Source organism: Herbaspirillum rhizosphaerae (genome assembly GCF_001189965.1).
Classification (GTDB): domain Bacteria; phylum Pseudomonadota; class Gammaproteobacteria; order Burkholderiales; family Burkholderiaceae_D; genus Herbaspirillum; species Herbaspirillum rhizosphaerae.
The window spans coordinates 227,991-343,333 of record NZ_LFLU01000004.1; the positions used below are offsets into that span (position 1 = coordinate 227,991).

At 59.3% G+C, this 115,343-nt stretch carries 97 protein-coding genes and 4 tRNA genes (2 of these 101 cut by a window edge); 34 read left to right on the plus strand and 67 right to left on the minus strand.

From position 1 onward, the window contains the following. Positions 1-357, minus strand: the beginning of a protein-coding gene (locus tag AKL25_RS08320; RefSeq protein ID WP_050477176.1) for a hypothetical protein. 381 nt of this gene lie to the left of the window's left edge; only the first 357 of its 738 coding nucleotides appear in the window; its start codon is at positions 355-357; its stop codon lies off the left edge, out of view. 239 nt (positions 358-596) lie between these two features. After that, positions 597-2,528, minus strand: a complete 1,932-nt coding sequence (locus tag AKL25_RS08325) for a PhoX family protein (protein WP_050477177.1) — start codon at positions 2,526-2,528, stop codon at positions 597-599. A gap of 159 nt (positions 2,529-2,687) precedes the next feature. On the opposite strand from AKL25_RS08325, the gene prfB reads away from it, so the two are divergent. The 4 genes from prfB to AKL25_RS08345 all read left to right on the plus strand — a co-directional run bounded on the left by prfB (position 2,688) and on the right by AKL25_RS08345 (position 7,471). Then, a protein-coding gene (gene prfB / locus AKL25_RS08330; protein ID WP_157050545.1) for a peptide chain release factor 2 occupies positions 2,688-3,792 on the plus strand; the annotation gives its coding sequence in 2 pieces (ribosomal slippage) (positions 2,688-2,768 and positions 2,770-3,792; 1,104 coding nt in all). An 83-nt stretch (positions 3,793-3,875) separates the two neighbouring features. Then, positions 3,876-5,432 (plus strand): lysine--tRNA ligase, encoded by a 1,557-nt coding sequence (gene lysS / locus AKL25_RS08335; protein WP_050477178.1) that lies wholly within the window; start codon positions 3,876-3,878, stop codon positions 5,430-5,432. A gap of 237 nt (positions 5,433-5,669) precedes the next feature. After that, positions 5,670-6,296 (plus strand): outer membrane lipoprotein, encoded by a 627-nt coding sequence (locus tag AKL25_RS08340; RefSeq protein ID WP_050477179.1) that lies wholly within the window; start codon positions 5,670-5,672, stop codon positions 6,294-6,296. 380 nt (positions 6,297-6,676) lie between these two features. Next, the gene (locus AKL25_RS08345; RefSeq protein ID WP_240475686.1) at positions 6,677-7,471 is read left to right on the plus strand and encodes an amino acid ABC transporter substrate-binding protein; all 795 of its coding nucleotides are present in this window, start codon (positions 6,677-6,679) and stop codon (positions 7,469-7,471) included. A 122-nt stretch (positions 7,472-7,593) separates the two neighbouring features. Here AKL25_RS08345 and AKL25_RS08350 read toward each other — a convergent pair. Beyond that, positions 7,594-7,670: transfer RNA gene (locus AKL25_RS08350), tRNA-Arg, on the minus strand. Between the two features lie 86 nt (positions 7,671-7,756). Then, positions 7,757-7,833: transfer RNA gene (locus tag AKL25_RS08355), tRNA-Pro, on the minus strand. A gap of 380 nt (positions 7,834-8,213) precedes the next feature. Here AKL25_RS08355 and AKL25_RS08360 point away from each other — a divergent pair. Together AKL25_RS08360 and AKL25_RS08365 are read left to right on the plus strand one after the other, a co-directional pair. Next, complete coding sequence (locus AKL25_RS08360; protein ID WP_050477181.1) at positions 8,214-9,620, plus strand: DUF3300 domain-containing protein; 1,407 nt, start codon at positions 8,214-8,216, stop codon at positions 9,618-9,620. Positions 9,621-9,868: 248 nt separating this feature from the next. Then, positions 9,869-11,527, plus strand: coding sequence for a peptide chain release factor 3 (locus tag AKL25_RS08365; protein WP_050477182.1), 1,659 nt, complete (start codon positions 9,869-9,871; stop codon positions 11,525-11,527). 102 nt (positions 11,528-11,629) lie between these two features. Here AKL25_RS08365 and AKL25_RS08370 read toward each other — a convergent pair whose 3' ends face one another. Then, positions 11,630-13,087 carry a Ppx/GppA phosphatase family protein gene (locus AKL25_RS08370; protein WP_050477183.1) on the minus strand — a complete coding sequence of 486 codons (1,458 nt, stop codon included), beginning with the start codon at positions 13,085-13,087 and terminating at the stop codon, positions 11,630-11,632. Positions 13,088-13,347: 260 nt separating this feature from the next. Between AKL25_RS08370 and AKL25_RS08375 the strand changes: the two genes are divergently transcribed. Then, positions 13,348-14,100 (plus strand): SAM-dependent methyltransferase, encoded by a 753-nt coding sequence (locus AKL25_RS08375; RefSeq protein ID WP_050477184.1) that lies wholly within the window; start codon positions 13,348-13,350, stop codon positions 14,098-14,100. A gap of 8 nt (positions 14,101-14,108) precedes the next feature. Here the strand turns inward: AKL25_RS08375 and AKL25_RS08380 are convergent, their stop codons facing one another. The 5 genes from AKL25_RS08380 to AKL25_RS08400 form a co-directional block, all read right to left on the minus strand. Beyond that, a complete protein-coding gene (locus tag AKL25_RS08380; protein WP_050477185.1) occupies positions 14,109-14,990 on the minus strand; it encodes an alpha/beta hydrolase in 882 nt (293 codons plus the stop codon). Between the two features lie 80 nt (positions 14,991-15,070). Next, entirely contained in the window at positions 15,071-16,114 is a 1,044-nt protein-coding gene (locus AKL25_RS08385; RefSeq protein WP_050477186.1) for a S49 family peptidase, read from the minus strand. A gap of 70 nt (positions 16,115-16,184) precedes the next feature. Next, positions 16,185-16,556, minus strand: a complete 372-nt coding sequence (locus tag AKL25_RS08390) for a Rieske (2Fe-2S) protein (RefSeq protein WP_050477187.1) — start codon at positions 16,554-16,556, stop codon at positions 16,185-16,187. 31 nt (positions 16,557-16,587) lie between these two features. Next, complete coding sequence (locus tag AKL25_RS08395) at positions 16,588-17,247, minus strand: HAD-IA family hydrolase (RefSeq protein WP_050477188.1); 660 nt, start codon at positions 17,245-17,247, stop codon at positions 16,588-16,590. A gap of 56 nt (positions 17,248-17,303) precedes the next feature. Further along, a complete protein-coding gene (locus tag AKL25_RS08400; RefSeq protein ID WP_050477189.1) occupies positions 17,304-18,338 on the minus strand; it encodes an RluA family pseudouridine synthase in 1,035 nt (344 codons plus the stop codon). 686 nt (positions 18,339-19,024) lie between these two features. On the opposite strand from AKL25_RS08400, the gene AKL25_RS08405 reads away from it, so the two are divergent. From AKL25_RS08405 to AKL25_RS08425, 5 genes are all read left to right on the plus strand, one after another. Next, complete coding sequence (locus tag AKL25_RS08405; RefSeq protein ID WP_050477190.1) at positions 19,025-22,096, plus strand: Rne/Rng family ribonuclease; 3,072 nt, start codon at positions 19,025-19,027, stop codon at positions 22,094-22,096. Between the two features lie 245 nt (positions 22,097-22,341). Continuing rightward, positions 22,342-23,466: a GTP 3',8-cyclase MoaA gene (gene moaA, locus AKL25_RS08410; RefSeq protein WP_050477191.1), complete on the plus strand. Its 1,125-nt coding sequence runs from the start codon at positions 22,342-22,344 to the stop codon at positions 23,464-23,466. Next, the gene (gene mobA / locus AKL25_RS08415; protein ID WP_050477192.1) at positions 23,463-24,173 is read left to right on the plus strand and encodes a molybdenum cofactor guanylyltransferase MobA; all 711 of its coding nucleotides are present in this window, start codon (positions 23,463-23,465) and stop codon (positions 24,171-24,173) included. The genes moaA and mobA overlap by 4 nt, the downstream gene beginning before the upstream one ends. Continuing rightward, positions 24,170-25,456: a molybdopterin molybdotransferase MoeA gene (gene moeA, locus AKL25_RS08420; protein WP_050477193.1), complete on the plus strand. Its 1,287-nt coding sequence runs from the start codon at positions 24,170-24,172 to the stop codon at positions 25,454-25,456. Before mobA ends, moeA begins: the two co-directional genes overlap by 4 nt. A gap of 12 nt (positions 25,457-25,468) precedes the next feature. After that, positions 25,469-26,893 (plus strand): coniferyl aldehyde dehydrogenase, encoded by a 1,425-nt coding sequence (locus tag AKL25_RS08425; RefSeq protein WP_050477194.1) that lies wholly within the window; start codon positions 25,469-25,471, stop codon positions 26,891-26,893. A gap of 68 nt (positions 26,894-26,961) precedes the next feature. On the opposite strand, the gene AKL25_RS08430 is transcribed toward AKL25_RS08425, so the two are convergent. From AKL25_RS08430 to AKL25_RS08450, 5 genes are all read right to left on the minus strand, one after another. Then, positions 26,962-28,437 carry a DNA recombination protein RmuC gene (locus AKL25_RS08430; RefSeq protein WP_050477195.1) on the minus strand — a complete coding sequence of 492 codons (1,476 nt, stop codon included), beginning with the start codon at positions 28,435-28,437 and terminating at the stop codon, positions 26,962-26,964. Positions 28,438-28,454: 17 nt separating this feature from the next. After that, complete coding sequence (locus AKL25_RS08435; protein ID WP_050477196.1) at positions 28,455-28,856, minus strand: group II truncated hemoglobin; 402 nt, start codon at positions 28,854-28,856, stop codon at positions 28,455-28,457. A 64-nt stretch (positions 28,857-28,920) separates the two neighbouring features. Then, positions 28,921-31,422, minus strand: coding sequence for an ABC transporter permease (locus AKL25_RS08440; protein WP_050477303.1), 2,502 nt, complete (start codon positions 31,420-31,422; stop codon positions 28,921-28,923). A 141-nt stretch (positions 31,423-31,563) separates the two neighbouring features. Then, positions 31,564-32,616 carry an NAD(P)-dependent alcohol dehydrogenase gene (locus AKL25_RS08445; RefSeq protein WP_050477197.1) on the minus strand — a complete coding sequence of 351 codons (1,053 nt, stop codon included), beginning with the start codon at positions 32,614-32,616 and terminating at the stop codon, positions 31,564-31,566. A gap of 213 nt (positions 32,617-32,829) precedes the next feature. Further along, positions 32,830-33,186 (minus strand): hypothetical protein, encoded by a 357-nt coding sequence (locus tag AKL25_RS08450; protein ID WP_050477198.1) that lies wholly within the window; start codon positions 33,184-33,186, stop codon positions 32,830-32,832. 183 nt (positions 33,187-33,369) lie between these two features. Here AKL25_RS08450 and AKL25_RS08455 point away from each other — a divergent pair, with 183 nt between their 5' ends. Further along, complete coding sequence (locus tag AKL25_RS08455; RefSeq protein WP_050477199.1) at positions 33,370-33,762, plus strand: lysozyme inhibitor LprI family protein; 393 nt, start codon at positions 33,370-33,372, stop codon at positions 33,760-33,762. 133 nt (positions 33,763-33,895) lie between these two features. Continuing rightward, on the plus strand, positions 33,896-34,210 hold the full coding sequence (locus AKL25_RS08460) for a PsiF family protein (RefSeq protein WP_050477200.1): 315 nt from the start codon (positions 33,896-33,898) through the stop codon (positions 34,208-34,210). A gap of 139 nt (positions 34,211-34,349) precedes the next feature. On the opposite strand, the gene AKL25_RS08465 is transcribed toward AKL25_RS08460, so the two are convergent. Beyond that, a complete protein-coding gene (locus tag AKL25_RS08465) occupies positions 34,350-34,985 on the minus strand; it encodes a LysE family transporter (RefSeq protein WP_050477201.1) in 636 nt (211 codons plus the stop codon). 152 nt (positions 34,986-35,137) lie between these two features. Here AKL25_RS08465 and AKL25_RS23695 point away from each other — a divergent pair, with 152 nt between their 5' ends. The 3 genes from AKL25_RS23695 (at position 35,138) to AKL25_RS08475 (ending at position 36,049) form a co-directional block, all read left to right on the plus strand. After that, positions 35,138-35,293 carry a DUF3096 domain-containing protein gene (locus tag AKL25_RS23695; protein ID WP_007877342.1) on the plus strand — a complete coding sequence of 52 codons (156 nt, stop codon included), beginning with the start codon at positions 35,138-35,140 and terminating at the stop codon, positions 35,291-35,293. A gap of 66 nt (positions 35,294-35,359) precedes the next feature. Beyond that, complete coding sequence (locus tag AKL25_RS08470) at positions 35,360-35,719, plus strand: hypothetical protein (protein WP_338034475.1); 360 nt, start codon at positions 35,360-35,362, stop codon at positions 35,717-35,719. A gap of 78 nt (positions 35,720-35,797) precedes the next feature. After that, positions 35,798-36,049, plus strand: a complete 252-nt coding sequence (locus tag AKL25_RS08475; RefSeq protein WP_050477203.1) for a hypothetical protein — start codon at positions 35,798-35,800, stop codon at positions 36,047-36,049. Positions 36,050-36,190: 141 nt separating this feature from the next. Here AKL25_RS08475 and tilS read toward each other — a convergent pair whose 3' ends face one another. The 4 genes from tilS to cysS form a co-directional block, all read right to left on the minus strand. Next, positions 36,191-37,624: a tRNA lysidine(34) synthetase TilS gene (gene tilS / locus AKL25_RS08480; protein ID WP_050477204.1), complete on the minus strand. Its 1,434-nt coding sequence runs from the start codon at positions 37,622-37,624 to the stop codon at positions 36,191-36,193. 198 nt (positions 37,625-37,822) lie between these two features. Then, on the minus strand, positions 37,823-38,803 hold the full coding sequence (locus tag AKL25_RS08485; protein WP_050477205.1) for an acetyl-CoA carboxylase carboxyltransferase subunit alpha: 981 nt from the start codon (positions 38,801-38,803) through the stop codon (positions 37,823-37,825). 112 nt (positions 38,804-38,915) lie between these two features. Beyond that, positions 38,916-39,560: a DNA-3-methyladenine glycosylase family protein gene (locus tag AKL25_RS08490; RefSeq protein ID WP_050477206.1), complete on the minus strand. Its 645-nt coding sequence runs from the start codon at positions 39,558-39,560 to the stop codon at positions 38,916-38,918. Between the two features lie 5 nt (positions 39,561-39,565). Further along, positions 39,566-40,963, minus strand: coding sequence for a cysteine--tRNA ligase (cysS, locus tag AKL25_RS08495; protein ID WP_050477207.1), 1,398 nt, complete (start codon positions 40,961-40,963; stop codon positions 39,566-39,568). Positions 40,964-40,965: 2 nt separating this feature from the next. Here cysS and AKL25_RS24150 point away from each other — a divergent pair, with 2 nt between their 5' ends. The 6 genes from AKL25_RS24150 (at position 40,966) to AKL25_RS08520 (ending at position 45,762) form a co-directional block, all read left to right on the plus strand. Further along, on the plus strand, positions 40,966-41,136 hold the full coding sequence (locus AKL25_RS24150) for a hypothetical protein (protein WP_157050547.1): 171 nt from the start codon (positions 40,966-40,968) through the stop codon (positions 41,134-41,136). Positions 41,137-41,169: 33 nt separating this feature from the next. Beyond that, positions 41,170-42,420: a L,D-transpeptidase Cds6 family protein gene (locus AKL25_RS08500; protein WP_050477208.1), complete on the plus strand. Its 1,251-nt coding sequence runs from the start codon at positions 41,170-41,172 to the stop codon at positions 42,418-42,420. Next, the gene (locus AKL25_RS08505; protein WP_050477209.1) at positions 42,420-43,676 is read left to right on the plus strand and encodes a L,D-transpeptidase family protein; all 1,257 of its coding nucleotides are present in this window, start codon (positions 42,420-42,422) and stop codon (positions 43,674-43,676) included. The genes AKL25_RS08500 and AKL25_RS08505 overlap by 1 nt, the downstream gene beginning before the upstream one ends. A 109-nt stretch (positions 43,677-43,785) precedes the next feature. Then, positions 43,786-44,370 (plus strand): peptidylprolyl isomerase, encoded by a 585-nt coding sequence (locus AKL25_RS08510; protein ID WP_050477210.1) that lies wholly within the window; start codon positions 43,786-43,788, stop codon positions 44,368-44,370. Between the two features lie 86 nt (positions 44,371-44,456). Beyond that, on the plus strand, positions 44,457-44,945 hold the full coding sequence (locus tag AKL25_RS08515; RefSeq protein WP_050477211.1) for a peptidylprolyl isomerase: 489 nt from the start codon (positions 44,457-44,459) through the stop codon (positions 44,943-44,945). A 22-nt stretch (positions 44,946-44,967) separates the two neighbouring features. Then, positions 44,968-45,762: a UDP-2,3-diacylglucosamine diphosphatase gene (locus tag AKL25_RS08520; protein ID WP_050477212.1), complete on the plus strand. Its 795-nt coding sequence runs from the start codon at positions 44,968-44,970 to the stop codon at positions 45,760-45,762. A gap of 122 nt (positions 45,763-45,884) precedes the next feature. Here AKL25_RS08520 and cysE read toward each other — a convergent pair whose 3' ends face one another. The 3 genes from cysE to rnr form a co-directional block, all read right to left on the minus strand. Continuing rightward, the gene (gene cysE, locus AKL25_RS08525) at positions 45,885-46,634 is read right to left on the minus strand and encodes a serine O-acetyltransferase (protein WP_050477213.1); all 750 of its coding nucleotides are present in this window, start codon (positions 46,632-46,634) and stop codon (positions 45,885-45,887) included. A 140-nt stretch (positions 46,635-46,774) separates the two neighbouring features. Beyond that, positions 46,775-47,512 carry a 23S rRNA (guanosine(2251)-2'-O)-methyltransferase RlmB gene (gene rlmB / locus AKL25_RS08530; RefSeq protein ID WP_007877313.1) on the minus strand — a complete coding sequence of 246 codons (738 nt, stop codon included), beginning with the start codon at positions 47,510-47,512 and terminating at the stop codon, positions 46,775-46,777. A 163-nt stretch (positions 47,513-47,675) separates the two neighbouring features. Continuing rightward, on the minus strand, positions 47,676-50,186 hold the full coding sequence (gene rnr, locus AKL25_RS08535; RefSeq protein ID WP_050477214.1) for a ribonuclease R: 2,511 nt from the start codon (positions 50,184-50,186) through the stop codon (positions 47,676-47,678). A 253-nt stretch (positions 50,187-50,439) separates the two neighbouring features. On the opposite strand from rnr, the gene AKL25_RS08540 reads away from it, so the two are divergent. The 3 genes from AKL25_RS08540 (at position 50,440) to AKL25_RS08550 (ending at position 51,085) form a co-directional block, all read left to right on the plus strand. Further along, positions 50,440-50,524, plus strand: a tRNA-Leu gene (locus tag AKL25_RS08540). 147 nt (positions 50,525-50,671) lie between these two features. Then, positions 50,672-50,968 (plus strand): hypothetical protein, encoded by a 297-nt coding sequence (locus AKL25_RS08545; protein WP_157050549.1) that lies wholly within the window; start codon positions 50,672-50,674, stop codon positions 50,966-50,968. Positions 50,969-51,000: 32 nt separating this feature from the next. Further along, positions 51,001-51,085: transfer RNA gene (locus tag AKL25_RS08550), tRNA-Leu, on the plus strand. A 216-nt stretch (positions 51,086-51,301) separates the two neighbouring features. Here the strand turns inward: AKL25_RS08550 and pbpC are convergent. The 3 genes from pbpC to AKL25_RS08565 form a co-directional block, all read right to left on the minus strand. Further along, on the minus strand, positions 51,302-53,518 hold the full coding sequence (gene pbpC, locus AKL25_RS08555) for a penicillin-binding protein 1C (protein ID WP_157050551.1): 2,217 nt from the start codon (positions 53,516-53,518) through the stop codon (positions 51,302-51,304). After that, positions 53,518-59,343, minus strand: coding sequence for an alpha-2-macroglobulin family protein (locus AKL25_RS08560; RefSeq protein WP_050477216.1), 5,826 nt, complete (start codon positions 59,341-59,343; stop codon positions 53,518-53,520). The genes pbpC and AKL25_RS08560 overlap by 1 nt, the downstream gene beginning before the upstream one ends. 112 nt (positions 59,344-59,455) lie before the next feature. After that, positions 59,456-60,337, minus strand: coding sequence for a LysR family transcriptional regulator (locus AKL25_RS08565; protein WP_050477217.1), 882 nt, complete (start codon positions 60,335-60,337; stop codon positions 59,456-59,458). Between the two features lie 105 nt (positions 60,338-60,442). Between AKL25_RS08565 and AKL25_RS08570 the strand changes: the two genes are divergently transcribed. Together AKL25_RS08570 and AKL25_RS08575 are read left to right on the plus strand one after the other, a co-directional pair. Further along, complete coding sequence (locus AKL25_RS08570) at positions 60,443-61,627, plus strand: MFS transporter (RefSeq protein WP_050477218.1); 1,185 nt, start codon at positions 60,443-60,445, stop codon at positions 61,625-61,627. A gap of 37 nt (positions 61,628-61,664) precedes the next feature. Then, on the plus strand, positions 61,665-62,720 hold the full coding sequence (locus AKL25_RS08575) for an SDR family oxidoreductase (RefSeq protein ID WP_050477219.1): 1,056 nt from the start codon (positions 61,665-61,667) through the stop codon (positions 62,718-62,720). A gap of 94 nt (positions 62,721-62,814) precedes the next feature. Here the strand turns inward: AKL25_RS08575 and AKL25_RS08580 are convergent, their stop codons facing one another. The 16 genes from AKL25_RS08580 to ndk all read right to left on the minus strand — a co-directional run bounded on the left by AKL25_RS08580 (position 62,815) and on the right by ndk (position 79,446). Continuing rightward, a complete protein-coding gene (locus AKL25_RS08580) occupies positions 62,815-63,351 on the minus strand; it encodes a phosphoribosyltransferase (RefSeq protein WP_050477220.1) in 537 nt (178 codons plus the stop codon). A 92-nt stretch (positions 63,352-63,443) separates the two neighbouring features. Continuing rightward, a complete protein-coding gene (locus AKL25_RS08585; RefSeq protein WP_050477221.1) occupies positions 63,444-64,757 on the minus strand; it encodes an adenylosuccinate synthase in 1,314 nt (437 codons plus the stop codon). Positions 64,758-64,760: 3 nt separating this feature from the next. Next, positions 64,761-65,912 (minus strand): ATP phosphoribosyltransferase regulatory subunit, encoded by a 1,152-nt coding sequence (locus AKL25_RS08590; RefSeq protein WP_050477222.1) that lies wholly within the window; start codon positions 65,910-65,912, stop codon positions 64,761-64,763. A 221-nt stretch (positions 65,913-66,133) separates the two neighbouring features. After that, positions 66,134-67,018, minus strand: coding sequence for a protease modulator HflC (gene hflC, locus AKL25_RS08595; protein WP_050477223.1), 885 nt, complete (start codon positions 67,016-67,018; stop codon positions 66,134-66,136). Then, positions 67,018-68,331 carry an FtsH protease activity modulator HflK gene (gene hflK / locus AKL25_RS08600; protein ID WP_050477224.1) on the minus strand — a complete coding sequence of 438 codons (1,314 nt, stop codon included), beginning with the start codon at positions 68,329-68,331 and terminating at the stop codon, positions 67,018-67,020. The genes hflC and hflK overlap by 1 nt, the downstream gene beginning before the upstream one ends. A gap of 119 nt (positions 68,332-68,450) precedes the next feature. Then, a complete protein-coding gene (gene hflX, locus AKL25_RS08605; RefSeq protein WP_050477305.1) occupies positions 68,451-69,578 on the minus strand; it encodes a GTPase HflX in 1,128 nt (375 codons plus the stop codon). Positions 69,579-69,617: 39 nt separating this feature from the next. Further along, a complete protein-coding gene (gene hfq / locus AKL25_RS08610) occupies positions 69,618-69,857 on the minus strand; it encodes an RNA chaperone Hfq (protein ID WP_034297704.1) in 240 nt (79 codons plus the stop codon). 119 nt (positions 69,858-69,976) lie between these two features. Next, positions 69,977-71,317 carry a ribosome biogenesis GTPase Der gene (gene der, locus AKL25_RS08615; protein ID WP_050477225.1) on the minus strand — a complete coding sequence of 447 codons (1,341 nt, stop codon included), beginning with the start codon at positions 71,315-71,317 and terminating at the stop codon, positions 69,977-69,979. A 6-nt stretch (positions 71,318-71,323) separates the two neighbouring features. Then, positions 71,324-72,493, minus strand: a complete 1,170-nt coding sequence (gene bamB / locus AKL25_RS08620) for an outer membrane protein assembly factor BamB (protein WP_050477226.1) — start codon at positions 72,491-72,493, stop codon at positions 71,324-71,326. A 54-nt stretch (positions 72,494-72,547) separates the two neighbouring features. Next, on the minus strand, positions 72,548-73,198 hold the full coding sequence (locus AKL25_RS08625; protein WP_050477227.1) for a YfgM family protein: 651 nt from the start codon (positions 73,196-73,198) through the stop codon (positions 72,548-72,550). 16 nt (positions 73,199-73,214) lie between these two features. After that, positions 73,215-74,564, minus strand: a complete 1,350-nt coding sequence (hisS, locus tag AKL25_RS08630; protein ID WP_050477228.1) for a histidine--tRNA ligase — start codon at positions 74,562-74,564, stop codon at positions 73,215-73,217. Between the two features lie 72 nt (positions 74,565-74,636). After that, complete coding sequence (gene ispG, locus AKL25_RS08635) at positions 74,637-75,905, minus strand: flavodoxin-dependent (E)-4-hydroxy-3-methylbut-2-enyl-diphosphate synthase (protein ID WP_050477229.1); 1,269 nt, start codon at positions 75,903-75,905, stop codon at positions 74,637-74,639. A 6-nt stretch (positions 75,906-75,911) separates the two neighbouring features. Continuing rightward, on the minus strand, positions 75,912-76,958 hold the full coding sequence (locus AKL25_RS08640; protein WP_050477230.1) for a RodZ domain-containing protein: 1,047 nt from the start codon (positions 76,956-76,958) through the stop codon (positions 75,912-75,914). Continuing rightward, the gene (gene pilW / locus AKL25_RS08645) at positions 76,951-77,775 is read right to left on the minus strand and encodes a type IV pilus biogenesis/stability protein PilW (protein WP_050477231.1); all 825 of its coding nucleotides are present in this window, start codon (positions 77,773-77,775) and stop codon (positions 76,951-76,953) included. Before pilW ends, AKL25_RS08640 begins: the two co-directional genes overlap by 8 nt. After that, the gene (gene rlmN / locus AKL25_RS08650) at positions 77,772-78,953 is read right to left on the minus strand and encodes a dual-specificity RNA methyltransferase RlmN (RefSeq protein ID WP_050477232.1); all 1,182 of its coding nucleotides are present in this window, start codon (positions 78,951-78,953) and stop codon (positions 77,772-77,774) included. The genes pilW and rlmN overlap by 4 nt, the downstream gene beginning before the upstream one ends. A 67-nt stretch (positions 78,954-79,020) precedes the next feature. Continuing rightward, complete coding sequence (gene ndk, locus AKL25_RS08655) at positions 79,021-79,446, minus strand: nucleoside-diphosphate kinase (RefSeq protein ID WP_007877268.1); 426 nt, start codon at positions 79,444-79,446, stop codon at positions 79,021-79,023. A 224-nt stretch (positions 79,447-79,670) separates the two neighbouring features. On the opposite strand from ndk, the gene AKL25_RS08660 reads away from it, so the two are divergent. After that, positions 79,671-80,363, plus strand: coding sequence for a Bax inhibitor-1/YccA family protein (locus AKL25_RS08660; RefSeq protein WP_050477233.1), 693 nt, complete (start codon positions 79,671-79,673; stop codon positions 80,361-80,363). A gap of 79 nt (positions 80,364-80,442) precedes the next feature. Here AKL25_RS08660 and rlmD read toward each other — a convergent pair whose 3' ends face one another. The 20 genes from rlmD to AKL25_RS08760 form a co-directional block, all read right to left on the minus strand. Next, positions 80,443-81,801 carry a 23S rRNA (uracil(1939)-C(5))-methyltransferase RlmD gene (gene rlmD / locus AKL25_RS08665; RefSeq protein ID WP_050477234.1) on the minus strand — a complete coding sequence of 453 codons (1,359 nt, stop codon included), beginning with the start codon at positions 81,799-81,801 and terminating at the stop codon, positions 80,443-80,445. 99 nt (positions 81,802-81,900) lie between these two features. Continuing rightward, complete coding sequence (gene rpoS / locus AKL25_RS08670; RefSeq protein ID WP_050477235.1) at positions 81,901-82,926, minus strand: RNA polymerase sigma factor RpoS; 1,026 nt, start codon at positions 82,924-82,926, stop codon at positions 81,901-81,903. A gap of 3 nt (positions 82,927-82,929) precedes the next feature. Then, positions 82,930-83,934 carry a peptidoglycan DD-metalloendopeptidase family protein gene (locus tag AKL25_RS08675; protein WP_050477306.1) on the minus strand — a complete coding sequence of 335 codons (1,005 nt, stop codon included), beginning with the start codon at positions 83,932-83,934 and terminating at the stop codon, positions 82,930-82,932. Between the two features lie 135 nt (positions 83,935-84,069). Beyond that, complete coding sequence (locus AKL25_RS08680) at positions 84,070-84,996, minus strand: protein-L-isoaspartate(D-aspartate) O-methyltransferase (RefSeq protein ID WP_050477236.1); 927 nt, start codon at positions 84,994-84,996, stop codon at positions 84,070-84,072. Beyond that, positions 84,993-85,730 (minus strand): 5'/3'-nucleotidase SurE, encoded by a 738-nt coding sequence (surE, locus tag AKL25_RS08685; RefSeq protein WP_050477237.1) that lies wholly within the window; start codon positions 85,728-85,730, stop codon positions 84,993-84,995. The genes AKL25_RS08680 and surE overlap by 4 nt, the downstream gene beginning before the upstream one ends. 111 nt (positions 85,731-85,841) lie before the next feature. Then, a complete protein-coding gene (locus AKL25_RS08690; RefSeq protein ID WP_050477238.1) occupies positions 85,842-86,783 on the minus strand; it encodes a flagellar brake protein in 942 nt (313 codons plus the stop codon). Between the two features lie 88 nt (positions 86,784-86,871). Continuing rightward, complete coding sequence (locus tag AKL25_RS08695; RefSeq protein ID WP_050477239.1) at positions 86,872-88,905, minus strand: DNA repair helicase YoaA; 2,034 nt, start codon at positions 88,903-88,905, stop codon at positions 86,872-86,874. 176 nt (positions 88,906-89,081) lie between these two features. Next, positions 89,082-89,288: a YdcH family protein gene (locus AKL25_RS08700; RefSeq protein WP_205627228.1), complete on the minus strand. Its 207-nt coding sequence runs from the start codon at positions 89,286-89,288 to the stop codon at positions 89,082-89,084. A gap of 125 nt (positions 89,289-89,413) precedes the next feature. Next, positions 89,414-90,184 carry a hypothetical protein gene (locus AKL25_RS08705; RefSeq protein WP_050477308.1) on the minus strand — a complete coding sequence of 257 codons (771 nt, stop codon included), beginning with the start codon at positions 90,182-90,184 and terminating at the stop codon, positions 89,414-89,416. Between the two features lie 17 nt (positions 90,185-90,201). Next, positions 90,202-91,299: a cell division protein ZapE gene (gene zapE, locus AKL25_RS08710; RefSeq protein ID WP_050477240.1), complete on the minus strand. Its 1,098-nt coding sequence runs from the start codon at positions 91,297-91,299 to the stop codon at positions 90,202-90,204. 174 nt (positions 91,300-91,473) lie between these two features. Next, positions 91,474-92,901 carry a dihydrolipoyl dehydrogenase gene (gene lpdA / locus AKL25_RS08715; protein ID WP_050477241.1) on the minus strand — a complete coding sequence of 476 codons (1,428 nt, stop codon included), beginning with the start codon at positions 92,899-92,901 and terminating at the stop codon, positions 91,474-91,476. A gap of 213 nt (positions 92,902-93,114) precedes the next feature. After that, the gene (odhB, locus tag AKL25_RS08720; RefSeq protein WP_050477242.1) at positions 93,115-94,362 is read right to left on the minus strand and encodes a 2-oxoglutarate dehydrogenase complex dihydrolipoyllysine-residue succinyltransferase; all 1,248 of its coding nucleotides are present in this window, start codon (positions 94,360-94,362) and stop codon (positions 93,115-93,117) included. 76 nt (positions 94,363-94,438) lie between these two features. After that, positions 94,439-97,303, minus strand: coding sequence for a 2-oxoglutarate dehydrogenase E1 component (locus AKL25_RS08725; protein WP_050477243.1), 2,865 nt, complete (start codon positions 97,301-97,303; stop codon positions 94,439-94,441). Positions 97,304-97,646: 343 nt separating this feature from the next. Continuing rightward, positions 97,647-98,948: a citrate synthase gene (gltA, locus tag AKL25_RS08730; protein ID WP_050477244.1), complete on the minus strand. Its 1,302-nt coding sequence runs from the start codon at positions 98,946-98,948 to the stop codon at positions 97,647-97,649. Between the two features lie 188 nt (positions 98,949-99,136). Next, on the minus strand, positions 99,137-99,406 hold the full coding sequence (locus AKL25_RS08735) for an FAD assembly factor SdhE (protein WP_050477245.1): 270 nt from the start codon (positions 99,404-99,406) through the stop codon (positions 99,137-99,139). 154 nt (positions 99,407-99,560) lie between these two features. Then, positions 99,561-100,271: a succinate dehydrogenase iron-sulfur subunit gene (locus tag AKL25_RS08740; RefSeq protein WP_007876492.1), complete on the minus strand. Its 711-nt coding sequence runs from the start codon at positions 100,269-100,271 to the stop codon at positions 99,561-99,563. A gap of 11 nt (positions 100,272-100,282) precedes the next feature. Continuing rightward, complete coding sequence (sdhA, locus tag AKL25_RS08745; RefSeq protein WP_050477246.1) at positions 100,283-102,061, minus strand: succinate dehydrogenase flavoprotein subunit; 1,779 nt, start codon at positions 102,059-102,061, stop codon at positions 100,283-100,285. 2 nt (positions 102,062-102,063) lie between these two features. After that, the gene (gene sdhD / locus AKL25_RS08750; protein ID WP_050477247.1) at positions 102,064-102,429 is read right to left on the minus strand and encodes a succinate dehydrogenase, hydrophobic membrane anchor protein; all 366 of its coding nucleotides are present in this window, start codon (positions 102,427-102,429) and stop codon (positions 102,064-102,066) included. Positions 102,430-102,431: 2 nt separating this feature from the next. Further along, positions 102,432-102,842 (minus strand): succinate dehydrogenase, cytochrome b556 subunit, encoded by a 411-nt coding sequence (gene sdhC, locus AKL25_RS08755; RefSeq protein ID WP_050477248.1) that lies wholly within the window; start codon positions 102,840-102,842, stop codon positions 102,432-102,434. A 144-nt stretch (positions 102,843-102,986) separates the two neighbouring features. After that, entirely contained in the window at positions 102,987-103,772 is a 786-nt protein-coding gene (locus AKL25_RS08760; protein ID WP_050477249.1) for a GntR family transcriptional regulator, read from the minus strand. 427 nt (positions 103,773-104,199) lie between these two features. On the opposite strand from AKL25_RS08760, the gene AKL25_RS08765 reads away from it, so the two are divergent. From AKL25_RS08765 to AKL25_RS08785, 5 genes are all read left to right on the plus strand, one after another. Further along, positions 104,200-105,189, plus strand: a complete 990-nt coding sequence (locus AKL25_RS08765; protein WP_050477250.1) for a malate dehydrogenase — start codon at positions 104,200-104,202, stop codon at positions 105,187-105,189. A 68-nt stretch (positions 105,190-105,257) separates the two neighbouring features. Next, positions 105,258-106,295: an HpcH/HpaI aldolase/citrate lyase family protein gene (locus AKL25_RS08770; RefSeq protein WP_050477251.1), complete on the plus strand. Its 1,038-nt coding sequence runs from the start codon at positions 105,258-105,260 to the stop codon at positions 106,293-106,295. A gap of 29 nt (positions 106,296-106,324) precedes the next feature. Continuing rightward, a complete protein-coding gene (locus tag AKL25_RS08775; protein WP_050477309.1) occupies positions 106,325-106,831 on the plus strand; it encodes a hypothetical protein in 507 nt (168 codons plus the stop codon). Between the two features lie 125 nt (positions 106,832-106,956). Further along, complete coding sequence (gene acnA / locus AKL25_RS08780; protein WP_050477252.1) at positions 106,957-109,650, plus strand: aconitate hydratase AcnA; 2,694 nt, start codon at positions 106,957-106,959, stop codon at positions 109,648-109,650. Positions 109,651-109,855: 205 nt separating this feature from the next. Then, positions 109,856-111,082 (plus strand): DUF2863 family protein, encoded by a 1,227-nt coding sequence (locus AKL25_RS08785; RefSeq protein ID WP_050477253.1) that lies wholly within the window; start codon positions 109,856-109,858, stop codon positions 111,080-111,082. 225 nt (positions 111,083-111,307) lie between these two features. On the opposite strand, the gene AKL25_RS08790 is transcribed toward AKL25_RS08785, so the two are convergent. From AKL25_RS08790 to motB, 5 genes are all read right to left on the minus strand, one after another. Then, the gene (locus AKL25_RS08790; protein ID WP_369828864.1) at positions 111,308-111,802 is read right to left on the minus strand and encodes a chemotaxis protein CheW; all 495 of its coding nucleotides are present in this window, start codon (positions 111,800-111,802) and stop codon (positions 111,308-111,310) included. A 34-nt stretch (positions 111,803-111,836) separates the two neighbouring features. Continuing rightward, a complete protein-coding gene (gene cheA, locus AKL25_RS08795; protein WP_050477255.1) occupies positions 111,837-113,969 on the minus strand; it encodes a chemotaxis protein CheA in 2,133 nt (710 codons plus the stop codon). 55 nt (positions 113,970-114,024) lie between these two features. Beyond that, positions 114,025-114,390, minus strand: a complete 366-nt coding sequence (locus AKL25_RS08800; RefSeq protein ID WP_007876463.1) for a response regulator — start codon at positions 114,388-114,390, stop codon at positions 114,025-114,027. Positions 114,391-114,543: 153 nt separating this feature from the next. Then, on the minus strand, positions 114,544-115,098 hold the full coding sequence (locus AKL25_RS08805; protein WP_050477256.1) for a hypothetical protein: 555 nt from the start codon (positions 115,096-115,098) through the stop codon (positions 114,544-114,546). Positions 115,099-115,141: 43 nt separating this feature from the next. Beyond that, positions 115,142-115,343, minus strand: the final stretch of a protein-coding gene (gene motB, locus AKL25_RS08810) for a flagellar motor protein MotB (RefSeq protein WP_050477257.1). It continues 731 nt past the right edge of the window; the window shows 202 of its 933 coding nt (coding positions 732-933); the start codon falls outside the window, past its right edge — the gene reads right to left on this strand; the stop codon is at positions 115,142-115,144.

The window sequence follows — 115,343 nt, forward strand, 5'->3', positions numbered from 1 at the left end:
CAAGGCCAGCGACATGGCGGCGATGTCGTGCTTGCCTTGCAGGTCGGCCCAGGTCTGGCGTTTTTCGACGGCTTCGCGCACGCGTTTGAGGACTTCCTCGCGGCTGGCGCCGGATTTTTTCCACTCGGCCGGATTGCGGCGGTAGAGCTTGTCCATCAGCAGATAGAGGCTCTCCAGATTGCCGCGCATGGCCAGCGTCGCCATGCGGTTGGTGTCGGACTGCCCCATTTCGCGCGAGCTGGCGGAAGCGCCTTTGACTTCGCCGTGGTTGGTGGGCGCCGACGAACAGGCGGCTAGCATGGCCGCCAATACAACGATAGACAACATGGACGAGCGAACGGCGGCGGTTGGTCTCATTTTTTGCATTCCGCTATGACTATCAGATACGGAAAGGAGTTCGACCGCGATTATCTCCGTGGCGATCGGTACTCCAGAAATCAACATCCCCCGGCATTCTGACCGGAGCATGCCCGCCAGCATATAACGACATACCGAGAATGCGCTGACTTTTTTGCAAACCCGCCGGCGCCCCCTCAAACGGACGTAAAAAAAGAGAGGCCGCAGCCTCTCTTCCTTGAGTCAATCAAGCTGCCTGATCAGGCCTGCGCCGGCAACTGCATCCCGGTCAGATAACCGACCGTGGCGCCGAAGCGGTCTTTGTAGTTGGCGCGTACCAGCGGATCCAATGTGTCCTTGACCTTGTCGTGCAGCGGCTTTTCCCAGTCGCCGGCATGCTGGAAGTTGCTCATGACATAGGTCCAGCCGTTGATTTCATCGACCGCATGCAAGCCGGTCGATTCGGCGCCTGCCGGGCAGGACAGGACGCGCGAGAGCTGCTTGCTGTCGACGTTGTAGGCCCACAGGAAGTTGTTGACGTGCATGCCGCTGTCTTCGCCGATGAAGAGCGTACGCAGCTTTTCGGAGAACTTGATGTTGTCCGGATTGGCGATCTTGTCGGCATGCGCCAGATTGCCCAGCGCGTCGGGCTGCTTCAAGTCTTCTCCGACCAGAGCCGGCGGCGGCGCCATGTCGACCGGCACCCAGGCGCTGTCGATGGTGCTGCCGGACAGATCGTTCTGGCCGCCCTTCATGTTCAGCGCATACACCGCACCGGCCTTCGGGCCTTGCACCTTGATGCCGCCGGAGCCGTCGAGCATCGAGGTCTGCACGTAGGACATGGCCGAGTAAGCGATCTTGTCTTTGGCGTTGACGGTGGTGCCTTCCATCTTGGTGAAACCGAGGCTGCCACCCTTGAGCGCCGCGTAGCGGTGGGTTTCGAGGAAGGCGGCGGCCTGCTCCATGCCTGGCTTGAGCTTGATCCAGTTGGTTTTGCCGTTGAACGGGATCTTGGCGTAGGTGGCATCCTGCGGGTCACTGGTCTTGACGTCCATGATGTCGGCAACCTTGAGCTTGTCGGCCAGCGCCTTGATCTCCGCGCTGGTGGCGTGACCCAGCTTGACCCATCTGAGCGTGCCGGCGCCGGGGCCGACGCCGGAAGTCTGGGTCCATTTTGCAACGTAGAGCGTGCCTGCCGACAGATCGGCCTCGCGATCAGCGATGAACATGAACAAACCGCCGTTGGTCGCATCGTCACCCATCAGCACGGTGCGGCGATCCGGCATGACCTGCACCAGCTCATGCGAAATGCGGCCGAGGCAGAAATGCTTGACCACGCTGCCGCTACCGTCGGCGTGGACGGTGATTTCCGGCAGATGGCCATAGTGGTAAGGATTGGCCTTGGCGGCATCGCCGAACAGGTTCTTGCTGAAGGCCTGGAACTGCACGTTGCTCGCGATGGCGGCGGCGTCCGGTTCGTACTCTTCGCTCGACAGATGGGTATTCCACGGCGACAGGCTGGCGCCGCAGGTGATCCACAGGCCGTTGACCGAGGAAGTGTCGACGTTGTGGTATTTGACGAGCGACAATTTGCCGGTCTGGGGATCCTGGTCCAGCGTCAGCACCGCGATCGGAGACGGCAACTGCCCGTACATGGCAGCCTGCTTCTGATCGCGCGTGGTGTATTCGAACTGCACCACGGCAAACACGGCATTGCCCTTGACGCCGGCTACTTGCGCGCCCTTCATCGTCAACAGCGACGAGCCGTCGGGGCAGTCGGAGAAAAAGTGACGCTCCTTGCCCGGCACCGAGCGATCGATGATCGGTTGATTGTTGATGTCGTAGTAGCCGCCGGCCAGCATCTTGCCGCCCTTACCGTCCGGCACCATGTCGCCGGTCATGAAAAACGGCTGATAGGCCAGTTGATAGCTTTGTTTCGCGCCATTGCCGAACACCACGTCCAGGCTCGACTGCACGGTCGTGGCGGCCATGGCCGCCGGATTCGCCAGCGAAGGCGCCGGCATGCTGCTGAAGGCGGCCGAGGCGAAGCCGCTGCGATTGGAGGCGGTCGCGCAGCCTGCCAGCAGGCCGGAGGCGGTCATGGTCAACGGCAACAGCGGTGCGCTGGCGAAGACTTTGAGCAAATCGCGACGTTTTGGCTGGATTTCAGAGGCGGTTTTGGCGAGTTTCATGGCGATTTTTCCTTTTGGATAACGAGCTGACAATTCAAGCTGACAATTACCTGACGGCAATCGCGTGATGCTAATCGCCGAAAATGACCTCTTTGTGACACTGAAAATACCCTCTCCGGTCTTGTATAATGCGAGGTTTGGTTTGCAAAAGACATAATCATGGAAGCAGAACGCCTCAATTCCCTCCAATCCCTGCTGGACGACCTCGCGGTGCGTGCAGCTGAATTACGGAGGTATCTTTGACTTCGATGTGAAGTCGGAGAAACTCGACCAGGTCAACGGCGAATTGGAAGATCCGGAAGTCTGGAACGATCCCAAGCGCGCGCAAGATCTCGGCAAAGAAAAGAAATCGCTGGAAAACATCGTCCATACGCTGATCAAGATCGACGGCGACCTGGGCGACACGCGCGACCTGTTCGCCATGGCGCGCGAGGAAAAAGACGAAGACACGCTGATCGCCATCGAAGCCGATGCGGACACCATCAAGGGTCTGGTCGAAGGCATGGAATTCCGCCGCATGTTCAGCAACCCGATGGATCCGAACAACTGCTTCATCGACATCCAGGCCGGCGCCGGCGGCACCGAAGCGCAGGACTGGGCGTCCATGCTGCTGCGCCAGTATCTGCGCTACTGCGAACGCAAGGGCTTCAAGGCCGAAATCCTGGAACAGTCCGACGGTGAAGTGGCCGGCATCAAGACCGCCACGATCAAGGTCGAGGGCGAATACGCCTATGGCTTCCTGCGCACCGAAACCGGCGTGCACCGCCTCGTGCGCAAATCGCCGTTCGACTCCGCCAACGGCCGCCATACATCGTTCTCGAGCTTGTTCGTGTACCCGGAGGTGGATGAATCCTTCGAGATCGACATCAATCCGGCCGACGTACGCGTGGACACCTACCGCGCGTCCGGCGCCGGCGGCCAGCACATCAACAAAACCGACTCCGCGGTGCGCCTGACGCACGGCCCGAGCGGCATCGTCGTGCAATGCCAGAATGACCGCAGCCAGCACCGCAACCGCGCCGAGGCGTGGGACATGTTGCGCGCCAAGCTGTTCGAACTGGAACTGCGCAAGCGCATGAGCGAGCAGCAAAAACTGGAAGACTCCAAGACCGACGTCGGCTGGGGCCACCAGATCCGTTCCTACGTGCTGGACCAGTCGCGCATCAAGGACTTGCGCACCAACTTTGAAATGGGCAACACCAAGGCAGTGCTGGACGGCGAGCTGGATGGCTTTATCGCCGCTTCGCTGAAACAAGGCGTCTGATCCTCGCAGCATCCGGCGTCCCTACGTGGCGCCGGCTCTTCAGCGCCTTTAGCTCCCACGCTTACTAACGAATTCTCGACACCATGACCACACAAAACGACAACGCCGCTCAGCCAGCGCAACAACAGCCGCCAGTAGATGAAAACACCATCATCGCCGAGCGCCGTTCCAAGCTGAATGCGATCCGCGAGCAAGGCGTCGCCTTCCCCAACGATTTCCGCCCGGAACACAAGGCGGCCGAACTGCACGCGCAGTACGGCGAGCTGGATAACGAAGCGCTGGAAGCCAATCCGGTCCAGGTCTCCATCGCCGGCCGCATGATGTTGAAGCGCGTGATGGGCAAGGCCTCGTTCGCCACACTGCAGGACTCGTCCGGCCCGCGCGCCGACGGCCGCATGCAGCTCTACATCACCAACGACGTCACCGGTCCGGAAGCGCACGGCGCCTTCAAGCATTACGACCTGGGCGACATCCTCGGCGCCGAAGGCACGCTGTTCAAGACCAAGACCGGCGAGCTGTCGGTCAAGGTGACCAGCCTGCGCCTGATCACCAAGTCGCTGCGTCCGCTGCCGGACAAGTTCCACGGCCTGTCGGACCAGGAAACCAAGTACCGTCAGCGCTACGTCGACCTGATCATGAGCGAAGACACGCGTCGCACTTTCAAGGCGCGTACCGCCGCGATGTCGTCGATCCGCCGCTTCATGGAAAAGAACGACTTCATGGAAGTCGAAACGCCGATGCTGCACACCATCCCCGGCGGCGCCGCGGCCAAGCCTTTCATCACACATCACAATGCGCTGGACATGCAGATGTTCCTGCGTATCGCGCCCGAGCTGTACCTGAAGCGCCTGGTGGTCGGCGGCTTCAACCGCGTGTTCGAAGTCAATCGCAACTTCCGCAACGAAGGCGTTTCGCCGCGTCACAATCCTGAATTCACGATGATGGAATTCTATGCGGCCTACGTCGATTACCAATGGCTGATGACGTTCACCGAACAGGTGATTCGCCAGGCGGCGATCGATGCGCACGGCACGGCCACGCTGACCTATCAGGGTCGCGAGCTGGATCTGGCCAAGCCGTTCCAGCGCCTGACCATCACCGGCGCGATCAAGAAGTATGCGCCGGAATACACCGATGAACAATTGAACGACATCGACTTCCTGCGCAGCGCGCTGAAGAAGTTCGGCGTCAAGACTGATCAAGCGCCATTGGCGAAAGCCGGCATCGGCGCACTGCAACTGGCGTTGTTCGAAGAAACCGCCGAGTCGCAGTTGTGGGAACCGACTTACATCATCGACTACCCGGTCGAAGTGTCGCCGCTGGCGCGCGCATCCGACACGGTTGCCGGCATCACGGAGCGTTTCGAGTTGTTCATCACCGGTCGCGAAATCGCCAACGGTTTCTCCGAGCTGAACGACGCCGAAGACCAGGCAGCGCGCTTCCAGGCGCAAGTCGCCGCCAAGGATGCCGGCGATGAAGAAGCCATGTATTACGACGCCGATTACATCCGCGCGCTCGAATATGGCATGCCGCCGGCCGGCGGCTGCGGCATCGGCATCGACCGCCTGATGATGCTGATCACCGACTCGCCGAACATCCGCGACGTAATCCTGTTCCCTCATCTGCGTCGCGAAGACTGAACCTTAAAAAGGAACGCCCGGAAAACAACTGTTCCCTTGGCGTTCCGGCAAGAAATCAACAGCCCAGACCTGCAGCCCGTAAGCGCACCTCTCGTGCTCCTACGGGCTGTTTCCGTTTGTCTTACAAACGCCTTACAAGTTTTTACAACTGACACACTATCCGCATTTTTTCACTGAACTTTGTCGTCCATAATCGCCTCACATCAACACCACAACACAAATATAAAGAGGCCCATCATGGAAGTCGTCAAAACCCCCAGCCGCATTCATCCCTTAGTCGCCACTGCAGCAGTGGCAGTCACTTTGGTCAGCCTGGTTGGCGTCGCCGCCATTACCGGCCTGCTGCCGACATCGAGCAGCAACAATGCGCCCCAGCAAGCCATGTCGGATACGACGGCGCCGCAGTCGCAACAGGCCATGCAGCAAGCACAAAATAATATGCAAGCTGCACCGCAAGTTGCACCGAAACCAAACTATGCCGCGCAACCGCAACAAAGCAGCGGCTACGGCACGCCGGCGCCAGTGGTGCGCTGCTCCAGCTGCGGTGAAGTTCAGGCGGTGCGCGCAATCCAGCACACGCCTAAGGCCAGCGGCGTCGGCATCGTTGCCGGTGCAGTGCTAGGCGGCGTTCTGGGCAATCAGATCGGTAATGGCAACGGCCGCACTCTGGCAACAGTTGCCGGTGCCGGCGCAGGCGGTTACGCAGGCAACGAAGTTGAAAAGCGTACCCGCACCACAACTACCTACGTCGTTGACGTGCGCATGGAAAACGGCAGCATCCGCTCCTTCCCGCAATCCAACGAAGGCTGGCGCGTCGGCGATCAGGTCCGCGTCGTGAATGGTCACCTGACCGGCCGCGGTTAATCATCTTCCCGGGCGTCAACGCAGCACAATAGCAACACGCATCAAAGCCGTGCTCACCTTGTTGGTGACACGGCTTTTGTATTTTCCAGGCATTGTTTTCACTGAAAAATACTCAGCATTACATCGAAATATTTCTAGTCATCCGCATTGTTTTTGCACTCCACATAAGGCAGGCCTTCTCCGCCTTGAACATTTCCTATGAGCACCATAAGATCAATTGACGATGCCGTCGATAAATGGTCTTTGAAATGCGCGATCAGACTCTTTCCCGCCTCACTCCTCTTCGCCTTCGGTTTCTTGCGTGGATACTGCTCATCTGCATACTCCCTCCCTTTGCCGGCGCAAGCGAAACCATCAAGAGAATCCAGGACAAGCGCACCGTGGTCGTGGCTTTCATGGGCGTGGTCGATAACCTGTCGCCCTTCGTGCTCATCGAACCGGATGGCGAAGTCAGCGGCTATTCCATCGACATTTGCCTGAAGATCGTACAAGGCATCAGGCAGGAGATGAAGCTCCCCACTCTCAAGGTTCAGTTTTTCCCCGTCAACATGGACACTCGTTTCAGCGCGCTGCTCAACAATCGTGCCGATCTCGAATGCAGCGTCAGCACCAATAACGCCGAGCGGCGCAAGAAATTCTCGTTCACCATTCCGCATTTCTTTACGAGCGTACGCATGCTGGTACGAATGAATTCCGGCATCAAGGATTGGAGCGACCTGCGCAACAAGCGCATCGTCACGACCAAAAGTACCGGAATAACCGACATCGTCACCAAACGCAGCAACATTGTTGCACTCAACCTGAGCATCACCGAACTGGACTCCGACCAGGAATGCGTCAGAATGCTCGAACAAGGTCTTGCCGATGCCTTCATCATGGATGAGATTTTGCTGTACGGCGCGCGCGCGAGCGCCAACAATCCGGACAAGCTCGTCATTACAGGCGTATCGCTGTCCGTCGAACCCTACGCCATCATGTTTCGAAAAGACGATCCCGAATTCAAGAAAATGGTCGACCGGCAAATGGCCAAACTCGTCGCCAGCGGAGAAATCGTCAGGCTCTATAACCGCTGGTTCATGCAACCCATCGGGCCCGATCGCAGATCGCTGAACATGCCGATGAATTACATGCTGCGCGACTCGCTACGCTACCCGACAGACAAGATCACCAATTGAATTGCGTTGACCGCAAATCGGCGGCCAAATCAGGGCCTTGAATGAAAAACAAAAAGAAGAAAAAGAGTCGAATCGCAGGACGCGTCGAGTTTGAATTAAAACCGGAAACTATTTAGAAGAAGTGGCCTGCCCTAAGGGAATCGAACCCCTAACCTATGGCTTAGAAGGCCATTGCTCTATCCGGTTGAGCTAAGGGCAGATCAAGAGGAGCCAAGTAAAAAATACGCTACTTGAAATCGTCTTCGGAAATGAAAACGGGCTGTCTTTCGACAGCCCGTTTATGTGTGGTCGGAGTACAAGGATTCGAACCTTGGACCCCCTGGTCCCAAACCAGGTGCGCTACCGGGCTGCGCTACACTCCGAGAAGCGAGATAATATCCCGATAGGGGTATTCGGTCAACACCTTCTTCACATTTTTCTTCAAATATTTTACTTTTTTCTCTGCCTACGCCCCTCACGTGTTTGTCCGTCAGACATCTCCGACATTCTCCATCGTGCGCAATCTCAATCTCCGTCTGCGTTTGAATGCTGAAACACTCCTTGCAGTTTGGTTACACCTTGTTTCGCTTTCCTGATCGAAGATAACTGCATGCATGCGATCAATAGTCGTCATTCGATTTCAGCACGCGCAACTTCTTATATTTTTTACTGCGCGACTTTCTGAAACGAACATGAATTGACGACTGACTCAGTTGCACCTTAGCTGCACTATTCGCACCACCGCACCGTCAGGAGAAATCTCGTGAATAAAAAAAGCCTCGCCTGGATCGCCACAGCAATTTTTTCGCTGGCGTCCGGCATGTCGCAAGTCTCCGCGCAAGACATGAATCGTCCGCCGGCCGTGTTTACCCAGGAAGACCTGGATCAGATGCTGGCGCCGATCGCCCTCTACCCCGACTCTCTGTTGGCGCAAGTATTGATGGCGGCAACCTATCCGCTGGAAGTGGTGCAAGCCGCCCGCTTCATGGACAGCCGCCCCGGCCTGCAAGGCGACGGCCTGGCGCGCGCCATTGCGCCGATGCCGTGGGATCCCAGCGTCAAGTCGCTGGCGCAATTCCCTTCCGTGCTGGCGATGATGAATGACAAGCTGGACTGGACGCAGCGCCTGGGCGACGCTTTCCTGTCGCAACAGGCCAACGTGATGGACACCGTGCAAAACCTGCGCGTCAAAGCGCAAATCGCCGGCAACCTGCAATCGAGCGACCAGCAACGCATCCTGGAACAAGATCAGATCATCGTGATCGAACCGGTCAATCCGCAGGTGATCTATGTGCCTTATTACAATCCGACCGTCGTGTACGGCGGCTGGTGGTGGCCGCAGCGCCCTCCTGTCTATTGGGCGCCGCCGCCACGCTATCGTCCGCCCAACTATAACGTTTCGATCAACGTCGGCATATTCTTCGGCGCGGGAACCGGCATCGTCCGCTCGGTCTACAGCGACGCCCGCCCCGACTGGCGGCAACATCATGTGCTGGTAAACAATGTGCGCATCAATAACGTCAACGTCACCAACAACGTGACCAGGAATGTCACTGTCAACAACCAGCCTGTGGTGTGGCAGCACAATCGCCGCAATGGCCCGAATGATCGCCGTCCGGACGTCGGTAATGTGTCGCGCCCGAATGTCGCACCTGCCGCCCCTCCCGCACCGGCACCCCATGTGCAGAATGCGCCCATGCCGGCGGTAGCACCGGTGCCGGCGCGTCCGGAACAGCGTCCGGGCCAGCCGCCGGTTACCGCAGGGCGTGACAATCGCGACAATCATGACAATCGCGACAATCATGACAATCGCGACCGTCCCGACCGCAATCCGCACAACGAGCAACGGCCGCCGCAGGCACGGCCTCCGCAAGCGCTGATGGCGCCGAACAATCCGCCTCAAGCGCAACAAGCCGCGCCTCGTCCGCAACCGGCGCCACAGGCGCATGCGGCCCCGCCCGCACCGCAGATGCCGCCGGCCCGTCCGGTTCGCCAGGAAAACGAACATCGTCAGGAACGCCCGGAACAGCATGCCCAGCAGCCGCAACAACGCCCGGCGCCCGAAGTTCGCGCACCGGCGCCACGTCCTCCTGAAAGACAGGAAGCGGCGCCACGCCCCGAACAACGGCCGCAACGCGATGAACGCGCCAATCGCCGTGACGACAAGTAGCAGACAGGCAATGCCCGGCTGCAACATGAGGCGAGCAGACTGACGCGCGGGCCGACGAACTTGGCTGAATACGGCGCTGAATACGCTATAATCTCGGCTTCCGAGACGTGACCAGACGCTATCCGAAGGGTTGGATCCTCCAGCCCTTTTTCGTTTCCGTCACATCCATACCAGCGACCTCGCTCTCAATGACCGCGCAGTCCGCTCATGGCTCTCATCGCTAACGCCTTACGACCCACCGACTCACGATGCAAGACATTACTTCCGATTTCGAGAACGAAGACGCCGGCTCGCGCAGCAAGGCTCCGCTTGAGCTGATCGCGCGCGAAGTGGCGCGCCGCCGCACCTTCGGCATTATTTCCCACCCCGATGCGGGCAAGACGACGCTGACTGAAAAACTGCTGCTGTTCTCGGGCGCGATCCAGCTGGCCGGCACCGTCAAGGCGCGCAAGAGCGGTCGCCACGCCACCTCCGACTGGATGGAAATCGAAAAGCAGCGCGGCATCTCGGTGGCCAGCTCGGTGATGCAGTTCGAATACCGCGACCATGTGGTCAATCTGCTCGACACCCCGGGCCACCAGGACTTCTCGGAAGACACCTACCGCGTGCTGACGGCGGTCGACTCCGCCCTGATGGTGATCGACGCCGCCAAAGGCGTGGAAGAACAGACCATCAAGCTGCTCAACGTCTGCCGCATGCGCAACACGCCGATCATCACCTTCATGAACAAGATGGACCGCGAAACCCGCGACCCGCTTGAGCTGCTGGATGAACTGGAATCGGTACTGAAGATTCAATGCGCGCCGGTGACCTGGCCGATCGGCATGGGCAAGAATTTCCGCGGCGTGTATCACCTGCTGCGCGACGAAATCATGCTATTCAAGGCCGGCGAAGAGCGCGCCGACGGCAGCGTCGAAATCATCAAGGGCATCGACAATCCCAAACTGGTGGAAATGTTCCCACTGGAAATCGAACAGCTCAAGATGGAAGTCGAGCTGGTGCATGGCGCATCGCATCCGTTCAGCCTGGAAGACTTCCTGGCCGGCATCCAGACGCCGGTGTTCTTCGGTTCAGCGATCAACAACTTCGGCGTACGCGAAATCCTCAACGCCCTGCTCGACTGGGCGCCGGGTCCGGGCGGACGCGACGCCACCGTGCGCAGCGTGGCGCCGAACGAAGCGCCGTTTTCCGGCTTCGTGTTCAAGATCCAGGCCAACATGGACCCGGCTCACCGCGACCGCATCGCCTTCCTGCGCGTGTGCTCCGGCCGCTTCGAGCGCGGCATGAAGCTCAAGCATCTGCGCCTGAACCGCGAGATCAAGGTGTCATCGGTGGTGACCTTCATGGCATCGAGCCGCGAACAGGTGGAAGAGGCCTACGCCGGCGACATCATCGGCTTGCCGAACCACGGCAACATGCAGATCGGCGACAGTTTCTCCGAAGGCGAACTGCTGCAGTTCACCGGCATCCCCTACTTCGCGCCGGATTTCTTCCGCGTCGCGCGCATCCGCAATCCGCTCAAGATCAAGCAGTTGCACAAGGGCTTGCAGCAGCTCGGCGAAGAAGGCGCAGTGCAGGTCTTCAAGCCGACCAACAACAGCGACCTGATCCTCGGCGCAGTCGGCGTGCTGCAGTTTGAAGTCGTGGCGAGCCGCCTGCTCAACGAATACGGCGTCGACGCCGTGTTCGAAGGCACCAGCATCAGCAGCGCACGCTGGGTGACCTGCGAAGACAAGAAGATGCTGGCCGATTTCGAGAAATCCTCGGCCGGCTTCAACCTGGCGCACGATGCCGCCGGCAACCTGGCCTACCTGGCGACCTCAGGCGTCAACCTGCGCCTGACGCAGGAACGCTGGCCGGAAGTCACCTTCCACGCGACGCGCGAACACGCCGCCAAGCTGGATTGAGCATATCGGGACCGCCCGCGCCGCAATAAAAAATCCCCGCCAGATGCGGGGATTTTTTATGACCGGTGAGGCCGGCGAGATAATCGCCAGACAATCAACGCATCAGGCATTCACGCGAATCGAGAAGTCGACGCCGACGCCGCTCCACCATTCCTGCTCTTTCTGCATCCAGTACGACACCGTCGGGTGGTTCCGCACCCAGTCGCTCTTGATTTCCAGATCGATGCGATTTTTCATCTTCAGGCGAATATCGTCCCAATCCAGCGTGATGTGCGAGTGCATGAACATCACCGCCAGACGCAAGGCCAGCACCGCCTTGGCGAAATCGGCATCGGACAGCACCTCGCCGATTTTGCGCAGATTGCCTTTCTGACCGAGGATCAGCGTGCTCATCACGCGCTGCTCGCGGGTAGTGAATCCGGGCAGATCGGCATTTGCGATCAGATAGGACGAATGCTTGTGGTAACTGCTTTGCGACACCACCAGACCGGCTTCGTGCAGCAAGGCGCTCCAGTTCAGGTACTTGGAATAGACCTCGTTGCCGGGCTTGAGCATCTCGAAAAATCCGAGCGCCGTCTCTGCCACCTGGCGCGCGCGCAACTCATCGATATGGAAACGGCGGCTGAAATCATCCACCGATTGCTCACGGCGATCGCGCTGCGTGGCGCGCAATTGCAAGTCCCACATCACGCCCATGCGCAGACCGGCTTCCACCGGCGTGATCACGGAGATGTTCAGCTCCTGCATCAAGCCGATCAACACGGCCAGACCGCCCATGATGACCAGCGCGCGGTCCGGTTTCATGCCGGTGAGTTCGATATTGCTGGCGTGGCCGAAGGCGATCAGGCGCTGCTTCAGTTCTTCAACGCTGGCCGGCGTGACGCGACCGTCGCCCATGCCGTTGCGGGCAATCGTGTCGGCGATCGCGCGCATGGTGCCGGACGATCCATAGACCTTGCTGCGATGCTGGGCGCCGAACGGCACGACGGCGTCTTCCACATGCGAGCGCGCCGACAGGATGGCGCGTTCAAAGGATTCTTCGTCGATGACGCCGTCGGAGAAAAATGCCTGACTCTGATTCACCGTGCCGATGCCGAAGGATTCAACCCGCTTGATGTCGCTGCCGCGACCGAGGATGACTTCGGTGGAACCGCCGCCGATGTCGATCACCAGGCGGTCCTCATCCGGCAGCGCCAGGGCGCCGGCGACACCCATGTAAATCAGGCGGCCTTCTTCCTCGCCGGAAATGATTTCCACCGGATAGCCGATGGCGCGCTCGGCGTCAGGCAGGAACTCATGTGCATTCTTGGCCACGCGCAAGGTATTGGTGGCCACCACGCGCACCGCGTCCAGCTGGTAATCGCGCAGGATGGTACGGAAACGCGCCAGGGATTCGACCGCGCCGGCGATGGCCTGCGGCGTCAGCTTCCCGTTCTTGTCCAAGCCGGCTGCCAGGCGGATGGGGTCGCGCGCACTCTTGATCACGCGTATCGAATCACCCTCATGCTTGCCTATGTGCATACGGAAGCTGTTGGAGCCAAGATCTACTGCTGCAAACATTCAATCCCTTTCAATCGGGGGTATTTCCGGAAATTATTTAGCAAATTTTAAAAAATGCTGGCGAACTGACACAATAGTTGCCTAGCATGACAGTTTCATGACATCCGCACGAATCTGACAATACATCGCAAAAGACCTTCTCGTCATCTTGAAAAGCCGGCAGATACGCGGCCTTGCATACATCGGGCAATACAAACATGCTCGCAGCCAACGGGGAAATAAGGTCTAATAGCGCCAGCCCATATTTTAACGATTTAAACATGCCCGGTATTCTTTATCTCGTACCCAACACCCTGGGTCCGGCCGACACGGCGGACGGCGATGTACTCGCCTCCATCCTGCCGGCCGAAGTGCAGGCGCTTGCCGCACGCCTCGACTATTTTGTCGCGGAAAACGCCAAGACCACGCGCGCCTTCCTGAAACTGATCAACGCCAATTATCCGTTGAGCAAACCTTTGCAGGAAATCAAGATCGCCGAACTCAACGTCAACACCGAAGCGGCGGCGCTGCCGGCTTTGCTGGCGCCGTTGCTGGCGGGGCAAGATGCAGGATTGATTTCGGAAGCCGGCGTGCCGGCGGTGGCCGATCCTGGCGCCAATCTGGTCCGGCTGGCGCATCAGCAAGGCATACAGGTGCGCCCGCTGGTCGGCCCCTCGTCCTTGTTGCTGGCGGTGATGAGCAGCGGCCTGAACGGCCAGAGCTTCGCCTTCAACGGCTATCTGCCGACCGACGCGGCGCAACGCGCCAAACGCATCAAGCAACTGGAAGAGCGCTCGCGCCAGGAAAAGCAGACGCAATTACTGATCGAGACGCCCTATCGCAACGGCGCCATGCTGGAAGCGCTGGCCACTGCCTGCAACGGTACGACGCTCATCAGCGTCGCCACCGATCTGACGCTGGCGAGCGAAGCCATCAAGACGCAGACGGCCGGCAAATGGAAAAACGATATCGCTGCGGGCAAAACGCCGGACTTTCACAAGAAACCTACCGTGTTTTTGCTGCTGGCAGACTAACAATCAGGTCACTGCTTGCGCCCCATGCTGGCGTTAATCCAGTCAGCAATACGCGTCACGACTTCCTGCTCAATGCCGTTGTAGCCGTGATAGGCCATGGCTTCGCAAGGATCGCCCTTGCTGATCCCGCCACGCACGCTGATCAGTTCTTTTTCAGGCACCGCGCTCAGCGCATCCATCAGACGCGGCACGTCGCTGAATGCACAGACCTTGCAGTTATCCTGCTCGTGATGCAGAACCAGCACGGGAATGCGCAGACGCTGCAGCGGCATGTCGGGGACGGCGCTCCCGCCCCTGTTCTCGCGCAGAAGGGTCGACGTCAGGACCAGTCCGTCCGGGCCGCCGCCGGCCTTGTCCAATTGCGTCGAGATAAAGGCGGCAGACTGCGTGCCGCGGCTGGTACCGACCAGCCAGACCGGGATTTCCGATTGTTGACGCAGCCATGCCATGACAGCCTTGATGTCTTCAACATGCTGGGGAGTCTCGCGAAAGCCGGTGAGAAACGGATACGATTGCCGGTCCGACGGCGCATCCACGACGGCAACGGCAAATCCGTGCTTAACAAATAGCTGACGCGTACGCACGAGAAAATTACCTCGTCCGGCGTCCAATTTCCCTTCGGGAGAGATACGCAAAATCCCGTCTCCTCCTGAAAACAAGATCACGGATGCGACGGGATGCGGAGGAGCCAGATAAATAAAGCGCTGCGTCGCGCCGGGACGTGTCGGCAAGTCGACAACCTGACGGGAGAACTGTGGCGCCGGATTTTCCTGCGACCATGCTGTCGCCACGGCAAACGGCGCCAGCAAGATGATCAGGGCAAACGCTCGGAGCACACGAAGCACTCCAGCGACAAGAGCAAGACTCCCCGGATGTCTGATCGCATGCATTGCAGCCTCCTGCATTGAATTCGTTGCCGATGAAAAAAGGCGACGAAGCCGTCGCCTTTTCATGAGCAAATATACCCCAACTAACGCAACTGAATCGCGCCGCCCGACAACATCGACTTGGCGACGCCGCTGCCGACCGCTACGCCGAACTTCTTCAGCACGCGCTCAGGCAGACCTTCGGTCTGGGTGTAATCGACCAGGTCTTCCGCCTTGATCACGTCGCGCGCCACGCTGTCGACGGTGCCGTAGCCGTCGGCCAGGCCCATTTCAACCGCTTTGGAGCCGATCCAGAACAGGCCGGAGAAAGTTTCCGGCGTTTCCTTCAGGCGCTGGCCGCGGCCCTTGCGCACGGCGTCGATGAATTGCTGGTGAATGTCGCTCAGCATTTGCTGGGCGTATTCCTTTTGCTTGGCGTTTTGCGGGCTGAACGGATCCATGAAGCCCTTGTTCTCGCCGGCAGTCAGCAGACGGCGCTCGACGCCGACCTTGTCCATCAGGCCGGTGAAGCCGAAGCCGTCCATCAACACGCCGATGGAGCCGACGATGCTGGCCTTGTTGACGTAAATCTTGTCGGCCGCGGCAGCGATGTAATACCCGCCGGATGCGCACATTTCTTCCACCACCACGTACAGCGGCTTCTTCGGATATTCCTTGCGCAGGCGCACGATTTCATCGTTGATCATGCCGGCTTGCACCGGGCTGCCGCCGGGGCTGTTGATCTTGAGGATGACGCCCATCGAATCGTCGGCGGCGAAGGCCTTGTCCAGCGCCGGGATCACCGCTGCGGCCGAACCGCGGCCTTCGGCCTCGATGGTGCCGTTGATTTCAACCAGCGCGGTATGCGTGCCGACCGGCTCCGCGTCCGACTTGGTGTAATTGAATGCGGTCCAGATCACGAAGACGAACACGGCCAGTCCGGCGATCTTGAAGAAAATGCTCCAGCGGCGGCGTGCGCGCTGCTCCTTGACGGCGAACAGCGCCAGCTTTTCCAGCACGTCGCGCTCCCAGCCGCCCTTTTTGTCGTCGGCAGCGGCCGATGTTCCGGTAGTAGGCGGCACCGGCGGCGGCGATGCAGGAGTTTGCGGCGGTTGCGCTTGAGGATTTTCGAATTCGTTATTGCTCATATCGTCACTCTGATAGACAGCCCGAAGAAAGCCAACATGCCGGCTTCGGCTGCCTGGGTTCCCGCATGGCTTATGCCAGCGCGGGCCTTACATAATCATCGGGCGTCCAGAAGATGCCGCCGTCTTTCTCGAACACCGTGATTTTACGCAAACGCGCGCCGCGGCAAGGGCCGCCTTCGCATTTTCCGGTCTCCGGCGCATACACGGCGCCATGGGTGGCGCACATGATATACAGGCCGCTGGATTCGAAGAACTCGCCTTCGTCCCAGTCGAGTTCGATCGGCACGTGCGCGCAGCGATTCAGATAACCGTACACCGCACCGCCGTAACGCACCACGAAACCGGTCGCGTCGTCGCCATGCACCGACACGGCAAAGCGCTTGCCTTTGCCGCCTTCTTCGATGTCAGCCGAATCACATACCGGAATCGCTACTTCATCCATTGCAGGTTTCCCCCGATGTTGCCATGCGTTGCTAAGCGTTTTCGTTGAGCCACTGATGCAGGACCTTGATCGAACCGGCGCTATACAGCGGATTCAGCGCCTGCAACTGCTCGACCGGATGCGCGCCGAATTCTACCGCAACCCCGGCCGCACCTGCATTAATGGCCATCTGCAGATCGTGCGTGGTGTCGCCGATCATCAGCGTGCGGTTCATCTCCTGGCCCAGTTCGCGCGTGAGTTCCTGCAGCATGGCAGGATGCGGCTTGGAGAAAGTTTCGTCGGCGCAACGCGTCGCATCGAACATCGACAGCAGCTTGGTGCTGTTGAGCGCACGATTCAGACCGACCCGGCTCTTGCCGGTGGCGACCGCCAGGAAATAGCCTTGCTGCCCGAGATCCTCCAGCATCTCCTTGACGCCGTCGAACAGGGTCAGGTCCTTGTCCTGGCCGAGGTAGTGGTGACGGTAGCGCTCCACGATGCGCGGGTAGTACTTGGGATCGACATCGGGAATCGCCGCCTGCATCGCATCCTGCAAACCCAGGCCGATCACGTAGGAAGCAGCGCTTTTGTCGGGAATCGGCAAGCCCAGATCGCGGGCGGCTGCCTGGATGCACCTGACGATGGTCGACGTGCTGTCCATCAGCGTGCCGTCCCAGTCGAACACGATTAAATCAAATTGCTTTCTTGCCATGTCTCACTTTTCAACATAATCAAAATAGGTGTACCGGCGGCTGGCCACAGTCCCGATCAGGCAGTCTCCGCCCCGGCGTCGTTTGCATCCAGGCTTTTCAGGAAGCGCAGGCACTCCGGCGGCAAGCCTGCCTTGAGCGTCACCGTCTTGCCGCTGTCCGGATGCGTAAAACTGATCTGGTGCGCATGCAAGAACATGCGCTTGAAGGCGACGCGTTCGCCGTCCGCCTTCTGCAATGCTTTGTTCAGCGTGAAATCGCCGTACTTGTCGTCGCCCACGATGGCAAAACCGCTGGCCGACAAATGCACGCGTATCTGATGGGTGCGACCGGTTTTCAGTTCCGCTTCGAGCAAGGCAAATTCGCCATAGCGGCGAATCAGCGAAAACACGGTGTGCGAAGCCTGGCCGTCATCCTGCACGCGCACGCGGCGTTCGCCGTCGGCAGTGCTGTATTTGTGCAGCGGCAGCTTGATGTGCTGGCGCGCATTCTTCCAGTCGCCATGCACCAGCGTCAGATAGCGCTTGTCGGTCAGGCCGTCGCGGATCTGCTCGTGCAGGTTGGTCAGTGCAGAACGTTTCTTGGCCAGCAACAAAACTCCCGAGGTGTCGCGGTCGAGACGATGCACCAGTTCCAGGAATTTGGCGTCCGGGCGCGAGGCGCGCAGTTGCTCGATGACACCATAACTGACGCCCGAACCGCCATGCACGGCAACGCCGGCAGGCTTGTCGATCACCAGCAGATGATTATCTTCCAGCAATATCTTGAATTCCGCGCCGGGGGCGACGGCGGCCGATGCCTTTTCGGCAATACGGATCGGCGGCACGCGCAGGACGTCCCCGTCTTGCAGACGATAAGTCTGGTCGATACGGCCCTTGTTGACACGTACTTCGCCGGAGCGCAGGACACGGTAGATATGGCTTTTGGGCACGCCCTTGCAGACGCGCAAGAGGAAATTGTCGATGCGTTGACCGGCTTCCTCTTCCGAAATCGTGAGCAGCTGGACTTGCGGCGAAGCAGGTGCAGATTGGGTAGACGCTGGTGATTCAGGCTTTTCAGGCGTCTTCCCAGAAAATCTCGCTAAGTCCTTCATTTTGAATATATAATCGCTCGACGCTGGTCAGAAAACCGGTGTCAGTGTAAGAATAAAAAAGACCATTCTACACAGAGGCGTCTTCATCAGCCTCGCTAATTTGCAAATTTGATGGGGGGAACCACGAAAAATCGCAGCATGCGGCGACAGGGTCCTGTCGGCAAGCCTCGTACACCCTACGAAGACATTGTGGACGCGACATTTCTCCGCGCGGATTGGACGGTTCCTCAAAAACGTGTACGCATCATCCCTGCGCGAGTCCAGTTTGCACCGCAGTTGCAATCGGATAACGCACTTGGATGTTGAACAGATGTGTTTGGATTATCAGGATAAAGTCTGGCAAGACCTTCAGTTGAAAAACGAAGTGCTTGCCGGTTGATGCAAGTGAACCCGATTCGCCGATTTGCCAACTTTTAGAAAAATGCTTCGTTTGGCTCTTGATGACAACTTACCGTCCACAGCGACCGTGACCGCCTCATGCGGAACGGCAAGCGTGGATACGGAGTTGCTCGGCTTCCCGGTTCACCGCATCCGCGCCCCGTTGTGCATGAGTGCCGCCGCCAAGGCGCACTCCACACACTAAGGCAATTCCCTCCCCCAATCACTTCGTTCTCGCGTACATCCTTGTACTTATGGCGTACTTTTAAAAAGCGCCATTACGGCCTCAGTGCCACGGAGTGAAAAACATGAAACGTATGTTGTTCAACGCTACGCAGCAGGAAGAGTTGCGCGTAGCCATCGTTGACGGTCAAAAACTGATCGACATCGATATTGAAGCCACCGGACGCGAACAGCGTAAATCCAACATTTACAAAGGCGTCATTACCCGCATCGAACCTTCCCTGGAAGCCTGCTTCGTCAATTACGGCGAAGAACGCCACGGCTTCTTGCCGTTCAAGGAAGTTGCCCGCACCTATTTCAAGGAAGGCATCGATGTCCGCAATGCTTCCATCAAGGAAGCCCTGCGCGAAGGCCAGGAAATCATTGTCCAGGTCGAGAAGGAAGAACGCGGCAACAAGGGCGCAGCCCTGACCTCGTTCATCTCCCTGGCCGGCCGCTACCTGGTCCTGATGCCGAACAACCCGCGCGGCGGCGGCGTTTCCCGCCGTGTCGAAGGTGAAGATCGCCAGGAACTGCGCGAAACCATGGACAAGCTGGACCTGCCCAACGGCATGTCCGTCATCGCCCGCACCGCAGGCATCGGCCGCAACGTCGACGAACTGCAGTGGGATCTGAACTACCTGATGCAACTCTGGCGCGCCATCGAAGGCGCCGGCCAGTCCGGTTCCGGCGCGTTCCTGATTTATCAGGAATCCTCGCTGGTGATCCGCGCGATCCGCGACTATTTCCAGCCTGACATCGGCGAAATCCTGATCGACACCGACGACATCCACGAACAAGCCCAGCAGTTCATGGCGCACGTGATGCCGGACATGGTTCACCGCGTCAAGCGCTATCACGACGACGTGCCGCTGTTCTCGCGCTTCCAGATCGAACACCAGATCGAAACCGCCTACTCGCGCACCGTGCCGTTGCCTTCCGGCGGCGCCATCGTGATCGACCACACCGAAGCCCTGGTTTCGGTCGACGTCAACTCGGCCCGCGCCACCCGCGGTTCCGACATCGAAACCACCGCGTTCTACACCAACCTTGAAGCCGCCGACGAAGTGGCCCGCCAATTGCGCTTGCGCGATCTGGGCGGCCTGATCGTCATCGACTTCATCGACATGGAAAACGCCAAGAACCAGCGCGAAGTCGAATCCCGCCTGAAAGACGCCCTGCACCACGACCGTGCCCGCGTCCAGATGGGCAAGATCTCGCGCTTCGGCCTGATGGAATTGTCGCGCCAGCGCCTGCGTCCGTCGCTGTCCGAAGGCAGCCACGTGACCTGCCCGCGCTGCAACGGCACCGGCCACATCCGCGATACCGAATCGTCCGCATTGCAAGTCCTGCGCATCATCCAGGAAGAAGCAATGAAGGAAAACTCCGCCGCCATCCATGTGCAGGCGCCGGTCGACGTCGCCGCTTTCCTGCTCAACGAAAAGCGCGGCGAAATCCTGAAGATCGAAACACGCCACCGCGTGACGGTCATCATGATCCCGAACAAGCATCTGGAAACCCCGCACTACAAGCTCGAGCGCATCAAGCACGACGATCCGCGCCTGGACGACGCCCAAGCCAGCTACGCCATGGCCGAACAAGCCGAAACCGACATCGGTTACAGCAAGCGCCAGAAGGAAGACGTCAAGCCGCGCCAGGAAGCCGTCGTCAAGGGCATCACCCCCGACCAGCCTGCCCCTATCGTCGAACGCAAGGTCGCTGCTCCGGCAGAACCGGCGCCGACGCTGGCGCCGGAATCGGGCTTCTTCAGCAAGATCTGGAGCTTCTTCCGCGCCAAGCCGGCAGAACCAACACCTGTCGCCGCTCCGGTTGAAACCAAGACCCCGCAAAAGCGCGAACACGCCGACCGTAACGGCCGCAACCGCAATGGTCGCAACCGTAACGGCCGCGGCCGCAACGAGCGCGAAGAACGCGACGGCGCTGCACCGGAAAAGAATGCCCGCGAAGAATCCGGCAAGCAGGACGCTGAAGCCAAACCGGCGCGTCAGCCGCGCCCACCGCGTGAGCCGAAGGAAGCGCGTGAACCGCGCGAGCCGCGCGAAGGCGCAGAAGGCCGCGGCGATCGCGAAAATCGTGAACCGCGCGAACCTCGCCAGCCACGCGAAGCCCGTGAAAACCGCGAGCCGCGCGAAGGTACCGAAGCACGCGAACCGCGTCCGCCACGCCAACCGCGTCCACCACGCGAAGAGCGCAAGGATCTGCCGAAAGCTGACGAGGCGTTGCCATTGGAAGCCGCACTGGCAACCGGTGTCGCTGCCGTAGCAGTCGAAGGCGCCGAATCCGCGCAAGTCGTCGGCAATCAAGTCGAAGGTACGACCGAAGAAGGAGAACCACGTCGTCGTCGTCGTCGCGGCGGCCGTAACCGTAATCGTCGTGATCGCGAACAAGGCGATAACGTCGGCGGTGAAAACGCTGAAGGCGAACTGGCAGACGGCGAAGAGTCGGCACCAGTTGCGGCACAAGCGGCAGCTCCGGCTGACGATGCAGCAGAACGCCCTTGGTACGAGAAAGCCCCGGCAGCACCGACAACACCAGCAGTGGTGAATACGGTTGCTGAAGTGGCGGCTCCCGCCGTTGCCCCGGTCGTCACTCCTGCCGCCGAGCCTGTTGCAGCAGCACCTGCAGTCGAAACTGCACCGACACCTGCACCTGTTCAGGAACCGGTCGTGATCGCTGCGGAAGCGCCTGTGGCTCCTGCTCCGGTTTTTGCTGAACCTGTTGCTGAATCTGTTGTGGAAACTGCCCCAGTTGCACCGGCCCCGGCTCCTGTCGTCGCCGAAGCACCGGCAGCACCGCAACAAATCAGCCTGTTGCCTGAAGCAGCTGCTCCGGCAGCCGTGGAAGCAGCACCGGTTGAAGCTGCTCCGGCACCAGTTGTTGCCGCCCCTGCCCCTGCGCCGGCTCAGGCAACTGTCCAGGCCGCTGCGCCAGCCGCCAACGGCAAGCAGCAATGGAATGACCTGCACGACATGCTGTCGTCGGCCGGCCTGACCCTGGCAAGCACCGATCCGGAAAAGCTGCGCGCCGCCCAGGCTGCCGCCGCCCAGATCGTGCCGCCGGTGCACGTGCCGCGCGAACGCAAGCCATTGCCGCCGCAATCGACTGATCCGCTGGTTCAGGTCGAAACCCGTCGTTGATGCATCCGTCGGCATGCACTGATGCCGACGCTGCACTGAATGAAAAAAGGGAGTGAAAACTCCCTTTTTTCTCGTCTGCCGTTTCGGTAATAAAACAAGCAGAAACCGCCTGCACGCGCAATGACTGCAATCGGCATTTTTTGCCGTTCAGAAACAAAAATCCCGCGCAACTATACGCTGTGCCTTGCTGCGGATATTGGTTCTGTACACTGTCTAATCCCCGGCCTCGTGCTATCGTAGCGAGTATGAACAAGCGCATCATTCCCATCTTCGACGAACGCCCGATCGGCGGCTCCGCAGCCATTCCCGCGCTGCTGGAAGCTCCGACCGGTTTTCTGACCGATGCCTTGATGCGACCGCTGCACGACCTGCGCATTTCGGTCACCGACCGCTGCAACTTCCGCTGCGTCTACTGCATGCCCAAGGAAGTGTTCGACAAGGATTACAGCTTCTTGCCGCACGCCTCGCTGCTGTCTTTTGAAGAAATCACCCGTCTGGCCACGCTGTTCGCTGCCCACGGCGTCGAAAAGATCCGCCTGACCGGCGGCGAGCCGCTGCTGCGCAAGCACCTGGAGCGCCTGATCGGCATGCTGCATGCGATCAGGACGCCCGACGGCCGCGAACTCGACCTGACCCTGACCACCAACGGCACCCTGCTGGCGCAAAAGGCGCAGGCCTTGAAAGACGCCGGCCTGAAACGCGTCACCGTGTCGCTGGATGCGCTGGACGACGCCAACTTCAAACGCATGAACGATGTCGACGTCTCGGTCTCCCAGATCCTGCACGGCCTGGAAGTCGCGCACAAGGTCGGCCTGGGTCCGATCAAGATCAACATGGTGGTCAAAAAAGGCGTCAACGATCACGAAATCCTGCCCATGGCGCGCTATTTCAAGAACACGCCATTCGTCCTGCGCTTCATCGAATACATGGACGTCGGCAGCTCCAACGGCTGGCGCATGGATGAAGTCGTGCCGTCCAGCGACGTCGTCGCGCGCATCCACGCCGAAATGCCGCTGGAAGCAATCGATGCCAACTACGCCGGTGAAACCGCACAGCGCTGGCGCTACAAGGACGGCAGCGGCGAAATCGGCGTCATCTCCAGCGTGACGCAGGCTTTCTGCCACGATTGCAGCCGCGCGCGCCTGTCCACCGAAGGCAAGATCTACACCTGCCTGTTCGCCAGCGAAGGCCACGACTTGCGCGGCCTGCTGCGCGGCGACCGCAGCGATGCCGAGATTTCATCCGCCATCGCCGGCCTGTGGCGCCGGCGCGGCGATCGCTATTCCGAACTGCGCAGCGAAAACAAGGGCTCGTCCACGACATCCATGCCGCAAGTCCGCAAGGTGGAAATGTCGTATATCGGCGGGTGATCGCCGTGCCTATCGCGCCTCGGCAGATTACGGGACTGACCACAGGATTGATACTGGCCGGCGGACGCGGCAGCCGCATGGGGCACGTCGACAAAGGCTTGCAGGCGTTTCGCGGCAAGCCCCTGGCGGCGCATGCGCTGGAGCGTCTTTCCGCGCAGGTGCATCGCCTCGCCATCAATGCCAATCGCCATCAGAACGACTATGCGGCGCTGGGAGCCGGCTTTGACGCCCCGGTGTGGCCCGACCTCCTTTCGGACTTTCCCGGCCCGCTGGCGGGGCTGCACAGCGGCCTGACGCATTGCACTACCGACTACCTGGCCGCCGTCCCCTGCGATTCGCCATTGCTGCCCGCAGACCTTGTTGCCAGGCTCGCCGAAGGGCTGGCACAGGACAACGCCGACGCAGCGCTCGCGGTAACCGGCCACGATGACCAGCAGCAACGCCATCCGGTGTTCTGCCTGCTGAAAAAAACGCTGCTGCCGTCGCTGTCGCAATTTTTGCAGGAAGACGGCCGCAAGATGGACCGCTGGTTTGCCGCCATCCATACCGCCGAAGTGCATTTCGACGACGAAGCCGCTTTCAGCAACGTCAATACCTTGCAGGAGCTGCAGGCATTGGAATTGGGCGGGAATCAAATAGCAGAATCAGCAAAAACAGCAAAATCAGCAAAATCAGCAGAATCGAAAAACTGGAATCAGAATAAATGACTCAGCTCTCCCTGTCCGACATCGTCAGCTGCGTTTCGGGTTACGACCCCGACGCCATGACCGTGCCGCAAGCGCAGAAGATCATCCACGACTTCGTACAGCCGATCGCCTCGGTGGAACAGGTCGCCATCCGTAGCGCCCTCGACCGCACGCTGGCGACTGACATCGTCTCGACCATCGATGTCCCGGCCAACGACAATTCCGCCATGGACGGCTACGCCCTGCGCGGCGACGATCTGGCCGACGCCAAGACGCTGAGCTTGCGCATCGTCGGCAGTGTGCATGCCGGCCAACGCTTCGACGGCGCCGTCGCCGGCGGCGAATGCGTGCGTATCATGACCGGCGCTGCCATGCCTGCCGATTGCGACACCGTCATCCCGCAAGAATTTACCGAGAACGCCGGCGACACCTCCGTGACCATTCCGGCCGGCCGTGTGCGCCGCGGCGACAACCGGCGCCTGCGTGGAGAAGATTTGCGCGACGGCCAGGTCGCGCTGCGCGCCGGCAAGATCCTGCGTCCGGCCGATATCGGTTTGCTGGCCTCGCTGGGCGTCGCCGAAGTCGGCGTCAAGCGGCGTCTGCGCGTGGCCTTCTTTTCCACCGGCGACGAATTGCGCTCGGTCGGCGAGCCGCTGGATCCCGGCTGCGTCTACGACTCCAATCGCTATACGCTGTACGGCATGCTGACGCGCCTCGGTTGCGACATCATCGACATGGGCGTCGTCAAAGACGATCCGGTGGCGATGGAAGCCGCCTTTCGCAGCGCCTGCGAACATGCCGACGCCGTCATCACCTCGGGCGGCGTATCGGTCGGCGCCGCCGACTACACCAAGCAGACCATGACCAAACTGGGCGACATGCTGTTCTGGAAAATCGGCATGCGTCCCGGTCGCCCGATGGCCTTCGGCCGTATTGCCTCGCAAGGCCGCGGCGCTTACCTGTTCGGCCTGCCAGGCAATCCGGTGGCGGTCATGGTCAGCTTCTATTTTTTCGTGCGCGATGCCTTGCTGCGCATGTCCGGCGCCACCGCCAGTCCGCTGCCGCGGTTGAAGGTGAAATCCTTGTCCGCCATACGCAAGAAACCGGGCCGCACCGAATACCAGCGCGGCATCCTGGCGGCCGATGATGACGGCGAATGGAAAGTGCGGCTGACCGGCGCCCAGGGTTCCGGCATCTTGCGCTCCATGTCGGACGCCAACTGCATCATCGTGCTGGATGACGCACAAGGCGACGTGGCCGCCGGCGACGCGGTGCAAGTCGTGCTGTTCGACGGCTTGACGTAACGGGGCACGGCGATGTCGCTGCTCCTGCGCTTTCGCCAACTGCATGACCATGCGCGTGCCGAACCGCTGGTCTCGTGGGAATTGCGCCGCGACAGATTGCAGCGCCTGCGCCATTTGCTGATCCGCCACCAGCACGACATCGCGACCGCCATCAGCCATGACTTCGGTAACCGTTCACAGCACGAAACCCAATTCCTGGAAGTCTTCACCAGCCTGCAGGCCATCGATCACGCGTTGGCGCATGGCCATATCTGGATGCAGCCGCAGTCGCGCCGCACGTCTGTCTGGTACCAGCCCGCGCGCAACGTCTTGCTGCCGCAGCCTCTCGGCGTGGTCGGCATCATCACGCCCTGGAATTATCCGCTGCTGTTGACCATCGGTCCGCTCAGCGCTGTACTCGCAGCCGGCAACCTGGCCATGATCAAGCTGTCCGAACACACCCCGGCATTCGGCGCGCTGTTCGATCAGTTGATCCGGCAATCTTTTTCGGACGATGAAATCGCCGTCATTCATGGCGACGCCGGTGGAGGCAACGGCAACGTCGCACTGGCGCAGGAATTCTGCGCCCTGCCTTTCGACCATCTGGTCTTTACCGGTTCGACCGCAGTCGGCCGCGAAGTCATGCGCGCCGCCAGCGCCAATCTGACGCCGGTGACATTGGAGCTGGGTGGCAAGTCGCCCGCCATCATCGGGCCGTCCGCCGACTTCCGCCATGCGGTTACGCGCATCATCAGCGGCAAGTTGCTGAACGCCGGCCAGACCTGTATTGCGCCCGATTACGTGCTGCTGCCGCAAGGACGCGAACAGGCCTTCATCGAATGCGCCCGCGACGTCGTGGCCCGGTTCTATCCATCCCTCAATGACGAGCGCCTGCCGACCGACGATTACACCAGCATCGTCAATCAGCGCCACTATGAACGGCTGGCATTGCTGTGCAGCGATGCCCAGCAACGCGGCGCGCTACTGACTCCGCTGAGCCGGCGCGCGCCGCACGCATCGACGCGCCTGCTGCCGCCGCTTGTGGTGACGCAGGCCACAGCCGAGGCGCGCATCATGCAGGAAGAAATTTTCGGCCCGCTGCTGCTACTGGTCACGTATGAAAAAATCGGCGACGCCATCGCGACCGTCAACGCCGGGCCGCGTCCGCTGGCGCTGTATGTGTTCGATCAGGATGAACGCATCGTCGACCGGGTGCTGCAACAGACCGTCTCCGGCGGCGTTACCGTCAACGACACGCTGCTGCATATCGCGCAGGAAGACCTGCCCTTCGGCGGCGTCGGCGCGTCGGGCATCGGTGCGTATCATGGGGAAGAAGGCTTCCGGCGTTTTTCGCACATGAAGCCGGTATTCAGGCAAAGCCGCCTCAATGCCATGCGGCTGTTCAGTCCGCCTTACGGCAAGGCGTTTGCGCTGTTGATGAAGTTGTTGATTCGCTGAGTCTTTGTCGGTCTCATAAGACCTATAGGACACTGGATCCCAGCCTTCGCCGGGACGACAGATTGTAGTTACAGCAATTCGCTCTGGCCGTCGCCGTCGGCTTCCGGCTCTGCCGTACCCAGCAACTTCTGCGCGGTATCGCTCGGCAATGCCTCCACCGACTTCAGTTTGCGCGACATCTGACGAGTACGCGTTTCTGCTTGCTCGATGTTCTTGGCTGCGCGTTCCAGCGTGCTCTTGGTCGCTGCCAGCACATCGCCGAACTTGGTGAACTCGGTCTTCACCGCGCCCAGCACCTGCCACACTTCCGACGAACGCTTCTCCAGCGCCAGTGTGCGGAAACCCATTTGCAGGCTGTTCAGCAAGGCAGACAAGGTCGACGGCCCGGCGATGCTGACGCGATGGGTGCGCTGCAAGTCATCCGACAAACCGGGACGACGCATGACTTCGGCGTACAAGCCTTCGGTCGGCAGGAACAGAATCGCGAAGTCGGTGGTGAGCGGCGGCGACAGGTATTTTTCGGCGATGGTCTTGGCTTCGCCGCGCACTGCGCGTTCCAGCTCGCGCCCGGCCTGCGCCACGCCTTCGGCATCGGCGCGGTCGGCAGCCTCCGCCAGGCGTTCGTATTGTTCTTTCGGGAACTTGGCGTCGATCGGCATCCATACCGGCGTGCCGCCGTCATCGTTGCCGGGCAGCTTGATCGCAAATTCGACGCGCTCGCCGGTGTTGGGTACGGTCTCGACGTTCTTGGCGTACTGGTCGGGCGTGAGCATCTGTTCCAGCAGCATTTCCAGCTGGACTTCCCCCCAGGTGCCGCGCGTCTTGACGTTGGTCAGCACGCGCTTCAGGTCGCCCACGCCGATGGCCAGCTGCTGCATCTCGCCCAGCCCCTGATGCACCTTGTCGAGACGGTCTGACACCAGCTTGAAGGACTCACCCAGACGCTGCTCCAATGTCGCGTGCAGTTTCTCGTCGACGGTCTTGCGCATCTCTTCCAGGCGATTGCCGTTGTCGAGTTGCAGGTCTTTGATCTTGGCTTCCAATGTGGCGCGCACTTCCGCCATGCGCTGCGCATTGGATTCGGTCAGCGTGGACAAGGTCTGGTTGAGCGTGTCGCCGAAACGCTTGAGCGACGCCGCCTGTTCTTCGCGGCTGGCTTGCGCCTGCAGGTTCATGGTCTGGCGTATGCCGTCGAGTTGCTGGGCGTTGGTCTCGTTGAGCTTGACCAGTTGCTGCGCGAAGCTGTCGATCTGGTTGTTCTGCAAGGTCGCCACGCTGGTCATCTGCGCCGCCAGCGTCTGTTGCAGCTGGCCGAAATTGCTGCCGAGTTCCTGGCGTGTGTTCTGCGCATTGCTCTGCATCTGCTCGCGCAATTCGCGCTCGCTGCGTTCGGCCAGGTCTTGCTGATGGCGTTGCAGTTCGCTCTTCATCTGCTGTAACGGCGTGGCGATGTCGATGCCGCCACGGCTGCGCATCAGGATCAGCACTTGCAGCACGATGCCGACGGCAACGAGGGCAATGAGGATGAGTTCAGTTTGTGTCATGTTGTCGTGTTATTGATTCATTCAGGCTTGTTGCGCATCCAATCCGCTGTCTGGAAGAAAGATTCCATCAGCCTGGTGCGCAAAGTTTCGTCGAGGCCGGTATCTTCCATCGCCCAGGCCATGCAGCGCAGCCATTGATCGCGTTCGGAAATGCCGATGGCGAACGGCAGATGGCGCGCCCGCAGGAAAGGATGGCCGAAACGCTCGATATACAGATTGGGGCCGCCGCTCCAGCCGGACAAAAACCAGTAGGTCTTGTCGCGCGAACCGTCCAGCGAAGGTGGGTGCAGCGCGCGGATGCCGGCGAATTCCGGCTCAAGGTCCATCAGATCGTAAAAACGATCCACCATTTCGCGCAGCTTGTCCGCGCCGCCGATCATGTCATAGACAGTCGGTTGATTGGGGTCTTCGATTTGCATAGACCGAGATGATAGCGCAGCTGCCGTCCGGCCGCCCGTTCAGCCCGGTCTTTGCGGGCGATATTTATGCTTCGCGCAAGGTCTGCAGCGGCGGTCTTGCCAGAACGCTACGCAATCCGGCCCAGCCGCCGAACACCGCGCAGGCAATCCCGATCGCGCCGCCGGCAACCCACAGCCAGGGGCTGAAACTCCATTCGAAGTCGAACACATAATGCGCCAGCGCCCAGCCGATGCCGGCGGCGCCGCTGGAAGCCAGCAAACCGGCCACGCTGCCGATCAGCATGACCTCGATGCGCTGCGCCCTCGCCAACTCCTTGCGCGTTGCGCCCAGCGCCCGCAGCAAACCGGCCTCGCGCACCCGCTCATCCTGCGTGCCGACCAGTGCGGCGTACAAGACCAGCACGCCGGCGGTGAGCGTGAACAGAAACAGGAATTCCACTGCGGCAATCACCTGATCGACGATGTCCTGAATCTGCTTGAGCACGCTGCCGATATCGACCACCGTCAGGTTCGGATAATCGCGCGTGAGCACATTGCCGAGGCCGGCCTTGGCATCCGGCAGATGGAACGCGGTGATCCAGGTCTGCGGCATGTCTTTCATCGCCGCCGGATTGATGATCACGAAGAAATTGACGCGCAGCGAGCCCCATTCCAGTTTGCGAATGCTGGTGATCGGCACGGTCGCCAGCTGGCCGGCAATGTCGAACTGCAACTGATCGCCCAGCTTCAGCTTGAGCGTCTTGGCCAGGCCTTCTTCCACTGAGGCTTCGGGCTTGCTGTCGTCATACCATTTGCCGCCGACGATGGTGTTTTGCGCCGGCACGTCGCGCATGGTCGAGAGATTGAATTCGCGATCCACCAGACGCCTGGCGCGGTCTTCCTGATAGCTGTCGTTGGTCACCGGCTTGCCGTTGATCTGCACCAGGCGTCCGCGGATCATGGGATACAACTGCACCTTCTGCAAGCCTTCCTGCATCAGCTTTTGCTGAACCACATCTTTCTGGTCGGGCTGGATGTTGATGACAAAGCGATTCGGCGCATCGGCCGGCGTCGACTGGCGCCATGCGCCGATCAGGTCGCCGCGGATCACAGTAAGCAGCAGGAGCGCCATCAAACCCAATCCCAATGCGACGATCTGCATGGTGGTGGCGCCCGGACGGCGTTGCAGGCCGTCAATCGCAAAGCGCCAGCTCTGGTTGTCGAACAGGCCGCGCAGCGACTGCACGCTCTTGAGACAAGCCCACGCGATCAGTGCAAACAAGGCAAAGCCGCCCAGGAAACCGGCCGCCGTCATGGCCCCCAGTTTGACGTCGCCCGCCTGCCACAGCAGCAAACCGGTGAAGACAACCACACCCAGGATGTAGGTCGCAATACTCATGGCTTTGGGCGCCGACGACTCACGCCGGATGACGCGATTGTGCGGCACGTTGCGCAGTTGCAAAAGCGGCGGCAAGGCGAAGCCGACCAGCAGCAGCAAACCGATGGCGATCCCCTGTACCGCCGGCCACCAGCTGGCGGGCGGCAAGGCTGGCGGCATGAAACGTCCCAGCCATTCCAGCAAGACAAAGTGCGCGGCGAAACCGAGCATCACGCCCAATGCGCTGCCGGCCAGACCGACCAGGACGAACTCTTGCAGGTACATCAGCGTGACCTGGTTTTGCGTCATGCCGAAACAGCGCAGCATGGCGCAGGCATCCAGATGGCGCAGCATGAAGCGGCGCGCCGCCATCGCCACCGCAACCGCCGCCAGCAACGCCGACAGCAAGCCGACCAGCGAGAGGAATTGCTCTGCGCGATCGAGCGTGGCGCGCATTTCAGGACGGCCCGATTCCAGCGATTCAATACGTACGCCTTTGATGTTGCCGTCGTCGATGGTCTTTTGCAGCCATTGCTGATACGCCTGCACCTGCGCCGGCGCACCGGACAGCAGCAGACGATAGGTGACGCGCGATCCGTATTGCACCAGCCCGGTTGCGGCGAGATCGGGCATAGCCAGCATCACGCGCGGCGCGAAGTTGACGAAGGCGCTGCCGCGATCCGGCTCGACGGCGATGACGGCCGCGATGCGAAATGATTTGTCGCCCAGCTTGAGCGTATCGCCCACCTTGACCTGCAGCGCGGAGAGAATATTCGGATCGACCCAGACGCTGCCTGCCGGCGGCACGCCGTCAGCGACACGGTCTGCAGCGCCGGCTGCGTCGGCGAGCTTGAGCTGCCCCCGCAAAGGGTAAGCATCGGAGACGGCCTTGATCGACGACAGGATGGAGCGCGCCGTGTCGCCCTCGCCCGCAATCGCCATGCTGGGGAAAACAACAGTCTGCGCCATGTGCAGATGGGACTGCGCCGCCTTGTCCTGCCACTCGGGACGCAAGGGCTGATCCGCACCGACCAGCAAGTCGGCGCCCAGCAGCTGATGCGCATCCCGGACCAGTCCCGCGCGCATGCGATCGACAAAAAAACCGACCGAAGACAAGGCCGCGACGGCGACGATCAGGGCGATCAGGAGGAAACGCAACTCGCCGGCGCGCCAGTCACGGCGCGTCATACGCAACGATAAAGAGAACATGCAGATCCTGGCGGGAGGAAAATAAAAAACGAAAATGGAAAAACTCAAAATCACGCGAAAAGCAAACCTGCCGACAGGATAGCGCATGCCGCACGTGGCAGCACGGCAGCGCCATCCCGTTTCAGTTGAAACGTACGCGCATCAGGCCGCCAGCGATGCCATGTCGATCACGAAACGATACTTGACGTCGCTTTTGAGCATACGCTCATAGGCGATGTTAATGTCCTGGATCTTGATCATTTCGATCTCCGAGGTGATGTCATGTTCGGCGCAGAAATCCAGCATCTCCTGCGTCTCCTTGATGCCGCCGATGAGCGAGCCGGCCAGATGACGGCGCTTGAAGATCAGGTTGCCGACCGATGGCGAAGGATGCGGCAGTTCCGGCACGCCGACCAGGGTCATGGTGCCGTCGCGCTTGAGCAGCACCATGAAAGCGTCCAGGTCGTGCGGCGCCGCCACGGTGTTGAGGATGAAATCGAAGCTGTTCAGATGCTGCGCCATCTGCTCGGCGTCTTTGGAGATCACGACTTCATCGGCGCCGAGTTTCAGCGCGTCCGCAGCCTTGCCCGGCGATGTCGTGAAGAGCACCACATGCGCGCCCATGGCGTGGGCGATCTTGACGCCCATGTGGCCGAGACCGCCAAGCCCGACGATGCCGACCTTGTGGCCTTTGCCGACCTTCCAGTGACGCAGCGGCGAATAGGTGGTGATGCCGGCGCACAACAAAGGCGCGACGGCTGCAGGATCAAGTTTTCCGGAAACATGCAGCACGAATTTTTCGCTGACCACGATGTTGTTGGCATAACCGCCGTAGGTCACGCCGCCGATGTGTTTTTCTTCGGCGTTGTAGGTGCCGGTGAAACCGTTCTCGCAATACTGCTCCAGCCCTTCGGCGCAGCTGGCGCAGGATTGGCAAGAGTCGACCATACAGCCGACGCCGACCACCTGCCCTTCCTTGAATTGCTTGACGTGGGAACCGATCCTGGTGACGCGGCCGATGATTTCGTGGCCGGGCACGACCGGATAGACCGTGCTGTGCCACTCGTTGCGCGCAGTGTGGAGATCGGAGTGGCACACGCCGCAATACATGATCTCGATTTGCACATCGTGCGCGCCGGGATCGCGGCGTTCAAACGTGTAAGGCGCGAGTGCGGACTCTGCGGTTTTTGCTGCATAACCAAGGGATGTCAACATGATGAATCCTTTCTGTTCGGGAGGCCTGGGAGAGAAATGCACAGTATGGCAGCGGCAGCGCTGCCGCAATTTCCGGAAAGCGGGACTTGCTTCCGGAGTCTGCTGCCGGAGGAGAAACAGCGACGGTGATCAAGGTTGATGTGATGATGCGGATGACAATGCCAGGCTATGGTAATCCCGTTGAAGAATCCTTGCCGGCGAGTACCGCGTCAACTAACGCAGCCACAGCGCGACGCCGCCCAGCGCCAGCAGCACGCAGGCGGCATACAGCATCTTCATCCGCGTCCGCAGATTATCCAATGCGGCGACCAGTTGCGCGTTTTGTTCCGCCAGCGTATTGATCAGGGCGGACGCTTCCAGCTGCTCGGACTCCAGCTGCGCGATGCGTTGCGCCAGATGCGCAGGGCTGCCGGCTTCGGCCTGATTTTCTTCCTCGGCGCGCACGGCCTTGGCCTTCGACTTCTTGGTGCGCGACCACAAATCCTTGGCGCCCTGGACTACCGTCGGCGTCGCCTGCACGACATCCGACCACGGTATCAGTTTGAGCGCTGCGATCCAGTTGATTGGCATTCCTCGACTCCATCTTTGATTGAACTCAATACAGCAGGCACCTTCTAAGAACCTGCCGCGTCGCACAAGCGCCGCTGGCGCCAGCCGGCCCCATCCGTACATTTACCCGTTGCGGCAGGCAGACCACTTGCCAATGTCGCCCATCGGGTAGACACTCATCACCAGTCAAAGTTGAGGAAAGAAATGAAATTATCTCTATGGCGCATTGCCGCCCTGCTATCGCTATCGACACTGAGCATCGCCGCCCACGCACTCGATTGCGACAAGGCCACGACGCAAAGCAATATGGATGCATGCAGCTCGCAAGCGCTCAACAAAGCCGATGCCGAACTGAACCAGACCTACATCGACTACCGCAATCGCCTCAACAAGGCCCAGCAAAACCAGATCCGCGACGTCCAGCTGGCGTGGATCAAGTACCGCGACCTTGCCTGCAAGTATGCCAGTTCCGGCACCGGCGGCTCGGCGCACGGCATGGCGCTGCAATCCTGCCTGACCCAGAAGACCCAGGAACGCACCCAGGAGCTGAAAGCGCTGTCGTCCTGCCCCGAAGGCGACATCGCTTGCCCACGCTGATCCCGGGGCTGTCAACGCGGGCGGTTTGGCAAACGTTCATAGGCTGGCAATACATTGCATGCTGTAATGCCTCAAAGCGCAGAACACGGTATCAGAATCGCACCAACCACGTTATCCCTTATTGGAGAAACCCATGAAAAAGCTGCTCGCCGCCATCGCCGCCATCGCCGCCGTCACTATCGTCCTTCCCGCCCTGATGCTCAGCCCTGTCGCCATGGCAGAGACGGCCCAGCAAAGCAAGATGACAACCTGTAACAAGGACGCCACCGGCAAAAAAGGCGATGAACGTAAAGCTTTCATGAAAGATTGCTTGTCCAACAAGCCTGCTGCGCCAGCCGCGCCAATGACGCAACAAGACAAGATGAAGAGCTGCAACAAGGACGCCACCGGCAAGAAAGGCGATGACCGCAAAGCCTTCATGAAAGAATGCCTGAAGAAAGACAAGTAATACGTTACAAGTAGTTCAGTACGTATTTCTGCTGCATCTGCGCCCGCCTGCCGGGCGTACAACAAAAAGCCCGTATCAGACGCTGTCTGATACGGGCTTTTTTTGTTCGCGGCCGCTATGACCGGCGCGCCATTACAAGTCAGGACTGGCTGCGCTTGAAGAAGAACAAACCTGCGCCCACCAGCATCAGCACGCCGCCGAAAAAGCGATTCTGCACCTTGACCGCCTTGGCATCGCGGAAGAAACGCTGCATGCGGCTCGCGGCAAACGCGTAGCCGTGCATCACCACCAGATCCACCGCCACCATGGTGATCGCCATCAGAAGCAGTTGCAGCCACAGCGGCTGGTCATGATTGATGAACTGCGGCAACACCGCGACCATGAAAACGATGCCTTTCGGATTCGTGGCGTTGGTCAGGAAACCGGTCATGGCGCGCTGCCACCAGGCCGTGGCGACCACGGGGCGCACCGCTTGCTTTTCGTCGATATGCACCGGTGCACGCCATTGCGACCAGCCGAGATAAATCAGATAGGCCGCACCGAGAATCTTGATGGTGTTGAAAGCGGCTTCCGATGCCACCAGCAGCGAGCCGACGCCGGCGCCGGCGATCACGAGGATCAGCACCAGTGCAATTTCCAGACCGAGAATCGTGGCGCTGGTTCTGCGCACGCCGTAATTCAATCCATGACTCATTGACAAGACCGCGCCCGAACCGGGAGAGATAGCAATCAGGCAAGCCGCCAGAAAAAATGCAAACCACGTTTGAAAAGCCATGCCCTACTTTCAGCAAATAATCAGACCAGCATTATAAGGACTGCTGCAGTAATTCGCTAAGCCCCTGCTTAGCCGATCTGAACTCCGCGGCCCGATTGTCATCAGACGGATATCGTTGTTCCATTTGAAAATAAATTAATAAGGAGTACGACATGAACATCCATCTTTCCTTCGGCCCGCTGGTAGCGCTGATTGCCGGCATTCTGATCCTGGTGATGCCGCGCCTGCTGAACTTCATCATCGCTATTTATCTGATTGTGATCGGTCTGGTCGGCTTGTTCGGCTCGCACGGCTGGCCGTTCTCATAATGCGTGTCGCGTGACAAATGAGCGGTGAAAAACGACAGCAACAGACGCTTACAAATATGACATCTTTTGAAACACTTTGACGTCGTCGCTTCGGTGGCAGGCTCGTTAATGGAAGTAAGGCGCAGCAAACAAGCTGATCAAGCAAAGCAAACGCCGAGACTGAAAAACTTCTCTTTAAGGAAAATTGCCATGAACTCGAAATCCATCATCGTTGCTGCTCTGTTCTCCGCTCTGACACTGCCAGTGTTCGCTCAAACCGGCGCTCCTGCAGCGACCACGCCTGCTGCTGCAACCGCAGCGCCAAAGGCGACTGCCAAGCACACCAAGGCAAAGCACACTGCAAAGAAGGCCAAGGCCGCTGCAACGACAGCCGCCAAGCCAGCGACAACGTCGGCAACCGAAGCTGCTCCAGCCAAGACCAAGTAAGCGCAGGTCCGTTTCAAACAAACACGCATGAGCTGAAGTAACAGCCAGAACCAAGAAACTTATTAAAGGAAAACCACCATGAAATCGACATCCATCATCGTTGCAACTCTGCTCTCCGCTTTGGCTCTGCCAGTGTTTGCCCAAACCGGCGCACCTGCTGCGCCGGCAGCACCGGCCGCAAAGACAGCGCCTGCAGCGGCAACCGCTGCACCGAAGGCTGAAACTGCCGCCAAGCACAAGAAAGTGAAACACGCTGCCAAGAAGGAAAAAGCCGCAGAAGCGCCGGCCGCCAAGCCGGCAACTGATGCTGCTCCTGCCAAGGCCAAGTAAGCCAGAGTAAGAATCATCGCGGCATGCATGCGGTGAAGTAAAAGCTCAGGGAGTAAAAACAAAACGGCTTGCCACTGAACATGGCAAGCCGTTTTGTTGTCTGCAGTCGCCTGCTCTTTGCGCGCATCCGGCGCTGCGATATCAGCTCAGATCCGCCTGCCATCGCAAGGCGATGCGTGCATCCCGGGCCGCACTCTCTCCGGCTGGCGTTTCGCGCTGTGCATGGCAATCCATGCCGATGCCCGCTGCATACAGAATCTGCTCACCGGCAAACACCATCGGCAAGTAGGGTCGCTCCCACGCCGGGATATCCATCGCCTGGTAGTGATACTTGACGCTCTTGGTCGGACGATTCCAGGCCAGCTTGACGCGTTCGCCGCCGCTGCGCAGACGCACGGACAAGTGCTGCTCGCGCAACCACACGGCGTTGAACCCCACATCGGCCGTATCGAAAAACAAGCTGCCGCCAAATTGCGGGAAATGCAGTTTCGGCTCGCCGCGCCAGACAAACTCCAGCGGCTCCGCATTCTGGTCGAAAGCCGGACGCCGCGGCGTCAGAAAGACGCGATCGCGGTAACGCCGGATATGGCAATCAGGATGCGTGACGCACAATTGCGCATCGGACTTCGCTTCCAGCAATTGCGTGCGCAATTCCAGCAGCCATGCCGACGACGGCATGCGCAAATTGCGCAGGGAAAACCAGTGCCGCAAGAGGTTGTCGATCCGGTCGATATCGAGCTGGCGCAAGGCCGGCACGCTCAGGTATTCGCCGTCCAGGCATGCCGCCAGATCTTGCTGTGCCAGCGTCACCAGCAAACGTTGCGCCGATTGCGCATGACTGGCCGAACGCGTGAAACGCTCCTGGAAACCGGGAAAGAGTTCAGCCAGCGTCGGCATGATCCGATGCCGCAACACGTTGCGGACATAGCGCGTGTCGTTATTCGACTCATCATCGACGAAAGGCAACGACTGCGCCTCAGCGTATTGTTCCAGCTGCGCCCGCGACGCATTGAGCAGCGGTCGCGCCAGCAGCAGTTGATCATTGCCGAGCAAGTTCGCCGCAGCGTTGGCCTGATCCATGCCGGACATGCCCGCCACGCCGGAGCCGCGCAACAGCTGCAGCAAAATGGTTTCCGCCTGATCGTCCTGATGGTGCGCCGTCAGCAGCAAGGTCACGCCGTGCACGCGGCACAGTTCGCCGAGCGCGTGATAGCGGCCGATGCGGGCGGCCTCTTCGACACCGCTCTTGTCGAGATTCTTGAGCGCGATATTGCGTGTGTCGAAAACGGCGCCGGCCTGTTCGCATTGTCGGCGGCAGTGTTCCTGCCAGCTGTCGGCGTTGACGCTGATGCCGTGATGAATATGAAACGCAAACAGGCGCACGTTCTGCTCGCGCGCAAAGGCGGCGGCGAGATGCAGCAGCACGCTGGAATCGAGTCCGCCGCTATAGGCAATGGCGATCGCAGCAAACTTTGCTGAAAAAACGGAGTGGTTATTACCAGCCGAAGCCAGCGCCTGCAATGCTTGCGTCAGTTCTTGTCCGAGGGTGATCTTGGCGCCGGAGGAGGCAGACATGTGGAGCTTTCGTGCAAACGGAAGATGGAAGGAAGCTGCAAGCGCAGCGATCAATACCCCGCCGGCAGATTCATACTGCTTAAAAACTGCAATGGCGGCACAAACCAGGGTTTATGCCGCCATGCGGATTATGACTGTGCCTGCTGCGTTTGCTGAAGCGGTGTTATCTGCTTCAGCAAACGCATGGCCATACGCGTCTTACTCTTGCGTATTCAATTCCTTGAACTTACCGTAGCTCATCAGCTTTTCATGGCGAGCCGCCATCAGTTCCTTGGTCTTGACGCCCTGGAACTGACGCAGCGTGTCGGCCAGCGCGCGCTTGAGCAGCGACGCCATCTGCTTCGGATCACGATGCGCGCCGCCCAGTGGTTCGTTGACGATCTTGTCGATCAGGCCCATGGCCTTCAGACGATGCGCGGTCAGGCCCAGCGCTTCGGCTGCGTCGGAGGCGCGATCGGCCGTCTTCCACAGAATCGATGCGCAACCTTCAGGCGAGATCACCGAATACGTTGCGTATTGCAGCATCAGGACCGAGTCGCCGACGGCAATCGCCAACGCGCCGCCGGAACCGCCTTCACCGATGATGGTGGCGATCAGCGGGACTTTCAGTTCTGCCATGACGTACAGATTGTGGCCGATCGCTTCGGATTGGCCGCGCTCTTCCGCATCAATGCCCGGGAACGCGCCCGGCGTATCGACAAAGGTGAAAATAGGCAGATTGAATTTTTCGGCGACTTTCATCAGGCGCATAGCCTTACGATAGCCTTCCGGTTTCGGCATGCCGAAATTGCGCATGGCGCGCTCTTTGGTATCGCGTCCCTTTTGGTGACCGATCACCATGCAGGCCTGGCCGTTGAAACGCGCCAGACCGCCGACGATCGACAAGTCGTCGGCGTAAGTGCGATCGCCGTGCAACTCGTGGAAGTCGGTAAAGATTTCATTCACGTAGTCCATGGTGTAAGGACGTTGCGGATGACGCGCGATTTGCGACACTTGCCATGGGGTCAGCTTGGCGTAGATATCTTTGGTCAGTTGCTGGCTCTTTTTGACCAGGCGCTCGATCTCTTCCGAGATATCGACTGCCGAGTCGTCTTGCACAAAACGCAACTCCTCGATTTTGGCGTCCAGCTCGGCGATTGCCTGCTCGAAACCCAGAAATGTCGTTGTCGACTTGCTCATCGTATTCCTTTACTCATTTTCATGAACAGGCGGGAGTATAACAGCCCTCGCCGCCCTATTCGCGTTGCCGCATCGTCAAGATGGCGATCGCGGCGCCCGCCTCGCTAATTCTTCAGGATGCAGCGGAATCCAGGCTGCGCCACAGATACCAGGTGGCAACAGTGCGCCACGGCTCCCAGTTGGCGGCGACTTCGCGCGCATCGCTGCGCGACACCGGTTCGCCGGAAAAATAACTGTTGCTGATGCCCTTGAGCAATCCTGGATCGTCCAGGGGCAGGACATTCGGTCGCAGCAGATTAAATATCAAAAACATCTCGGCTGTCCAGCGGCCCAGGCCGCGGATCTGCAGCATCTCGGCAATGACGTCTTCGTCTTCCATCTCCGCCCATTTGTCGGGATGGACGGTCTTGGCCTTGAAGTGATTGGCGAGGTCGAGAATGTATTCCGCCTTGCGTTTGGACAGGCCGCAGGCGACAAGATTCTCCGAGCCGGCCTTCAAAACCTGCAAGGGCGTACATTTGGGACATTCTTCCAGGAAACGCTGCCACACCACTTGCGCGGTCTTGGTGGAAATCTGCTGGCCGATGATGGAGCGCGCCAGCGTGGTAAACGCATCGCCGCGGCCGGTCAGCTGCAAGTCCCCGAACTGCGGAATCAGCTTGCGCATGATGCGGTCGCGCTTCATCAGCTCGGCCTTGGCGTCCTCCCAGTACGCCGGTACGCTGATCGCCTGATCAGCCGAATTGTTTTTTGTCATTCTTGTCAGCCTCGTCGCCATTCGGTCAGACCGCCTGGTTTGTCTTCGAGAATCACGCCTGCCGCAGCGAGTTCGGCACGGATGCCATCTGCTTCGGCGAAATTCTTAGCTTTTTTGGCGGCGACGCGCGCCGCGATCTTTTCTTCAATCTCCGCTTCGGAAAGTCCGTCGGCATCGCTGCCGATACGGGCCTTCAGAAAATCGTCCGCCGGACGCTGCAACAATCCGATGACGCCGGCCAATGCTCTCAGTTGCCGGGCCTGCGCAGGCGACCTGGTCTTGTTGACTTCATTGGCGAGATCGAACAATACCGCAATCGCGACCGGCGTATTGAAATCGTCGTTCATCGCCTCGGCAAAACGCACTGCGTGCGCCTCAGTGTGGTCCACCGTCGCCACGTCGTCTACGGCCACATCTTTCAATGCCGTGTAAAACCTGGTTAAGGCCACACGCGCATCGTCCAGATGCGCATCCGAATAATTCAGCGGACTGCGGTAGTGCGCGCGCAGGATGAAAAAGCGTACCACTTCAGGATCATACTTTTTCAGCACATCCCGGATGGTAAAGAAATTGCCGAGCGATTTCGACATTTTTTCATTGTCGACGCGCACAAATCCATTGTGCATCCAGTAATTGACGAAGCCGTGCTGATGCGCGCCTTCCGACTGGGCGATTTCGTTCTCATGATGCGGGAATTGCAAGTCCTGGCCGCCGCCGTGGATGTCAAAATGATCACCCAGCAAGTCGTTGGCCATGGCCGAGCATTCGATATGCCAGCCCGGACGCCCTTTGCCCCAGGGCGAGTCCCATTTCACTTCGGCGGGCTCGCCTTCCTTGGAGGCTTTCCACAGCACGAAATCGAGCGGATCGCGCTTGCCGGTGTTGACGTCGACGCGTTCGCCGGCGCGCAGGTCGTCCAACGATTTGCCGGACAGCTTTCCGTAGCCCGGAAAATCGCGTACCGAATAATTCACATCGCCGTCGCTGCCCTGATAGGCCAGGCCGTTCTTCTGCAATTTCTGAATCAAATCCAGCATCTGCGGCACGTAAGCCGTAGCACGCGGTTCGTGATCCGGTCTTTGCACGCCGAGCGCGGCCGAGTCTTCATCCATGGCGTCGATGAAACGCTGGGTCAGTTGGCCGATGGTTTCACGGTTTTCGATGGCGCGATGAATGATCTTGTCATCGATATCGGTGATGTTGCGTACATAAGTGACGTCAAAGCCGCTCGCACGCAGCCAGCGCTGCACCATGTCGAACACCACCATCACGCGCGCGTGGCCAAGATGACAATAGTCGTAGACCGTCATGCCGCACACGTAAAGACGGACCTTACCTGGTTCGATTGGGGAAAAGACCTGCTTATCACGCGCCAGCGTGTTATAGATTTTCAGATTGCTCATGGATGGGAGATATCGGTTCCGGCGTTATTCGTAGTGTGTTTCATCGTGCTGAAGTGACGGCGCTGATCGCGGTCTGCCAGCACGGCTCAATGCGCCCGCGCTTATTCTTTTATAGCGGTAAACAACATGAATACAACACGATTGCCAAAACCCTTTTTGTAGTGCTTCTTTGATAAAATGCGTCTTTTCGTTTGAGTATAGCATTGATGAAAACCATGCTTCTTGCATCTCCGCACCCATATCGCAATGCATTGCGTGGCATTTTGAGCAAGACCGTTATTCTATCCGGCTTGATCGCCGCAATCTACTCGGCGCAAGCAAGCGAAGTCTCGGACATCAGCAAACTCATCCGCACCGGGCAGTATCCCGAAGCCCTGGCAAAAACCGACGCCGTTCTGGCAAAGCACCCGCGCGACGCGCAAATGCGCTTTGTGAAAGGCCTGATCTTAGCAGAACAGAACAAGTCCGCCGAAGCAATCGCCATCTTCAGCAAGCTGACCGAAGACTTCCCCGACCTGCCTGAGCCGTATAACAACCTGGCCGTGCTGTACGCCGCCAATGGTCAATACGACAAGGCGCGCGCCACGCTGGACATGGCGATTCACACCAATCCGACCTACGCCACGGCGCTGGAGAACCTCGGCGACGTCTACGCCAAGCTGGCCAGCCAGGCCTACGACAAGGCCTTGCAGATCGACCCCGGCAGCAATGTGCCGCAGCCGAAACTGACGCTGGTCCGCACCCTGACCGGCAATATCACCGGCGGCACCATTCCCAAGCTGGCGAGCGCCAATACCAACGGCAGCAAGTCTCCGGCTGCCACCACGCCTGCGGCGCCGGTAACGCCTGTGATTGTTACGCCGACACCCGCGCCGGCGCCGGAAGTCAAGAAGCCGGAACCAAAGCCTGAGCCTGTCGCCCCGGCCAAGCCGGCGCCTGCACCTGTCGAAAAGCCGAAGCCGGTTGAAAAACCGGTAGAGAAACCGGTCGAAAAGCCTGTTGAAAAACCGGCTGAAAAGCCCGCAGACAAGGCTGAGAAACCAGGCAAGGCGGACAAGGCCGCCGAAAAAGCGGCAGAGAAGGCTGAAAAAGCCGCCGAAGCCGCGCGCGCCGACAAGGACAAGGCAGTCGTCCTCAGCGCCGTCAACAACTGGGCCAAAGCCTGGAGCGACATGGATGTGAAGTCCTACCTGGCGGCATACGCCGGCGATTTCCAGACGCCCAAGGGCGAGTCGCGCAAGGAATGGGCTGACGAGCGCCGCGCCCGTATCGAGGAAAAAGGCCATATCAGCGTCAAGGTCGACGTCCCGCAGGTTACGATTAAAAACGACACCGCCACCGTCCGCTTCCGTCAGATATATAATTCCAACCGTCTGACAGTAAACAGCCGCAAGACACTGATCCTGGTCAAACAGGGCAACAAGTGGCTGATCAAACAGGAGCGCTCGGGAGGGTAATGGTTCGTTTCGCTGCACATCAAGGCAAGGGTCTGCCCTTGCCATCAGCCCTTGTACGGTTGATTCTGGCTTGCCTGGCGTTGACGCCGGTTGCAGGCAGCGTTGCTTCCTCTTCGGCAATACCGCCGCAAGCCTTGCAGTCGGAGATGCGCAAGCCCGATCCGGAAGCCTTGCTGATCGAAGTGTACAAAGACCTCGGCAACAACCGCCTGCAGGAAGCGCAGGCCAAGGCCGACGCGCTGGTCGCGGCTTATCCGCATTTCCGCCTGGGCCATCTGGTGCGCGGCGACTTGCTGATGATGCACGTGCGCCCGGTCAAAAGCTTCGGCGCCATCGCCGATGCGCCGGCAGACAAGCTCAAGGACCTGCGCGCCGAAGCCATGGTGCGCATCCGCTCGCTGCAGGAGCGTCCCAATCCCAGCCTGATTCCCAAGCCGGTCTTGCAGGTCGGCGACGACCAGAAGAACGTGCTGGTGGTCGACACCTCGCGCTCGCGCATGTATGTCTACGAAAATCAGGGCGGTCAGCTCAAGTTCATGACCGACTACTACATTTCTCAGGGCCGCTACGGCGTCAACAAGTCGCGTGAAGGCGACCAGCGCACACCGATCGGCGTGTACTACGTCAACGCCCGCATCCCCGGCCCGAAGCTGCCTGATTTCTACGGCACCGGCGCCCTGCCGCTCAATTATCCGAACGAATGGGACAAGCGCAACGGCCGCAGCGGCTCGGGCATCTGGCTGCACGGCACGCCATCCGACAATTTCAGCCGTCCGCCGCTGTCGTCCGACGGCTGCGTGGTGCTGGCCAACCCGGATCTGCAGAGCCTGTATGCGACGGCGGAAGTCGGCAAGACGGTCGTCGTCATCAGCGACGGCGTGCAGTTCGTCAACAAGTCGGAATGGGACAAGGAGCGCAGCTCCGCCAGCAAGTTCATGGATCAGTGGCAGCAAGACATGGAAGCCTCTGACGCCGACAAGGTGTTGGCCAATTACTCCCCGGCTTTCCGCTCCAACCTCGGCGAAAGCCTGAGCACCTGGTTCGGCCGCCAGCAAAAAAGCCTGAACGGCGCGCGTCCTTCCAGTGTCAAAGTGCGTGATCTGAGCCTGTACCGTTATCCGGGCAAGGACGAAATGATCGTCAGCACCTTCATTCAGGAAACTTCCGTCGGCAAGAACAAGAATGCGGTCCGCAAGCGCCAGTACTGGCAAAAAGAGGGATCGCAATGGAAGATCGTCTACGAAGGCGCCGCCTGATCGGCCTTATCCGGACTCGTCATCGCGGATCGTCGCAGCACCGGAGCGATCCGCGCATTGACGGCAAGCCAGACCGTTTTCCATCCCATTCACTTAGCAAGGAAGCACCATGATTCAAGTCCTGTCCCGTCGCAAACTGCTGCAATGCATCGCTGCCCTGTCGCTGTCCGGCGCCGCCCTGATGGCGCACGCCGCCGATGCGCCGCGCGTGCAGCTCAAAACCAGCATGGGCGATATCGTGCTCGAGCTGGATGCGGACAAGGCGCCGATCACCGTCGCCAACTTCCTCAAGTACGTCAAGAGCGGCCAGTACAACGGCACCATCTTCCACCGCGTGATCGGCAGCTTCATGATCCAGGGCGGCGGCTTCGACCAGAACATGCGCGAAAAGCCGACCCAGGCGCCGATCAAGAACGAAGCCAAGAACGGTTTGAAAAACGAGGCGTATACTATCGCCATGGCGCGCACGTCCGACCCGCAATCCGCTGCAGCGCAATTCTTCATCAACGTCGCCAACAATAGTCCGCTCGACTATCCGAGCCGTGATGGCTGGGGCTACGCAGTATTCGGCAAGGTAGTGCAAGGCACCGAGGTGGTCGACAAGATCAAACAGGTTCGCACCGGTAGCAGCGGCATGTTTGACGATGTGCCTGTGACGCCGGTCGTCATCCAGTCGGCGACTGTGCTGAAATAAGCGGAAGTAAGCCGAGGCAAACTCAAGCAAGCGTCTGCACCTGTTTTTGGCATTTCATTTTTATTATTTACACAAAAGGGATTCTCATGGCTGTTCTCTTCACCACCAACCACGGCAACTTCAAGGTCGAACTGGACGCAGAAAAAGCGCCTAAGACCGTTGAAAACTTCCTCGCCTACGTCAATTCCGGCCACTACACCGGCACCATTTTCCATCGCGTGATCGACGGCTTCATGGTGCAAGGCGGCGGTTTCGAGCCAGGCATGAAACAAAAGCCAACCAACGACCCGGTTGAAAACGAAGCCAAGAACGGCCTCAAGAACGAGCCGTACACACTGGCCATGGCCCGTACTTCGGCGCCGCATTCGGCATCGGCCCAGTTCTTCATCAACGTCAAGAACAACAGCTTCCTCGACTTCCCGGGCCAGGACGGCTGGGGCTATTGCGTATTCGGCAAGGTCGTCGAAGGCATGGATATCGTCGACAAGATCAAGGCCGTCAAGACCACTCGCTCCGGCATGTTCGCCGACGTGCCGGTTGAAGACGTCGTGATCGAAAAAGCCGAAGTCGTCTAAGCCGACGCCTTCACTTTCTCCGATGACGAACACTTCATCTGTACAAGAAGCGCAACCCCGAGCGGTTGCGCTTTTTATTTCCGACCTGCATTTGCAGGCCAGCCTGCCGCGCACGACGCAGGCGTTCCACGATTTTCTCGACCGGCATGCAAGCCGGTCCGAACAGCTTTACCTGCTCGGCGACATCTTCGAATACTGGGCCGGCGACGACGACATCGAGACGCCCTACAACCGCGACATCGTCAATGCGCTGCGCCGCGTCAGCGACAGCGGCGTTGCCGTCTTCTGGATTGCAGGCAATCGCGACTTTCTGGTCGGCCCCGCATTCGCCGAGGCCGCCGGGCTGACGATCCTCGAGGATCCTCACGTCATCCGCCTCGCTGGACGCGATATCACGCTGGCGCACGGCGATGCGCAATGCACCGACGACACGGCCTACATGGCGTTTCGCGCGCAAGTGCGTCAACCGGCCTGGCAACAGCACTTTCTCGGCATGCCGCTGGCCCAGCGCAAGGCCATCATTGAAGGCGTACGCCAGAACAGCAAGGATGCCAACAAGGAGAAGTCCTACGAGATCATGGACGTCAACGCCGACGCCATACGCGAGGTGTACGAGCAGACCGGCACGCAGACCCTGATCCACGGCCACACGCATCGCCCCGCCCTGCATGTCGACGAGTCCGGCGCAGCAACGCGCCTGCGCTACGTCTTGCCGGATTGGGAATACGACGTGGAACCTGCACGCGGCGGCTGGATGAGCCTGACTGCCGATGGCGTGCTGCATCGCTTCGATGCCGCCGGCAATGAGTTGACGTAAAGGCCGCCGAGCAGGCCAGCCCTATTCGCAGGGACAAAAAAAGAGGAGCAGATCTGCTCCTCTTTTTCATGCCGGCATTTGTTATTCGTTTTCAGATCCGCATCAAAACGGATTACGGCAAATCACTCCACCAGCTTGTTCAACTGCGCGGCATCGAATTTCTCCAACTCCTTGAGCTTCTCGCAGCCGATGCCGGCCGACTTGATCGCGGCCAGAATCACCTCGATCTGATGCTCTTGCGCAGCGGCCTGATCGATCAGGCCATGCAAGGCCTTCGACAAAGGATCGTCGCCGTTCGGCGTCACCCCGTAAGCCGCGAACATGCGCGCAGCAGCTTGCTCACGGGGATCCTGAGGCGCCTTTTGCACCACGCGGGCCGGATTGCCGACCGCCGTTGCGCCAGGGGGCACTTCTTTGACCACCACGGCATTGGAACCCACCTTGGCGCCGTCGCCAACCGTAAAGCCGCCCAGCACCTGCGCACCGGCGCCGATGATCACCCCGCGGCCCAGCGTAGGATGGCGCTTGGCGCCCTTGTTGAGCGAAGTGCCGCCCAGCGTCACGCCCTGGTAAATCGTGCAGTCGTCGCCGATTTCCGCCGTCTCGCCGATCACCACGCCGAAGCCGTGGTCGATGAAGACACGCCGGCCGATGGTTGCGCCGGGATGAATTTCGATCCCGGTGAACCAGCGCGCCAGCTGGGAGATGAAACGTCCCAGCCACTTCAAGCCGTTGGCCCAGCAGCTGTGCGCGATGCGGTGCAGAACGACCGCGTGCAAGCCGGGATAACAGGTCAAGACTTCCCAGGCGTTGCGCGCAGCAGGATCGCGTTCAATGATGCTGGAAATATCTTCTCGAAGTTGAGTAAACATAATGTGGCTGTCAATACGGAATGTGCAATCTTAATCGTTTACCGCCAGGCTTGCCGAAGACGGACCGGCTTTCCTGACGTCAAGAATGGGATCGCACGAGGGGATATTACCCGCCGGAGATCCCGGCGGGTTGCCCATTGCTACTTGGGCAGACGCTGCCGGCGCGCTTCGTACAGACAGACGCCGGAAGCGACGGAAACGTTGAGACTTTCAACCGAGCCGAACATGGGAATGCTGACCAGAATATCGCAGGTTTCGCGCGTCAGGCGGCGCATGCCCTCGCCTTCCGAACCCATGACCAATGCGGTCGGGCCGGAGAAGTCGCCGGCGTACAGATCCTTGTCTGCATCGTCAGCCATGCCGATCAGCCAGACGCCGCGATCCTTGAGGTCGCGCATGGTGCGCGCCAGGTTGGTCACGGTGATGTAAGGAACGGTTTCGGCTGCGCCGCTGGCGACTTTGGCCGCAGTCGCGTTCAGGCCGACCGCACGGTCCTTCGGCGCGATCACGGCATGTGCGCCGGCGCCGTCGGCCACCCGCAGGCAAGCGCCCAGGTTGTGCGGATCGGTGATGCCGTCGAGGATCAGCAGCAATGGCGGGCCTTCGACCACGTCGAGCAGCTCGTCCAGATTGCGCGCCAGCGACAGCTCGCCGGCCTTGGCGACGACGCCCTGATGGCGGCGCGTGCCGACGATGTTCGACAGGCGCTGATCGTCCGCCTGGATGATGCGTACGCCGGCGGCCTTGGCGGCGTGCAGCAGATCGCGCATGCGGGCGTCGTTACGCTCGGCATCGACATACAATTCCTCGACCGACGACGCCTCGTGACGAATGCGCGAGGTGACGGCGTGGAAGCCAAAAATCATTTTACTTTTCATGTGCCCTGCTTCTTCACTAAATACTGCTTCACTAAATAACTCACAAAATAAGTCACTAATTAAGTCGACGCCGAAAAGACCGAATCTCGCGACGCGGCCGCCTTCAGCGCATGCATAACGCTACTGCCGCGGCACCGTGTTAAAAAACACGGCGCCATCGGCGTTAGCGATTTTTCTTGCTTGGCCGGGAAAAACCCTTGGCCGGACGCTTGCGGTCCGACTCGATCCCGCCCTTCACACGCGGCAAAGCCTTGCCGGATTTGCTTGCTGCCTTCGGTGTTTTTGCACCCTTGGCGGTTTTTGCAGCCGCTGGGGCGGATGCTGGCGCTGCCTTTGCACCACCACCGGATCGGGCTGCCGGCGCGCCTTTGCCTGCGCCTGTCTTGCTGCGCGCCTGCTGCGCATTTTCAGCGCGGCGCGCTTCGTTCTTCAGTATCGTACGAATGCCGGGTTCGGTCACCAGACGCAGATCGATCTTGCGCGCATCCAGATCGACACGGCTGACCTGCACCGTCACGCGGTCGGTCAACTGGTAGCGAATGCCGGTGCGTTCGCCGCGCAATTCATGGCGTGCTTCGTCGTACTGGAAGTAATCCGCGCCGAGTTCGGTGACGTGCACCATGCCTTCGATATACAAGGCATCGAGCTGCACGAAAATGCCGAAGGTCGCCACGCCCGAGATCGTTCCGGTGAATTCTTCACCCAGCTTGTCGCGGATGAAATAGCACTTGAGCCATGCTTCGACGTCGCGCGAGGCTTCGTCGGCGCGGCGCTCGTTGGCGGAACAGTGGACGCCCAGCGCTTCCCAGATGGCGACGCTGCTTTCCGGCTTCTTCTTCCCGTTGGCGCGATCCAATGCCTGCGCCTTGCGGGCGGCGGGCGACAACATGGTGTTGAGCACGCTGGTGTCGATACCCTTGGGCTCGTAACGCTTGCCCAGCAGGATCGCCTTGATGGCGCGATGCGTCAGCAGATCCGGATAACGGCGGATCGGGCTGGTGAAGTGGGCATACGATTCATACGACAAACCGAAATGGCCGATGTTTTCCGGGCTGTACACCGCTTGCTGCATGGACCGCAGCAGCATGGTCTGGATCAGCAAGGCATCCGGACGCGACTTGATCTTCGGCATCAGCTCGGCGTAATCGGACGCGCTCGGGCTGTCGCCGCCGCCCAGGCTCAGGCCGATTTGCTTGAGGAAGGTCCGCAACTGATTCAGACGTTCCTTGGTCGGTCCGGCGTGGACGCGATACAAACCCGGGTGCTCGTGACGTTTCAACAGATCGGCGGCGCAGACGTTGGCCGCCAGCATGCATTCCTCGATCAAACGATGCGCGTCGTTGCGGGTGCGCGGCAGGATCTTTTCAATCTTGCCGACGGCGTTGCAGACGATGTAGGTTTCGGTCGTTTCAAAGTCGATCGCGCCGCGTGCATGACGCGCCTGCAGCAGCGCCTGGAACACTTCATACAGATGCAATAGATGCGGCACCAGGCCCGCGCGCTTGGCGGCTTCCGGGCCCTTCGTATTGGCGAGGACAGCCGCGACCTCGGTGTATGTCAGACGCGCGGCGGAGTGGATCACCGCCGGGTAGAACTGGTAAGCCTTGATCTCGCCCTTGGCGGTGATCACGGCGTCGCACACCAGCGTCAGGCGATCGACATCGGGGTTGAGCGAGCACAGGCCGTTCGACAATTTTTCCGGCAGCATCGGAATCACCCGGCGCGGAAAATACACCGAGGTGCTGCGCTCCAGCGCATCCACATCGAGCGCATCGTTGGGCTTCACATAATGGCTGACGTCGGCAATCGCCACGATCAGGCGATAACCCTTGGCGCGGCCGATCTTGATCGGTTCGCAATAGACCGCATCGTCGAAGTCGCGCGCGTCTTCGCCGTCAATGGTGACCAGCGGCACGTCGCGCAAGTCGACGCGATCGTTGAGATCGGCAGCCTTGACTTCACTCGGCAGCTTTGCCGCCAGCTTCTTGGCAGCTTCGGAAAACTCATGCGGCACACCGTATTTGCGCACGGCGATTTCGATTTCCATGCCCGGATCGTCGATGTCGCCAAGGATTTCTGCAATCTTGCCGACCGGCTGCGTGTAGCGCGAAGGCTGCTCGGTCAGCTCGACGCTGACCACCTGCCCCGCCTTGGCCTTGCCCGGCGAGCCGGCGAGGATCACGTCCTGGCCGATGCGCTTGTCTTCAGGCGCCACCACCCAGACGCCGTTCTCGTTGAGCAAGCGGCCGATGACGTGGGTATTGGCGCGCGACACCACTTCAACGATGGTGCCTTCCGGACGTCCGCGGCGATCGGTGCCGATGATGCGGGCCTGGACGCGGTCGCCATGCAAGACCTTCTGCATTTCTTTCTCGGGCAGGAAGATGTCGGCGCTGCCGTCTTCCGGCAAGAGGAAGCCAAAACCGTCGCGGTGGCTGCTGACGCGGCCTTCAATGAAATCGGGAGAATGCGTCAGCTTGTAGTTGCCGGCGCGGTCGGGCTTGATCTGACCGTCGCGTTCCATTGCATTCAGGCGTCGCGTCAGGCCATCCATTTCTTCCGGCTTGACGCTGAGCGCAGAAGCCAGTGTCATCGCGTTTTGCGCGCCCGAAGAGGTGCGCAGGATGCCGAGAATTTCCTCGCGGCTGGGGATGGTATAGGGAAATTGGCTCAAAAGTGTAATCAGGTAAATTGTTATTCATCAGTTTCGCGACAGCGGATCCGCCTGGCGAGCTGCTGGAATACGACTACGGGGCCTTGGCCCAGGGTGCAACATGCCCTAGTGTAACGGAGGTTCCCGGTATTTACCTAACATGCGCCCCCGATAGCGCCGTCCGCACCCGCCTCCTGAAAATAAATGGATGCCGGCACGCCAAGTGATTGACAAGTTCTGAAAATGGGCTATAATCTCGTTCTTTCGCGGTATTGCCCACGTGGCGGAATTGGTAGACGCGCATGGTTCAGGTCCATGTGCCGCAAGGTGTGGGGGTTCGAGTCCCTCCGTGGGCACCAAAACATAAAAGGTCGATTGATGAAAATCAATCGGCCTTTTGCGTTTTGGGGACCGCGAGCAAGGCGCCTGCGCGCCTTGCGGGTGGGACTCGAAGGTTTGGCCTTGCAAGGCCAAACGGGGTCGCGGAACGTGACCGAGCGCCCTCCGTGGGCACCAAAAACATAAAAGGCTGGTTGATGAAAATCAACCAGCCTTTGCGTTTTGGGGACCGTAAAAATCGCAAGCCCTCCAATTCAAAATCCTCCCGACCTCAACGTGGCGTCCAACAAACAATCGCTCGACTAATTCTTAGCGCGACCCTCGTTTTTTTGTTTTCGCATTTCAAAAATCTCATCGCCACTCAACAAGTTTTGCCTCAAGTGATCCAGTCGAATCTTCTTTCGTTTTTACGCATTATTTTGTTGACCGCTGGATTCAATATCAGTATTATTCAGCCCTTCTAAGCGCTAAGCACTTTTGTGTGAAGACGTTTTAGGCCCACGTGGCGGAATTGGTAGACGCGCATGGTTCAGGTCCATGTGCCGCAAGGTGTGGGGGTTCGAGTCCCTCCGTGGGCACCAAAACATAAAAGGTCGATTGATGAAAATCAATCGGCCTTTTGCGTTTTGGGGACCGCGAGCAAGGCGCCTGCGCGCCTTGCGGGTGGGACTCGAAGGTTTGGCCTTGCAAGGCCAAACGGGGTCGCGGAACGTGACCGAGCACCCTCCGTGGGCACCAAAATATTAAAGGCTGATCGATGAAAATCGATCAGCCTTTTGTATTTTGGGGACCGCTTTCTATCTCGCCAGATTCACCTTGCTCTTCACTGGTTTTCCCTCAGGCGGCCGCACCAACGCCCCACGCACCTCAAACTGCAACTGATCAAGCACCGCGCCATTTACATCCTGCAAGACCAGCTTGTGCTTTCCGGGCCAAGGCATCCAATCAAACCCCAGATCCGCAGATTTTTTTCCTGCCAATTTCAACGCCTTCCCATCAAGCAGCCACACCCCGTGCTTCGCACCTTGCGCGGTAAAACGCAAACGCTGATGCGTCGGCGGAATATCGGGATCGATCGCCACCAGCATGCCCGGCGTCGGATACGTGATCATCGGCGCGATCTCGCCCGACTTGGCTACCTGCAACAGGCGCTGACTGGTATCAGGCAAGAAGTATTCGGTGCGCGCCGCTTCCAGTTGATTCTCGAACCGGACTGGTTGCGCAATCACCGACGCCGGTTTCGCCGGTTCCTGCGAGCCGGACTGGCGGTGCAGATACTGCATCACCTCCTGCCAGACCGGCGCTGCACCGGTGACGCCGGATACATCCCACATCGGCGCGCCGGAGGCATTGCCGACCCACACGCCGACGGTGTAGCGCGACGAGAATCCGATACACCAGTTGTCGCGCATGTCCTTCGACGTCCCCGTCTTGACCGCCGTCCAGATGCGCGTCGACAAGGCGCTCTCCAGACCGAAGGTACGCGCCCGCGCACTGCGATCGGACAAGATGTCGCCGACGATGAACGCAGCGCCGCCATCCATCGCCTGTTGATACGTCACGCGCGGATCGTTCATCGCGGTGCGCACGCCGCTGTAACGTCCCTGATTCGCCAGCGCGCGATAGGCATTGGTCAGCGACAGCAGGCTGATATCGGCGCTGCCCAGCGCAAGGCTGTAGCCGTAGTAATCGCCCGACTCGCGCAGATTGAAGCCCAACGTCTGCAAGCGCCGGAAAAAACGCTCCGGCGTCACCATCACCAGCGTGCGCACGGCGGGAATATTGAGCGACGACCCCAGCGCGGTGCGCAGGCTCACCAACCCCTTGAATTGCCGGTCGTAATTCTGCGGAATATAGAGACCGGCAGAGGTCGCCAGATTGACCGGCGAATCGTCGAGCAGCGAAGCCGCCGTCAGCCATTTTTTCTCGATCGCCATTTCGTACAGGAAGGGCTTCAGAGTCGACCCGGCCTGGCGCAGGGCCTGCACACCGTCGACCTGCGCTGCGCCCGACAGCGATCCGCTCGATCCCACCCAGGCCAGGACATCGCCGCTGGCGTTGTCGATCACCAGCACCGCCCCGTCTTCGATATTGCGATCCACCAGTGCCGACAACTGGCGGCGCAAAGCATCGCTGGCAAATCGCTGCGTCGCTGCATCGATAGTCGAATACACCGGCTTGCCCGCGTCCTTCAGCAACTTGCGCCCCAGATGCGGAGCAAGTTGCGGCGCGGTCGCAGCGCCGCTGATTTCGCCCTTGGCCGTGGCGCGCGCCAGCACCAGTTCCGTACGTCCCTGCAAGCCATTGCATTCCTGCGGCGCGCCCTGCTCTTTCAGGATGGCGCAGGCGCGTTCCGTGACTTTCGCCGGTTTGGCGTTGGGGGCGCGAATCAACGCGACGGCGATGGCCGCCTCGCTCTGATTCAAACCGCTGGGATGCTTGCCGAACAGCACGCGCGACAAGGCATGTACGCCCACCAGCTCGCCGCGAAAACTGACCAGATTCAGATAAGCCTCCAGAATCTGATCCTTGCGCCAGTTGCGCTCCAGCGATTGCGCGATAAAGACCTGCGACACTTTCTGCGTCATCGATCGCGCCGACGACTTGCGGCGAAGATCGTCATAGATCAGACCCGCCAGCTGCATCGTGATGGTCGACGCGCCGCGCGTTTTGGTATTCCACAGATTGCCCCAGGCCGACGCCGCCACGGCGCTCCAGTCGACGCCGCTGTGCTGATAGAAGCGGCGGTCTTCGGAAGCGATCAGGGCGTTGCGCAAGGCCGGCGACACATCCTCCAACGCGATCCACGACAGGCGGCGCTCGTTGGGATTAAGCCGCAACTGCTGGATCAGCTCGCCATGACGGTCGTACATCGCGGCGTCCGAGGAACGAAAGGATTGCAGCACCTCGCCAAAATTCGGCACGGCATGCGCGACGCCCGGCGCTCCCGCCAGCAGCGCCGTTGTCGCAGCGAACCACAACGCTGCAATATGCCGTCGCGTCGTCGCTGACATCACGGCTCCTTGATGCTCAGCCTGGCGTTCGGGATTTCACCGAACATCTCGGGCGCATACATCGCCTCGACCCGCGTCGGCGGCAGACTGAATTCGCCGGCGTTGTTCAGGCGCACCGTGTAGGAAATGCTGGAACGCCCCTTCGGCATGCGCTCGTAGTAAGCGCGATAACCTTCGAAGCTGCGCTCTTCATACGCCAGCCACGCGTTGCTGCGCGAACGGCCGTCATCCTCGCCGCTGCGCGTGATCGCCGAGTCGCGCGCCAGGCCGGAACCCAGCAAGCTGGCGCCGCCGGGAATCGGATCGTTCAGCACCACCCAGGTCATGTCGGTCTGCGCGTCGATGTCCAACGTCACGCGCAAGACGTCGCCGCGGCTGTAAACGCCTTTCTGCTTCTGCTCGACCGGGACAACCGTCTTGGTGATGCGATAACCGCTGGAGAACGGCTGCTTCAACGGCACGGCGGCCAGGCTTTGCATGGTGATCCACGGTTTGCCGCTACCCTCTTGCGTGAACTTCAGCGTACCCGGCGCAGGCGTGCTCCAAGGGATCTGCACCTTGCCGCCGGCTGCGCCTGCACCGCTCCATGCATACGCATTGCTGCCCGCGTCGGACACGATGCGCGTCGTGCCTGCGACCTTCTCCGCCTCGAAGGCACGGCTGAATTTTTCCAGCGCCAGGCTGCCCCAGACGTTGGCGGTGGTCGTGCTCCAATGGCCGCGCTGTTGACGCTGGATGGCGCCGCTGATCAGCTTGGGCATGTCTTCGCGCCAGGCCGGATTGTTCAGCATGGTCAACACGAGACGATTGGCGTTGCTGTCGCCGCTGGCCATCAGCCACCACCAGTAATCGTTCGCCTCATCCGAGAAGCCCATGCGCGTGCCCTGATAATTCAGGCGCGAGCGGATGATCTGATCGGCTTCCGCCAGGCGCTTGTCGCGCTCTGGAATCGTCGTCACGCGCTGCAGGATAGCAATCCAGTCGAGCACCGCCGAGGTCGGCCACAAATTCGGATTGATCTGAATCGAACCGAGCATGGATGGCTGCACCCGGTGATAACGCGACAAGGCTTCCAGCGCCGCCAGCTTGCGCACGTCGAGATCTTTCTTCGGCGACCAGAAATCGCGCGTGAGCTTGCCGTCGACAAACGCCGCCAGACCGTCGAGCATCTTGTCGCGACTCTGCGCCGGCAAGGCATAAGCCGCTTCGTTCGACGCCGCCAGCAGATAAGCGGTCAGGGTATCGCTGCCGCGCCGCGCATTGGATTCGCTCGGCGGGAAGTAATAGGCCAGACCGTCGGCATCGAGGTAGGTCGGCAAGTCTGCCACCATCTTCTGCCACATCGCGTCGTCACGCAGACCGATGGCCTTGGAGGTGCGCTGCTCCAGGCAAGAGAATGGGTAATCAGCAAAGTATTTGCGGATGCCTTCGCTGCCGCCGGCCAGACTCGGCTTGAGCGAGATATTCAGTCCGCCGCGCCCCGGCAAACTGTCGGCAGGTGGCGCCACGCTCATCGCCGACGCCTTGTCGAGCTGGAACAAGCTCGCCTGCTGCACCGTCACCGGAATCGCCGGCACGACGCGCTGGACGAATTTGATGGCGTCCTTGGCGGCCGATATTGACGATACGGCTTGCTCCTGCGCACCGATTTCCCAGCTCAGTTGCGAGATGTCGGCAGGCACGGTCACCGGCCACATCACTTCACGTGCTTCACCGGCGGGAATGGCGATGTCCTTATCTTGCAAGGCAATCGTCGCGGCCGGAACTGATCCTGTCGCTTTAGCGTTCAGGCGCAGCTGCATGACGCGCGTGGTGGTGTTGCGCACGGTGACCATGGCGTTGAACTGATCGCCTTCGCGCACCAGCGGCGGCAAGCCGGAGATCACCTGCACGTCCTGCGACGAGCGAATGCTGGCCGAGCCGGTACCGAACAGACCTGCCCCGCTTTCCGCGACCGCAACAATGCGGAAGGAGGTCAACGCATCGTTGAGCGGCACATCGATCTGCGCCCTGCCGTTGGCGTCGAGCACGACGTACGGCTTCCACAGCAGCAAGGTGTCGAACAATTCACGCGTCGGCGATTTGCCGCCGCCGCCGCCCGCCGGCGTCGCTTTCTTGCCGTAGTGGCGCTTGCCGATCACCTGCATTTGCGCCGTCGATGTTTCAATGCCGTAGCTGCGCCGTTGCAGCATGGCCGAGAGCAGATTCCAGCTGGTGTTGGGTTGCAGTTCCAGCAAGGCTTCGTCCACCGCCGCCAGCGCGATCTCGGCGCCCGCCGCAGGTTTGCCGTCAGGCAGCGTAACCTGCACATTGACCTTGGCAATCGAGCGGATCGGATACGTCGGTTTGTCGGCAGTCACCGCGACTTTCAGCAAATGCGCGCCGCTGCCGACCGAGATCTCGGCGACGCCGAATTTGTAGGCGGGCTTGGCCAGGTCGACCATGGTGCCGGGCGCCTGATATTCCTTGAACTCGTGCCACCAGTTGATCGGTTCTTTCCAGCCCCAACTGAAGAAGGAATACCACGGCACTTCGCGCATGCGGCCGCGCACGGCCAGCACCGAAACGTAGACGTTAGGTGCAAAGCCGCCCTTGACCGGCAGGCTGATGGTCGGATCCTGTCCGTTCAGTTGCACCACCTGCGTTTCGATCACGCCCTCGCGCTCCACCGCCACCAGCGCAGTCGCATAGCGGAACGGCATGCGCACTTGGAATTTGGCGGTCTCGCCGGGTTGATAGGTTTTCTTCTCGGGCAGGATGTCGATGCGATCCTGGTTCTCGCCGTCAAACCACAACTCGCCCTGGCGCGTCACCCATACCGAGGTCTGCGCGAACGAGGCATTGCCGTTGCCATCCTTGGCGGTGGCGGTCAGTTCGACGTTGCCGGCTTCCGACAGCGACACGTCGCAAATCAGCACGCCGTGCTTGTCGCTCTTGCCGCTGCACAGCGTGCCGAGGTTTTGCGACGAGCGGGTATTTTCATATGCATAGAAGCCGCCGACCATGCGCTTGCGATGCGAATTGGTTTGCCTGCTCAGCGCAGTGACTTCGACGGGCACGTCCGCTTGCGGCTGACCTGCCGCGTTGAGCACAACCATGCTCACCGCCAGTTTCTTCTTCACCGAAACCCAGTCGCCGCCCTTGATGCCGATGACCACCGCCGACGGCCAGACCGTCACCAGGTTGGAGATAGTCTGGATCTCGCCGTTCGGATCGCTGTAGGTCATCTCGGTCAGCAGCTCGCGCGGCGTCTTGATGACCGGCAGCGACTTGACCGTGGTGCGGCCTGCGCCGTTTTTATCCAGCGTCACCGGCAGTTTGTCCGCAACGATTTTCTGATCGTCGCTGCCGGCATTGCCGTCTTCGCCGCCGTAGCTGCCGGCGCCAAAAGAGTAACCGTCATAACTCGGGAAACTGACTGCCTTCGCACGCATCAGGCTGCTGACGCGCACTGCTTGCCCCGAAGCGCCGCCGCCGTTGATGTAGTTGAGCTGGACGTCGATTGGAACTTCTTTCGGTGCAACCAGACTGGCGCCCTTGCCGCCGGTCACCGGCGTGATGCGCCCCTGCATCAGCGGCAGGCGGAATTCTTCGACGCGGAAGCTGCCGGTGCTGTAGCTGCCCTGCGCAGCGCCGCCTTCTTCGGCGTCGCCGTCATTGTTGCTGTCGCTGCCGCTCTTTGCAGCGCCGCTGTCGAGCATGACGTCGTAGCTGCCGAGCTTGGCTTCCTTCGGAATCGCAAAGGCCGTCTCGGCGTTTTTCTGATTGCGCCACTTCAACGGAAACTGGAATTCCTGTCCGCTGCCCTGATGGATGATGCGTACGCGTGTGGGCAGCTTGTCTTTGCCGGCCAGCGCGAAGCCGGTCATGCTTTCCAGACGGAACTCGTGCTTCATCGATACCGTTTCGCCGGCGCGGAACAAGGTGCGGTCAAAGATCGTGTGCGCGCGGGCATTGGCGCCGGACGAACGATCGGTCGGCAAATTGAAGCGCCACGACTCGATGCCGTCATTCCACGAAGTCAGTGCAAACGCCATGTCGGCGCGGCCTTTCTCGTCGGTCTTGCGCGCGCTGACAAACAGGCCGTTGATGGCGCCGTCTTCGTTCTGACGGCTGGCGCAGACGTCGTCGATCGGCTGGGCGATCATCGCCACGCCGATCGCATTGGTCTTGCCGCGCCACAGCTCATCGCCGCGGCAATTGGAGATGCGCACATCGGCATCCGCCACCGGTTTGGCCGTGTCGAGCGTGGTCACCCACACCGCATTGTTCTCGCGTCCGAGCTTGACGTGCACCGACAGGTTGGTCACCAGCGTGCTGGTGCGCACATACATCGGCGCCGGCTTGCCGAGCAAGGAGGCGCCGAGTTTTTGCGACTCCAGCTCGACCACATAGAAGCCCGGATCCTTCAACGGAATGCCGACCACTTCGAACGGCCGCTCGCCATCCTTCGCTTCAGACAACGCCGGCAGAGCCAAGGTCTTTACGCCCGGTTCTTTGGCCAGCAAACCGATGGCGCGCGTATCGGGCGTCTTTCCTGTCGTGTCGCCCCAGCGCTCGTGAAAACGATTGAGGCGCGTCAGCCAGGCGATCACGCCCTTGTCGCCGTCGACTTTGAGATTGGCGACCTTGCCGGGCAAGGCCTTGCCGTCGGTACCGCGCACCACAAGGTTCGCTTCGACGCGGCGCAAGGTGACCGGCAAGGTGGCGTCGGCATTCAATTCGATGATGCCGAACGGCGCCGCCGGGAATTTCGCCAGCGGCGGATAGCCGGCGGTGCGCGACTTCAGCGGAAAGGCCGAAGCATTGCTGAGCGCGCGGCCGCTTTCATCCTTGAAGCCCGATGGCAGATTGACGGTGAATTCGCCGTTCTCGGGGAACGGCGGCTTGAAGCTCAGGTTGTAGACCAGTTCTTCGGTATTGTTCTTTTCGAAGAAAGGCTTGAGCTTGCCGTTGCTGCTCTTGAGCTCCACCGCTTCGGCCAGCTTGCGCGGCACTGCGGACGAAAACGACATCGTCACCGGCAAGATCGGCGAGCACGCGGCATTGGCGTTCTCGCGTTCGCAACTGAGGCTGGCGGTGAATTCCTTACGCACATTGAATTTGAAAGTCTGCGGGATCGTCGTCGCGATACCGTTGACTGTCGTGATGCCCTTGTCCCAAGTCAGCTTGACGGCGGCATCATTGGGCAGTCGTTGCTGGCATTGCACGATAGTGACAAGTGCCGGATCAATCTTTTTGGCAAACTCCTGCAGCAAAGCCTTGCGTGTCGCGTCAGGGACGAACTTGGCCGGAATGCGTTCATGAATACCCTCCGCTTCGCAATACACGTGATCGCGCACGCTGTCCTGATTTGCCGCGCCGTTCTGGAACAAGATGAAAGCCTGCTCTTCCTCGATCTCATTTCCCTCCGGCATATGCCGTACCACGGCAGGTCCGCCGGTGTTGAACTGGAACACGCTCTTGCCGGTGACGGCTGCGCCGGACACGGCCTTGACGCCGGGCTTGAGCGTAAATGAACAACGTGTGCCCGGCGGCAGGTCGCGCTCGAAGTCATAAACCCAGTTCTTGCCGTCGGCCCAGCGCGAGGTGCCGGCGACGGCGCAGTTGACGTCGAACGGCGCGGCGGCCTTGGGATCGCCGAACTTGACCAGCGGCTCGGAAAACGTCGCGCGCGCCTGGCGGATCTGCGCGACCTCGCCTTGCGGTGAAAAGCCTGCGACATTGGCCGCTGCCGCCGGCGATGCTGCGCTGACGATTGCTGTCGCGGCCAATGCGTACACCAGCGTCGGGATCCATGGCGAAGTCCGGGAAATCAGGGGCATGCTTGCTCCGTTATCTTTTTAATCAGTTCTTGGGCGATGCTTCATGGTGACGAAGCCTTGTGACACGATCAAGACAGATTGTGATTCGAATGGTTCTGGTCCGATATCGCCGTCACAGCTTGCACTGCAAAAAATCGAGGAAGCAACTGATGCGCCTCGAAATTTGCGTATTCCGATAATACACAGCATGGATCTTCTGGCGAAATGCCGTGTGTGATTTCTCCAGCACGCGCACCAGACGTCCCGCCGCCACATCGGCATCCGACATGAAGTTGGACAGGCAGGCGATGCCTTGCCCATGGATCGCCAGTTGCCGGATCGTCTCGCCGCTGGAAGCGCGAAACGACGGCTTGATCGGATAACGATCTCCGTCCTCGTGTTGCAGCGGCCAATGATTCAATCCTTCCGGTTGCGTGAAACCGATCAGTTGATGATTGTCGAGATCCTTGACCGTTTTGGGCGTGCCGTGACGGCGCAGGTATTCCGGGCTGGCCAGCAGTTGCAGCCGCGCCGAGGTCAAGGGCTTGGCGTGCAGCGTCGAATCCTGCAACTCGCCGATGCGGATCGCAATGTCGGTGCGCTGCTCGACCAGATCGATGAAACGGTCATTGGTCGTCAGATCCAGCTCGATGTCGGGATAGGCTTCGCGAAAAGCGGCGACGTGCGGCACGATACAGTGCAGCATGAACGGCGCCGAGGCATCCACGCGCAGCTTGCCGACCGGCTTCTGGCTGCGGATGCGGATCGACTCTTCGGCACGCTCCATGGCGGCGATGATGTCGCGCGCCTGCGCCAGGAAGACCTGCCCTTCTTCCGTCAACTCCATGCGCCGCGTCGTGCGCGTGAGCAGGCTGGTGCCGAGTTTCTCTTCCAACCGCGTCAGGGCGCGGCTGATGCCCGAGGTCGTCTGCTCCAGCACTTCGGCCGCAGCGCTCAGGCTGCCGGCCTCGACAACGGCAATGAAGATGCGCATTTCATCCGATTGCATGGTCATTGTTGACTCCAATTCAAATATTTTTTGATTTTAACGGTATTTTTCTCAACAAAGATAGGCCTCACAATGCACTACGTCAAATAATCATCAAAGGGAGTTTTCATCATGCCGATTGCTTTATGGGCGCTGGCCATCAGCGCATTTGCGATAGGAACCACCGAATTCGTCATCATGGGCTTGTTGCCCGAAGTCGCCGCCAATCTGGGCACGACCCTGTCCTCGGCCGGCCTGCTGGTCACCGGCTACGCGCTGGGCGTGTTCGTCGGCGCCCCGCTGGTCACCGCCACCACCGGCAAGCTGCCGCGCAAGACCTTGCTGGTCAGCCTGATGGTGTTGTTCGTCATCGGCAACGTAGGCTGCGCCATTGCGCCGGACTACGCCACACTCATGATTTCGCGCATCATCGCCTCGTTCTCGCACGGCGCCTTCTTCGGTGTCGGCTCGGTGGTCGCCACCGGCCTGGTCGCCAAGGAAAAGCAGGCATCCGCCATTGCGCTGATGTTTACCGGCCTGACCGTGGCCAATGTGCTGGGCGTGCCTTTCGGCACCTGGCTGGGCCAGGCCTACGGCTGGCGTTCGACCTTCTGGGCGGTCAGCGCCATCGGCATCGTGGCCTTGCTGGCAACCGCCTGGCTGGTGCCGCGCTCTGACGACAAGCAGGATGCCGATTTCAGCAGCGAACTGCGCGTGCTGGGCCGTCCGCAAGTGCTGCTGGGCCTGCTGATGACGGTGCTGGGCTTCGGCGGCGTGTTTGCCGCATTCACCTACATCGCACCTATCCTGACCGACATCACGGGCTTCCTGCCGGGCGCCGTCTCGCCGATCCTGCTGCTGTTCGGTGTCGGCCTGGTGGGCGGCAATCTGCTGGGCGGCAAGTTCGCCGACAAGTATCTGATGCCGACGCTCGTGGCAAGCCTGGTGTTGCTGGCCGGCGTATTGGTGCTGTTCTCGTTCACCAGCCACTACAAGCTGGCCGCCGTGATCACCGTCGGTTTGCTGGGCGCCGCCGCCTTCGCCACCGTGCCGCCGCTGCAAATGCGCGTGCTTGAAAAAGCGACCGGCGCGCCGAATCTGGCGTCGTCGGTCAACATCGCCGCCTTCAACCTGGGCAATGCGCTGGGCGCATGGCTGGGCGGCGTCACCATCGATCACGGTCCCGGTCTGCATGCGGTGTCGCTGGTTGCCGCATCGATCACCGCCGGCGGCCTGGTCGTGGCGCTGATCAGCTGGAAGCTGGACCGCAAAGCTGTCCCGGCGGTCTCGCTGAAAGCTGCCAGCGAAGTTTGCTAAGCACGTCCATACGCCAACTCCGATCCGGGTATCCATCATGAATCCGCAAAAAACAGCTCTGGTAGTCGGCGCCCAAGGCGTCATCGGCCGCAACCTGATCGATCATCTGCGCGGCCTGGAAGACTGGAACATCATCGGCCTGTCGCGCCGCGGCGGCGAGTCGGACGAGCGCGTGCGGCAGATTGCGGTCGACCTGCTCGACGCCGCCGACGCCCGCGCCAAACTGGGCGGCCTGACGCAAATCACGCACATCTTCTACGCCGCCTATCAGCACCGCCCGACCTGGGCCGAACTGGTGGCGCCGAACTTGGCGATGCTGGTCAACACACTGGAAAGTATCGAGCCCGTCGCAGCCGATCTGCAGCATGTCAGCCTGATGCAGGGCTACAAGGTGTACGGCGGCCATCTCGGTCCGTTCAAAACGCCGGCGCGCGAAACCGATGCGCATTTCATGCCGCCGGAATTCATGCTCGACCAGCAGACCTGTCTGGAACACCGCCAGCGAGGCAAATCGTGGGCCTGGTCCGGCATCCGGCCGGCGGTGGTCGGCGGCTTTGCGCTGGGCAATCCCATGAATCTGGCGCTGGCGATTGCGGTGTATGCATCGGTGTCGAAAGAACTCGGCCTGCCGTTGCGCTTTCCCGGCAAACCGGGGGCCTATGACAAGCTGGTGGAGATGACCGACGCCGGGCTGCTGGCGAAAGCCACGGTGTGGGCGGCGACCGATCCGCGTTGCGGCAACCAGGCCTTCAACATCGGCAACGGCGACTTGTTCCGCTGGAGCGAGATGTGGCCGAAGATTGCCCGCTACTTCGACCTGGAGGCGGCGCCGCCGCTGCCCTTGTCGCTGAGCTCGGTCATGGCCGACAAGGCCGGCTTGTGGCAGCAGATCGTCGACAAGCACGATCTGGCGCCGCACCGCTTCGCCGACTTGTCGTCGTGGGAATTCAGCGACTTCGTCTTTTCATGGGATTACGACATGTTCGGCGACGGATCCAAGGCGCGCCGCTTCGGGTTTCATGACTATGTCGAGACCGAGGCAATGTTCATGAAGATCTTCGACGACTTCCGCCGCCGCAAGATCATTCCCTGATTTGAACATGCTTCATCCGTGAAAACGGCGGGCATAAAAAAAGAGCTTACGTTATTGCGTAAGCTCTTTTTCTTTGTCGCGGACGAACGACGAATTACTGCGACTCGCCCTTCTTGATCCACGCCGCCAGCTGATGCGGGCCAAGGCCGTCGTAGTCTTCGAACGGCTGATGAATCCAGGGATTGGTCGGCAGGTAGTCGAGGTGATAGTCCGGCTCGACGATGGAGCATGCCTTCCACCACAGCACGGCCGATTTGATGTCGGTCACGGCCGGATAGTGCTCCTTGAGGTGCATCTGCACCTTTTGCAGGGTCACGCCGGAGTCGACCAGGTCGTCCACCAGCAAGACACGGCCCGACAGGCTGCCCTTGGTGATGGTGATGTACTTGGCGATGTCCAGGCTGCTGCGAATGGTGCCGGCCGCTTCGCGGTAGGAGCTGGTCGACAGGATCGCCAGCGGCACGTCGAAGATGCGCGAGAACACATCGCCGGGACGCAGGCCGCCACGCGCCAGACACAACACCTGATCGAACTGCCAGCCCGATTCATAGACTTTCAGGGCCAGTTTTTCGATGCTGCGGTTGTAGTCATCCCAGGAGACCCACAGGTCTTTATCGTCGGATATTTTCATTTTTGAGTACTCGTCTTACGGAATTGCTTTTCTTGTGAGAACGGCGAACAACAGGTTGTTCGCCGCTCGTACTGAATTGCCGGATTGCTGGATTACTTGAACGGATGGCGCAGAACGATGGTTTCTTCGCGGTCAGGACCGGTGGAAATCATGTCGATAGGTACGCCGACCAGTTCTTCAATGCGCTTGATGTAGGCGCGTGCATTGGCCGGCAGGCCGTCCAGCGATTGTACGCCGACGGTGGATTCTTTCCAGCCCGGCATTTCTTCGTAGATCGGCTGGCAGGCGGCGGCTTCTTCAGCGCCGACCGGGAAGATGTCCACGGTCTTGCCGTTGAGGGTGTAGCCGGTGCACAGCTTGAGCGATTCCAGGCCGTCCAGCACGTCGAGCTTGGTCAGGCACATGCCGGACACGCCATTGATCTGCACCGAACGCTTCAGCAGCGCCGCATCGAACCAGCCGCAACGGCGTGCACGACCGGTCACGGTGCCGAACTCGTGGCCGACGGACGCCAGGTGCTTGCCGACGCCGGCATCGGTCGGCAGTTCTGCCGGGAACGGGCCGGAACCGACACGCGTGGTGTAAGCCTTGGTGATGCCCATGATGTAGTGCAGCATGTCAGGACCGACGCCGGCGCCTGCTGCGGCATTGCCGGCCACGCAGTTGCTCGATGTCACGAACGGATAGGTGCCGTGATCGACGTCCAGCAAGCTGCCTTGCGCGCCTTCGAACAACAGGTTGGCGCCCTTTTGGTTGGCGATGTGCAGGTCGTTGGACACATCGGCGACCATCGGCTTGAGACGCGGCACGTTGGCCAGCGCATCGTCCAGGGTCTTCTGGAAGTCGACCGGCTGGGTCTTCAGGTATTGGGTCAGGACGAAGTTGTGATAGTCCAGGTTTTCCAGCAGCTTTTCGGCGAAACGCTTTTCGTTGAGCAGGTCGGCAACGCGGATGGCGCGGCGCGCCACCTTGTCTTCATAGGCCGGGCCGATGCCCTTGCCGGTAGTGCCGATCTTGGCGGCGCCGCGAGCGGCTTCGCGCGCGACGTCCAATGCAACGTGGTAAGGCAGGATCAGCGGACAGGCTTCGGACACCTTCAGGCGCGAGGCGACTTCAACGCCGGCAGCTTCCAGCTTGTCGATTTCACGCAGCAGATCAGGCACGGACAGGACCACGCCATTGCCGATATAGCAAGCCACGCCGGCACGCATGATGCCCGACGGAATCAATTGCAGAGCAGTCTTCTTGCCGCCGATGACCAGCGTATGACCTGCGTTGTGGCCGCCCTGGAAACGCACCACGCCTTGCGCGTGATCGGTCAGCCAATCGACGATCTTACCCTTACCTTCATCGCCCCACTGGGTACCAATGACGACGACGTTCTTTGCATTGCTTTTCTGTAACATGGCTTAACCTAAGTTTTTGATAATCCAATTTCCATTGCTGAGCTCCACTGCGCGATCGCAATCAAACTCGTCCTGGTCGTTTTCGTGTCCGGGGAGACTCTGAATCACAATTTCCCCGGCCCGACGCAATTCCGCTATTTTCTCACGCAAACCGGCCTCGGTACCCCACGGTGCGCGAATTGCACGTTTTCTTTCCGCGCCCGGCATCAGACGTGCCAGTTCGCGCAAATCCATGGAAAAACCGGTTGCAGGACGCGCGCGTCCGAATGCTTCGCCGACGTGGTCGTAACGGCCGCCGCGCACGACTGCGTTGGGCAGGCCCGGCACATAGGCGGCAAACATCACGCCGCTGTGATAGTGGTAGCCGCGCAAATCCGCCAGGTCGATGGTGACGTTGGCTTCGCCGGCCAGTTGCGCCAGCGCCTGCAGCTCGTCCAGCGCCTGCGCGATGCCCGGCAACGGCGGCAAGGCCTTGCGGGCGCGCTCGATGACTTCGCTGTCGCCGTACAGTCCCGGCAGCGCCAGCAAGGCGCCGCGAGTGACGGGCTGATAATCTTTGGTCAATACTTGCAGGCCGGGAATATCCTTGGACTCCAGCAAACCGAACAATTGCGCCGCCTGCTTGTTGGCCTTCTCATCATTGGCGATGATGGCGCGCAGCACGCCGACGTGGCACAGGTCCAGGCGGACCTTGGCGATGCCGGCCAGCGCCAGCGAAGCCAGTGCCAGTTCCTGGATCTCCGCGTCCGCTTCCAGACCGGCATGACCGTAGATCTCGGCGCCGATCTGCAGCGGCTCGCGCGTCGCATGCAGGCCGGAAGGACGCGTATGCAGCACGCTGCCGGCGTAGCACAGGCGGGTCACGGAATCACGGTTGAGCAAATGCGCATCGATACGGGCCACTTGCGTCGTCATGTCGGCACGCACACCCAAGGTACGTCCCGACAGTTGGTCGACCAGCTTGAAGGTGCGCAGATCGGTATCCTGCCCGGCGCCTGTCAGCAGGGACTCAAGATATTCGAGCAGCGGCGGCATGACCATTTCGTAGCCGTACAGGCGGAAATTGTCGAGCATGCGGCGGCGCAATTCCTCAATCTTGCGCGCTTCGGACGGCAAGACATCGGCGATATTTTCAGGAAGAAGCCAGTTCGGCATAAAACGAATCAATCAGAAAAATGTGTTGGACAATGCATTCAGGCAACGCCCTTCTTACACGCGGCAAGGCACACACGTCAAAAGACGTGCATGCCTTGTAGGAATCGCATTTAATCAGGGAAACAAATATGTGGGCTACAAAATGGAAAGATGCCCTCAACAAGCAGCATCCATCCTTTACATCCTGACCCACATATTACGATCTTGCTCTCGGTCTTGCCTTATTTCTTGGTGCTGATGCCTCCCACACCCTTGAAATATTTGAAGAACTCGGAATTGGGATCTACTACCATCAAATCATGGCGGTTCTTGAAGCTTGCACGATACGCCTCAAGACTGCGATAGAACTTGTAAAACTCGGGATTCTGTCCGAACGCCTGGGCATAAATCTGCGAAGCCTTGGCATCGCCGGCGCCGCGGACTTTTTCGGCATCGCGATACGCTTCCGCCAGAATCACGACGCGTTGACGATCGGCATCGGCGCGAATCTTTTCCGACTCGGCGGCGCCGGTGGAACGCAATTCGTTGGCGACGCGGGCGCGCTCGGATTTCATGCGGTCGTAGACCGAATTATTGATCTGGTCGACATAGTCGACGCGACGCAGACGCACGTCGATAATCTCGGCGCCGATCTGCTTGGCTTCGATCGCGACCTTGCGCTGGATCGCATCCATTACCTTGCCGCGTTCGCCGGAAATCACTTCACGCACGGTGCGCTTGGTGATTTCTTCATTCAAGGCGGCTTTGACGATCTGCGACAGGCGGTCCTGAGCGCGACGATCATCACCGCCGAAACTGATGAAGTACAGACGCGGATCGACGATACGCCATTTGACGAAAGAATCGACCAGCACGTTTTTCTTCTCGGCCGTGATGAAACGGTCGGCATCAGGCGTATCCAGGGTCTGGATGCGCTTGTCGAGGTAAATCACGTTCTGGAACGGCGGCGGCAGTTTGAAGTGCAGACCCGGCTCGGTCACGACCTGCTTGACCTCACCGAGGGCAAACACGATGGCCGACTGGCGTTGCTCGACGACGAAGATGGTCGAAGACAGAAGCCAGAGGGCAACGATGACGGCAATAACGCTGGTGATCAGGCGGCTCATTAGCGCACCTCGCGATCACGGGAATCACGTGCATCCCGATTGCGGGAATCACGCTGAACATCGACTGAATACACTGGGTCGCTTCCTGGAAGTGTTGGCGTTGTCGCTGCGGCGGCCGGCGCGGTCGCTGGCTTGGCAGCATTGGCGCTGTCGGTTTGCTGGATCAGTTTATCCAATGGCAGATACAACAGATTGTTGCCGCTCTTGGCGTCCACCATGACCTTGGTCGTGTTGGTGAAGATCTGCTGCATGGTTTCCAGATACATGCGGTCGCGCGTCACCGCAGGCGCTTTCTGGTATTCGTCCAGAACCTGCTTGAAACGCGCGGCATCACCCTCTGCGTTGGCGACGATGCGCGAACGATAGGCTTCCGCCTCCTCCAGCAAGCGCGATGCCGCACCGCTGGCCTTCGGAATCACGTCGTTGGCGTAGGCCTGGCCCTCATTTTTCTGGCGCTCGCGGTCCTGACCAGCCTTGACGGCGTCATCGAATGCCGCCTGCACCTGCTCCGGCGGTTGTACGCCTTGCATGGTGACGTTGGTGATCTGCACGCCGGACTTGTAGCGGTCCAGAATCTGTTGCATCAGCTGGCCGACGTCAAGCGCCACCTTTTCGCGGCCTTCGTACAGGACGAAGTCCATCTTGCTGCGGCCGACGATTTCGCGAATGGCGGTTTCGGCAACCTGGCGCACCGTTTCATCCTGGTCGCGGTTGTTGAACAGCCATTCGGCGGCATTCTTGAGCTTGTATTGCACTGCGAACTGGATGTCGATGATGTTTTCGTCATCGGTCAGCATCAGCGCTTCTTTGAGTTGCTTGTTCTTGGCATTGCTGCGATAGCCGATTTCCGCCGTACGCACTTGCGAGACGTTGACGATTTCGTGGCTTTGCACCGGATAAGGCCAGCGCCAGTTGAAGCCCGGCAGCGTGGTATGGCTGTATTTGCCGAAGGTCATGACGACCGCGGTCTGGCCTTCCTGCACGATGAAGAAACCGCTGGCCAGCCAGAGGAAGGCAACGATCACCGCGATGACGCCGGCACCGATGCCCGCACCCTTGATGTCGCCGCGATTGAAATTGCCGTCGCCGTTGTCGGAGCCGCCACCGCCGCGTTTGCCGAACAGGCGGCTTACACGCTGGTTGAAGTCGCGCCAGAGCTGGTCGAGATCCGGAGGACCGTCTTCCGGCTTCTTGTTGCCATTACCGCCGTTATTCTGATTTTGACGGTTGTTGTCGTCTTGCGAACCGCGCCCCCATTGAGGGTCGTTCAGCGAGAATTTCAAACCGAGTTTTTTGAATAGAGAAACAAGCATGCGTTGCGATCCGGCTTAATAGTAAATTGAATCAAAAGGGAATGCCCGCCAACTTCGGGAACTGCTTAATCTGGCTTAATCAGGCCCGATCAAAGCGCCCGACGAACGACTGCAGCGACCTAATGCGCGTGCACATCTTGAGAATCGACAACCTGAGACTGCGCACTCCTGCGCGCCTCGATCGAAGACCTGAGTGAATCGGCAATTGCCTGCCGCAACAAATCCAGGCCTGCACCGGTTTTCGCACTAATAAAAACCCGGTGGATTCTACCATACTCGTCATACTCGACCGCCGGTTCCAGCTCGGCGGCGTCGATCTTGTTCCAGATCAGAATCTGCGGAATATGATCCGCGCCGATCTCTTTGAGCACAAGGTTGACTTGCTCAATCTGCTCCATCCGGACCGGGCTTGCCGCATCGACAACGTGCAGCAGCAGATCGGCGTGAATGGTCTCTTCCAGTGTCGCCCGGAACGCCGCCACCAATTGGTGGGGCAACTCGCGGATAAAACCGACGGTATCCGATATCACGACATGACCGACTTCGCCCAGATAGACGCGGCGCGAGGTCGTGTCGAGAGTGGCGAACAGCTGGTTTGCCGCATACACGCCGGCCTTGGCCATGGCGTTGAATACCGTCGACTTGCCGGCATTGGTGTAGCCGACCAGGGAAACGGAAAATGTATCGTTACGACCGCGTGCGCGGCGTTGCGTCGCATGCTGACGATGCAACTTGTCCAACTGGCCGCGCAAAGCCTTGACCCGGTCGCCGAGCAGGCGACGGTCGGTTTCCAGCTGGGTTTCACCGGGACCGCGCAGGCCGATACCGCCCTTTTGCCGCTCCAAGTGAGTCCAGCCGCGAATCAGGCGTGTCGCCAGATGTTGCAGCTGCGCCAACTCGACCTGAACCTTGCCTTCGTGACTTTTGGCCCGTTGGGCAAAGATATCGAGAATCAGACTGGTGCGATCGAGCACACGCGTCTTCAGCACGCGCTCAAGATTGCGCTGCTGGGCAGGAGACAAAGCGTGATTGAAGATGACAATGTCGAGTTGCAGATCGGCGACGGCGTCAGCGACTTCCTGAGCCTTGCCGGAACCGACAAACAAAGCAGCATCCGGACTGGCGCGCTTGCCCGTAATGGTGGTAACGGGCTCGGCGCCAGCGGACTTTGCCAGCAAAAACAGCTCATCCAGACTAGCGGCAAAATCGCTCTTGCCGAAATCCAGGCCGACTAGCGCGGCACGCATATCAAAATGCACACGGCGTAAAGCCGGCTGAATAAGCCATTATTCCGCTTCTGCCGAATCGAGACTCAAATTGACGGCGCGGGCTGGAACGACGGTGGAAATGGCGTGTTTGTATACCATTTGTGTGACGGTGTTGCGCAGCAGGACGACGTACTGGTCGAACGACTCCACATGACCTTGCAGTTTGATGCCGTTTACCAAATAGATGGAAACGGGGACGTGTTCTTTTCTTAAGGCGTTAAGAAATGGGTCTTGTAACAATTGCCCTTTGTTGCTCATGGCAGCTCCACTGTGTTGTTGTGATTAGGATTTGGAGGCACCTGACAAAATTTCAAGTGCTTTACCAATCTATGCGTTATGAATGTAAACGATTTCCTACCTACCGCCAAGATTTGAAACTACTTATCTTGCCGAATGAAAGGATTCTTGCTCGAGCGGAACTCGATACGGAGTGGAGTGCCAACCAGCGAGAAAGTTTCACGAAAATGCTTTTCGAGATAACGTTTGTAGCTCTCGTCCACGCCTTCAAGCGCATTGCCGTGGATCACCACGACAGGCGGATTCATGCCGCCCTGATGCGCATAGCGCAGTTTCGGACGGATCGATCCCTTGCGGCGCGGTTGCTGATGTTCGACTGCTTCGATCAGTGCACGCGTGAGCTTCGGCGTGGTCAGGTTGGACATCGCTGCAGCATAGGCTGAATCGATGGACTTCATCAGCGGACCGATGCCGGTCGACTTCAGCGCCGAGATGAAATGGAATTTGGCAAACGACAGGAAACTGAGCTTGCGCTCCAGATCCATCTTGATCTCGTCGCGACGATCGCTTTGCAGACCGTCCCACTTGTTGACGCCGACCACCAGCGCACGCCCCGACTCCAGCACGAAGCCGGCGATGTGAGCGTCCTGCTCGGAGATATCCTGCTGCGCATCGAGCAGCAGCAGGACGACGTTGGTTTCCGAGATCGATTGCAGCGTCTTCACGACGGAAAATTTCTCAATCGCTTCGAATACCTTACCGCGGCGACGGATACCCGCCGTGTCGATCAGCGTGTATTGCTTGCCGTCGCGTTCGAATGGAATTTCGATCGAGTCGCGCGTGGTGCCGGGCATGTCGAATGCAATGACGCGCTCTTCGCCGAGCAAGGTATTGACCAGCGTCGACTTGCCCACATTCGGACGACCGACGATGGCGATCTTGACGCCGCGTGCGACATCAACTTCTTCACCGAGATCGGGCCGCTGGGCAACGGCGATATCCAATGCTTCATCGACCAGATCGGCGACGCCGTCGCCATGCGCGGCGGAGATCACGTAAGGATCACCAAGGCCAAGCTCGTAGAAATCGGCAGTCACCGAGGTGTACTTCATGCCTTCGGCCTTGTTGACCACCAGCATGACCGAGCGCCCGGACTTGCGCAGGAAGTCCGTGATGGTCTTGTCGTGCGGGGTCAGCCCCTGGCGACCATCGACGATAAAGATCACGACATCGGCCTCGACCACCGCCTGCTTGGTCTGTTTGGCCATTTCATACATGATGCCCTCTTTGGCGACCGGCTCGAAACCGCCGGTGTCAATCACCAGAAAGGGGCGTTCGCCGACCCGGCCTTCGCCGTAGTGACGATCCCGGGTCAACCCGGGCAAGTCTGCGACCAGCGCATCACGTGAACGGGTGAGCCGATTAAACAATGTCGACTTACCGACATTGGGACGACCAACAAGTGCAATAACCGGCTTCATTAAATATTATTCTGCCGCCAAGGCGACCAGTGTTCCTGCTTGAGTTTGAAAAACGACGTTTTGCCCAACGGCAATCGGCGTCACTTGAATCGGGCTGCCGTCAGTGCTTGTACGTGCGACGAATGAACCATCGTCACGCGACAAGAAATGGATGTAACCCTGATAATCGCCCACTGCGACCGCTTTGCCAACAGCAATCGGCGCGGACAGACGGCGATAAGACAATTTGGTGTTGTGCCACATGGACGCACCGGTATCGCGGGCAAATTCGGTCACGCCGCCCTTGTCATCTGCGGAGAAGACGTAACGGTCATCCAGCGTCACGCCGGAGTCGCTCGAAAATTCCTTGCCCCAGCGCACGTTGCCGTTGCCGACATCGAAGCAGCCGATACGGCCCTGATACGCCACGGCGCACACGTCACGGACACCCAGTGCAGGCACGCCGGACACATCGGCGATGCGTTCGAGTTCCGTCGTACCGCGCGGATCGCCGACGGCGACTTCCCAACGCGGACCGCCGTTATTCAATGCCAGCGCCGACAAACGGCCGCCCGGCAAGGCGACGTAGGCGCTCTGCGAATCGAGCACAATACCCGGCGCCGTGCGCAGCGTCAGCGACGGCAGCGGACGCAGGATGCTCCAGCGACGCGCGCCGCTTTCCGCGTCAAACGCGGTAATACGGTTATCGATGCTGCGCACCACCACCAGACCGTAGCCTACTGCAGGCGCCGACAGCACTTCGGTTGGCGCCGACGCCTTCCACAGCGACTTGCCGCTGGCGTCAAAGGCCTGAACAACGCCCTTCTCGCCGACAACTGCAACCGTGGTGCCGTCGCTGCCGACACCGGCAGTCAGCGAACCTGCGCTGATGCGCCACATGGTCTGCCCGGTCGCCGCGTTCAGGCGTGTGACCGTGCCGTCGGCGCCTGCTGCAAACACGCTGTCAGCCGCATACACCGGGCTGAACACGAAATTGCCGGCTTTGCCGACCGAAGCAGTCCAGACGGTCTTGGTGCGCAAGGTTTGCTTGAACTCAAGCAATGCCGCCGGCGGATTCACTTCCTTCTTGCTGGAAAACAGCGAGCAGCCCGACAACAAAGCAACTGCAGCCAGCGCGCTCAGCTTGACAGCCAACGAACCTGCACGCAGGGAAACGACTTGTGACTCACGACGCATATTGTTTTTCCTCTTACCGAATTTCACGATGTTGGAGTGCGGTTATGGCGATGATCAGGCCGCAGCCTTGGCCGGGGCGCCGCCGATGGCGTCGAGCTTCAACTGAATCAGTTGGCGGCCCGGGCTGCGCTGGTCTGTTTTGTCCAGCGCCAGCTGGTAAGCCGCACGCGCGTCATCGCGCTTGTCTTGCGCCACCAGGATGTCGCCCTTGCGATCGGCGACGGCGCCGGCAAACTGTGCGGGGAAATCGCCTGACAGCAGTTTGAGCGCATCGTCGTAGGCCTTGGCGTCAAGCAGCACGCCGGCCAGGCGGATCGACGCGATCGCCTTGTATTCTGCATCGCGGCCGTGATCGATCACCCATTGCAGCTGCTTCTTGGCGGTTTCGCTGTCATTGGCGTCGAATGCAACCTTGGCGGACACCAGCGCGCTCATCTGCGCATAGGCGGTACCGCTGAATTTTTCCTGCATGTCGGTTGCTGCGCGCAATACCTTGGCATTGTCCTTGGCTTCGACGGCGCGTTGCTGCTCGTCGTACAGCTGCGACGCCTGCTGGGATTGCTTGTTCTGATAAATATTCCAGCCGCTCCAGGCTGCATAGGCTGCCAGTGCGATGATCAATACCCAGGTCAGAAGATTGCCGTACTTGCTCCACCACGCCTTGATGGAAGCCAACTGTTCTTGTTCTTCGAGATCGTATGCCATGAAATATGTCTAAAAATTAAGGGTGATAATGAACGTGGTCGTGATCATGGTCGTGGTCGCCGACGATCTGGTCCACCACATAGTCGGGCACGCCGTCGAATGGAATCGTGACCTGCTGGCTGCTTTCGCCTTCTTCCGCGCGCAGGCTCTTGACCGTTGCCGTCGCATTTGCCATTTCATCTTCGCCGATGATGACTGCAAACGCTGCACCGCTGGCGTCGGCCTTCTTCATTTGCGACTTGAAGCTGCCGCCGGCGCTCGCCGATGCGCAATGTAGCACAACATCCAGCCCGGCACCGCGCAATCTTTCCGCCATGACAAAGGATTGCAATTGCGCAGCCTCGCCCTGATGGACCAGATAGACGTCGCATTGGTTCGGCGCATATTGCTCGCCGCTGGCCTTCATCAGCTCCAGCAAACGCTCGACGCCCATGGCAAAACCGCAGGCCGGCGTCGGCTTGCCGCCGAACATTTCGATCAACGGATCATAACGACCGCCGCCGCAAACGGTGCCTTGCGAGCCGAGCTGGTCGGTGACCCATTCGAACACGGTGCGGTTGTAATAATCCATGCCGCGCACCAGGCGCGGATTGATGGTAAACGGAATGTTGTTGTGGTTCAGGATCTTTTGCACGCCTTCGAAATGCGCGCGCGACTCTTCGCCCAGATAGTCCAGCAACTTGGGCGCCGCATTGACCATGTCTTGCATGGTCGGATTCTTGGTATCCAGAATGCGCAGCGGATTCGAATGCAGACGGCGCTGCGCGTCCGTATCGAGCAGCTCTTTGTGCTGTTCGAAATAGGCGATCAGATCGGTGCGATGCTTGCTGCGTTCTTCGGCGTTGCCAATGGAATTGAGTTCGAGGCGAATGTCTTCCAGACCCAGATCGTCCCACAGGCGCTGACACATCATGATCAGCTCGGCATCGATGTCCGGGCCGGTGAAGCCCAGCGCTTCGGCTCCCACCTGATGGAACTGACGATAACGGCCGCGCTGCGGACGCTCGTGACGGAACATCGGGCCTGCGTACCAGAGACGCTTGGGACCGTCGTACGTCAGGTTGTGCTCAAGCGCCGCGCGCACCACGCTGGCGGTGTTTTCCGGACGCAGCGTCAGGTTGTCGCCATTCATCGAATCGGTGAAGGAATACATTTCCTTCTCGACGATATCCGTGACTTCGCCCAGGCCGCGCGAGAACAAGGCGGTAGGCTCAACGATGGGCGTGCGGATCTGCTGGAAGCCGTAGCTCTTCAACACCGAATGCACGGTATTCTCAAACAATTCCCACAACGGCGCGTCGGCAGGAAGAATGTCGTTCATTCCTTTGACGCCAACGATTTTTTCGATTTTCTTGTTTTCAGACATGCTTGTATTCAGTAAAGGTTATGTCGTCCGCAACGCCCGGGCGAGCACGGGATGCCGGCGATCAGCGCGACCTCAGGCCGCGGTTTGTTTGCTGTAATGCGATTGCACGTATTCCAGGACGATGGACTGGAATTCTTCTGCGATATGATCGCCGCGCAGCGTCATGCGCTTCTCGCCGTCGATAAAGACCGGCGCCGCAGGAGATTCGCCGGTTCCCGGCAGGCTGATGCCGATGTTTGCATGCTTGGATTCGCCGGGGCCGTTGACGATACAGCCCATCACCGCGACGTTCATGCTTTCGACGCCGGGGTAGACGCCCTTCCATAGCGGCATCTGCTCGCGCAGGTAGGTCTGGATCTTGTCTGCCAGATCCTGGAACACCGTCGACGTGGTCCGGCCGCAGCCGGGACAAGCGATCACCATCGGCGTGAACTTGCGCAAGCCCATGGTCTGCAGGATTTCCTGGCCGACAATGACTTCGCGGGTACGGTCGCCGCCCGGCTCCGGCGTCAGCGAAATGCGGATGGTGTCGCCGATGCCTTCCTGCAGCAACACCGACAAGGCCGCCGTCGAAGCGACGATGCCCTTGCTGCCCATGCCGGCTTCGGTCAGCCCCAGATGCAAGGGGTAATCGCAACGACGCGCCAGTTCGCGATACACCGCGATCAGGTCCTGCACGCCGGAAACCTTGCAGGACAAAATGATCTTGTTGCCGTCCATGCCGAGTTCTTCGGCGCGCTGGGCATTTTCAATTGCCGATGTCACCAGCGCCTCATACATCACCGCCTGCGCCGGCCAGGGTTCTTTGCGCTGGGCGTTTTCGTCCATGATGCGCGCCAGCAGCGCCTGGTCGAGACTGCCCCAGTTGACGCCGATGCGCACCGGCTTGTCGTAGCGGCAGGCGACTTCGATCATCTGCGCAAACTGGGTGTCGCGCTTGGCGCCCTTGCCCACATTGCCCGGATTGATACGGTACTTCGACAGCGCCTGCGCGCAATCGGGATAGTCGTTCAACAGCGTATGGCCGTTGTAGTGGAAGTCGCCGACCAGCGGCACATCCACGCCCATGCGATCCAGCTGCTCGCGAATCGCCGGCACGGCAGCTGCGGCCTCCGGCGAATTGACGGTAATACGCACCACTTCCGAACCCGCACGCGCGAGATCCTTGATCTGGATCGCCGTGCCGATGGCGTCGGCGGTATCGGTGTTGGTCATCGACTGCACCATCACCGGTGCGCCGCCGCCCACGATGACTTGCCGCTCACCGTAGCTGATGACGGTGCGACGGCGCTGGCGGCGAGCCAGCGGACCAGATGCAATCGGAAAAGATGAAGATGACATACGTGTTTATTTCAAACTCAGACGAGCTACATTATTGCCGGTCGCCTGCAAATCCAGCTTGGAACCACGCAAGCTGGCGTCAACGCCGGCAGCATTGCCGATCACCAGCGTTACCGGCTCCGTGATATCGAACGACTCCGAAGTGCCTGCCTTCAGCAGACGGGAAATTATGGTCGTCTTGTCGTTGCGGCGAATCTCGACCCATGAATCCTCGCGGAAAGTCAGTCGCAGCAAATCCTTGCTGTTGCTGATATTCAGCCCGCCCGTGACGGGAGACGCCGGATTCACCGGCGCCGATGCGACGGTCGCTGCAGGCTTTTCTGCAGGCGCAGTTTCAGGCTGAGGCGCGGGCGTCGAAACAACGCTGGCCACGCGCTCGGACACATTCGTGATCGCCGAGCTGGTCGCGCTTGCCGCACTTGTTACTGCCGACTCAACCTTTTCCAGTTTGCTCTTGTCCGATCCATCCTGGACTTCGGGAGGCAGATCCTGTGTTTCTGCCGCCTGCACCGGCGCTTGCGACTCTTCCGTCGCAGCGGTCTTGCTGGCGGCTGATTTCAGCCAGGCCATCTGCGGCACGCCGCTCAACAGATCCGTTTCGTGGATAGCGATTGCCGCCCCCGCCAGAATGACCACCAAAATGCCGCCCACGATCAATCCAGGCGATATTGCGCTGCGATTTCCCAGCGGCAGCGGCGACTCCGAAAACGGCGTCGACAAGGTGCGTTGCGGCACGATCGGTTCGTTACGGGCAGGACCTTCCTGCGGCAACATCGCTACCAGGGCATTGGCATCCAGCCCCAGCAGCTTGGCGTAGGCGCGTACAAAACCCCGCACGATGACCGCGCCCGGCAACGCGGCATAGTTATCGGCTTCAAGCGCGATCACTTGCCGGGTTGCAAACTTCAGCTGGCTGGCAGCATGTTCTACAGACCAGCCTTTGGCCTGGCGTTGTGCCGCCAATAGCGCGCCGGGTAATGCGACCTGCTTTACCTCTTCTGTTCCCGATACGAATTCGGGGACGGGCGCTTCATTTCCCTGCTGATCACTCATCAAATGCTCCACGTTGATAAGCCGCGTATTCTGACGAAGACGGATAGCGGCGGCGCAACTGCACCGCCAGATCATTTTCGGCTGATTGATTGCCTAGTTTACGTTCAATCTTGATGGCAAGCCATAGTGCTTGAACATCCAGGACATTATTCTTTGCTGCGAGACCGATATGAAAGCGAGCGCGCTCGAACTCATTCCGGTCGAAATACAGCCTGGTCAGATTCACATTCGTCGCAAGACTGGCAGGCTCGTACTGAAATGCCCGCGCAAAATAGCGCTCTGCAGCCTGCGCATCCTGCAATTTCATACTGCAGGCGCCGGCATTGGCAAGCGCCTTGCCGGGAGACTGGTAGGAACGGTTGCCGATTGCCGATTCAAAAAATGGCATCGCTTCGGCGGCACGGTCGTCATTGCACAAGAACCAGCCGTAGTTGTTGGCGAAGTCCGGATTACCCGGCGCCAGCTTCAGCGCCCGCAAAAAATCGCTCTCCGCCAGCTGGCCCTGCCCCATTTCCATGTAAGCCAGCGCTCTCACGCTATAGGCGTCGGCGAGATCGGGAAGCGCCTGCAAGGCCAACCCGGCCTCATCCACCGCCACGCCGAACTGACGCTGCTCGTAGTAGCCGATCGCCAGTTGCAGGCGGATGTCCGCGCGCGTTTGCGCATCGGCGCGCACCGCGACGCGAGGAAGACTGGGAACAGAATTATCCGGAGCGGCAGCCGCAGCCATGTCCGATTTGGAGGAAGCACATCCGGTCAGCAGCAAAGCAGGCGCCAGCGCAAACGCCACAAGGCTTTTCTGCCAGCTTCTCCTCACCCGGATATCTCCACGATGCGGCCGAAATCCTTGCCGAATTTTTGCTGGTATTCGGTCATCTTTTGCATGCGCTCCTGCACGCGCGTACGATCCTTCACCTCGCCGGCCAGTTGGCCGCACGCCGCGTCGATATCGTCGCCGCGCGTCTTGCGGATGGTCGTCACAATGCCGGCATCCATCAGAATCTGGGCAAACGCCTTGATCCGCGGATTATGCGAACGCTTCAAGCCCGACTCGGGGAAAGGATTGAAAGGAATCAGATTGAATTTGCACGGCACGGCAGCCTTGCTGTCGCCCCCGCCCTGCACCAGCGCAACCAGTTCGCGCGCGTGCGCGTCGCTGTCGTTGACGCCGTCCAGCATGCAGTATTCAAAGGTAACGAAATCACGCGGCGCGAATTCCAGATAGCGTTTGCAGGCAGCCATCAGTTCGTGCAGCGGATATTTTTTATTCAGGGGAATCAGACCGTCGCGCAAGGTATCGTTCGATGCGTGCAGCGACACTGCCAGGGCCACAGGGCATTCCTGCGACAGCTTGTCGATCATCGGCACCACGCCGCTGGTCGACAATGTCACGCGGCGGCGCGACAGACCGTAGGCGTTGTCGTCGAGCATCAGCTTCAGCGCGGTAACGGTAGGTTCGAAATTCAGCAAAGGCTCGCCCATGCCCATCATCACCACATTGGTGATCTGGCGCTCGCCTTTCGGGCCGGCCTCGACGCCTTTGGTCTTGCGCAGCTCAAACTCGGCCATCCAGAGCTGGCCGATGATTTCGCCCACGCTCAGGTTGCGGTTGAAGCCCTGCTTGCCGGTCGAGCAGAAACGGCAGTTCACCGCACAGCCGGCCTGGGTCGAAATACACAGGGTGCCGCGGTTTTCTTCGGGAATGAATACGGTTTCAACGGCATTGCCGTTGCCGACGTCCACCAGCCATTTGCGGGTGCCATCGGTAGAAGTGTGATCACTGATGATGGCCGGCGCAGCGACGAACGCGCGCGTGGACAGCTTTTCACGCAGTGATTTGGCGAGATCTGTCATCTCGGCAAAATCGGCCACACCGTACTGGTGTATCCAACGTTGCAATTGTTTGGCGCGAAACGGCTTCTCACCCAACTCGCCACAGTAAGCGACGAGTTGCGCGGGATCCAGATCCAGCAGATTGGTGAGAGCTGTTGTCATGACATGTACCACTTTTCGTTAACCTTGATGCATAGATCGCTAAACATCAAGGACAACTTGCTGCAAATTAACGCGAGTAGATGTTCAGCGCCGGGAAGAAATACGAGATTTCAACCTTGGCTGTTTCTGCTGCGTCGGAACCGTGTACTGCGTTGGCATCGATGGAATCAGCGAAATCGGCGCGGATTGTGCCTTTTTCTGCCTTCTTCGGATCGGTTGCGCCCATCAGGTCGCGGTGCTTCAGGATGGCATTTTCGCCTTCCAGGGCTTGCACGATCACAGGACCGGAGACCATGAAGTCAACCAGATCCTTGAAGAAAGGACGCTCGCGGTGAACCGCGTAGAAACCTTCAGCTTCCGCACGCGACAAGTGAATCATGCGCGCAGCGATAATTTTCAGGCCGGCGTTTTCGAAACGGGAATAAATCTGACCGATCACGTTTTTCGCAACTGCGTCCGGTTTGATAATCGACAGGGTGCGTTCAATTGCCATGTGTAAAAACTCCAATAAAAAGAAAGGGTTAAGCCGTTAATCAACAATTCAATCAACCTTTGATTCTAGCACGAAAAGGCCATTTATCAGCCTAATTTGCTGCAAAGCATGACATTTTGACAAATACAAGAGAAAATCCCTCATCGAACTTCGCGACCCGGAACATGTCCTACACAGGACTGTCGTGCTATGCTTGGTTCGCATTTATCGCAACTGGAGGAAGAATGAGTCAATACCCACAAAACGCATTTGAAACTGTCAGCACCGGCGCCGTCGTACGCAACCGCGTGCTGCGCAACACTTACTGGCTACTCGCATTGTCCATGATCCCGACCGTACTGGGTGCATGGCTGGGCGTGCAGATGCATTTCAGCATGTTCGCCGGCAGCCCGATGATCGGTTTCGTCGTGTTCATGGCGGTGGCATTCGGTTTCTTCTATGCAATCGAAAAAACCAAGAATTCCGGCCTGGGCGTCGCCGTGCTGCTCGGCTTCACCTTCTTCATGGGCCTGATGCTGTCGCGCCTGATCGAATACACGCTGGGATTTTCCAACGGCGGTACGCTGATCATGACGGCATTTGGCGGAACAGCGCTGATTTTCGGCGTGATGGCAACGGTCGCCACGGTATCCAAGCGCGATTTCTCGGGCATGAGCAAATGGCTGTTTGCCGGCCTGCTGGTGATCGTCGTGGCGTCGCTGGCAAATATTTTCCTGCAAATGCCGGCGCTGCAACTGACGATTTCCGTGGTGGCCATCGCGATCTTCTCTGCCTACATTCTGTTTGACGTGCAGCAAGTGATCAACGGCGGCGAAACCAATTACATCTCGGCAACACTGCGTATTTATCTGGACGTGTACAACGTGTTCGTCAACCTGCTGTCGATTCTCGGCATCTTTGGCGGCAACCGCGACTGATCTCGATTGACGCCCAATAAAAAGCCGACCTCCTGGTCGGCTTTTTTACGTCTTTCGTTCAGTCAGGCGACGAATCGATTCACTCATCCAGATCGAAAACCGCCATCGATTCCACGTGCGCCGTATGCGGGAACATGTTGACCACGCCGGCCAGCTTCAGACGGTAGCCACCGCCATTCACCAGCTCGCCGGAGTCCCGCGCCAGCGTCGCCGGATTGCATGACACGTATACGATCCGCTTGGGTTTCAGATGAGCGTGCTGCTCGCCAAGACCGGCGATCGCCTTGCATACTTCCAGCGCGCCTTCGCGTGGCGGATCGATCAGCATGCGATCGAACTTGCCCAAGGCGACGAAATCTTCCGTCGTCGCTTCGAACAGATTGCGGCAATAAAACGAGGTCTTTTCAGCGACATTGTTGACCTTGGCGTTGTCAGCCGCACGCTCCGTCAGCGCAGTGCTTCCCTCGATACCGACCACCTCTTTCGCCATCGTGGCAATCGGCAAAGTGAAGTTGCCCAGGCCGCAGAACAAGTCGGCGACGCGGTCTTCCGGCTGCGCATCCAGCAGGCGCAGAGCCCGCGCTACCAGCACGCGATTGATCTGGTGATTGACCTGCGTGAAATCGGTCGGCTTGAACGGCATGCGAATACCGAACTCGGGCAAGGTGTAATGCAGATTCGACTGCGGCGGATAGTACGGATAAGCGGTATCAGGCCCCTTGGGCTGCAACCACCATTCGACCTTGTATTCGTCGGCGAAGGCCTTCAGCTTGACTTCATCATCGGCGCTCGGCGGCTCCATCACGCGCAGCACCATCACGGTCGTTTTCTGGCCGTCGTCTCCTTCGCCGATCGCCAGCTCGATTTGCGGCAGGCGCTCAATGATGGATAGCGAACCGATCAGATGGCGCAGCGGCACCAGCATCGCGGAAACATGCGGCGGCAGGATTTCACAGGTTTTCATGTCGCTCACGAAGGGCGATTTTTTTTCATGAAAACCAACCAGCACGGTGCCTTTCTTGACCACGTTCTTGACCGAAATCCGGGCACGATAACGGTAACCCCAGGTCGGCCCGTAAATCGGACGCAACATGGTCTCGGCCTTGAGCTTGCTGAGATGCCAGAGATTGTCTTCCAGCACGCGCTGCTTCATGGCGACCTGCGCGGAAGGCTCCAGATGCTGCATGGCGCAGCCGCCGCAGATGCCGAAATAGTCGCATTGCGGCTTGACGCGCAACGAGGATTCGCGATGCAAGGCCGTCATCGTGGCGGCTTCCCACTTCGGCTTCTTGCGATAAGAGTGGAAGCTGACCTGCTCTCCCGGCAACGCGCCTTCGACGAACACGACTTTGCCTTGGGTGCCATCTTCGTTCGCCAGATGGCCGACGCCGCGCCCATCCATGTCGAGGGCTTTGATATCGATAATATTTTGCTGCATAGAAACTATAGATGCGGCCGCCGTCGCAGCCGAAAAAACTAAAACCGCTATTGTCGGCGATCCGGGGACCGGAGGGAAGCTAAAACGCCACCGGCGCGACTAGAACAGCGCGTCCTTGCTGACGCCGCGCGACACCAGCGTGCGTTTGAGCTTGATCAGCGCCTCTTGCTGGACCTGGCGTACGCGCTCGCGGGTGATGCCCATTTCGGTTGCGAGTTGCTCCAGCGTCGATGGGTCGTCGTTGTCGAGGCCGAAACGGCGCGTGATGACGATTCTTTGTTTATCCGGCAAGTTTTTGAGCCAGTCGCGAATCAAGATCGACATTTCATGCGATTCCGCCTGGGTATCGGGATTCTCATCCATCGAGCCCGGCAGCAGATCGATCAGGCTGGCCTGAGGATCGTTGTCCAGCGGCGTATCGAGCGAAGCGGCGTGTTCGGACAGGGTCAATACATCCTGCACGTCTTCCACCGGTCTATCCACCAGATGGGCGATATCTTCGGCAGTGGCGTCGCGGCCGTCGTGCTGCTGCGCTTCCAGATGGTATTTGGCGCGCAGGATCTGGTTGAGCTCGCGCACCATGTGTACGGGCAAACGCACCGTACGCGCCTGGTTCATGATGGCGCGCTCAATGCTCTGGCGTATCCACCAGGTAGCATAGGTCGAAAAACGGAAACCGCGCTCGGGTTCGAACTTGTCGATGGCGCGCATCAGGCCGAGATTGCCTTCTTCGATGAGATCGAGCAAGGCCACGCCCCGATTGATGTAATGCTTGGCAATCGACACCACCAGACGCAGGTTGTGCTCGATCATTTTTTGACGGGAAGCAAAATCGCCCTGCTTGGCGAGCGTAGCGAAGTACAGCTCTTCCGGGGCGGTCAGCAACGGCCGGGTGCCGATCTGATTGAGGTAATGCTGGGTGGTGTCGGTAGAGAGTTCGGCGGCGAGGACCTTCTTCAGCTCCTCCACGCCCTCGACGGCGACGACAACTTCCGCTTCGCCGTCGCCTTCGGCAGGCTCGCCCTCCTCAATCACTTCCAGATCGTCGGCAGCATCCATTGGCTCGACTGGGTCGTCCGATCGGGACTCGTCATCTGGCAGGTGATCTTGAGGGCGTGGGCTCATACGCTAACGTGGCGGCAGGTATTTCGACGGATCGACAGGTTTGCCTTGCTGACGAATTTCGAAGTGCAGCTTGACGCTGTCGCTATCCGAATTCCCCATCTCGGCAATCTTCTGCCCCTTGGTTACAGCTTGCCCTTCCTTCACCAATATCGTCTTGTTGTGCGCATAGGCCGACAAGAGATTGTTCGTGTGCTTGACGATCACCAGGTTGCCATAGCCGCGGATGCCGGCGCCGGCATACATGACCTTGCCCGCTCCGGCCGCCAGCACCGGCTGGCCGCTCTTGCCGGCGATGTCGACGCCCTTCTTGCCGCCCTCGAACGTGCCGATAACCTTGCCTTCTGCCGGCCACATCCACGAGACTGCGTCGTCGTCCGCTGCCGGCGCCGCTGCCGCAGGTGCCGGCGCCGGTTTATCCGCTGCATGCGCGGGCTCGGTCTTGGCCGGCGCTGCTGCCTGCGTTGTTGCCGCCGCAGGCGCGCTGGTCGGCGCAGTATCCGGTTTTTCCATTTCGGCCAATGTGCTGTCCGAATAGGCGCGCTTGTCGCCGCGCGGACCGATCTTGTTGCTGCCGACGCCGGCGACCGGCGCCGCAACGCCGTTATTGGCTGCCGTCGATGCGCCCAAGGGCTTGACTTCGATACCACCCGACGTACCGCCGACCACTACCGCGCCGGTTTGCACGCCGTCAGGCGGCGACACCCGCAGCACCTGATCGACCTTGATGTCGTTCGGATTGGTCAGGTTGTTCCAGGCGACGATATCGCGATAGCTCTGCCCCGACTCCAGCGCGATACGGTACAGCGTATCGCCCTTCTTCACCGTGTAATAACCTTTTCCTTCGGGACGCGCTGCTGCGGCGGCTGCTGCAGGCTTGCTTGCGTCGACAACCGGCTGGGAAGAGTTCCCCGTGCGATCCACCACAGGAGCCGCGATACGCGGCGTAGTCGAACACGCTGCAAGCAGACTGACGGAAATCCCCAGGCAAACCAAACGATTTTTTTTCATGCTCATTACATTAATTTTGTACAACGATAACGTTGACCCGCGCCTTGCGCGAGAAGTTCATCGGGACAAGCAAGGCCTGATCATGCGCCTTGTTGCCATTGGCTGTGCTGCTTATTTTGCTTATTCTATTTCTTGTTACACCGTGCCCGGACGCAGCGGCACAAAATGGCATTCTTCCAGGGTTTCGCTGGTCCACTCAAACTTGCTGATGCGCTCGATCAGCTGCAGCATTTGCTGACGCCCCCCGACCGGCGCCACCAGACGCCCGCCTATCGCCAACTGCTCCAGCAAGGCCTGCGGTACTTCCAGGCCGGCCGCAGCAAGAATGATACCGTCGAACGGCGCCACCTGCGGCAGGCCTAGCATACCATCTCCGTAATGCAAGCGGATGTTGGCGATACGCAGCGGCCGCAAATTGGTTTTGGCCAGTTCATGCAACGGTTTGATGCGCTCGATCGAATACACGTCCTTGGCCACCAGCGACAATACCGCCGCCTGGTAGCCGCAACCCGTGCCGATTTCCAGCACGCGGTCGAGCACCTTGCCCTTATTGTTGTCGCGCATGATTTCGATCATGCGGGCCACGATGTAGGGCTGCGAAATCGTCTGATGATGTCCGATCGGCAACGAGGCATCGATGTAGGCCTGGCTCGACAGCCCCGGATCCATGAACATATGCCGCGGCACCGCCTCCATCGCCGCCAATACCTTCGGATCGCTCACACCCTGCTTGGCTACCCGCGCCACCATGGCTTTGCGAACCGCGTCCGACACCAGCGGCGCTTGCCGGTTGGCGGTCGGCATCGGTGTCGGCAAGGCGCTGCGCGCGGCGGGCTTGCCGGCCGGCTGCGCGGATTGCGCCGATTGCGCGGCCTGCGCTTTGGCAGCCTGGCGGCCGGAATCCTGTGCGGCGTTTCTGGTGGCCGTCTGCGGCGTCACCACCGTGCGTGTCGGCGCGGCGAACTGCGTCGCGGTCCGTCCGGAAGCCGTCGCCGGCGACTTGCCTTTCTTCTCGACCACCGAAGACAAGGACAAAGGGAAACGACTCGATTTGCCGGTCATGCCAATGCCTTCTTCAGATTGGCCAGTTGCGCCGTATGCGTCAGGTCGATCTGCAGCGGCGTGATCGATACATGCCCTTGCGCCGTGGCGTGAAAATCGGTGCCATCGCCGGCGTCCTTGACGGCGCCGGCCGGGCCGATCCAGTAGATGTCCTTGCCATGCGGATCGCGCATCTTGTAGACCGGCTCCGAGGTATGCCGCTTGCCCAGCCGCGTCGCGACGCAAGGCTTGAGTTCTGCGTACGGCAGATTGGGAATATTGACGTTCAGCAGATAAGGTTTGGCAAGTTCTTCGAACTGGCGCTCGACGATTTCACGCGCGATGCGCGCGGCGCTGTCGAGATGCTCCCAGCCCTTGTGCAACTGAGAAAAAGCAATCGCCGGAATGCCAAACAGGAAACCCTCGGTCGCCGCCGCCACCGTACCGGAGTACAACGTGTCGTCGCCCATGTTCTGTCCTTGATTGATGCCGGACACGATCAGGTCCGGACGTTCCGGCAGCAAACCGGTCAAGGCGACATGCACGCAGTCCGACGGCGTGCCATTGAGATAATAAAAACCGTTGCCGGCACGCTCAACCCATAAGGGGCGATCAAGCGTCAGCGAGTTGGAGCTGCCCGAGCGATTGCTGTCGGGCGCGACCACCGTGATCTCGGCGATGGCGGACAAGGCGTCAGCCAGCGCCAGGATGCCTGGAGCCTGATAGCCGTCGTCGTTACTGATTAAGATTTTCATCCCGCCATTTTACCCGAAGCCCCCTGTCGAATTCGCAGAGAAATGCCGCGATGCATCGTAAAATATGGCGATGCTCGACCGGCGGCCGGAACGCCGGTCGCAGGCGTCGGATCAGTCGGTTTCGCTGACGGTCTGATAGACAAACGCGGACAAAATGAGGCGGTCGCGCGCCGATACGTCGACAAACTCCAGACCGTACTTGGCGTAGTTGGGATCGCTGTCGGCCTCGACCGTGCGCAGCACGACATCCAGGTCCAAGCCGCGTTCTTCGCCGGCAACGTTGATGATGAACTTGAGACGCCCCGTGGCATCCTTGGCGCAGCCGAGAAAACTGCTGACGCCGGATACGCCGCCAACGCTCAGATCGAGCAGATTGAGCGCCGCAGGCGGCGCCGAGGCGATCGTCAGGAAGGCGTCGACATCCACTTCCACGCGCGTATCCTGACGGATCACGGTGCAACGCACTTCACGCGGGCACGACAGATGCAGGTAGGGATACGGCAGGTTCTGGTACTTGAGCACGCTGGCGACGAAGGCGTAGGCACGCCGCCCCGACAGGGCCCGCACCACCACGATCTGGCCGTCGCGCAGGTGCATGTACTTTCCGTCTTTCACCGGCGCCGACACCAGCACGCTTTTGCCGGCCAGGCTGCCCATCAGGCTGATGTTGTAGCGCACGTCGGGCGCTTCTTTCAATTGCAGCGACAAGGCATCGCCGATGCGCCAGCGCACCTCGTCCATGGTGACGATGCTTTCTTGCCCGCGGCTCGGCGCAGGCGGACGCAGGCCTTTGGAGCGGCGGCGCTTTTGCAGCACGTCGCGCGATTGCGGCAAGGGCACCGAGTCGGTATCCGGTTCGGTGCCCCATTTCTCGTTGCGAAACAGGCCGTGTTCCAGCAAGCCGTCGAGCTGGCCTTGCGTTTCCACCATGCTTCCGCGCGCCAGCAGCAGATCGCCGGCTTCGTTATAAATCGGCCACGGCGAACGCTGCCCGACAATGAGCTCGCTGGCGCGTAACGGTACTAATGCGGTGGATGCGCTTGAACTTGCCATGCATATCCTCGGTATGGGTTATTCACCGTGCAGATCGCGTCGGTGCGATCGCTGCTTCAAGAGTGATTCAAAATTCGGTCAAGATCGGTCAAGATTCGCCGGCCGCCGTCGCAGCCGCCGCCAGCTCTGCACGACGAACAAAAAATTCTTCTACCGCGGCGATCTCGCGCGTGCGCTTGAACGGCGGCAGACTCTGCCAGATGCGTCGGCCATATCCCTTGGATATCAGCCGGGGGTCGCAAATCATCAGCACGCCGCGATCGCTCTCATCCCGAATCAGACGCCCGGCGCCCTGCTTCAGATTGATGATTGCCGACGGCAACTGATGATGCATGAAACCGTTCAGCCCCTTTTTCTCCAGCTCTGCAATGCGTGCCGCCAGCACCGGATCGTCCGGCGGCGAAAACGGCAGCTTGTCGATAATCACCAGCGACAAGGCATCGCCACGCACGTCGACGCCTTCCCAGAAACTCTGGCTGCCGATCAGCACACCGTTGCCGGACGCGCGGAAGCGATCCAGCAACTCGGTGCGCCCCGCTTCGCCCTGCACCATCAACGGGAAAGGCAGGCCGCGCGTTTCGAACTCTTCGCGCAAACGTTCTGCCGCGCGATTGACGGCGCGTATCGTCGTGCACAACAGGAAGGTGCGGCCACCGGCAGCGATGATCGCCGGCAAGGCAGCATCGATCACGGCATCAGTGTACTCAAACGAATTGGGTTGCGGCAGATTGTTGGGCACATACAGCAAGCCTTGCTGCTCGTAGTCGAACGGGCTTGGCCATGACTGCGCAGGCTCATCCCACAAGCCCATCTGCGAGGTGTAGTGATTGAAATCGTTCTTCACCGCCAGCGTCGCCGACGTAAAGATCCAGGCGCGCGGCACGCCTTCGCGCTGCTTGTTGAAAATCGGCGCAATCGACAGCGGCGTGCGATGCAGTTGCAGCGACGAAGTGAAGGCTTCGACCCACAGCACATAGGTCTGCCCGTCTTCGCTGGCGGCTTTGTCCTGGGCGCCGTTCCAGTTGTCGAGCTGGCCCGACAGTTCGATGGCGCGGGTGCGGCATTGCTCGATGGTCTCGGCGCGCTCGGCCTGCTTTTCCAGCACGGCGATCATGTCGTCCATGTTGTCGCGCAAGGTTTCCAGCGCCGGGAAGAAGACGCTCGACGGCGCAATCTGATTGACCGCCAGGCGGACGATATCTTCCGGGAAAGCCAGACGCAGATCGCGCACCGCCTTCTCTACCGGCGACACCACCTTGGCCCAGTCGGCGCCATCGCGCGCGTGCGACAAGCCCTCCGCCAGCACATCGCGGCACAGCTCCAGCACTTGCGATGTCGACACGGTATCGCCGAAGAACATGGTCGCGGTTTCCGGCAATTGATGCGCTTCGTCGAAGATCACGGTATTGGCGGTGGGCAGCAACTCGGCCACGCCGGTGTCCTTGAGTGCGACATCGGCAAAGAACAAGTGATGATTCACCACCACGATGTCGGCCTGCTGCGCTTCCTTGCGCGCCTTCATGACGAAGCAATCCTGGTAGTACTGGCACTCGGCGCCGAAGCAGGTATCCCTGGTCGACGTGACCAGATTCCAGATCAGCGCCGTCTCCGGCACCGAGGACAATTCGGCTTTGTCGCCGGACGAGGTGGTCTTCATGAAACGCGAAATCTCGCGCAGATAGCCGACATCGTCGCGCGAGGTCATGCGGCCGTTTTGCAGCGTGCGTTCGAGATGAAAATGGCAGACGTAATTGGATCGTCCCTTCAGCAGCGCAACCGACACCGGCGCGCTCAAGGCTTTGCGCACCGTCGGGATGTCGCGCAGGTAAAGCTGATCCTGCAAATTCTTGGTGCCGGTCGAGACGATGACTTTGCCGCCCCAGAGCAAGGCCGGGACCAGATAGGCAAATGTCTTGCCGGTGCCGGTGCCCGCCTCTGCGATCAGCGTACGCTGACCGGCGATGGCGTCGGCAATGGCCTTGGCCATTTCTGTTTGCGAGTGACGCGGACGATAGCTGCCTACCTGGCCGCCCAGCGGGCCGCCTGCGCCGAAAAGCTGCTCAACCTCGGCATCATGGATACCATGTGGAACGGGTGCTGCGGTATCTTCGATGGAACTCACTGACTGACGCCTGTAAAGAGGTTGAACCAGACCACAAGGGAATAAATAAAGAAGCTCCGCCGCAGCGTTGCCGAAACGAACGGCATGCGCCGCCAGCGAGAGTTAACGTTCAGGCACAGAGCTGCGACTGCTTTCGTGCGTCAACCGCAGAACCGATCGCAAACGAGCGACGACGATCAGGCCGGAATATCCGGCATCAATTGCATTTTCAGCAACACGATATGATCTTTCAATTGCAACTTGCGCTTCTTCAAACGGCGCAATTGTAATTCTTCGTGACGGGTCTCCAGCGAAAGCAAGTCGATCACCGCATCCAGGTCGCGATGTTCGACTTCCAATTCGATAATACGGCGCTGTATATCTTCGCGGTGCGTCATGGTCATGGTGGCTTCTATTGCAAAATCGGCGCGGGCTCTGACAGCCGCGGCCAAGGAAACGAACTGTTGACAGTGTAATCCACCTGCCGCAGGTCAACAATCGTTGCCGGCATTGACTGGCGGCGAAGCGCTTATTTGGATGACGCCGCAACCGGTGCAGCAGGCGCCTGCTGTTGCTTGGCGGCACGCTCGCGTTCTTTCTCTGCCTTCTTGGCTTCGACTTCCTTGCGGTGCGCTTCCGCTTGCTTGACCTTTTCCTTGTAGGCTTGCTCGTTGGCCGCACGCTGAGGCGCCTTTGCCGCTTCTTCGGCCTGCGTCTTGCGTACTTGTGCTTCGTGGGCTTTCACGCGCAGATCGGCCTGGCCTTCAGCCTGGCTTTCGCGCTCGGCCACCTGCTTCTGCTTGGCCATGCTCTCCTGAATCTTTCGCTGCGAGGCTGCCGCCTTTTCCTTTTGATCCTGCGCGCGGCGAGCTGCTTCCTTCTCATCATTCGCGTGCTGTTCGGCCAGCGACTTGTCGCGGTCATCGGCCTTGGCCTGGCGCTTGTAGGCATTCGCTTCCACCTCGACATCACGCACTTGCTTCACCGCGACGCGATTGCGTTCCTTGGCGTCTTCCAGGCAGGACGATACGAAAAACCGGTGATAGCAGGCGCGCTGATCATCGATATATTGATCGTTGATCACCTGACGTTCCTTCTCGGCTTCAAGAAGAATGCTGTCGGCGGAGTCGACGGTCTGAATCGATCCCGACGGATAACGCTGATCGAATGTCGGCTGTCCGGGCGTTCCGTAGGCCTTCTCGGCTGCCGACGCCGCACATGGCAGCAGCGCCAGCAACGCCAGCAACGTAGCGGCGCAGGCAAGCAATTTGCGGGAGGAATGTTCAAAAAATAATTGCATGTAACCCTTATCCATATTCAAGCAAGCTTATCGGCGGCCAGACGGCGCTCGGAATCCATATATTCGCGCGATTGCATTTCAATGATACGTGAAACCGTGCGGTGGAACTCATTTGACAACGTGCCTGCGGTGTAAAGCTCTTCCGGCTCGACCTCGGCCGACATGATCAGCTTAACCTTGTGGTCGTAGAACACGTCGATCAGCCAGGTAAACCGGCGCGCTTCGGACGACATCGCCGCCGACATGCGCGGGATGCCGGACAAGATCACGGTCTGGAAGCGGCTGGCGATTTCTAGATAGTCGTTCTGCGAGCGCGGGCCGCCGCACAAGGTGGCGAAATCAAACCAGATCGCGCTGCCCGCACGGCGCAAGGCGCGAATCTCGCGCGCCTCGATATGTACACGAGTATCTTCGTCGGCGGTTTCCGCAACGGCGGCGAAGGCGTCGCGCAACTCGCTGTCGGTGGTGGCGTTGAGCGGCGAATGATAAATCCTGACCTGCTCCAGCGCGCGCTTGCGGTAGTCGACGCCGGCATCGATGTTCATCACGTCGAGCTTGTCGTTGAGCAGCTTGATGGTCGGCAGCATGCGATCGCGATGCAGGCCGTCCGGGTACAGCGTATCCGGCTGGTAATTCGAGGTCATGATGAACGACACGCCGTTGTCGAACAAACCGGTCAACAGGTTGTACAAGATCATCGCATCGGCGATATCCGAGACGTGGAATTCATCGAAACAGATCAGGCGATATTTCTTGGCGATGCGGCGCGCGACTTCATCCAGCGGATTGGCGATGCCCTTGAGCTCGTCGAGCTGGCGGTGGACATCGCGCATGAATTCGTGGAAGTGCAGACGCGTCTTGCGCACCACCGGGACGACCGAGTAAAAGCTGTCCATCAGGAAGGACTTGCCGCGCCCTACGCCGCCCCACATGTACACGCCGCGCGGCACGTCAGGGCGATTGATCAGCCGCTTGAAGGTGCTGGAGCGCTGCGATTTGAACGCGACCCATTCTTCGTAGGCGCGCTGCAGGCGATCGATCGCACGCTGCTGCGCCTCGTCTGATTTGAAACCACGCTCGCTTAGCGCATGATCGTAGAATTCGCGGACATCCATGGTTGATCTTTATTTTTGGTTCGCGTCATCCTGAGCATCCGGAATGAGCGCAATCGGCCGGGATAAAACACGATGCCGACTTCGTAAAAACGGGGACGACTAAAACAAAATGGGCGAGCCAGGCTCGCCCATCGATGAGGACCGGAGTTTACCAGTGAAGGTAAACCCGATTCATCAGAAGTTCAGCGCGCGCTTGTCGACTGCCAGTGCGGCCTCCTTCGTTGCTTCGGACAACGATGGGTGAGCGTGGCAGATACGTGCGATGTCTTCTGCGGAAGCACGGAATTCCATCGCCACGACGGCTTCGGAAATCAGCTCCGAAGCCATAGGGCCGACGATATGCACACCGAGGATTTCGTCTGTCGTCGCATCCGCCAGGAACTTGACCATGCCCGAGGTATCGCCCAGTGCGCGTGCACGGCCGTTTGCCAGGAACGGGAAAGTGCCGGCCTTGTAAGCAACGCCGTCAGCCTTCAGTTGCTGCTCGGTCTTGCCGACCCATGCGATTTCCGGCGAGGTGTAGATGACCCAAGGGATGGTGTTGAAGTTGACGTGACCGTGCTGGCCGGCGATACGCTCGGCAACGGCAACGCCTTCTTCTTCCGCCTTGTGCGCCAGCATCGGGCCGCGCACGACGTCGCCCACTGCCCACACGTTCGGCAGGTTGGTCTTGCACTCGCCATCCACGGCGATGAAGCCGCGCTCGTCCAGCTTCAGGCCAACGCCTTCAGCGTTCAGGCCGGTGGTGTTCGGTGTACGGCCGATCGACACGATCAGCTTGTCGAACACAGCCTTTTGCGCATTGCCCTTGTCGTCGGTGTAGTCGACGGTAACGTCTTTCTTGCCGGCCTTGATGTCGCCGATCTTGACGCCCAGGTTCACTACCAGGCCTTGCTTGGCCAGCAGCTTTTGCGCTTCCTTGGCGATTTGTTCGTCGACTGCGCCGAGGAATGTCGGCAGCGCTTCCAGCACGGTGACTTCCGCGCCCAGACGACGCCAGACCGAGCCCATTTCCAGGCCGATCACGCCGGCGCCGATCACGCCCAGCTTCTTCGGTACTTCAGTGATTGCCAGTGCGCCGGTGTTCGACAGGATCAGTTCTTCGTCGAACGCTGCGCCAGGCAAGGCGCGTGCGTTGGAACCGGTTGCGACGATGACTTGCTTGGCAGTGATCGACTCTTCGGTTGCACCGGCAACCTTGATTTCGTAGCCGTTGGCGTCGCCCTTGACGAAGCTGCCGCGACCGTGGAAGAAGGTGACCTTGTTCTTCTTGAACAGGTACAAGATGCCGTCGTTGTTTTGCTTGACGACGGTGTTCTTGCGACCCAGCATTTTTTCCAGATTCAGGCCCAGACCTTTGACTTCGATGCCGTGATCGGCAAAGGAGTGGCTGGCGTGCTCGTAGTGCTCCGACGATTGCAGCAATGCCTTCGATGGAATGCAACCGACGTTGGTGCAAGTACCGCCAGGTGCAGGACCGCCCTTTTCGTTTTTCCACTCATCGATACATGCAGTATTGAAACCCAGTTGTGCTGCGCGAATTGCCGCGATATAGCCGCCAGGACCGCCGCCGATGACGACCACGTCAAAATTTTTACTCATGTTTTATTCCTAATTCGTTGTGCGCGAGTCAGCAGACCCGCGGAGACAAAAAAAGCGCTGAACGCCGAAGCCTTCAGCGCCTAGCCGGCTCTGTGGGCCGTCGGGCAAGCGTAGCGAGCAATCCGAGGTCGTCGCGAGAAGCACAGCCGTACGAACGTACGGCGAGCGTCACAGCGGCGAGATCGGCTTGCGCAGTAGCTTGCCCGTTGGTCATTACAAGTCCAACAGCAAGCGTGCCGGATCTTCTAAAGCTTCCTTGATCGCAACCAGGCTCAGGACGGCTTCGCGGCCGTCGATGATGCGGTGGTCGTAGGACAGTGCAAAGTAGTTCATCGGACGAATCACGATCTGACCGTTTTCAACCACGGCGCGATCCTTGGTGGCGTGAATGCCCAGAATCGCCGATTGCGGCGGATTGATGATCGGTGTCGACAGCATCGAGCCGAAAGTACCGCCGTTGGACACAGTGAAGGTGCCGCCGGTCATTTCTTCGATCGACAGCTTGCCGTCCTTGGCCTTTTGACCGAATTCACCGATCTTCTTTTCGATGTCGGCGATCGACAGTTGATCCGCATCGCGCAGAACCGGCACCACCAGACCGCGTGGCGAACCGACTGCAACGCCGATGTCGAAGTAGCCGTGGTAGACGATGTCGTTGCCGTCAACCGATGCGTTGACGATCGGGTATTTCTTCAGTGCGTGAACGACCGCTTTGACGAAGAAGGACATGAAGCCCAGCTTGACGCCGTGTTCTTTTTCGAACTTGTCCTTGTACTTGGCGCGCAGGTCCAGCACAGGTTGCATGTTGATTTCGTTGAAGGTCGTCAGGATCGCGTTGGTGGCTTGCGATTGCAGCAGACGCTCGGCCACGCGTGCACGCAGGCGGCTCATCGGGACGCGCTCTTCAGGACGGTTTTCCAGGCTTGGCTTGCCAGGAGCAGCAACTTGTTGCAGCGCCGGCTTGGCGGCGGCAGTTGCAGGAGCAGCGGCCTTCGGTGTTGCCAGAGAAGCCAGCACGTCGCCCTTGGTGACGCGGCCGTCTTTGCCTGTGCCCGACACTTGCGCTGTCGACATGTTGTTGTCTGCCAGGATCTTGGCGGCAGCCGGCATGGCGACGTTGGACTTGTTGGCCAGCTCGGGAGCGGCAACCGGAGTCGGTTCGTTGGTCGATTGCGGTGCAGGAGCGGCCTTGATTTCCAGCGGGCTCACTTGCGCGGAGGCGTCGGTGTCGAGGATCGCGATGACTTCGCCCGCGACCACGGTCGAACCGTCGGCCTTGATGATCTGCGTGATGACGCCGGCTTCAGGCGCCGGCAATTCCAGCACGACCTTGTCGGTTTCGACGTCGATCAGGTTTTCGTCGCGTGCGACGGCTTCGCCCACTTTTTTATGCCATTGCAGCAGCGTCGCTTCTGCAACGGATTCTGATAATTGTGGGACTTTTACTTCGATTTGTGCCATGTAACTTCTCCGATTCGGGTTATTCAATAAACATCAGCGCGCATCGCCCTCGCGATGCGCGCTGTGCAAGATCTGATTACTTAGTCAGGACAAAGCCTTTGAGCTTCGAGAACGCGGTATCGATCAGCGCCTTTTGTTGCGCATAGTGCTTGTCGTAGTAACCGACCGCTGGCGATGCGCTGGCTGGACGACCTGCATACGCAAGCTTTTGACCGTCAGTCAGATTTTCAAAGATGTTGTGCTGGATTTGCAGCCATGCGCCCTGGTTTTGCGGCTCATCTTGCGTCCAGACCAATTCCTGGAAGTTCGGGAATTGCTTGAGCGCAGCAGCAAACGCCTTGTGCGGGAACGGATACAGCTGTTCGACACGGATGATCGCTGTGTCGGACTGGCCGCGCTCCTTGCGGGCGTTGACCAGATCGTAGTAGACCTTGCCGGAGCAAGCGATCACGCGCTTGACCTTCTTGGCGTCGATCTTGTCATCCAGTTCAGGAATGACGGTCTGGAACGAACCCTTGGCCAGATCGGCCAGCGGCGAACCGGCATCCTTGTTACGCAGCAGCGACTTCGGTGTCAGGATGATCAGCGGCTTGCGGAACAGGCGGATCATCTGACGGCGCAGCAAGTGGAAAATCTGCGCAGCAGTCGTCGGCTGGACAACTTGCATGTTGTTGTCGGCGCACAGCTGGAGGTAACGTTCCAGGCGTGCCGACGAGTGCTCAGGACCCTGGCCTTCGTAACCGTGCGGCAGCATTTGCACCAGACCGGAAGCACGGCCCCACTTCACTTCGCCGGAGCTGATGAATTGGTCCATGACGACCTGAGCGCCGTTGGCGAAATCGCCGAACTGGGCTTCCCAGATAGTCAGCGTGTTCGGCTCGGCAGTCGAGTAACCGTATTCAAAGCCCAGCACCGCTTCTTCGGACAGAACCGAATCGATCACGGTGTACGGAGCCTGGTTCTCTGCGACGTTTTGCAGAGGAATATAAGTACCGGCATCCCAACGCTCGCGGTTTTGATCGTGCAAGACAGCGTGGCGGTGAACGAAAGTGCCGCGACCTGCATCCTGACCGGTCAGGCGGATGGCGTAACCGGAAGCAACCAGCGAAGCGTAGGCCAGATGTTCGCCCATGCCCCAGTCCAGGTTCAGATCGCCGCGACCCATTGCTGCACGGTCGTTGATGACCTTCTCGACCAGCGCATGCGGCTTGAAGCCTTCAGGGATGGTGGTGATGCGTGTCGCCAGGCGCTTCAGTTCTGCCAGCGGCACGGCGGTGTCGGCAGCATCGGTCCACTTGCGGTTCAGGAACGGCAGCCAGTCGACGGCGTACTTGCTCTTGAAGTTGGTGATGACCGGATCGACAGTGTGCTTGCCGCTATCCATCGCATCACGGAAAGCCTTGACCATGACGTCGCCGCCGTCGGCCGGGATAGTGCCTTGCGCTGCCAGGCGTTCTGCATACAGCTTGCGTGTACCCGGATGTTGCGCGATCTTCTTGTACATCAGCGGCTGTGTCAGCGCCGGTGTATCTTGCTCGTTATGACCCAGCTTGCGGAAGCAGATGATGTCGACGACGATGTCCTTCTTGAACTGCATGCGGTAATCGACTGCGATCTGCGTGGCGAACACGACGGCTTCCGGATCGTCGCCGTTGACGTGCAGCACAGGCGCTTCGATCATCTTGACCACGTCCGAGCAGTACAGCGTCGAACGGGAGTCGCGCGGATCGGAAGTGGTGAAACCGATCTGGTTGTTGATCACGATATGCACGGTGCCGCCGGTGCCGTAGCCGCGAGTCTGCGCCAGATTCAGCGTTTCCATCACGACGCCCTGACCTGCGAACGCGGCATCGCCGTGCACCAGGATAGGCAGCACTTGCGAGCCGTCCTTGTCGCCGCGGCGATCCATACGCGCCTTGACCGAACCTTCAACCACAGGGTTGACGATTTCCAGGTGGGACGGGTTGAACGCCAGCGACAGGTGGACCGGGCCGCCCGGGGTGCTGATGTCGGAGGAGAAGCCTTGGTGATACTTGACGTCGCCGGCCGGCAGGTCGTCGGCGTGATGGCCTTCGAACTCCGAGAACAGTTCCTGCGGCGTCTTGCCCAGGATGTTGACCAGCACGTTCAGACGACCGCGGTGGGCCATGCCGATGACGATTTCCTGCACGCCCTTTTCACCGGCGCGCTGGATGGTTTCGTCCAGGGAGGCGATGAAGCTTTCGCCGCCTTCCAGCGAGAAACGCTTCTGGCCGACGTATTTGGTGTGGAGGTAACGCTCCAGGCCTTCGGCCGCGGTCAGGCGGTCGAGGATGTGCTTTTTCTTTTCAGCCGAGAACTGCGGCAGCGCGCGTGTCGGTTCCAGGCGTTCCTGGATCCAGCGCACTTCAGTCGGGTCGCTGATGTAGGTGAATTCGGCGCCGATCGAACGGCAGTAGGTGTCGCGCAGCGATTGCAGCAGGTCGCGCAACGATGCGGTTTCGCCGCCGAAATAGGTATTGCTGATATTGAACACGATATCCATATCGGAATCGCTGAAGCCGTAGAAAGTCGGCTCGAGTTCAGGAATGCTTGGACGTTCCTGGCGTTGCAGCGGATCCAGGTTGGCATAACGCGAACCCATGTCGCGATAGCCGGCGATCAGTTGTGTTGCAGCGACGCGCTTGCGACCCATTTCGGTATCGGCGGAAGCAACGACCGTGCGGATCGGACCTTGCTTGGCGCGCTCGGCGAACGACGCGATGACCGGAGCGTGGGCGACGTCGGGACGATTGGAGCCGTCAACTGCAGGCACGTGTTGCACCGCGTCGAAATAAGCACGCCAATTGTCTGGTACGGATCCGGGATTATTGAGGTACGCCTCGTACAGTTCTTCCAAGTACGGCGCATTTCCACCAAAAAGGTAGGAATTGAGATTGTATTGCTCGTAGAGCTGAGTCATATCTGGCTCACCTTTCTTCGCGTTTCGCGAGATTAGCGGGTTAATCTAACCTTCCGCGACACGGCCTGACCGGTTAGCGGATTGCACATCAAGTTGTGGGGAAGGACCATGTCTACCTGAACGTTTTGGGTTATCCAGTCAGCATAGGCAGAATTATATATCCTTATTTCCAATAAAAAAGCGAATCCTGAAGATTCGCTTTTTTATTTCTGTTGTTTGTTGTAACCAGCGGCAAGGCACTGCCATAGCCGCCGGGCAACTACCAACGAGTTGATGACAGCCTGATGACGACTTGATGACAAACCCCTTCGGATCAGCCCCAGCCGACTTCAGGCAACACCAATTAACGCTTGTCGATCGCTGGAACGTCGCGCTTTTCGGAGCCGACAAACAACTGGCGTGGACGACCGATCTTTTGTTCCGGATCGGAGATCATTTCGTTCCATTGCGCGATCCAGCCCACGGTACGCGCCATGGCGAAAATGCAGGTGAACATCGAAGTCGGGATGCCCAGCGCGCGCTGAACGATACCGGAGTAGAAGTCGACGTTCGGGTACAGCTTGCGGGACACGAAGTATTCGTCTTCCAGCGCGATCTTTTCCAACTCCATGGCCAGCTTGAACAATGGGTCGTCGTGCAGGCCCAGTTCATTCAGGACTTCGTAGCAGGTTTCACGCATCAGCTTGGCGCGTGGATCGTAGTTCTTGTAGACGCGGTGACCGAAGCCCATCAGCTTGACGCCGGAGTTCTTGTCCTTGACTTGCTTGATGAACTCAGGGATGTTCTCGACCGAGCCGATGCTTTCCAGCATGGTCAATGCAGCTTCGTTGGCGCCGCCGTGAGCAGGGCCCCACAGGCAAGCGATACCGGCAGCGATACAGGCGAACGGATTGGCGCCCGACGAACCGGCCAGGCGGACGGTCGATGTCGATGCATTTTGTTCGTGGTCGGCGTGCAGGATCAGGATACGATCCAGTGCGCGCACCAGCACTTCGTTGACCTTGTACTCTTCGCATGGATTCGCGAACATCATGCGCATGAAGTTGGCGCTGTACGACAGGTCGTTGCGCGGGTACACGAACGGTTGGCCGATGTTGTACTTGTATGCCATGGCGACCAATGTCGGCAGCTTGGCGATCATGCGGATCGCGGACACGTCGCGATGCACAGGATTGCTGATATCCAGCGAGTCATGGTAGAACGCCGACAAGGCGCCGACCGAACCGGTCAGCACGGCCATCGGGTGCGCATCGCGACGGAAGCCGCGGAAGAAGAAGTTCATTTGCTCATGCACCATGGTGTGCTGAGTCACCGTATCGACGAACTCTTCTTTTTGCGCTGCAGTCGGCAGTTCGCCGTGCAACAGCAGGTAGCAGGTTTCCAGGAAGTCGCAATTGACGGCCAGCTGCTCGATCGGGTATCCGCGGTACAGCAGCTCGCCCTTGTCGCCGTCAATGTAGGTGATCGACGAGTTGCATGCCGCGGTCGACATGAAGCCCGGGTCGTAAGTGAACTTGCCAGTGGCGCCGTACAGTTTGCGGATGTCGATGACATCCGGACCGATCGTGCCCTTGTAGACGGGAAAATCCAGGGATGGCGTACCGTCGGAAAACGACAGGGTCGCTTTGATATCTGAGGTGGGCATAGTTCTTCCTTCAGCTGTGATGATGAATCGTTAATCAAAAATCGCAAATCAACCGCTTTAGAGCCTGTTGCAAAATGGACTTCGCACCCTTCCCTGCCTGATGCTGCCGAACTTCATTTTGCAACAGCCTCTAATACAACGCCGGCCGCTTTTGAACCAATCAATATTGCCAGAACTCTGTGAAACGTTCAGGCGCTACGCAATTTTTTGAGCAAGGCGTGAACTTGAGGCAAGTCCACCGCTGCTTCAGGCTCCTTGCGCACAAGGAGTAAGTCCATCAGGTCGTTGTCGCCAAGATCCATCAGACGGGAAAACGCATCGACTTCGTCGTCGCTCATGCTCTCTTCGTTCGCGTCGAGAAAACGCGTCAGGATGAGATCGTTTTCCAGCAATCCACGACGGGCGCGCCAGCGCAGGCGTGCACGTTTGGCGGGATCGTCTTGATGGCTTTGGGACATGGATTCAATTCACTTCTAAGTAGTACAACGGGTGCAACGCGTGCAACTGATACGACTGACATTCATTTCAGCGCTTCCGACCAAACAATCGGACCGGTGCGAAAGCGTAAATCAAAGGCGGGAGTCGCCTCCCGCCTTTTCAACAACTCACTTCTTATACTGCGCGGCGAACCATCAGCTCCTTGATCTTGCCGATCGCCTTGTTCGGGTTCAATCCCTTGGGGCAGACATCGACGCAGTTCATGATGGAACGGCAACGGAACAGGCGATACGGATCTTCCAGATCGTCCAGACGCTGGCCGGTCGCTTCGTCGCGGCTATCGGCGATGAAGCGGTAAGCCTGCAGCAAGCCGGCAGGACCGACGAACTTGTCCGGATTCCACCAGAACGACGGGCACGATGTCGAGCAGCATGCGCACAGAATGCACTCATACACGCCATCGAGTTCTTCGCGCTGTTCAGGCGATTGCAGACGCTCTTTTTCAGGAGGAATGCTGTCGTTGATCAGGTAAGGCTTGATCGAATCGTATTGCTTGAAGAAGTTGGTCATGTCGACGATCAAGTCGCGGATCACCGGCAAACCTGGCAACGGCTTCAGAACGATAGGCTCGCTCAGTTCGTTCAGGTTGGTGGTGCAGGCCAGACCGTTCTTGCCGTTGATGTTCATCGCGTCGGAACCGCACACGCCTTCGCGGCAGGAGCGGCGCAGCGCCAGCGAATCATCGACGTCGGACTTGATGCGTTGCAGGGCATCCAGCAGCATCTTGTCGGTTGGCTTCAGCTCGACGGTCAGATCCTGCATGTACGGCTTTTCATCCTTGTCCGGATCGTAGCGGTAGATTTTAAATTTCAGAGTACGTGTCATGTTCTGACCTTTTAGAAAGTACGTGCTTTAGGTTTAAATGTCTCAACGGTCAACGGTTGCATGTTGACTGGTTTGTAGTCGAGACGATTCCCCTCGGAAAACCACAGTGTGTGCTTGAGCCAATTTTCGTCATCGCGCTTTTCATAATCGCTGTGCGCGTGGGCGCCACGGGATTCCTTGCGGGCGGCAGCCGACGTGATGGTGGCCTTGGCGGTTTCGATCAGATTGCCCAGTTCCAACGCTTCGACGCGCGCAGTATTGAACACCTTGGACTTGTCCTTGAACGAGACATGCTTGCAGCGCTCGTCCAGTTCCATGATCTTTTCACGGCCTTCGTTGAGCAAAGCATCGGTACGGAACACGCCGCAATACTTCTGCATGGTGGCGCGAATATCGTTGGCGACATTCTGAACGCGCTCGGAACCGGTGCTGCTTTCCAGACGCGCCAGACGCTCCAGCGCGCGGTCGGCTGCATCCGCCGGCAGATCCTTGTGGCTGCGGTCTTGCAGCTTGCTCTCGACAATGTGATTGCCGGCAGCACGGCCGAACACCACCAGATCGAGCAGCGAGTTGGTGCCCAGACGGTTGGCGCCGTGCACCGATACGCAGGCGCATTCGCCGATGGCGTACATGCCCTGCACGACTTCCTTGTACGAACCATTGTTCGGCACAACGACCTGGCCATACACGTTGGTCGGAATACCGCCCATCTGATAGTGGATGGTCGGCACGACAGGGATAGGCTCCTTGGTCGCATCGACGTTGGCGAACTTGTGCGCGATTTCCAGAATCGACGGCAGACGCTTTTGAATCGTGTCGGCGCCGATATGGCGCAGATCCAGCAGCACGTGATCCTTGTTTGGACCGACGCCGCGGCCTTCCTTGATTTCCTGGTCCATCGAACGCGAAACGAAGTCGCGCGGCGCCAGATCCTTCAGCGTCGGCGCGTAGCGCTCCATGAAACGTTCACCGTTGCTGTTGATCAGGATGCCGCCTTCGCCGCGCACGCCCTCGGTGATCAGCACGCCCGCGCCGGCCACGCCGGTCGGGTGGAACTGCCAGAATTCCATGTCTTGCAGCGGCAGGCCTGCGCGCGCCGCCATGCCCATACCGTCGCCGGTATTGATGAAGGCGTTGGTCGATGCAGCCCAGATACGGCCTGCACCGCCGGTGGCGAACAGGGTTGTCTTGGCTTGCAGCATCATGACTTCGCCGGTTTCCATTTCCAGCGCGACGACGCCGAGGACAGTGCCCTCTTGATCGCGGATGATGTCGATCGCCATCCACTCAACGAAGAAATGCGTCTTGGCGCGCACGTTGCGCTGATACAGCGTATGCAGCAGTGCGTGACCGGTACGGTCGGCTGCAGCACAGGCGCGTTGCACCGGCTTTTCGCCGAAGTTCGCAGTGTGGCCGCCGAACGGACGCTGATAAATCGTGCCGTCAGGATTGCGGTCGAATGGCATGCCGAAGTGTTCCAGCTCGTAGACGGCCTTCGGTGCTTCGCGGCACATGAATTCGATGGCGTCCTGGTCGCCCAGGTAGTCCGACCCCTTGACGGTGTCGAACATGTGCCAGTACCAGTTGTCTTCCGACATGTTACCCAGCGATGCGCCGATGCCGCCCTGGGCAGCGACCGTGTGCGAGCGGGTCGGGAAAACCTTGGACAACACCGCAACGTTCAGACCGGCTTCAGCCAGTTGCAACGAAGCGCGCATACCGGATCCGCCGGCGCCGACGATAACCGCGTCAAAGCGGCGTGTAGGGATTGTGGATTTGATAGCAGCCACGATTACATTCTCCACAAAATCTGCGCCGCCCATCCGGCACATACGATCAGCCACAGGATCGTGGCAACTTGCAAGACCAGGCGCACGGCGACCGGCTTGACATAATCCATCCAGATATCACGCACGCCGATCCAGGCGTGGTAGAACAAGGCCATGAAGGCTGCAAACGTCGCCATCTTGAACCACTGATGCGAGAACATTGCCGCCCAGCCGTCGTAAGAGAAACCGCTGGAGGTCAGGAAGCACACCAGCAGGACCACGGTGTACAAGGCCATGACGACGGCGGTAGCGCGTTGCGCCAGCCAGTCGCGCATGCCGTAATGCGCACCCACGACGAGACGCTTCGATCCGATATTATTGTTTGCCATTTTTAGAACGCTCCGAACAGTTTCAATGCCACGACGATCACCAGCGCAATGCTGACGACCAGAACGCCGCTCGACGACTTGCGTGCGCTGTCCTTGTCCAGACCGATATGGTTATCCATGATCAGGTGGCGGATGCCGGCGCAGAAGTGGTGGAGATAAGCCCAGGACAGGGCCAGGATGATCAGCTTGACGAACCAGTTGGAGGCAAAGCCCTTGAGGTAGTCGAAGGTGCCCTCGGAGAGCAGGCTGTTATCCAGCAAGTACAGGATGAACGGCAACATCAGGAACAAAAACAACCCACTGACACGGTGCATGATCGACACCAGGGCAGCCAGCGGCATGCGGTAACCAGCAATTTGGGTAATATTAATGTTACGAAATTGTGGCCGTGGTGGTTTAGCGGCTTCAGACATAACAAGGTTCTCCTCAGATTTAAAACAATCCTGCAATTTTCGCCGATTTCATGAACGTTCACCAACACTTATTCTGCTTCGCAGCAAATTAGGCTTTTTCACAGACAGCAGGCAGATGCGAGTAAAGGCCGGGCCTTTATCCGCTTAATTCAGCTCGCTCTGATAATGATGATTCAACGTCAAATACAAGCCGCGCCGCATTTCGACAGGCTTGTCGCCATACGTATACGAGGCGCGATCGACACTCAACAAAGGCGTTTGGGGCGGAACTCCCAGAAATCCCGCAGACTCCGGATCCGCCCCCACGGCACGAATCTGCTCTGCAGCGCGAATCATGCGTGTCCCGAATTCCGTTTCAAACAGGCCGTACAGCGGCCCTTTATATTCCATCAGCCGTTCCGCGGTCAGCCCTTTGAAAATAAGACCGGGCAACCAGATATCTTCGAGTATGGTCGGAACGCCGTTAAAGGATTTTACCCGTTTGATGAAGATGACGGAGTCACCCGATTTAATATCAAGCTGGCGCGCCACTTCAGCGGGCGCGCGCATGCGCTTGACCTCGATAATTTTGTTTTCCGCGCGTTGCGGCTCTTCCACATCCGCCGTCAGGCGCAAAAAACGGAACTGCGCATGCGTTTCATGATGCGTGGCAACAAACGTGCCCTTCCCTTGCCGGCGCACCACCAGATTTTCGGCCGCCAGCTCGTCGATCGCCTTGCGCACGGTTCCCTGGCTTACCTTGAAACGGCTGCCAAGTTCAACTTCGCTGGGGATCAGTTCGCCAGGCTTCCACTCGCCTGATTCCAGACGCTGCGTGATCAATGCCTTGATTTGCTGATAGAGGGGACTGAAGGTAGGAGCGGCTCCGGCAACACTGGTGCCCACGCTTTGCGCGTCGCTGTTGTTCAGATTGGGCAGGCTGGAGCTCATAACCCCAAATTTGACCACAAAAACCCTACTGGCGTCCAGCAAAAAGTATTCAATAAGATGTCTTATATAAGACATAAGATAGCGATTGACAGGGCACTCGGGCAAGCCTACACTCGCGGGCATATTCGGCGACGAGTACATCCCGGACAGACACATGCATCAACAGATCGGCCGGCACTTGCATCAACGCGCGCAACATCGACGCGATTTGCACTGTCGGTTCTCTGCTGAAAATCGGCAAAACAAGCTGACCGCCTGCGCTTTTCGACGGTATGATTACACTCTCTATAAAGAATACGAAGTAATTGTCGGCGTCTTCCGAGATGCCAGCAAGAAGCCCTGAAGCAGCCGCAACTGCGAAGTTAGGATCGGTTCAAGGCTTCATAGCAGCATTAAACGCTTTCTATCACCACTTTGGAGATTCAACATGGCTAAAGCCCCCAAGCGTGTTGCCGTTACCGGCGCCGCCGGTCAAATCGGTTACTCCCTTCTCTTCCGCATTGCTAACGGCGACCTGCTCGGCAAAGACCAGCCAGTGATCCTGCAGTTGCTGGAAATTCCGGATGAAAAAGCGCAAAAGGCCCTCAAGGGCGTCATCATGGAAATCGATGACTGTGCATTCCCGTTGCTGGCCGGCGTGACCGCGCACAGCGATCCGATGACGGCATTCAAGGATGCCGACATCGCCCTGCTGGTTGGCGCGCGTCCACGCGGCCCAGGCATGGAGCGCAAGGATCTGCTGGAAGCCAACGCTCAAATCTTCACCGTGCAAGGCAAGGCGCTGGACGCTGTTGCTTCGCGCGACGTCAAGGTTCTGGTGGTCGGCAACCCAGCCAACACCAATGCCTACATCGCCATGAAGTCGGCGCCGAATCTGCCGGCCAAGAACTTCACCGCCATGCTGCGTCTGGACCACAACCGCGCGCTGTCGCAAGTTGCGGCCAAAATCGGCCAACCGGTTTCGGCAATCGAAAAACTGTGCGTCTGGGGTAACCACTCGCCAACCATGTACGCCGACTACCGTTTTGCCACAGCAGACGGCAAGGCAGTCAAGGATCTGATCAACGACCAGGTCTGGAACAAGGACACTTTCCTGCCGACAGTCGGCAAGCGCGGCGCAGCGATCATCGAAGCGCGCGGCCTGTCCTCGGCAGCTTCGGCAGCCAATGCAGCGATCGATCACGTGCATGACTGGATCCTCGGCACCAACGGCAAGTGGACCACCATGGGTGTGCCATCGGACGGTTCCTACGGCATCCCTGAAGGCACCATGTTCGGCTTCCCGGTCACCACCGAGAACGGCGAATACAAGATCGTCCAAGGCCTCGAAATCGACGAATTCTCCCAAGAGCGCATCAACATCACGCTCAAGGAATTGTCGGAAGAGCGCGAAGGCGTCAAACATCTGGTCGGCTAATTGACCAGCACGCGGCGGGCTCACACAGCCGCCGCGTAAATTTTGCATACATTCGGAATTCAGCAGCAATGCATCCCACCCAGGTCTTGTTCCCAGGCACCCGACAACCGGTCTCGATACCGGTCTGCGATCATTACGCCGGCTCTGAAAAGCTGATGCGCAAGTCGATTGCTCTGCAACAAGAACTCGGCCCGATTTTTGATATCACCCTCGACTGCGAAGACGGCGCCAGCGCCGGCAACGAAGCCGAACACGCGCAACTGGTCGGCTCCCTGATCGCCGGCGACGACAATCGCTTCGGCCGCATCGGCGCCCGCGTGCATGACGTCACCAGCCCCTATTTCGAACAAGATGTCGCGACGATCTGCGCTACCGCCGCCGTTGCCAATGCCGCGCAACTGGCTTACCTGATGCTGCCCAAGGCGGACGGTCTGGCCGACGTGCAACGCGCCCTTGCCACCATCTCTCGCCACACCAGCGAAGCCGGCCGCCGCATGCCGCCGCTGCATGTGCTGATCGAGACCCACGGCGCGCTGGAAGACGTGCGTCTGATCGCAGCATTGCCGCAAGTTGAATCGCTGTCCTTCGGCGTCATGGATTTTGTGTCGGCGCACTACGGTGCGATCCCGAGCGCCGCGATGCGCTCGCCCGGCCAGTTCACGCATCCGCTGGTGGCGCGCGCCAAACTGGAAATTTCCGCCGCCTGCCACGCGCACGGCAAGGTGCCTTCGCATAACGTCACCACCGACATCAAGGATGCCGCCGTGGTCACGGGCGACGCCGGCCGCGCGGCGCAAGAATTCGGTTACACCCGGATGTGGAGCATCCATCCGAGCCAGATCAAGGCGATCGTGCAAACGCTGTCCCCGGCCGACGATGAAATCGGCGAAGCGGCACAAATCCTGCTTAAAGCCAGGGACGTGCAATGGGGACCGATACAACACGAAGGCACATTGCACGACCGTGCAAGCTATCGCTATTACTGGAGCATTCTGCAGCGCGGCCACGCCGGCGGCGCTGCTTTACCCGCGGCGGTTGCGAGCTGGTTTGCAGAGACCACGACAGCGACAACCGCCGCACCGATTTCAGCCACCCTGCAACATTGAACATTCACGAAGATCAATTGACCCGCAAGATGAAAAAATACCTGACCGCCCTGACACTCGTAAGCGCCCTCTTCGCTGTCGGCATGCCGCAAGCATTCGCCGAAACCGCACCGGCCACTACAAAAGCAAAAAAGACCGTCAAGAAGAAAACGCCTGCCAAGGCTGCTGCCGCACCTGTTGAAAAAATGCCGTTTTCGTCCGACGCCGACGACGATGAAAGCGAACCTGAAATCGGTGGCACCAAGTCTGCCGATTTCAACTGCGAAATGGGCAACAAGCTGACCATCTACAAGAACGATGACGACGACAAGCACATCGCCATTCGCTGGAACAAGCGCATCAACCGCCTGACCCGCGTCGTGACCACCACCGGCGCCAACCGCTTTGAAAACCGCAAGGTCGGCCTGGTCTGGATCGGCATCCCCGCCAAGGGCATCCTGCTGGATTCCAAAAAAGGTCAGCAACTGGCCAACGAATGCAAGAACGTAGAAGTGCCGACAGCGCAAGCGCCGGCAGCAGCAGCACCGAAGAGCTAAGCAGCAAACAGTAACAAGATTCAGCACGAATCCATCAGTACAGCAGTTCCGTATTTGCTGCGAAACCAATGGTTTCGCAGCGCAAGCAAACACTTATACCATCCGTAATCTAAGGAGAAGAGGCCATGTCCCGCAACACATTGAACACCCTAAAGGAATTCAAGATTTCTGGTTCCAAGAAAGGCAAGTTCTACTCCCTGCCCGCCCTGGAAAAGAAACTCGGGATCAACATCTCCCGTCTGCCAGTGTCGATCCGTATCGTGCTGGAGTCCGTCCTGCGTAACTGCGACGGTCAAAAAGTGACGGAAGAACACGTCAAGCAATTGGCAAGCTGGGGCGCAACTGCTGCACGCGTTGACGAAATCCCGTTCGTGGTTGCACGCGTGGTGCTGCAAGACTTCACCGGCGTTCCGCTGCTGGCCGACCTGGCCGCGATGCGTAACGTCGCCAGCAAGCTGGGCAAGAACCCAAAGAACATCGAACCGCTGGTTCCGGTGGATCTGGTTGTCGACCACTCGGTGCAGATCGACCACTACCGCGAAAAGAAAGCGCTGGACCTGAACATGAAACTGGAATTCGAGCGCAACAACGAGCGCTACCAGTTCATGAAATGGGGCATGCAGGCATTCGACACCTTCGGCGTCGTGCCTCCGGGCTTCGGCATCGTCCACCAGGTGAATCTGGAATACCTGGCGCGCGGCGTGCACAACAAGACCGGCGTCTACTACCCTGACACCCTGGTCGGCACCGACTCGCACACCACCATGATCAACGGTATCGGCGTAGTCGGCTGGGGCGTGGGCGGCATTGAGGCGGAAGCCGGCATGCTGGGCCAACCGGTCTACTTCCTGACGCCAGACGTGGTCGGCGTGAACCTGACCGGCGCGCTGCGCGAAGGCTGCACCGCAACCGATCTGGTCCTGACCATCACCGAACTGCTGCGCAAGACCAAGGTTGTGGGCAAGTTTGTCGAATTCTTCGGCGAAGGCACCAAGTCGCTGTCGCTGACCGACCGCGCCACTATCGCCAACATGGCGCCTGAATACGGCGCGACCATGGGCTTCTTCCCGGTCGACGAAGCAACCATCGACTACTTCAAGGGCACCGGCCGCACCAAGGCGGAAATCGACGCGTTCGAGTCTTACTTCAAGGCGCAGAACCTGTTCGGCATTCCTAAGGCAGGCGACATCGACTACACCAACGAAGTGTCGCTGGATCTGGGCACCGTGGCGCCGTCGCTGGCTGGTCCTAAGCGTCCGCAAGACCGTATCGAAATCGGCAACGTCAAGTCGACCTTCGCCGACCTGTTCGTCAAGCCGGTGGCTGAAAACGGCTTCAACAAGAAGATCGAAGACCTGACCAAGTCGTACACCAACGCCGATGGCATCGATGTCAAGAACGGCGACGTGCTGATCGCTGCGATCACATCGTGCACCAACACATCGAACCCAAGCGTGCTGCTGGCAGCTGGCCTGCTGGCCAAGAAGGCTGTTGAAGCCGGCCTGAAGGTTGCTCCGCACATCAAGACTTCGCTGGCGCCTGGATCGCGCGTCGTGACCAAGTACCTGGAAGCGGCCGGCCTGTTGGGCTACCTGGAAAAACTGGGCTTCGGCGTAACTGCATACGGTTGCACCACTTGCATCGGTAACGCCGGCGACCTGACACCAGCAATGAACGAAGCGATCGTCAAGAACGACATCGTGGCTTCCGCTGTGCTGTCCGGCAACCGCAACTTCGAAGCGCGTATCCACGCGAACATCCGTTCGAACTTCCTGGCATCGCCTCCGCTGGTCGTGGCTTACGCCATCGCCGGCAACGTCAACGTCGACCTGATGACACAACCGGTCGGCAAGGGCAAGGGCGGCAAGGAAATCTTCCTGGGCGACATCTGGCCGACTTCGCAAGAAATCGAAAAGCTGTTGAAATTCGCGATGAACGCGAAGGTCTTCAAGGAGAACTACGCTGACGTCAAGGGCGCACCAGGCAAGCTGTGGGAAGCCATCAAGGGCGTCGCCAAGGGCGAAGTCTACAACTGGCCGACATCGACTTACATCGCTGAGCCGCCATTCTTCGAATCCTTCACCGAAGTGCCGAAGGCTGCCGCAACCGGCATCACCGGCGCGCGCGCACTGGGCGTATTCGGCGACTCGATCACCACCGACCACATCTCCCCGGCCGGTTCGATCAAAGACTCCAGCCCAGCCGGCAAGTGGCTGCAAGCCAACGGCGTGTTGAAGGCTGACTTCAACTCCTACGGCTCGCGTCGCGGCAACCACGAGATCATGATGCGCGGCACCTTCGCCAACGTGCGTATCAAGAACCTGATGGTGCCTGGCGTTGAAGGCGGCGTAACGGTGCACCAACCGACTGGCGAACAAATGGCGATCTATGATGCGGCCATGAAGTACGTCAACGACGGCGTGCCAACCATGGTGTTCGGCGGCGAAGAGTACGGTACAGGCTCCTCGCGCGACTGGGCTGCCAAGGGTACGCAACTGCTGGGCGTGAAGGCGGTGATCACTCGCTCCTTCGAACGTATCCACCGCTCGAACCTGGTCGGCATGGGCGTGTTGCCGCTGCAATTCATCGGCAACGACAGCGTGCAGACGCTGGGCATCACAGGCGAAGAAACTTTCGACCTGAAGGGCCTGGAAGGCGAAATCAAGCCACAGCAGGAAGCAACCCTGGTGATCCATCGCAAGAACGGTGAAACCAAGGAAGTCAAACTGCTGCTGCGCATCGATACGCCGATCGAAGTAGACTACTACAAGCACGGCGGCATCCTGCCATTCGTGTTGCGCCAATTGCTGGCTGCTTAATCAGCCGCCAGCAAAAACGCCCCGCCTCGCGCGGGGTGCGCAGGAAACAAAAAACGCCGGTTTCGACCGGCGTTTTTTATTGTCAAAGCACATCGCGAGAGCCCCCTTCGGCCTCGACAAGGACACATGCCGGAAGGCAATCCCCGGGGCGATGTCGAATCAACTACAATAGGGATTCCTACCATTTGATTGTCGATATTTCATCATGCGCCGCCCCGCCAAACGTTCCTCCTCCAGGTTGTCCGCTGAAAGTCAGCGCCTGGTCAATTCATCACAAGCGGTCGCCGGCTCCACCAGTCGCCTGGAAGAAAGAGCTTGGGAGCGATCCCTCGATCTGCTGCTGCACAAACAACTGAAAAGCGCGCATCAGGGCATGATCGATGCCGCGCTGGACCACCTGTTCAAATCCGATCTGGAAGCCTACGACGTGCTGGTCGAAGCGGTGGAAGCCAATAGCGAAGCCTGCGCGCTCGAATACGACGGCAAGCTCTACAGCGTGCAATTGCTGGCGCTGCCGGTGCTGGCCTGGACGCGTTTCAGCATCGCCTCCGGCAACCTGCCGGCCGATGTGCGCAACGGCCTGTTCGCCCACCTGCACGCCCATGTTCTCGCAGACAACGCGCATCTGGCGCTGGCGCCGACCTTGTATGCCATCGAACAGCTGCCGCGTCATCACGCCGACGTGTTCGCGCTGGCCCAGCGCATGGGTCAGGCTGCGCTCAAACAAAGCCAGCCGCAGCTCTCGCCTGAACAGACGCCTACCGCGCCTTTCCTGGCCGATACGCGCTACATGATCGCGGCCGTGGCGGTGCCGTCGGGCGCGCCGCTGTTCCGCTGGCAGATGGATGAAAACGCCTCCGTCATTCACGAAAAGGACGCCGCACTCAAGGCCTGGGCGACGCAGGCAACACCGTTGCTGACGCGCTTTCTGCCCGGCTGCAATGTGGAGTTGCTGCTGCCGCAGCCTTACTATTTCGCCTGCCGCGAAGCCGACAAACGCATCCGCCCCGCCGCCATCCGCGCAGCCGATCATTACCTGACGCAGACGCTGGGCGTTGCCTCGTCGGAGTTGCATGCCAACATCGGCAGCTTCTGCGAAAACATCAACGGCCAGATCGACGAATACCGCATCGGCTTCAACCTGGCCGATGACGACGGCATCGTCTACGGCATCGTATGGCCGCTGTACGAGCAGGAAGACGGCGACGAAGTGCGCGACCTGTCCGCGCCCGACAGCGTCAAAATGCCGATAGAAGAGATTCTGGAGGTCTTGCGCGAGTGCAGCATCGTCAACATCAAGCTGCACGCGGAACGCTACACGATGGAGTTCTGCGATGATTGCGGCACGCCCTTGTTCCCGGCGCCCGACGGCGATCTGGTGCATGCCGAAATGCCGGAAGATGCGCCTGCGTCGACCGAACATTTCCATTAAGCCTGGCTGCTGCCGCGCGGACATCCGCCGGCAGCATCGGCCTTGTTCGACCGGCATACCCGATCTGCAGCGCCTGCCAGCCGAAGCCTGAGATCCGGGATTTCATCCGCAAGCCCGGATTCCGCCGCTCCCCCGGCTCCCAATTTCCGCTCCACAAAAAGATACGGGCACACGCCGCAGAGCCATGCGGCGTGTGCCCGTATCCGGAGCCTTGTTCGCTGGTGCTTACGCTGCCAGCTTCTCGATCAGGCCCATATCGGCGCTGGACATCAGCTTGTCGATATCGACCAGGATCAGCATGCGCTCATCCAGTGTACCCAGACCGATCAGGTAATCGGAGTCAAACGTGGTGCCCATTTCAGGCGCCGGCTTGATTTGCTCCGGCGACAACGTGATCACGTCGGAAACGCTGTCCACGACCATACCGACCACGCGGCCGGAGATGTTCAGGATGATCACGACGGTGAATTGATCGTAAGTCGGTTCGCCCAGCTGGAACTTGATGCGCATGTCGACGATAGGAACAATGATGCCGCGCAGATTGACGACACCCTTGATGAAATCAGGCGAATTGGCAATACGGGTCACCGCTTCGTAACCGCGGATTTCCTGAACTTTCAGGATATCGATACCGTATTCTTCCTTGCCCAAGGTAAAGGCGAGGAATTCATTCCCCGTGCTGTCGGCTTTTTCGCCAAAGCCGGAAATTGTTTTCGACATGTTGTCTGACATGATAAATGGCCCTTATAAAAAATCAGGAAAATACGGATTCATCGCTATGCTGCCGAGTAGATCGTAGCAAAGCGGCAACATCTATGATTAAGGCAACGCCGCCGTCACCCAGAATAGTAGCACCAGAAATCCCTGCAACCTTACGATAATTGGATTCCAGGTTCTTGACAACAATTTGCTGCTGGCCAATCAAATCATCGACGAATAGTGCAGCTTTCTTGCCATCGGATTCCAGAATGACCACCAAACCCTGGGATGGGTCGGTAAAAGTCGATTCGATATTGAAGATCTGATACAGCGGCAGCAGCGGCAAATATTCGCCACGGACCTTGATGACTTTACCCTGCCCGCTGATTTCCTTGACGTCTTGCGTCGCCGGCTGCAGGGACTCGACCACATAGCCGAGCGGCAAGATATAGATTTCATGACCGATACGAATCGACATGCCGTCCAGAATGGCCAGGGTCAACGGCAGGGAAATCGAAATTGTCGTACCGAATCCCTTGCTGGAACGGATATCGACCGCCCCGCCCATGGCCAGGATGTTGCGCTTGACCACATCCATGCCGACGCCGCGGCCGGAAACATCCGTCACTTGCTCCGCCGTCGAAAAGCCCGGCTCGAAAATCAATTGCCAGACGTCGCTGTCGCTGAGGTTGTCCGACACCGCCATGCCTTGCTGCTTGGCTTTGGCCAGAATCCGATCGCGGTTCAGACCGCCGCCGTCATCCGTCACTTCGATGATGATGTTTCCACCCTGATGCTCGGCCGACAAGGACAGCGTCCCGTAGTCCGTCTTGCCTGCGGCCAGACGCGTCTCGGGGATTTCGATACCGTGGTCGATGCTGTTGCGCACCAGGTGGGTCAGCGGGTCGACGATGCGTTCAATCAGCCCCTTGTCCAATTCGGTTGCCGCACCATGCGTGACAAACTCGACGCGCTTGTTCAGCTTGGCTGCCAGATCGCGCACCATGCGCGGGAAGCGGGAGAACACGTAATCCATCGGCATCATGCGGATCGACATCACCGATTCCTGCAGATCGCGGGTATTGCGTGTGAGCTGGCTGACGCTGTTGAGCAGATGTTCGTGCAGCATAGGATCGAGCGTGCCGGTGCGTTGCTCGATCATGGCTTGCGTGATCACCAGCTCGCCGACGAGATTGATGAGCTGGTCGACCTTCTCAATGCCGACACGAATGGAGGACGACTCATGGACCGCCGGCTTCTCGCCCTTGGCCTTCTTTTCGCCGGCATGTTCGGTCACCGCCAATGCCGGCGGTTCGTCATGATCAATATGTGCGGCGGCTTCAGCAGCCTGCTTGGCTTGCTCGATGTCGCCTTGCGGCACGAACGGTTCAAAGAAACCGTAGCCACGCTCTTTGTCGGTCGCATTGGCCGGCACGAACGGCGCGAAAAATCCGTAACCGCGCTCTTCGTCGGTTGCATCCTGCGGCACGAACGGCGCAAAGAATCCGTATCCCTGCTCTTCTTCCTTGGAGCGGGCCGCCACCGCCTGGGAAATCTTCAGGTCGTCGGCGTTCACAAGGAAGGAGCAGATTTCATGGATGCTGTCCGCACCCTTGGCCGTATCCAGAATAAAGACGCAACGCCCTTCTTCTGCATCTGCCTTTTCGATTTTCCCGAGCAGGCCAAGCTCCTGCTGCAAAGCTTCGAGCTCGCGCTCCGCCAGTTGCGGCAATTCAATGCGATAACGGCTTACGCCGCCCGGGCCAACCATGGCCTGCGGCGCAGCGGCTTTTTTGCCCGCACCTTCAGACAGGGATTGCAACAGCATCCGGACATCGGCGACGGCATCCAGGTCAACGGTCGCACCATGGCGATGACCGTCCAGCATGGATTTCAGAATATCTTTTGCGGCAAGGAATGCATCGACGTGCTGGCTGGTCAACGCCATCTGCCCCTGGCGAATGCGATCCAGCAAAGACTCGAGTACGTGCGTAACTTCGGTAATGTCGGTCAGGCCAAACGTAGCCGATCCGCCCTTGATCGAATGGGCCGCACGAAAGATCGCATTCAGATCTTCGTCGTCGGGATCCGACACATTAACGGCCAGCAAAAGCTTTTCCATTTCGGCAAGGCCTTCCTCGGCCTCGTCGAAAAACACCTGGAAAAACTGGCTCATATCAATGGTCATGATTGGGCTCCGTCATAGATGCTTTAGGTGTATTTTTTATCGTTGATTATTGACACTAGCCGATGACTTTTTTAACCACTTCCGTCAAACGCTGCGGATCAAAAGGCTTCACCAGCCAACCGTTGGCGCCGGCGGCCTTGCCCTTGGCCTTCATTTCGTCGCTGAACTCTGTCGTCAGCATGAGGATAGGCACGCGTTGATAGCTGGTCAGCGCACGCAAGGAACGAATCAGGGTCAAGCCATCCATGCGCGGCATATTCTGATCGGTCAACACCAGATCGAATGTCTGCAGCTTCGCTTTGTCCAGCGCATCTTGCCCGTCTACCGCTTCGGTAACCTGATAGCCGGCTGCCTTCAGGCTGAACACCACCATCTGGCGCAATGACCCCGAGTCGTCTACCGCAAGAATTGTTTTAGACATTTTTACTCCCTGTTCTTTGTTTGCGGGTCTGAGTTTTCCCAACTCATTATGCCGCATCCATTATCAAAAATTACTATCACACGTGTAAATTCAGCTTACTGCGCAGATCATCAACAGACCTTGCCGAATCCGCATTCCGAAGGCGGCATCGCATCAAAACAATTCGATATCGCCGCTCTCCATCCGTGTTTGCCGCACTGTTTTCCACAAGCCGTTTTCAAGCGCGGTAAGACGCTCTTCCATGGACTCGACGGTATTTTTCAGCAGGCCCTCCAGCTCCTCGATCGATTGCGAACTATCCGGAGTGATTTCAAAACTATTGGCGCTCAACACACCCAGCGCATCGCGCAAACCGATGACGCGACGGACGATGCGCTCCAGCAGTTGGCTGGTCATGTCCTGGAATTGCAGGCCGGTGACTGCCGCGTTGACATGCACGGTGATCTCGTCTTGCATTACCTTCAGACGAGCAACATCGTCAGCCGACAAGGTACCGTTGCCGGCCATGACGACTTCGAGTTCTTTCTGCTGCGCGAGTACGGCGGTGTGCAATTCCATGAAGCTGGATCCCAGCTTCTCGATGGCTTCGCCGAGCAGGATATTGGTCTGTACCAGATCCGTCTCGACTTCCGTCAATTGCCTGCTTCCGCCGCTTGCCGTATCGAGCAACAAGCGCTTGAGTTCTTGCCGCATTTTAGGTGTCGACATACAAAGCCCTCCTTTTCAATTGGGCCTAGTGTTTAAAATCCAGTTAATTCTTGGCAGGCTGCTCGCTGAGACCATCTTTCACCTCCGAATCCGACGTAACGTCCAGAGATGACGATCCACCGTTTTGCACCAGCTCTTCAGCCTTCTTGTTCATGACGATGATGCTGATACGACGATTGATCGGATTGAAAGGATCCTCCTTGTCCAGCAGTACTGCGGACGACAAGCCTACGACCCGCAACACC

Coding starts and splice junctions, on each gene's coding strand:
- AKL25_RS08325 (WP_050477177.1), bottom strand. CDS start 2,528: ATGAAACTCGCCAAAACCGCCTCTGAAATCCAGCCAAAACGTCGCGAT.
- lysS (WP_050477178.1), top strand. CDS start 3,876: ATGACCACACAAAACGACAACGCCGCTCAGCCAGCGCAACAACAGCCG.
- AKL25_RS08340 (WP_050477179.1), top strand. CDS start 5,670: ATGGAAGTCGTCAAAACCCCCAGCCGCATTCATCCCTTAGTCGCCACT.
- AKL25_RS08365 (WP_050477182.1), top strand. CDS start 9,869: ATGCAAGACATTACTTCCGATTTCGAGAACGAAGACGCCGGCTCGCGC.
- AKL25_RS08370 (WP_050477183.1), bottom strand. CDS start 13,087: ATGTTTGCAGCAGTAGATCTTGGCTCCAACAGCTTCCGTATGCACATA.
- AKL25_RS08375 (WP_050477184.1), top strand. CDS start 13,348: ATGCCCGGTATTCTTTATCTCGTACCCAACACCCTGGGTCCGGCCGAC.
- AKL25_RS08380 (WP_050477185.1), bottom strand. CDS start 14,990: ATGCATGCGATCAGACATCCGGGGAGTCTTGCTCTTGTCGCTGGAGTG.
- AKL25_RS08385 (WP_050477186.1), bottom strand. CDS start 16,114: ATGAGCAATAACGAATTCGAAAATCCTCAAGCGCAACCGCCGCAAACT.
- AKL25_RS08390 (WP_050477187.1), bottom strand. CDS start 16,556: ATGGATGAAGTAGCGATTCCGGTATGTGATTCGGCTGACATCGAAGAA.
- AKL25_RS08395 (WP_050477188.1), bottom strand. CDS start 17,247: ATGGCAAGAAAGCAATTTGATTTAATCGTGTTCGACTGGGACGGCACG.
- AKL25_RS08400 (WP_050477189.1), bottom strand. CDS start 18,338: ATGAAGGACTTAGCGAGATTTTCTGGGAAGACGCCTGAAAAGCCTGAA.
- AKL25_RS08405 (WP_050477190.1), top strand. CDS start 19,025: ATGAAACGTATGTTGTTCAACGCTACGCAGCAGGAAGAGTTGCGCGTA.
- moaA (WP_050477191.1), top strand. CDS start 22,342: ATGAACAAGCGCATCATTCCCATCTTCGACGAACGCCCGATCGGCGGC.
- moeA (WP_050477193.1), top strand. CDS start 24,170: ATGACTCAGCTCTCCCTGTCCGACATCGTCAGCTGCGTTTCGGGTTAC.
- AKL25_RS08425 (WP_050477194.1), top strand. CDS start 25,469: ATGTCGCTGCTCCTGCGCTTTCGCCAACTGCATGACCATGCGCGTGCC.
- AKL25_RS08430 (WP_050477195.1), bottom strand. CDS start 28,437: ATGACACAAACTGAACTCATCCTCATTGCCCTCGTTGCCGTCGGCATC.
- AKL25_RS08435 (WP_050477196.1), bottom strand. CDS start 28,856: ATGCAAATCGAAGACCCCAATCAACCGACTGTCTATGACATGATCGGC.
- AKL25_RS08440 (WP_050477303.1), bottom strand. CDS start 31,422: ATGTTCTCTTTATCGTTGCGTATGACGCGCCGTGACTGGCGCGCCGGC.
- AKL25_RS08445 (WP_050477197.1), bottom strand. CDS start 32,616: ATGTTGACATCCCTTGGTTATGCAGCAAAAACCGCAGAGTCCGCACTC.
- AKL25_RS08450 (WP_050477198.1), bottom strand. CDS start 33,186: ATGCCAATCAACTGGATCGCAGCGCTCAAACTGATACCGTGGTCGGAT.
- AKL25_RS08455 (WP_050477199.1), top strand. CDS start 33,370: ATGAAATTATCTCTATGGCGCATTGCCGCCCTGCTATCGCTATCGACA.
- AKL25_RS08460 (WP_050477200.1), top strand. CDS start 33,896: ATGAAAAAGCTGCTCGCCGCCATCGCCGCCATCGCCGCCGTCACTATC.
- AKL25_RS08465 (WP_050477201.1), bottom strand. CDS start 34,985: ATGGCTTTTCAAACGTGGTTTGCATTTTTTCTGGCGGCTTGCCTGATT.
- AKL25_RS23695 (WP_007877342.1), top strand. CDS start 35,138: ATGAACATCCATCTTTCCTTCGGCCCGCTGGTAGCGCTGATTGCCGGC.
- AKL25_RS08475 (WP_050477203.1), top strand. CDS start 35,798: ATGAAATCGACATCCATCATCGTTGCAACTCTGCTCTCCGCTTTGGCT.
- tilS (WP_050477204.1), bottom strand. CDS start 37,624: ATGTCTGCCTCCTCCGGCGCCAAGATCACCCTCGGACAAGAACTGACG.
- AKL25_RS08485 (WP_050477205.1), bottom strand. CDS start 38,803: ATGAGCAAGTCGACAACGACATTTCTGGGTTTCGAGCAGGCAATCGCC.
- AKL25_RS08490 (WP_050477206.1), bottom strand. CDS start 39,560: ATGACAAAAAACAATTCGGCTGATCAGGCGATCAGCGTACCGGCGTAC.
- cysS (WP_050477207.1), bottom strand. CDS start 40,963: ATGAGCAATCTGAAAATCTATAACACGCTGGCGCGTGATAAGCAGGTC.
- AKL25_RS24150 (WP_157050547.1), top strand. CDS start 40,966: ATGGGAGATATCGGTTCCGGCGTTATTCGTAGTGTGTTTCATCGTGCT.
- AKL25_RS08500 (WP_050477208.1), top strand. CDS start 41,170: ATGAAAACCATGCTTCTTGCATCTCCGCACCCATATCGCAATGCATTG.
- AKL25_RS08505 (WP_050477209.1), top strand. CDS start 42,420: ATGGTTCGTTTCGCTGCACATCAAGGCAAGGGTCTGCCCTTGCCATCA.
- AKL25_RS08510 (WP_050477210.1), top strand. CDS start 43,786: ATGATTCAAGTCCTGTCCCGTCGCAAACTGCTGCAATGCATCGCTGCC.
- AKL25_RS08515 (WP_050477211.1), top strand. CDS start 44,457: ATGGCTGTTCTCTTCACCACCAACCACGGCAACTTCAAGGTCGAACTG.
- AKL25_RS08520 (WP_050477212.1), top strand. CDS start 44,968: ATGACGAACACTTCATCTGTACAAGAAGCGCAACCCCGAGCGGTTGCG.
- cysE (WP_050477213.1), bottom strand. CDS start 46,634: ATGTTTACTCAACTTCGAGAAGATATTTCCAGCATCATTGAACGCGAT.
- rlmB (WP_007877313.1), bottom strand. CDS start 47,512: ATGAAAAGTAAAATGATTTTTGGCTTCCACGCCGTCACCTCGCGCATT.
- pbpC (WP_157050551.1), bottom strand. CDS start 53,518: ATGTCAGCGACGACGCGACGGCATATTGCAGCGTTGTGGTTCGCTGCG.
- AKL25_RS08560 (WP_050477216.1), bottom strand. CDS start 59,343: ATGCCCCTGATTTCCCGGACTTCGCCATGGATCCCGACGCTGGTGTAC.
- AKL25_RS08565 (WP_050477217.1), bottom strand. CDS start 60,337: ATGACCATGCAATCGGATGAAATGCGCATCTTCATTGCCGTTGTCGAG.
- AKL25_RS08570 (WP_050477218.1), top strand. CDS start 60,443: ATGCCGATTGCTTTATGGGCGCTGGCCATCAGCGCATTTGCGATAGGA.
- AKL25_RS08575 (WP_050477219.1), top strand. CDS start 61,665: ATGAATCCGCAAAAAACAGCTCTGGTAGTCGGCGCCCAAGGCGTCATC.
- AKL25_RS08580 (WP_050477220.1), bottom strand. CDS start 63,351: ATGAAAATATCCGACGATAAAGACCTGTGGGTCTCCTGGGATGACTAC.
- AKL25_RS08585 (WP_050477221.1), bottom strand. CDS start 64,757: ATGTTACAGAAAAGCAATGCAAAGAACGTCGTCGTCATTGGTACCCAG.
- AKL25_RS08590 (WP_050477222.1), bottom strand. CDS start 65,912: ATGCCGAACTGGCTTCTTCCTGAAAATATCGCCGATGTCTTGCCGTCC.
- hflC (WP_050477223.1), bottom strand. CDS start 67,018: ATGAGCCGCCTGATCACCAGCGTTATTGCCGTCATCGTTGCCCTCTGG.
- hflK (WP_050477224.1), bottom strand. CDS start 68,331: ATGCTTGTTTCTCTATTCAAAAAACTCGGTTTGAAATTCTCGCTGAAC.
- hflX (WP_050477305.1), bottom strand. CDS start 69,578: ATGCGTGCCGCGCTAGTCGGCCTGGATTTCGGCAAGAGCGATTTTGCC.
- hfq (WP_034297704.1), bottom strand. CDS start 69,857: ATGAGCAACAAAGGGCAATTGTTACAAGACCCATTTCTTAACGCCTTA.
- der (WP_050477225.1), bottom strand. CDS start 71,317: ATGAAGCCGGTTATTGCACTTGTTGGTCGTCCCAATGTCGGTAAGTCG.
- bamB (WP_050477226.1), bottom strand. CDS start 72,493: ATGCGTCGTGAGTCACAAGTCGTTTCCCTGCGTGCAGGTTCGTTGGCT.
- AKL25_RS08625 (WP_050477227.1), bottom strand. CDS start 73,198: ATGGCATACGATCTCGAAGAACAAGAACAGTTGGCTTCCATCAAGGCG.
- hisS (WP_050477228.1), bottom strand. CDS start 74,564: ATGTCTGAAAACAAGAAAATCGAAAAAATCGTTGGCGTCAAAGGAATG.
- ispG (WP_050477229.1), bottom strand. CDS start 75,905: ATGTCATCTTCATCTTTTCCGATTGCATCTGGTCCGCTGGCTCGCCGC.
- AKL25_RS08640 (WP_050477230.1), bottom strand. CDS start 76,958: ATGAGTGATCAGCAGGGAAATGAAGCGCCCGTCCCCGAATTCGTATCG.
- rlmN (WP_050477232.1), bottom strand. CDS start 78,953: ATGACAACAGCTCTCACCAATCTGCTGGATCTGGATCCCGCGCAACTC.
- ndk (WP_007877268.1), bottom strand. CDS start 79,446: ATGGCAATTGAACGCACCCTGTCGATTATCAAACCGGACGCAGTTGCG.
- AKL25_RS08660 (WP_050477233.1), top strand. CDS start 79,671: ATGAGTCAATACCCACAAAACGCATTTGAAACTGTCAGCACCGGCGCC.
- rlmD (WP_050477234.1), bottom strand. CDS start 81,801: ATGCAGCAAAATATTATCGATATCAAAGCCCTCGACATGGATGGGCGC.
- rpoS (WP_050477235.1), bottom strand. CDS start 82,926: ATGAGCCCACGCCCTCAAGATCACCTGCCAGATGACGAGTCCCGATCG.
- AKL25_RS08675 (WP_050477306.1), bottom strand. CDS start 83,934: ATGAAAAAAAATCGTTTGGTTTGCCTGGGGATTTCCGTCAGTCTGCTT.
- AKL25_RS08680 (WP_050477236.1), bottom strand. CDS start 84,996: ATGACCGGCAAATCGAGTCGTTTCCCTTTGTCCTTGTCTTCGGTGGTC.
- surE (WP_050477237.1), bottom strand. CDS start 85,730: ATGAAAATCTTAATCAGTAACGACGACGGCTATCAGGCTCCAGGCATC.
- AKL25_RS08690 (WP_050477238.1), bottom strand. CDS start 86,783: ATGGCAAGTTCAAGCGCATCCACCGCATTAGTACCGTTACGCGCCAGC.
- AKL25_RS08700 (WP_205627228.1), bottom strand. CDS start 89,288: ATGACCATGACGCACCGCGAAGATATACAGCGCCGTATTATCGAATTG.
- AKL25_RS08705 (WP_050477308.1), bottom strand. CDS start 90,184: ATGCAATTATTTTTTGAACATTCCTCCCGCAAATTGCTTGCCTGCGCC.
- zapE (WP_050477240.1), bottom strand. CDS start 91,299: ATGGATGTCCGCGAATTCTACGATCATGCGCTAAGCGAGCGTGGTTTC.
- lpdA (WP_050477241.1), bottom strand. CDS start 92,901: ATGAGTAAAAATTTTGACGTGGTCGTCATCGGCGGCGGTCCTGGCGGC.
- odhB (WP_050477242.1), bottom strand. CDS start 94,362: ATGGCACAAATCGAAGTAAAAGTCCCACAATTATCAGAATCCGTTGCA.
- AKL25_RS08725 (WP_050477243.1), bottom strand. CDS start 97,303: ATGACTCAGCTCTACGAGCAATACAATCTCAATTCCTACCTTTTTGGT.
- gltA (WP_050477244.1), bottom strand. CDS start 98,948: ATGCCCACCTCAGATATCAAAGCGACCCTGTCGTTTTCCGACGGTACG.
- AKL25_RS08735 (WP_050477245.1), bottom strand. CDS start 99,406: ATGTCCCAAAGCCATCAAGACGATCCCGCCAAACGTGCACGCCTGCGC.
- AKL25_RS08740 (WP_007876492.1), bottom strand. CDS start 100,271: ATGACACGTACTCTGAAATTTAAAATCTACCGCTACGATCCGGACAAG.
- sdhD (WP_050477247.1), bottom strand. CDS start 102,429: ATGGCAAACAATAATATCGGATCGAAGCGTCTCGTCGTGGGTGCGCAT.
- sdhC (WP_050477248.1), bottom strand. CDS start 102,842: ATGTCTGAAGCCGCTAAACCACCACGGCCACAATTTCGTAACATTAAT.
- AKL25_RS08760 (WP_050477249.1), bottom strand. CDS start 103,772: ATGAGCTCCAGCCTGCCCAATCTGAACAACAGCGACGCGCAAAGCGTG.
- AKL25_RS08765 (WP_050477250.1), top strand. CDS start 104,200: ATGGCTAAAGCCCCCAAGCGTGTTGCCGTTACCGGCGCCGCCGGTCAA.
- AKL25_RS08770 (WP_050477251.1), top strand. CDS start 105,258: ATGCATCCCACCCAGGTCTTGTTCCCAGGCACCCGACAACCGGTCTCG.
- AKL25_RS08775 (WP_050477309.1), top strand. CDS start 106,325: ATGAAAAAATACCTGACCGCCCTGACACTCGTAAGCGCCCTCTTCGCT.
- acnA (WP_050477252.1), top strand. CDS start 106,957: ATGTCCCGCAACACATTGAACACCCTAAAGGAATTCAAGATTTCTGGT.
- AKL25_RS08785 (WP_050477253.1), top strand. CDS start 109,856: ATGCGCCGCCCCGCCAAACGTTCCTCCTCCAGGTTGTCCGCTGAAAGT.
- AKL25_RS08790 (WP_369828864.1), bottom strand. CDS start 111,802: ATGTCGAAAACAATTTCCGGCTTTGGCGAAAAAGCCGACAGCACGGGG.
- cheA (WP_050477255.1), bottom strand. CDS start 113,969: ATGACCATTGATATGAGCCAGTTTTTCCAGGTGTTTTTCGACGAGGCC.
- AKL25_RS08800 (WP_007876463.1), bottom strand. CDS start 114,390: ATGTCTAAAACAATTCTTGCGGTAGACGACTCGGGGTCATTGCGCCAG.
- AKL25_RS08805 (WP_050477256.1), bottom strand. CDS start 115,098: ATGTCGACACCTAAAATGCGGCAAGAACTCAAGCGCTTGTTGCTCGAT.